The following is a 108,899-nucleotide window of genomic DNA, read 5'->3' as shown; positions in this document are numbered from 1 at the left end:
GCGAGACTTCGCGTCCACCATCGCCCAACGCATCATCGAGCGCCGCGCGCAGCGAGCGTCAAGGCCGCGGTGCGCCCGCGTTGCGGGTCGAAGAGCCTGGACGCTCGCGAGCACGGCGCCACCGTCTAAAGGGCGATGGCGGACGCCCCTGTCGGAGGGCCCTGCCAGCTGAGGCCGAGAACGAAAACAGTTGCTCGACCCGGACCAGGCACGGCCTGGACCGAAGCTGGAAGAACTGCGCTCCGCGCAGTTCTTCCAACGAGCCGGTGGCAAGACCACGGAGGTGGGTCTCCACCTGGCGACGCGAACGTTGCCCGTTGAAACGTCAACGCTGCGGTCTTGGCTGGCAGGCCCGTCGCCGGTCTTGCCCCTGGCTGTTCGATGAACTGCGCGGAGCGCAGTTCATCGACCCCGGGTCCAGCGCCTCGCTGGTCCGGGTGCAGGGGCGGACAGCCCCTGCTGGGGTCTGGGGCAAAGCCCCAGCTCCGCGCCTCCCGCCTAGCCCACGACCGGCAACACCAGCCGAAGCCGTGTCCCGCGCCCTGGCGTGGTCTCCATGTCGATTCGCCCGCCGTGCATCGACACGTTGCTCTCGCTGAGGGACAGCCCTGCTTCTGCGCTGGTCCCTGTGCTGCGCCCGCTTCCGAACACCTCGACGCAGATCATGCCTTCCTCTGCGGGGGCGAGCACGACGCGCACCTCGTTTGCCTTCGGATCGCCTTCTGGCAGTGCGCGGATCGTTCGCAGCAAGATGTCCACGAGTGCGAGGGCGACTCGCCCTGGCTCCCCGGCGACGAGCGGCACGTCGGCCACTTCGGAGGAGAGCCGCGCGCGCGCTTCGATCACGCCGCATGTCAGCATCAGCGCTGCTTCGACCACGCGCTTGATGTTTGTCCGCGGCGGCGTCTCGCGTGAAGCCTCGCCGAGGATCCGCATGTCTCGCATGATCCTTGCGATTCGCTTCGCTCCGCTTGCTGCCTCGTCGAGCGCCTTTGCCACGTCCTCGCTCTTCGTGGCGCCGAGCGCTTCCGATACGTACTTGAGGTTCCCGATCAAGTACGAGAGCGGATTGTTGATCTCGTGCGCCACGCCTGCGGAGAGCGCGGCTGCCGTGCCGAGCCTTGCATCGGCCTCGCGTTGCCGCTGCTCCGTGATGTCGCGCATGATCGACACGAGCAGCCGCTCCTCCTTGCGCACGGCGAGCAGCACTCGCTTCTCGGCGAGCACCCGCTGCGATCCGTCGGGCGCCTTCACCGTCACCTCGCGCTCGTCGGCGGTCTGCGGCCACCGATCCGGCCGCCCGCCCTTCGGCGTGGGCTTCAGCGCGTCGGCGGATTGCCCGAGCACCTCCTCGCGGGATCGCCCGAGGAGCGCGCAGAACGCGCGGTTTGCGATCGTGATTCGCCCTGTGTCGTCTTCGACGGACAGCGGATCGGGCACGGCGTCGATCACGGCGAGCCGTGCTTCTGCTTCGAGCGACTCTTGCTCTGCGTGGATCATCGCGGTGATGTCGCGCGAGACCGTGACGAGCTCCTCGATCACGTCGGTGCGGGGATCTCGTACGGGCCGGCTGATCGTCTCGAGCCACGCGTACTCGCCGTCCTTGCGTTGCAGCCGGATGATCGCGCCTGCGACTTGCGCGCCTGCGTCGAGCGCGCCGAGCGCTTCGAGCAGCTTCGAGACATCCGAGGGATGGAGGATGTCGAGGATGCTCGATCCGAGCAGCTCATCGGGCTCGTATCCGAGCACGGTGCGACATGCGGGCGAGATGTAGAGCCGCACGCCGCCGGGCGAGAAGCGCGCGAGGATCTCGGTCGAGCTCTCTGCGAGGTGGCGAAACCGCTGCTCGCTGCGCTCGGCGTGCCGGAGCGCGTCCCCGAGCATGGCGGCCCGCACGGCGTCCTTCTTCCGCTGCGCGACGCGCCGGAACAAGAGCCCCACGCGTGACGTGACGAGGCTCTCGTTGCCTGGCCAGAGCATGAAATCATCGACGCCCTCGTCGCAGAGCGTCTCGATGTGCTCGGGTGTCGCGGCCATCGCGAGGACGACGGGCCCGCCGTCCGGGGCACTCCGGAGCGTGCGACACGCGGCCAGGATCGAGGCAAAGTCCTGTTCGTCCTCGGACGAGAGGAGCACGGCGATCCCGATCCCCGCGCTCGACGCTGCCGCGAGCTCCAAGGCAGGCACGACGGCGACGTCACTGCACTGATCCCGAAGCAACCGCTCGAGCGGTTGTGGATCGGCCTTGGAAGAAGCGACGAGCAAAGCCTTCATACGCGAAAACCCCCGCCATCCTGCCACACTTTTGGGGAGGGTGTCGCCCTCGATGGGGCGACACCCTACGGCCCTCACTTCACTTCGTTTCGTTCGGGCCTACCCGGCGGTATGGCGGCTGGCTCGCTGGGTGAGGTTGCGAGGGTTTGGTGGCGCTTTGCTGGGTCTAGCCGGCGGTTTGGCGGCTGGCTCGCTCGGCGAGCGTGGCGACGACTTGACGGATCGCGTCGGTGCCGGACGTGGCGGGGATCACGTAATCGTCGGGTGTGTCCGGGAATCGCTCTCGGTCGTCGATGCGGAGCCCGGCGAGCTCGCCGCTCCAGCCTGCGATCTCCAGCGCCACGACGATTCGATCGTGGATCCAGGCCATGGCGATTTCGGAGAGCGTTCCCGCGCCGCCGCCGACGGCGACGATGGCGTCCGCATGGGCGACCAGCGCGTTCCGCAAATGCCCGAGCCCGGTCGGAATCGCGATATCGACGTACGCATTGGCGGCACGCGGGTCATGCCCCGGAAGCAGCCCCACGGTATCTCCGTCTCGATACCGCGCCGACGCGCGCGCGCCTCGACAAGCGGCTTCCATCACGCCGCCGAGGCCGCCGGTGAGGACACGAAAACCAACCTCGACGGCCGCACGACCGGCCTCGAAAGCAGCTTCGTACGCAGGAGATCCAGGGAGCGCGGTGCCGTCACCGATGATGGCGAGAAGGGGGCGGGGCATGGTCGGATCAGAGGGTATGCCGTTCCAGGTAAGACCGGAACATCAGGGAAAATGGCGCTTCGGGTTGAGCGAAACGACGCAGGAGTTCCCGCTCGTCATCTCGCATCGCCTGCCTACCCTCATGGTTCATCGTTGACAAGACTTCGGTATACGCAGTCATGAAGTAAAGGAGCTGTTTCCTTCGCTCCGACTCCAGTTCGAGGCGATCGAGCGCATACTTTTGGATGGTGTTACGTCCTCGCTCCGAGTTGTTCCGGGCTTGTACGAGGTCGGCCGCGAAGGCGAGGTGCTCCGCCGGGTCGACGCTCACGTCACAGGGATCGAGGCATTGGTCGACAGGGACGACCTTGTTGGGCTGCTTCACGCGGTTGCATTCAGAACAGGCGAGGTAGAGATTCCGCCATTCGTGCGCCAGATCGGGCCGCTCCGCGACCTCGATGTAATGATCGACCTCGCAGCCGTCCTTGACGCTCCGCTCGCAATAAAAGCACTTGTGATGGCTCATCGCCTGCAGGCGACGCTTGATCTCCTCGTGCCCGTACTGGCTCGACCAGGCTTTTGCATCCGGCTTCTTGGCGCGCCTGTCTTGATACGCTCGATCCCACTGCGCTTTCTTGACCTCGAGCACCGCCGGCTCGTCGAGGCGTCGGATCCGGATCATGACGCCTTCGCGCGCAGCGCAGCGAGCCGCTCTTCGATGTCGAGGTACGCGAAGTAGTCGGGGTTCCTCGCCTTCAGCTCTGCCTCGATCTCCTTTCGCCGCGCCTCGTCGCCTTGCTCGAAGGCTTGCTTTCGCTCGACGAGGAGCTGTGCGATCACGGGACCGAAGGGCTGCGTCCCGTCGAACGCGGGCGAGAGCAGGATCTCCTCGATGGGCTTGTTCTCGTAGCTGCGCGACTGGTCCTCGACGACGCATGTCTTCCGATCCCGCTCGTACCGGCACACGAACACCTTCGCGCCGGGGATCGAGGCCACGATGAACGGCGAGTGCGTGGTGGCGATGATCTGAAGGTTGGGGAAGATGCGGCGGACATCGCCCAGGAACCGCTGCTGCCACCGCGGGTGCAGGTGGTTCTCCGCCTCGTCGATGAGGAGCAGTCCTGGGGCCTTGCAGAGGTCTTCGGGAGGCGTCTCGCAGAGGACGTGAACCGCATACATCTTGCCGAGCAGCGAGATGAGGTGCTGGACGAGGTAGGCGTTGCCGCTGCTCAGGTTCGCGAGCGGGACGAGCTGGCCGCTCTGGCGGATCATCGGGGTGAAGTCGACGCGCCGGACGTGGCTGAACTCGCCGTCGAGGAGGCTCACGCGGAAGATGTCGCGCATCGTCTCGTAGAGGAACTCCCCGGCAGCCTTTTCCCGTGGATCATCGCTGCTGCGCAGGTAATCGAAGTGGCAGACGAACTCGGTGACCTCCGCGTTGCGCTGGATGCCGTCGAGCGCGCCAAAGAGAAACTGCCTGGGATCCTGGTTCACGAAGCCGCTGATTCCGTATCCACCGCGGGGCTGGGACGTGTGCCAGAAGTCCACGAGCCAGTTCGGATAGGGCGGCCGACCTTGCCGTACGTGCCCGGGGAGATAGGCCAGCATCTCGTCGGTCGTGTCGAAGAGAAAACGGCCGGGCGTCTCCTCGTGGTGCCGGATCGCCGCGACCTCGCGGACGGACCCCCCGAAGGAGACGGTCATCTGCATTTGAAATGGCATTCTCGGGCGAACGATCGAACGCCCGAGCGATCCGTACCCGGGGCCGAACAACCCCCGAATCGCATCCAGGAGGATCGTCTTCCCTGCTCCATTCTCCCCGGTGATGATCGCCACCGGCACCTCCCCGTCCTCGCCCGTCAGAAATTCGAGCGTGGCATCATCGAAGGGGCCGATGTTTTGGATGGACAGATCGATCAGTCGCATGGCGCTCCGCCTGGGAGGCTAGCACCCTGCGGGGGCGGCCTGGCAAGCATGCAACGCGCCAGCCTCCCCGTCCGGTCATCGTTCGACGTATGTTCACACACCGGAACCGTCGTGAACGGACCGCGAACGGAGGTCCAAACGAACAGAACCCCGCCTGCACGCGTTGCAAACCCCGATCGGACCGCCCCTCCCCCCGCCTGCACGCATTGCAAACACCGATCAGACCGCCCGGCCCGCCGCCTACACGCGTTGCAAGCCCCCCTCGGACCGCTCGGAGCCCCGCCTGCAAGCGTTGCAAGCCCCGCTCGGACCCCTCGGATCGCCCTCTGCAAGCGATACAAGCGCCCCTCGGACCCCTCGGATCGCCCTCTACACGCGTTGCACGCGCCACCCCGCGCGCCCAAACCCCTCTTGCCCGCCTACGCGGCCCCTCTCCCCGCAGCCCAGGCCAGCGCCCGCTCCCGCAGCCCCCGCACGAATTCGTCCTTCGCCTGCGAATACGACGAAAACATCGTCGCCCCGCGCTCCACGGCCTCCCGCTTGTGCCGCGCGTACGCCTCCACCTCCGCCGGGTGCGCCCGCAAATACTCCCGCACCGCGAGGTTCCCAGCCCAGAACGGCCCCCCGTGCTCCGTCACCGCCACATTGAAATGCGGCGCCGCCCCCCGCTTGCGCAGGTAGATCCTCCCGGGCACGAAGATCTCTCCAAAATCCTCGTACCCGATCGCCACGAGCCCCGCGACGTGCGGCTTTGCTTCCTGCAAATCGGCCACGCCGACCAGGATGTCGACGATCGGCTTCGACACGAGCCCCGGCACCGCCGAGCTGCCGAACGGCTCGATCGCCACCACCACCGGCCCGAGCGCCGCCCGCACACGCGCCGCCTCCGCCTCGAAGTCGAGGGGCCAGCGCGCATCATAGGCGACGATCGAAATCGGCTCGTCGACGTCCCCGCGCATGGCCCCTCCCCTCCCCGGCGTTACCCCTTCGCCGGCGGCGCCGCCGGCACGAGGCCGATCTTCTTGTACACCTTCGACAGCGTCTTCCACGCCCGCGACCGCGCCTTCTCCGAGCCCCGCGCGAGGATCTGCTCGAGGCCGGCCTTGTCCGCCATGACCTCGGCATACCGCTTCTGGAACGGCTCCAGCGTCGCCACCACCACGTCCGCGACCTCCGACTTCAGATCGCCGTACCCCTTCCCCGCGAAGGACGCCTCCACCGCCTCCACCGGCTGGTTCGAGAGCGCCGCGTGAATGGTCAGGAGGTTCGACACCCCCGGCTTCTTCTCCACGTCGTAACGGATCTCGGTCTCCGAGTCCGTCACCGCGCGCTTGAACTTCCGGCGAATCACGTCCGGCGTATCGAGCACCGCGATGTAGTTCTCCGGGTTCGGGTCGCTCTTCGACATCTTCTTCGTCGGCTCCTGCAGAGCCATGATCCGCGCGCCCACCTTCGGCACGAAGATGTCCGGGGTCACGAAGGTCTCCGAGTACCGCTGGTTGAAGCGCTGCGCCACGTCCCGCGCGAGCTCGAGGTGCTGCTTCTGGTCGGCCCCGACCGGCACCAGGTTCGCCTGGTAGATCAGGATGTCCGCGGCCATCAGCACCGGGTACGTGAAGAGACCCGAATTGATGTTGTCCTCGTGCCGCGCCGACTTGTCCTTGAATTGCGTCATGCGCGACAGCTCGCCCATGTACGTCATCGTCCCGAGCACCCACGCGAGCTCGGCGTGCTGCGGCACGTGGGATTGGAGCACGATCGTCGACGCCTCCGGATCGATCCCGCAGGCAATGTACTGCGCCGCGAACGACAGGCAGCGGTTGCGAAGCTCCGCCGGTACCTGCTTCACCGTCAGCGCGTGCAGATCGACGACCAGGAAGACGCAGTCGTACTGGTGTTGCAGCTCGACCCAGTTCTTCAGCGCGCCCACGTAGTTGCCGAGCGCGAGCTGCCCGCTCGGCTGGATCCCCGACAAGATGACTGGCTTCTTCTGCGGCTGCTGGGTCGACTCGCTCACGCGTGCCCTCTATCGCCGGACGCCGGCCGCGTCAACCCCTCGCATTCGTCCTTGCTCCCGCACTTTGGCCCCTCTACCTTGCAGACGGACGAGGATGAGCGCCCGGGATTTGCTTGATTCCAAGGCCAAGGACGAGGTCTCGCGCGCCATTCGGGAGCTCGAAACGAAGACGTCCGCCGAGGTCGTCGTCGCCGTCCGCGCCGTCTCCGGCCACTACCGGCATACCGATTGGCTCGTCGGCTCCGTGCTCTCCTTCGCGGCAGTTTGTGTCTTTCTCTTTCACCCCGCGCCCTTCGACGACGACCTCCTGCCTGTCGAGATCCTCCTCGCGTTCGCCCTCGGCGGATTCATCTCGGCGAACGTCCCGCCCCTTCGGCGCGCCCTGACGTCGCGGCGGCTCATGGCCGAGAACGTGCGGCGCGCCGCCTGCGCGGCGTTCGTGGAGCGCGGCATCTCCCGCACCCGCGGGCGCACAGGGCTTTTGATCTACGTCTCCACGTTCGAGCAACGCGTCGAGCTCGTCGGCGACATCGGCCTCGATTTCGAATCCCTCGGCGACGATGTTTCCGCTGCGCGGCGGCGCATCGAGGTGTCGGTCGAGACCACGGGCGGGCTTGGGGCCTTCCTCGCGGCGCTCGGGGACCTCGGCGCCGCGCTCGGGCGAGCGCTCCCGCGCGCCGAGGACGACGAAAACGAGCTCGCAGACGAGGTGGAGGCGTGAAACGCACGAAACGTTTCGCGGCGCTCGCCCTCGCAGCCGGGATCGGCCTCGCCGCGCCATTGCTCGCAGACGACGCGGCCGCGCGCCCCGGCGGCGGCCAAACCTTCCGCAGCCGAAGCAGCTCTTCGTCCTCGTCCTCGTCTTCGTCCTCCTCGTCGAGCCGCTCGTCGTCTTCGTCGCCGTCGCCATGGAGCGGCTCGTCCGGGAGCCGCTCGTCGTCCTCCTCTTCGTCGCCGTCGTCATCTTCGTCCGAATCGACCTCGTACAGCAGCAGCTCCGCGAATTTTTCGGGGCCGTTCGTGCTCGTCGTGCTCGCCATGGGGGCCATTTTTTTCGTCGCGAGCACCATCCTCCAAAAGCAACGCGAGGCCGAGCGCGGCTGGGTCTCGGTCCTGCCGGATCCTGCCGAAGAGCGCGCGCGGGCGTCCCGGCCGCGCAAGCGAAAGCAGGCGCGAGCGGAGAAGCCGCGACAACGGCAGAACCATCCCACCCTCGAATCCGCGCTCCACGCCCTCGGCAGCAAGGACCCGCATTTCTCGCGTGTCCTCTTCGAGGATTTCCTCTACGCGCTCTACACCGAGGTCCAGGCCGCGCGGGGCAAAGGCAAGCTCGACACGCTCGGCAGCTACCTCGCCGAGGGCGCGATCGCCGCTTATTCACCCTACCCCGCAGCCGAGGTCCGCGACGTCGTCCTCGGCGCCATGCGATTCGAAGCGATCGTCGCGCAGAGCGCGCCCGTCCGCCGCATCGAGCTCATGGTCCACTTCGAGGTGAACTACACGGAGGTGTCGGCCGACGGCGAAGAGCAAAGCTACTGGGCCTCCGAGACCTGGCGCCTCGTGCGGGACCCGGACGTGGCCTCCCGTCCGCCCGAAAAAACACGCCTCTTCGGCTGCCCGAGCTGCGGCGCGCCGCAGGACAAAGCCATCGGCTCGAAATGCGCCTATTGCGGCGTGATCGCCTCCGCAGGCACCCTCGACTGGACCGTCTTCTCCATCGACATCGAAGCCCGCGAGCCCCGCGGCCCCATGCTCACAGGCACGACCGAGGAAGTCGGGACCGACCTGCCGACCATCATCGCGCCCGACGCAAAATCAAAATGGTCCGCGCTCACGGCGAAGGACCCAGCGCTCCGCTGGTCGACCTGGAAAGCACGCGTCGAAGCCATCTTCCACGCCTTCCACGAAGGCTGGTCGAGCCAAAAGCTCGTGCTCGCCCGCCCGTACCTCTCGGACAACCTCTTCCAATCGCAACGCTACTGGATCGAAACCTACCGCAAGCAAAAGCTCCGCAACATCACAGAAGACGCGCGCATCGTCTCGATCGACCTCGCCCGCGTCCTCTCCGACACCTCCTACGACGCTGTGACCGTGCGTGTCTTCGCCTCCTGCCGCGATTACACCGTCGACGAGAACGCGAACATCGTCGCGGGCAGCGAGACGAAGGAGCGCGTCTACAGCGAATACTGGACGCTCATTCGAGGCGCCGAGCGACGCGGCGCCCCGCGCGTCGATCCCGTCTGCCCCAACTGCGGCGCCCCAAACGCAGAGATCAACATGAGCGGCGCATGCGGCCATTGCAACGCGCACCTCACCGCCGGCGAGTTCGACTGGGTGCTCTCGCGCATCGAGCAGGACGAAGTCTACAAGGGGTAAGTGCTTTTGAAGGCGTTGCGCTGGGGCTTTGCCCCAGGCCCCAGGAGGGGGCTGTCCGCCCCCTCCACCCCGGACCAGCGAGGCGCTGGACCCAGGTCGATGAACTGCGCAATGCGCAGTTCATCGAACAGCCGGGGTCAAGACCGGCGACGACCCTGCCAACCAAGGCGGCAGCGCTACGGGTTCAACCAGCCGCGTGCACGCCGCCCGCTTGAAACCCACCTCGATGGTCTTGCCACCGGCCCGTTGGAAGAACTGCGCATTGCGCAGTTCTTCCATTTCGGTCCAGGCCGTGCCTGGTCCGGGTCGAGGGGCGGACAGCCCCCGCGGGGTCCGGGGCAGCGCCCCGGCGCGGCGCCTCAGTTGATCCCGCAAACCACCTTGCCGTTGGCCTCGTCCTTGTTGTTGCCGTCGTTGCACTCCTGCACCGTGTTTTGCGGGTCCACGATGGCGTAGATCAGCACGAGCAGGTTGGGCGGGAAGTTCGACATCTTCGACGTCAGCATCACGCTTTGACCGGGGTCCAGCGGGCCTGCGATCGTCTCCTCGTGGACCGGCGTGCCGCCCTGGTTGGGATCACCCGCGTAGAATCGCACGAGGATGTTGCTCGCCGGGGCGGAGCCATCGTTGTAGACCGTCGCCGAGACCGTCGGTGACGGGCAGGAGCCGTCGGAGGCCACGCCCACGTCGATGCGTAGATCCGGCTGCACCTCGCCTGGCGCGACCATCGATTCGAGGGTGTTGTTGTCCTCGATGCATTCGCGCTCCTGGTTTGCGGCGTCCACGACCACGCGCACCTTCTCCGGCAGCGTCCCCGGCGAATTGTTCATCGCGTCGTAGCTCACGGTCACGAGGATTGATTGCCCCGGCTCCAGGCTCGTCCCGAGCACCGCTGTCAGCGGCGTCTGCGCCGCGTCTGCGTAGAGCGCCTCGTTTGGCGTCCCGTTCATCCATTCGCCGTAGAAGGCGACGACCACGCCTGGGCCTACGCGCACGTCGCCGTCGTTGCGGATCTCGACCGTGATGTCGAGCTTCGTGGAGAGTTGCCCGCAGGCGGCGTCCGGCGACGACATTTGAATGCCTGAGACCTGGAGATCCGGCGCGACGCCGAACGAGCGCGGGTTCGAGCGGTACGTGTTGTACTCGCGCCCATTGTAGGTCTTCCAGTTCTCCGGCTCGAGCGGCGGGATCGCCCCGCTCTCCAGCACGTTCGTCACGTGGTAGGCGTGCTGGTTCCAGATGCGCCGCGCGGGCACCCACGTATCGCTCGTGTCGCCCCAGACCGCGATGCCGTTCGGGTAGTTGTAGCCCACCGAGCACGAGCTCGAATCGTTGTTCGAGCAGAACACGATCTCTGCGTTGCCGTCGTTGTCGACGTCGGCGATGACCGGGTTTTCCGTGCGCGTTCGGCTCGGCGAGTGCTCCTTGAAGAGCACCTCCGACGTCGTGCCGTCGTAGATGCGGAACCAGCACTCGTCGTTGTAGATGACCTCGGCTGCGCCGTCGCCGTTGAAATCGAAGACGCTGGAGGCCGTGACGCGGCTCGAATCGTCCTCCGTGATGCGCATCCAGCCGTTGTGCAGACACACGCACGAGCCTTTGGCCGTGTTGCAGACCGCGCCCGCGCTGCATTCGGCGTCGGTCGTGCAGGCCGCGCCGGGCGCGCGGGCGGGGTTCGTGTTCGCGGCGGCGTCGCTGATCGCCGTGGGCCACGCCGGGCAACTCGCCGCCGTCGCTTGCAGGTCGATCATCATGTACCGCGTGCCGAATGCCGTGCCGATCTCGGGGAACCCGTCGCCGTCGAAATCGTCGACGTTCGGCGCGCCGCCGTTGTCGCCCGCGTTCAGGTTCGTGAAGCGCCGCTGCGTGCCGGTCTCGCCGTTGTAAATCGCGAGGTAGCCGCGCGAGACCAGGATGACCTCGGGCTTGCCGTCGGGCGCGTTGCCCGGCCCCGGCGCCGCTGCCTCGTCCGCGCCGAGGATATCGGCCACGGCGCAGAAGCCCTCGCGTTGCGTGTTTGGCACCTTCGCGGCCCCGTTGACGGCCTGCGCGTCCCAGACGACCTCGAGCTGGCCGAGGCAAAAGGCGCTCATGTCGCCCGCCGCGCAATCGGCGCGTTTCTCGACGCCGGCCGGCGGCGTGGGGAACCGGTAGACCGTGCTGCCTGCCACGATCTCCTGCTTGTTGTCCCCGACGAGGTTTGCCACGCAGGAGATGGCCCCCTGCCCGTTGTTGCCGTTGACCGTGAGCGTGCCGGCGAACCTGTCGACGAACACGAGCTTGTTCGTCACCGGATCCTTGCCGAGCGTGAAGACGAACCGGCCGACGATGATCTCGGCGAAGCCCTTGCCGTCCACGTTCGCGAGCGTGATGGCGGGGACGTTGTAGCCCGCCGAGGGCAATTGATTGACCGCCGACTGCACGATGATGTCGCCCTTGTTGTCGAGGATGGCGACGCCGCCGGTCGACACGCCCGACACGACCTCCGTGGGCATCACGATCTCCGGCACGCCGTCATTGTCGAGATCACCGGCCGCGAGCGAGCCTGTCGAGTTCGCGATGCCTTGCGTGTTCACCCACGCCTTGTTCAGCGGATCGCCCTCGTGCCAGACGTTCGTCCCGGCGTTGGCGAAATAGTCCTTGCCCTTGTTCGGGCCGCCGCCGTGGATCGCGCGGACCACGCCGTCCTCGTCGGCCAGCGTCGAGTGGTACGTGGTGAACACGATCTCCGGGAAGTCGAGCTCGTTGATGAGGCCGTCGCCGTTGTCGTCGTCGAGGTTCACGACGAGCGGCGTCATGCTCACCTGCGCCGAACCCGCGAAGGGCGCGTTGACGGCCACGTTGTTCGGCGTGACGCCGGTCCCGCCCCACTGGATCTCCTTCTTCGGCAAGACCTGCGAGAAGGGCACGGGCGGCAGCGTGCAGGTCGCGGGCTTGCCCGTGCCGACGCATTGACCGACCTCGCAGGCCGTGTCCGGCGGGCAATCCCAGTCGTCCTCGCAGGGGCACGAAGCGTCGCCCATGCCGGGGTCCGTGCACACGCTCATGTAATAGGAGGTGCTGCCGCAGGTGAACTGCGCGGTCGTCCCGGCGCCGTTCGTGTTGCATGCATAAAGCTCGTTCCCCGTGCACGTCGTCGTGCCGGGGACGCAGGCGTCGTCGACGCAGATCGTGCCATTGCAATACTGGCTCGCCGGGCACTGCACGTCCTGCGTGCAGGAGATGTCCTTGCAGATCGCGCCGCCGCCGGGCGTGACCTCGCAGATCTCGGTGGGCTTGCAGTTCAGCATGCCGCACTCGTTGTTCACGCAGCCGGGCATTCCATCCGGCAGCACCTCGCAGTGCTGATCGGGCGCGCACTGGATGCCGACGCACAGGTCCCCGCCGCCGCCTTGGCCGCCCTGGCCGCCGGAGCCGCCGGAGCCCGCGAGGATGATTCCGCCGTCGCCGCCGTCGCCGCCTGAGCCGCCGGTGCCGCCGGTGCCGCCGCTGCCGGAGGGGGGCCCCGAAGTGGTTGGCTGCTGCGCCTCGCCGCCACAACCGGCGGAGAGGAGCGCGAGCAGCGGGAGCGCTGTCAGGAGAAAGGAACTCGATCGTCGCATGATCGAGCAGGATATCGGAACGACGCCTCCGCGGAAATCGAGAAAAGGCCGCGTACCACATGACGCGGCGCCCGCGGTTCAAGGCACGGGCACGATGCTCATCCAGTTCAGCATCGTGTATTCATCCTGTTGCCCTGCCTCCATCGTGACGTTGCCGTCGTTCACGTCGACGACCACCGACGCGACCCGGTAGGGCGTGGCGGGCGTTGTGGCCACGGCGTCGAAGAGCGTCTGCCCCTCCACGACGACACGATTCTTCTCGTACGTGCCATCGTGCCAGCCGATGGAGACCGTGACCTCGTACTTGCCCTTCGCGATATCCCAGTTGAACGTGTCGGTGCGCCCGTAATCGTTGTAGATCACGCTCTTCTGGAGCTCCGAGACCGGCGCATTCGTGAGGTACTTGTAGAGCATGATCCCCGGATCGCCGATGTACGGCCCCGACCAGCCGTACCCTCGTTTCGCTTCGTAGGCCTCCCAGCCGACCTTGATCCATTCGTGACCGTCCACCACGAGCGGATTCGCGGCAGGCTGTCCGTTCGGGTCCTGGAAGTTGATGTAATAGGCGGCGCGCGGGTGGGCGCCCTCCGGGGTGGAGTCGAGCGCGGGGCAGCCGTTCACCTTGCCTTCGAGGTAAAGGCCGAGCTGGTCGCGCAGGTGCGCGAGGGCGGAGGCGTCGCGCGTGTAGGAGGTCGGCGAGGAGACGGCGCTCGCGGCCGAGAGGTCGCAGCCCGTGGCTTCCTCCGGCGTCTTTGGCATGGTGCCGCCCGCCGCGCGGAGCAGGTATTCGAAGTCCTCGGCGCCTTCGCGCAAAAGTTCCCAGCGAATGCTGCTCACGAGCGCGCCGTCCTCGGGGGGATAAAGTAGAAAGCCGTCGCCGTTCTGCTTCGTGCCCTGCGGCCGCGGGTTCTGGTAGGGATCACTCCCCCAGCCCGTGACCGAGTAATAAGCGAACCCGCGGATCCGGTACTTCCACGCGGCCCAGTGGGCGATGCGCGTCTCGATGCCGGGGTGGTCGATCGTGATGGGGTTGAAATGCGGCGGGAGGTCGCCGTAGAGGAAATACCACCACACGGTCTCCCCGAGCGCCTGGCGCGTCTTGGCGTAGGCGGGATCGAAGTGCGAGAGGTCGGCCCACCAGAGGTCGTAATGGCCGCTGCCGATCGAGGCGTGCTCGGCGATCTCGGGCTTCGGCTCCTCGCTGATCGCGAGGCGCAGGTTCGGCGCGGCCTTCTTGGCGAGCTCCGCGAGGAACGCGGCGACGGCGTAATCCTCGGGGCCCTGGGGCTCGTTCTGCACGTAATAATAGCCCTTGTCCTGCCAGCCCTTCGCCACGAGGTAGGCGTCGATCGCGGCGAGCAGCTTCGACCACTCGGCGTTGTACTCGGGCGTGCCGAAAGCGTCCTGGCCGCGGTCCTTGCCGCAGAACGTCTGCGGCCGCGGCCGCACGTTGTCGACGAACTGCATGATCTGAAACGAGGGAAACCCGACCCCGTTCCACCCGGCGCCGTCGATGTACGCGGGGCCGAGCTGGGAGAAGTCGTAGGGATTGTTCTCCTCCAGGAACGAGCCCGTCGCGCAATCGTACTCGATGCCGCCGTTGTAATTGAGCCCGGCCGGCCACGCGACGCTGCCCGGGACGAGGCGGTGCTCGTAGAAGAAGTCTTTCAGCGCGCGGACCTTCTCCAGGCTCTCGCTGCCGCCGAGGGCCTCGAAGCTCGTGTTCCAGTTGCCGTCGAAGCCGAGCTTCGCCGGGAGCTCGAAATCGTAGACGTGGAGCGTGACGGGGATGTCCTGCGTGGCGCCCGCAGTCGTGACCGTGAGGGTCGCGGTATAATCCCCGGCGGCGGCCCCGGGCGGGACGCGTACGGTGATCCAGAACGGCTGGTTTTCGCCCGCGGCGAGGTCGTGCGAGGCGCCGAAGGCCGTCGGGTGGAGCGGATCCGGGACGTAGGGGCTCACGATCGACGCAGGATCCGAGGGCTCCGTGATGCGGACGTACCCGACGCGGTGCATCCGGACGTCGTCGAGGGTGCCCGGGCCGGTGAAGGGCGTGAGCGTGATCGAGGTTTTGCCGGCGGCGTCGGGGCGGACGACGATCTGAAAAGGTTCGACTTCGTTCTTTGCCGCGGAGATGCGGATGCCGTCGCCGGTGCTGGAAGGCGGCGTTGCCTCGCGGAGGATCTTGTCCATGGGCGTCGCGGTCCAGAGCGTCGCGCCCGCGGGCGAGGGCAAGACGAAGGCGCGATCGCCGGACGGCGTGCAATCGGTGCAAGGCGGGAGCGGCGGCTTCCCATTGCCGCCGGGCGGCACGTCGGGGGAGCCACAAGCGAGGAGCGGGAGCACGAGCAAGGCGAAGCGAAAGCGGGACATCGGTTCCTCCATCCCCGATGGTACGGCGGATCCGCGTGAAAACGCGAGCCACGGGCGCTCGCCCGCCCGAGCACGTTCCGCCCCCCGCAGGTCTCTGCTATCACCTGCCCGCTCGCCCTGCCCCTCGCCCCCGCATCGCCGTGCGTTTCACTTCGAAAAACCTTTTTCCCCTGGCGCTCGCCCTCCTCGGCGGCGCGGCGCTCCCCGGCTGCAGCGACTCCGCCTCCGCGCCCGTGGATCCCGCGGCCCCCACGCGTCCCGCCGAGCCGCTCCCTCCCCTGCCCTCGCTACCCGACGGCCTGACCGTGCGGCTGACGCCGCGGCCCGAGCGCAGCGCGCTCGACGTCGAGGTCCACCTCGTCGGCCCCGAAGCGGCGCGCGCGAAGGAGCTCGGCATCGCCCGCACCTGGGCCGGCATCGACGGCATGGCCGCGCTGCGCGGGATCCGCGTGCGCGACGGCGAAGGCGTGATCCCAACGCAACCCGGCCCGGACGAAGGACCCGATCGAATCCTCGTGCTCGGCCGCGCGCCGACCTCGCACCTGGCGATCACCTACGGCGTCGTCTCCGCGCCCAAGGACGCCGCGCGGTTCGCCTTGCACCTCGATCGCGAGCGCCTCTCCGGCGTCGGCCACACGTTCCTGCTTTTGCCCCGTACGAACGAACCGCTCGACGTGCACGTCCAGATCCGCCCCGGCGCCCTCGCGCCCGGCGCCTCGGGTGCGAGCTCGTTCGGCGCCGGCGACGACGTCGAGGAGAACGCGACGCCCGCCGAACTCGCGAATGCCGTCTACGTCGCGGGCCGGCTCCGCACGCTCGATGCGTCCGAGAAAGAGCGCCTCGTCCTCCTCGGCCGGCCGGCCTTCGAACCCGAAGCCACGCTCGCGACGATCGCCCACGCCCACGCCGCGCTCGCACGCCTCTTCGGCGGCGCTCCGCGATCGGGCGCCGCGACGAGTGCTTCTTTTTCGTACCTGCTCGTCGCGGAGCCCGGGCTCGGAAAAGGCCACGACGGCGCGCTGCTCGGGCGCTCGTTCGGGCTCTGGATCGGCGAAGATCGGCCCTTCGACGCGGCCGTCACCATCGCCGCGGTCCACGAGCTCTCGCACCGGTGGATCGGCGGCGCCGTCCGCCTCGTCGCCGAGGGCCACGAGCAAGTTTGGTTCTCCGAGGGATTTGCCGTGCATTACGCCCGGAAGATCGCCCTGGCGGAAAAACGCATCGGGGCGCGTGATTTCGCGGCGGATCTCGAGCGCACGCTCGTGAACGCGGAGGCGGAGCTGCCGGCGCACGCGCGCTCGCGGAAGGACTACCAGCGCGGCGCGCTCTACGCTGCGGCCCTCGACGCGGCCGTGCGGAAGGCCTCGGGCGGGGAGCGGTCCCTCGACGATCTCGTGCGCGCCTTGCTCGATCGCGCCGCCGCCGAAAAGAAGACCGACCTGCCGGTCTCGGCGCTCGGGGAGCTCGTCGCGCGCGAGCTCGGCGCCGCGCGCGGCGAGGAGCTCGATTGGGTCATGGTGCGCGGCCACGGCGAAATCACCCTGGACGAAGGCGCCTTTGGCTCGTGTTTCCACCGCGCGCGGACGAAATCGAAGGTGTACGAGCTCGGCTTCGACGAGGCGAGCCTGCGCCGTACGCCCGCCATGATCCGCGGCCTCGTCGCGGGCTCGGCTGCCGCGCGCGCGGGCCTCGAAGACGGCGCGCTCGTGCTCTCGTCGAAGGTGCCGGCCGGGCGCGACGAGGACGCGGACGAACCCGTCGAGATCGTCGTCGCCGACCGCGGCCGAGGTCGCAAGATTCGTTATCTGCCCGTGGCCGAGCGCCAGGTCGTCCGATGGGCAGAAAAAACGCGCTGCCGCGATTGAAGCGCCCATCGACGTAGAGCACGGACCGGGCGTACCATCGCCCTGCCATGACAAACCAGGCCCCCGACGCGCCGCCGCCCCTGGAGGCGAACGCCTATGCTCCCCCCACGGCGCCGCTGCGCGAGCCGCCTGTTCTTTCGACGCCGGACACCACGACGCCTGCCCAGCGTATCGCCGGCGGCCTGCTCATCGTGAACACCGTGCTCCTGCTCATCGAGTTGGCCGTGCGGAAGAACCATCCGGAGCCGGGCGTCTTCTCGTCGCCGTTCGCGCTGATCGGGTCCGCGCTCATCGACAGCCTGATCGGGACGAGCTTGCTCTACCGGAGCCGCAAGCTCCTCCCCTGGGCGATCGTGCGTGTGGTGATCGGGCTCGTCGCGATGACGGCGCAGGCCGCGTTCAAGGATCCGTTCCTCGCGGGGATGCAGGTCCTCGTGTGCTCCGCGCTCTTGCTCCTGCTCCTCGGGGACGCGAGCAAACCTCGTATGGCCGTGGGCGGCGTGGTCTTCGGCGTCTACGCGCTCCTCCGCGTGCTCGGCCTGTCCGCGGAGATCACGGGCACGAACCCGATCGCCGTGTTCATCTGGCAGGCCCGCGGCGACATCGAGAGCACGCCGGCGGGCGTGGTCACGGGCGATGCGTCGCACTACCGCCTCCGCGCGCCCTCGGATCGCTGGCGCCTGCGCAAGCCCGAGGCGGCGAAGAAGGACAACGCGCTCGCCGATCGCTGGATCTCGCGGCCCGATCTCGACGCGCACGTGCTCGTCATCGCCGAGAAGGTGCCGGGCATGATGGTGCTGCCGGACGCGCTGGCCGACGCGGTGATCAAGAACGGCAAGACCACCGCGACGGCCTTCGAGTTCGTGGACCGCACGCCGCTCCGCACGCACCCGGAGAACGGGCGGCTCGTGCACACGCGGTCGACGACGAGCGGGATCGAGATCGAGTCGCTCACGGCCGTGGTGGCGACCTACGAGCGCGGCTACCAGATCCTCGCGTTCGCGCCGCGGCAGTCGTTCGCCCAGGCCGAGCCCGAGCTGCGTGCGATCGTGGAGTCGTTCGAGCTGCCGACGGACGAGACGCCGGGCCTGCCGGCGGACGCCGAGCCCCTGCCGCCGGGCAAGGTCACGGGCGTCTCGACGAACTACACGCTGACGCCGCCGAGCGATGCGTGGGCCCTGCGCAAGGCCGAGGCGGCGCAAAAGGACAATCCGCTCGCGGATCGCTGGATCGTTCGGCCGGACAAGGACGCGCACGTCTTCGTGGTGGCCGAGCACGCGCCGGGCGCGGTCGTGGACCTGGAGAAATACGTGGACGCGGTGGCGAGCTCGATTCTCGAGCGCATGCACGGGACGATCACGTCCCGCGAGCCACTCCGCACGGACCCGAAGAACGCGCGCCTGCTCCTCGTCCACGCCGAGACGGAAGGCATGAAGCTCGAGTATGCCTACGGGCTCTTCGCGCGAGGGGATCGGGCGTTCCAGGTGATCGCATTCGCCCGGACCGAGGTGTTTGCGAGCGTGAAGGACGAGCTCCTGGAGGCGATCGAGACGTTCGAGATGCCGCCGGAGAACACGGCGGCGAGCACCAAGCGATGAGGTAGCATCGCGGGTGCGATGACGAAGCCTGCCCCGGACGCGCCCTCACCCGACGACGCAAATGTCTACGCGCCGCCGGGTTCGCCGCCGCCGAAGCAGCCAGCCGCGGAGCAGAAAGCCGCGCGGGCGACGCCGGGGCAGCGGCTCGCGGGGGCGCTCCTGATCGTCAGCGCTGCCCTCTGGCTCGTCGAATCGCTCCTCGGGGGGCGTGGGCTCTTCGAGGGCCCGTTCACGACGCCCCTGATGCGAGCGCTTCCGGCCGCTCTCGACGTCGTCCTCGGCGGCGCCTTGGTCCTCGGACTTCGCCGGGTGGCGTGGCTCGCCGGCGCGCGTGTCGTGCTCGTGCTCGCCGCGTGGACGTTCCTGCTCGTCGCGCGGGATCGCATCACGGCGGCCCCCGCGATCGTGCTCGGGATGGCCTACCTGCTCCTGCTCGTGCGCGACGCGGGCAAGCCACGGATGGTGGTGGGCGGCGTGCTCTGGGGGCTCTGCCTGCTTCTCGACGTCGTCGGGCTTCACGCGGCCGTGACCGGGAGAAACCCGATCGCCGCGTTCGTGCAGATCCGCGAGGGGGAGATCGAGCCCGCGCCGGTGACGGTCGTGACGGGCGAGCAGTCGCATTACCGGCTGCGCCTGCCGTCCGGGGAGTGGTACCTCCACACGCGCGCGTCGACGCAGCGGGAGGGGCCCCTCGCCGACCGCTTCCTCTCGCGACCCGACGTCGACGCGCATCTGCTCGTCCTCGTCCAGAAGTTCCCCGGCAAGCTCCCCACGACGAACGGGCTCGTGCAGGAGGTCGGGCGGATGGCGAGGCGCGATGCGGAGACGAGCGAGCTCGTGCGTCTCAGGGCCATGCGGGCCCATCGGGAGGAGGGCCGGCTCCTCTGGATCCGCACGACGAAGGCGGGGGTCGAGACCGGGAGGCTCGTCGCCGTGGTGGCGACCTACGAGTGGTCCTTCATGCTCATCGCCACCGCGCCGAGCCGGATCTTCCCCGAGATCGAGGCCGAGCTCGAAGGCATCCTGGAGTCGTTCGAGTTGCCGACCGACGAGACACACGGCCTGCCGCCCGACGTGGAGCCGCACCCCGTCAACGTGGTCGAAGGCGTGGCGGTGAAGTACAGGCTGAAGGCGCCGGGCGCGCGCTGGTTCCTGCGCAAGGACGAGGCCGTGAAGAAGGACAACTCGCTGGCCGATCGCTGGATCATGCGTCCGGACAAGGACGCGCACGTGATCGTCATCATCGAGGACCTGCAGGGCAAGGATGTGGGGGTCGATGCCTTCGCCGACGCCGCCGTCGAGCTCATCGAGAAGGAGCTCAAAGGCACGGTCGAATCACGCCTGCCCGTCCTCACGCACCCAACGAACGGGCGCCTCCTCCGCGCGAACAGGATGGGAGGCGAGCATGAGATCGTGTCCTACTACGGGCTCTTCACGCAGGCGGGGCGCGCGTTCACGGTGATCGCCTCCGCGACGAGCGAGCGCTTTCCGAGCGCCGGGCCCGACCTCGTGCAGGTGATCGAGTCGTTCGAGCTGCCGCCCGAAGGCACGGCCGAAACGCGCTGACCTCTCACTTCGGCGCCGTCGTCACCACGACACGATGCCCACGCGCGAGCGTCTTCCGCAACGCCGTCCGCATCGTCTGCACGCTCATCTTGTCGAGCTCCTCGATCAGCGCCTCGGCGGCGCCCGGCGCGAGCGCCTCGCGGATCCGCGCGCTGTTCGCGAACTTCGGCGCGTTCTCCACGACCGGCCCGCGCTGGCTCGCGATCTCCTTCTTGAGCCCGGCCTTCAGGTGCGCGACCGCATACGCGATCTCCACGCCCGTCGGCCCTGCCTGGACGAACGCGTCGATCTCCGCGTCGAGCCGCGGCTCCACCGTCGCGAGATCGTGCGGCACCGCAGGCACGACCTCGACCACGGCCACGCTCGCGCGGCTGCCCGCGTCGAGCATCGCGCGCACCTCCGAGGCGTACCCCTTCTCGACGAGCGCGCGATCGAGCCGCCCTCCCTTGGAGCTCGAAAGGATCCACATCGCCACGCGCATCGCCGCGTGCTCCTTCACGTCCCCTTCGCCCGGCGCGATCCAGCCGTAGAGCGCCCGCGTCGCCGGGACATTTTGCTCCACGGTGAGCCGCTCCTCGCGCGGGTGTGGCCCGATCGGAAGCGCGTCCGCGGATGCGGGCAGCGTGGCGAAGACGCGCTTCGCGAGCTCCTCGATCCGCGCGCGGCTGACGTCGCCGATCACGGTGACCGACGCGCGCGTCGGCGTGCGTTCGGTGGCCATCGACTCGGCGAGCAAGAGATCCCGCGCCACGGCCGCGTCCTCGCGGGCGCCGAGCACGTACCCTTCGAGCGGGTGGCCCGCCGGGAAGAGCGCGTCACCGAGCGCGAGCCACGCCGGGCCGTACGCCTGCGATTCGAGCAAGCGCCGCCGCGGCAGCGCCGAGAAGCGCCGCAAGCTCGCGAGCTGCGCGCCCGACGTCTCGCCGAGCAGGAGCCGGAGGCGCCCCGCCGCGAGCTCGAGGCCAAGGTCGAGATCCCGCTTGCCCACCGTGATCGTGTGCCGCGTCTCGCCCGCGCCCGCCTCGCCCGCCGGCTCGCTCGTCCCCGCGATCTTCCCCTCGTCCGGCGCGATGCGGATCGTGATCGCGACGCGCGGCGCCGAGGCGTCCTCGCGCACGCGCAGGGCCACACCATTCGGCAGGACGAACCGCTGGAAGGGATCCGGCGGCGGCTCGAGCCGCGCGGCCGGGATGAAGCCGAGCTGCTTTTCGAGGGCCGCGCCGCCGAGCCCCTTCGCGGCCGCCGAGGGCGCGCGGCGCTCCTCGGCGGCGAAGACCGCGAGCGGATCGTCCGGTCGGTTCGGCTGCCAGCCGACGCCGCCGCCGATCGAGACGTACGGCAACTTCGCGCCCATCGGGCCGAGGCTCGCCATGCTCAGCGTGGGCGGGCCCTGCCCCGGGAGGGCAAAATCGGGCAGGCGGTTCTTTCCAATCGGCGACGGGCGCGGCGGCAGCGGGCCATCGTCGCCCTCATCCACGTCCGGGATCGACGGCGCGCGCATCGCGCTCGCGTGCTCCGTGACGGGATCGGCGCCGGGATCGTCGACGCGCTCGTGCTCGAGGTAGGCCGGGAACGCCGCGAGCGTCTGCTGCACGCGCTCGGCGGGCAGGTGGATGATGTAATCGCCGCCGAACGGCGGGGTCCGATCCCGCAAGAGCTCGGGGTTGTACTCGCGGAGCAAGCGCGTGGGGATGCCGGCCGCGCGCGCGATCGTGCGCAGGCGCGTGCCCTCGGGCACGGCGATCTCGCCCATCTCCAGCGACGGATCCGCATGGAACCCGTCGAGCCCGAAGCGCGCGCGGTTGTTCGCGACGATCGCGAAGGCCACGATCTGCGGCACGTAATTCGCCGTCTCCTCGGGCAAGAGCTTTTGCTGCGCAAGCTCGGCGAAGCCGATGGGCGTCTGCGGGGCGCCTTGCGGGCGCGACGCGGCGACACGCGCCATGCCCCGGAGCACGGTCTCGATCCCCGCGTTGTAAGCCGCGAGCGCAAGATCCCAGCGGCCGAAGCGCTCGTAGAGGTCACGCAGGTGCGCGACGGCAGCGGTCGACGAGCGCCGGAGGCTGCGGCGTTCGTCGACCCACTGAGATTGATCGAGGCCGTAGAGCGCGCCCGTCTCGGGCATGAACTGAAAGAGCCCAGCCGCGCCCGCAGGCGAGACGGCGCGTGGATCGAAGCCACTCTCGACGGCCGCGAGCCACACGAGATCCTCGGGCAAACCCGACTCGCGCAGGCTGTGCTCGATCATCGGGCGGTACCGTCCGCTCCGCTGGTACCGATCGCCGAAGATGGCGCGGCCGCCGTCGTTCTTCGCGAAGAACCGCACGAAGCGCATGGTGCGGCGGGTGACGGGGATCTTCAGATCCGGCATGGCCAGCGTGGCGAGCGCCGCACCCTCGGGATCGTCGAGATCGCTGTCCTGCGCCTTCTCGAAGTCCTTGGCGATGGCCGCATCGAGCAGGCGGCTCTCCTCTTCGCCCGGCATACGGCGAGCAACCGGAGCCGCGGAATCCTCGATCACGGGCTTGTCGAGGAGCGTGGGATCACGGAAGGCGCGGTAGCCGGCGGAGAGCGAGGCGCGCATCGAGGGCGAGGCGAGCGCGCCGAGGATCCCGGCCACGCCGAGGAGGGCCCCGGAAAGCAAAAGCGCTCGCCTGACGCGCGGCTTCATCGGGGGCATTGTTCGACAAGTTCAGGCGGGGGGAAAGATCGTTTCGTGGCGCCGGCCAGGTCGTGGGACACGAGGGAGGCTGCGTCGGGGGCGAAAGAGGCGAAAGTGGAACGTGATACAAGGCGGAAATGCCTGGCAGTCCCAAGCTCCCTCGCGTCCCCATCCCCGGTCCGCGCGCGCTTCCGGTCCTCGGCGAGAGTGGCAATTCGTTCCGGTTCTTCAGCAAGCCCGTGACGTCGCTGCTCGCGCTCCATCAGCGCCACGGCGACATCGCAGCGATCACGGGAGGCAGCCCCGCGATGGTCTGCGCGTTCGGCGCCGAGCACAACCGCGCCGTCCTCGGCGACGACAGCACGTTCCTCTCCCACGGCGAGCCGCCGTTCCCCCTTCCCGAGGACAGCGCACTCGGGCGCATGTTGCGGGAGAACATGATGAGCAAGAACGGTCAGGATCACCGCCGCCTGCGGCGGATGCTGATGCCCGCGTTCCAGCGAGCGCGGATCCTGGCCTATCGAGACGATATCGTCGACGTCACCGAAGCGTCGCTCCGCCGCGTCGTGCCAGGCGGCGTCGTGGACGCCTCGCGCGTGATGCTCGATCTCATGCTCGGCGTCATCATGCGCTGTCTCTTCGGCGTCGACGTGTCCGCCGGCGGAGATCCCCTCGGCCCGCTCTCGATCGCGCTGCTCGAAGGGTTCCTCTCCCCCGCCAACCTGATCCTGCCCTACGACGTGCCCGGCACGCCGTACAGGAAGCTCCTGCGAGACGCGAACCGCCTGGAAGAGAGGCTCCTCGCGCTCATCGAGGAGCGGCGCGCGACGCACGACGGGCGGGACATGTTCTCGGCGCTGATCCACGCACACGACGAGGATGGTTCAAGGCTCAGCGACGTGGAGCTCGTCGCGCAGAGCATCCTCGTCTACATCGCAGCCTACGAGACGACGGCGCAGTCGCTCTCCTGGACGCTGCTGCTGCTCGCGTTGCACCCCGAGATCCTCTACGACCTCGAAGACGAGGTCGACGCCATGCTGCACGGCGAAGCGCCAACAGCCGAGCAAGCCGCATCGATGCCGCTGCTCGACGCAGTCATCAAGGAATCCGCGCGGATCCTCCCCGCGACGCCGATCTGCTCGTTCCGTCTCGTCGGGGAGCAGGCCACGCTCGGGAAATACACGCTCCCGAAGGGCTCCCGGATCCTCCTGAGCCCGCTCGTGACGCACCGAATGGGCGACGTCTTCCCCGAGCCCACGCGCTTCTTGCCGGAGCGCTGGAGCCGCATCACGCCGACGCCCTTCGAGTACCTGCCCTTCGGCGCGGGGCCGCGGATGTGCATCGGGCACGCCTTCGCCAACCTGGCCATGCGTCTCATCCTGCCGATGGCGCTGCAACGATTCCGGTTCGCGCTCAGGCCGAACACCGAGATCTCCTTGCAGCTCAAAGGGATCTCCGGCGCGCCGAAGAACGGGCTGCCGATGGACGTCACGACGCGCCGCGCGCCACGGCCGGGGAACACGCGACGGCCGAAGCCGAAGGGGGAGATCCGCGCGCTCGTGGATCTCTCGTGAGCGCGCCGCGCGGCTGACAGGGGCGCGCTTACGGGCGTCGTTCGTTTCACCCCTTGTCGAGCTCGGCCTCGAGTTCCTTCACACGCTTCGCCCTCTCCGCAGCTTCCCGGCGCGCAGCCTCGAGCTCGGCGCGCTTCTCTTCCCTCGACTGCTTGCGGGCAGCCTCGGCCTGCTCCTTGTCGAGGGCTGCCTGATGTCGCTGCTTCACGTCGGCGAGCTCGATCTCCAGGGCCTCGATGCGCTCGCCGAGCTCCTTGGCCGTCGCCTCCTCACCGCCGCGGCGGCGCGGGGGAAAGAACCAATCCGCAAAATCGCTCGGGAGGGCCTCGGCGGTGAGCTTGTGCGGCATTTCGAGGAGCTTGCCGAGGGATGCCTTGCGGAGGGCATTGAACGCGTCGGTGAAGGTCATGCGCTCGCCGACGGTGCGGAAATTCTTGAGGTTTTCGAGAGCCGTGTTGCGCGCAGTCTGCGCGTCGGTGGCCACGGCGAGGCGCGCATGGAGCTCCGGGAGCAAGGCGACGACGTCGGGGAACCCTTGATAGGCCGCGCCGGAGAGGATCTCCGGCCACTTGAGCATACTGGTGAGCTGGCCGCCGAGGACAGGGCGCTTCAGCTCGTGAGGGCGCTTGGAGAAGATGGCCGTATACCGCGCATCCGAGGTGTCCTTGTTGACAGCGAGGAGGAGCGCAGGGTGGAAGCGATCCACGAATGCGTCGAGCCGCATGTCCGCATACCAGACGCGAGCCTCGGCGTGGATGAGCGCCCGGAGGAGCTGGATTTCCTGGGCCTGGAGAGGGACCCAGGTGCCCTCGAAGAGAGCCGTGAAGTCGCCCGCGAGGGAGGACGTGAGGGGGTGGACGAGGAGGCGGGCTTCGTTGCGGAAGAGTTCTTCGGCCTGGACGAAGAGGGCGGTCTCGGAGTCGATGGTGGGGGCAGCCATGGGATGAAAGCGTACGGTAGGCGGGCGAGCGGGTACAAGTTTGGTGCGTCGGGGGCGGAGGCGGGGGCGGGGGCGGGAGCGGGGGCGGGAGCGGGAGCGGGAGCGGGAGCGGGAGCGGGAGCGGGAGCGGGAGCGGCTGCGAAACCGGGGCTCCGTTACCGCCCCTTCCGCCGATAAATCCAGATGACCGGCGTCCCGTGCAGCCCCGCCACGTGGGCCGGCTGCACCGTCGGCCCGCCCCGCGTGTGCCTCACGCCGTAGCGTCGGCGGAGCGTGCGGGCAGGGATGACGTGCGTCGTCGAGGATGCTCCCGCCCTCGAGCGAGGGGCGTCTGAGCTCACGAATCGACAATTCCGATAGATTTGTATCAGGGGGCCAAGCGACCGCATCAGGAGCGCGGATGGCGCCGAGGAGGCAAGCGCTCTCCTACTCGGCTTCGCTCATCGTGAGACCCAGCATCTCCTCGATGAAGACTCTCTCGTTCTTGAGCAACCAGGCGCCGCGCTCCTCGATGAACCGGGACACGTCCCCCTTGCGCAGGTGCTTCAGAGCCGCGCTCGGAATGCAGAATGCATCGGCCATCTCTTCGTTGATCGCACCCTTCTTGATGGCATTGCGCAGCAGCCGAAGCTCCGTGGCGCTTGCGATCACGCGGTTGCCGGGGGATGTTCCGTCTTCACGTGGCACAAGCGGATGAACCGTCCGCGTGTCGGCAGCACCCAGGACCTCCTGCAAGTGAGACTGCTTCTTCTTTTCACGCGGAAGCGTCGTCGAGAACAGGAGGAACGCGCGCGTGCGGCCTGTCGTCAGCCGGATCTGGTTGAGGCGCTTGACGGGGCCGAGATCCTGCCAATAGAACGACTCCCGCGCTTTGAGCACAGCGGAAAGCGCCCGGATGATCTCTCGGATTCGGCTCCCCGTGGTGCCGGCGAAGATTTCGGTGTATGTGGTCACCCAGAACCAGTGCCAAAGCGTCTTCCAGTTCTCGTTGTCGCGTAGAACGCCCGGATTCCATGCAGCGATCGTCGCCAGCGTGACGAGCTGATACGTATACGGCAATGCGCCAGGGCCACGAACACCGATATTTTCGAGTAGCTCCGCAGCCTCCACCATCGCATCGCCGAGTCGATTCAGCGGCCCACGGTCCCTTTTCAGTTCGCTGAATACCTTCTCCACGTGGGATGAGTAAATGTCCAGGTCGAGCTGCGCCTTGAGGACGTTCACGAGCACCTGCGAATCCACCGATCCCCAGCCATACGGCGCCAGCTTCTCGCGAACATCGTCGAAGGCTGCGTCCATATCGATCGTGAGGTAGGCTAAGGCCCGCAGCATGTGCGCCTCGCTCATGCCCTTGCCCTGGCTGTTGATACGCACGAATGCGTCCGTCACGACGCCGAGGTCCTCCGTAACGAGCGGCACGACGGGGATGATATAGTCGCGAAAGAGGTTCGCGAGCCGCTCGGCCTCCTTCGCCTCGGTCATCTTTCCCTTCTTGCGTAGGCGCGTCGTGAACTCGAAGAGTTTCTCGCCATCGAAGATGATATGGAGCGGCAGCCACTGTAGCGGCACGTTTCCGCGGCTGGGCTGGACGCGGAACGCCGGTCGCTCTTTTGAACCTAGCTCGAAATATATGGGCCAGCGAATGCCGCCGCTCTCATCACTTGATCGTTCGCCAATATGAAGCGCGCCGAACAAGGTTGATACCCGCTGGTGCCCATCAATCAAGTAGCTCACCTTCTCGCCGCTTTTTCGAGCGCCTCCAAGCTCGATGCCACCGATCTCCTGATACACCTTGAGATCCCGATTCGTGGTGCGCCAGACGAGCAGGCTGCCGATTGGCATGCCCGCTGCGATACTGTCGAGGAGCTTCAGGCGCCGGTCGTCATCCCACACGAACTCGCGCTGGAACTCGGGGACGACGATATCGCCGGATTTTACCTCGGCCAGTATCGTTTCCAGCCGGGGGAGCACCGGCGTATCGAACATCTTGCGTTCCATGGTCATACCCGATCGAAGAGAGATTGAACGAGCGCTTGCCTTGGCACCTGGTCGGCAGGGCCGCGGTCGTACTCGGTCGAGATGTCGGAACTCCAGCCTTTCTCACACACCGCGAAGAGCGCTTCCGCCAGCTTCTTCTTTCCGAAGCCGCGCTTCATGTCACGGATCTCGTCGTCTGTGAGCGTGCGAAATGGCTCCTTGAGCATCCGTGCGACGAGCGGTGGGTCGTTTTTCTCGAACTCTTTGGCTTCCTCTGTGCTCAGTCCTTCCTTCCACTTCGGATGCCGATCGCCCATGAGCCCGTTCTTCAGATCCACGGACCACGCCCACGCCTTCCTATCGTCCTGGGCACGCCAGGCCGTCACACGATGGGCGAACGGCTTCTGCGGGTCCGTGCTCTCGTCCAGGAGGGCTTGATCGGGTACGTAGGACTCGATCTCGCGTCGGCCCAAGCAGATCCATGTCAGGCCCGGTCCCAACTTGGCAACGACCTCCTGACAAACCTCCATGATCTGTACGGCGCTCCTCGACGGCGCGAGGCCGTCTTCATCGCCCGTATCCCGATCGAAAAGCACCCAGGTGCGCAGCATTCGGCGCCATTGCGCGGAAGTCGGCTCACCCCCGAGCAGACCCTCGAGCCAGCGCTTCATTTCCCCGGATCCACCTCCGTGGGAATGGATCCTACCTGGAACGTCGATGAGCTTGCGGAGCATGTCGCGGTTCGTCGCATCCGCCAGAAAGAGAACAAAGGTCCGATCCGTCCGCTCGTTCTCGAGCATCAGATGGACTGGCTCGCGCAATAAGTCCACCGCGTCGGCCAGCGTAACTCGCCGCGCCCGCCAATCGCTCGTCACCCCCCGCTCCGCGCGAACGGATAAACGTCCCGGAAGGCCGAAGCGCGGCGGCGTTTGCCTGTCGGTCGCGGCTTCGTTGCGCGGGCCTCTGGCGTTCAAGAGGCTGCGGGCCAGCACGCTCCGGAACGCGCGGTTTTCGTGCGCGGGCCGGCTCTCGAGCCAGGCATGCAGCGCTCCTCGCTCGTTCGCCTGTTCGTAGATGGGATCGGTGCGGACGACGATATGCGGGGTCTCATCACGCGCCGCCACGAGGAGCAGCTCCGCGAGGTGTAGGGCTTCTTCGTCCGACGGCCGGTCGAAGAGCGACCCGTCGAGCGTGATCTGCATCAGGTATCCTCGCGCTTTAGGTCGAGCCGCGCGAGCTCGCTGGCGACGCGCAAGTCTTCGTTCAGCGCCGCGGCGGGCCACCCCGCGCGCGGATGCCCGGAGGACGAGAGCTCCACGGGTGTCACGATGCTTCGGCCGGCTTCGTCTTGATCCACCCACGCCAACGCGACCTTCTCCGCAGGCAATCGGCCCTCGGCGACTGCGAGTTGCACCCCGAGGAGAAAAACACGGCTATGGGTTTCCAAAACCATCGTCGGCGGCGATGCGATCGAGGCTATCTCGCAAAGGTGACGCGCCAGGATGGATTGCGCGTCCGGATGCAGGTGGCTCTCCGGCTCCTCGATCGCGAGCAACCACGGCGCTTCGTCCGCGGTCGCCGTGGCCGCCAATGCAGCGGCCACGAGCACGGGGAGGACCTGGACCATACCCTCTCCCGTGTCCACAAGGTTGATCCGGAAAGACGCGCCGTTCTTGGGGTTCAAGTGAATGTTGTACTTCGTATCGAGCACGGGCTCGACGTAGAGCTCCCGGGGCGGATTTAAGGTAGCGTAGAATCGAGCGATATGTTGTGCCACCTGTCGATTCTCGACGATGAAGCTCGCGGCGTTCGATCCGTCGGAGTCGAGCGTCGACGGTACTGTCCCTGTCCGGTCGACCTCGCGGTCGGGTCGCTTTCTCACGCCATCAAGCCATTGCACCCGGCCGCGGAGCGACTCCATTCGTGCCGACAGCTCTTTCAACACGGGCAGCTCCGTATTCCTAGGCAAAAGACCAGCGAAGCGCACTTCGTCGACGCCCTGTCCGGACAAGGGTCTCATTGGCTTGTTCGGCGGAGCCCTGCCCTCCCAGAGCACGCGGTCCTTCTCACCAAGAAGTCGAAGCTCCATCACGTACGGCGCGCGCTCGGACATGCCATTGAGCTTGTAATGTGCTTTGCGCAGTTCGCCGTCACCCCACTGAAGCCCGATGTCGAACGAATAATCGCCTGCGTCGCCCTGCCAGGCAAGTTCCTGGAACTTACCGCCCCGAAGCATGGCCGACGGAACCCGCAGCGCATTCTGAGCCTCCCGGATGCCCTCCTCCAGCCCCGCCGTGCCAAGGAGCGAAAAGGCGCGGGTGAGCGCGCTCTTGCCCGCGTTGTTGCGGCCGTACAGAAGCGTGAGGGGGCGCAGTGGGAGTGTCGCGTCCACCGCAAACGAGCGGTAGCGAGAGACGAGCAAGGCTGTGGGGAGCGACATGGGGGGAACGTACCGCGAACAACACCCGATGTCACCATCCCAGGCAAACGATCGCGCTCACCTCATGCCCTTCACCCGCTTCCGCAGCCCCTCGACCGCCCCGGCCCATACCTTCTCTACCGCCTGTTCGAGTCGAGCTTCCTGGCGCCCACAGGCGTCCCGCGAGGGCCGCGCGCGGAGGTCGGCTTGGAAGGGGCGCAACGCCAACTCCACGTGCGCGGAAGCGGGAGCGGCAGCGCAAGCGCAAGCGGAAGCGGAAGCGGGAGCGGAAGCGGCAGCGCAAGCGCAAGCGCGAGGGGGACGGGCATGCAGGGGAGCCCGCTCGGGGACGGCGAGCGTACCGTCGTGCGCCCGTGCCGCGGATGTGCGCTCAAACGAGCAGGATCAGCGCTGCGACGGCAAGTGGACGTCGATCACCGTCCCGGTGCGCAGAGCGCCCGCGGCGTCGCGATAGACGAACGGGGCGCGCTCGACCTCGCAATTGCCGCGCGCGTCGCAGCGAGGTACGGACACGTAATCGAGGCTGATCGACTCGAGCTCGACAGCGCCCGCGCCTCGGAGCTCGGCCGGCGCGGTGCGTCGATCCGCGTCGCGATCGGCCCAGACGAGCAGGCGCGAGAAGATCGGGTCGTTCGCGTCGATACGCCCGTCATGGTTCTCGTCGTGCTCGCGCAGCGCGATGAAGCCATTGGGCGCGGTGCGGCCGCTGGAGAGCGGGGACATCGAGCCGAAGAGCTCGGAGCCATTCTCGATGGCGCCGCTCGCGTCCCGATCGAAGGCGAGCCACGGCGTGCGCGACGTGGGCCAATCCGTGACCTGGCTCGCGGCGCCATTCAGGTCGAACGTGCAGGTCGCGTCGACGGCGAATTCAACGGCTTCCCCGTCGAAGGAGAGCACGAGCGGCGTGCTGGGGCACTCGAACGAGGGCGACGGCTCCACCCAGATCGTCTCACACCCTTCGACGATCTGGCACTTATTACAGAATATGTCTGCCTCGCCAGGCGTGCAGCCGGCGCCCGTGTACGCCGCGCAGACCTGGGATTCGCCCCCGCCGCCGCCTTCCCCGCCGCCGCCTTCCCCGCCGCCGCCTTCCCCGCCGCCGCCTTCCCCGCCGCCGCCTTCCCCGACGCCGGAGGTGACCTCCGTCACGCATCCCATGGCTCCGAGCGAAAGGACGGGGACGAGGACCAGCACGAGACGAGCGACGCAAAGCAGATGAGCCATGAGCGGAACCTCCGCAGCTCACTTCAGCAATCCATATGCCAGGGTCCACGGAGACCCAAATGCCGTTTGACTCAGGAAAAATCTCGTATGCCGCCCCCAAAGCGCGCCACATTGCGCCAGAACGCAGCGCCGCACGTCATCGGGGTGTCGTAAAGCTGAGCATGGGTCTCCTCGCAGGCCGTCGTGCCGGGGCGCCGCCCCGGGCCCCGCGGGGGCTGTTCGCCCAAAGGCCCGAACCAGCGCAAGCGCTGGACCTTTTGTGGAAGAACTGCGCGGTGCGCAGTTCTTCCACCGGGCCGGTGGCAAGACCCTGGAGGTGAATTTCAAGCAGGCGACGCGCACGCTGCCTGTTGAACCTGCAGCGCTACCGTGTCGATCGGCACGCCCGTCCCTGGTCTTGACCCTGGCTGTTCGATGAACTGCGCATCGCGCAGTTCATCGACCCCGCGTCCAGCGCTTGCGCTGGTCCGGGTCCAGGGGCGGATAGCCCCGGTGGGGTCTGGGGCAAAGCCCCAGCGAAGCGCCTGCGCGATGACACCCATGCTCAGGTCGTAAAGGCCCCGTGGTCTGGCATGAGGTGCCCCTCCTGGACCGAGGTGCTGGTTGTACTCGTCCACGAGCGAGGAAACGTGGCAGAGTTCGTCGCGTCGTGGCGAGGGTGAGCCTTTCAGCGCACGCAGCTCCCGAGCCACCGTCGTGCATTGCCGCCGAGGAGTTTTTGCAGCAATGCCGCTGGCAATGCCTGTCCTCGATAAGGCGCCGGTGACAGGCCACCCAGGGGGTTTTGCCGCCAGAAGGTGAAGCTCTCGTCGCGCAGGAGGCCGAGGTTTGCGCTCACCTGCATGTCCCATTCGTCTCGCCAGGTGGGCCCCGCGCGCACCGTCACGAGGTCGCTACCGAAAAGAAAACGCTCCGGCGTCTTTTCGATGATCCCGCGGAGCCGGTCGTGCTCCTTTTCGAGATAGGTAAAACCCTGCGCGGCGGCGTCGCTGGAGCCGTGGCTCGTATCGAAGAGCAGCGACGGGAATGCGTCGCGAATGGACTCGAATCGGTCGAGATCCGTTCGGCTCCCGCAGAGGTGCGGGCATACGGCGCGTAACTTCGGGAAGGCGCGCAGGATCCCCTCGAGCTCGCCGCGGAAGCGCACCGTATTGACGTGCACGAGGACGGGGACGCCGCGCTCTTCCATACGCGCGAAGAGCGATCGGTGCGCGGGATCGTCGAGAGGTCGCTCGTGGAACGCGTGATGCCCGTCGTAAAGCTTGACGCCGCACGCGCCGCGGGCGAGCAGGGCATCGAGGGTTTCGGGCCGATCGCTTGCGAGATCGAGCGTCACGAACGGGATGAACCTCGTTGGATGCGCCGCGGCTGCCGCGAGCACCACCTCGTTGCCGTGTTGATATCCCGCGAGCCCCTTGCCGCCGCGCCCGGCGGTCGCATCCGGCGTCGCGAGAATCACGGCGCGTTTGACACCTTTTCGATCGAGCAGACCGAGAAGTGTGGGAACGACCTCCATATCGGTCAGGTGGACGTGCGCGTCGAGGACTGTGCCGTCGTCCGGGGCCGGCGTGGTCGACGCCGCGGGTGGAGGTGGGTTTTCACTGCGGCACGCGGGGAGCGCGGTCACGAGGAGCAGGGCGAGCGCGCAGGGGCCGCGGCGGGTATGCATGGCATGCGATGGTAGCTGCGTCTTCGACCTGACCACAAGGGCAAGACGGTGCAGCAACTCACGCAAGGCCACGCAGCCGAGAGCAGGATATGGTCGCGTCGTGTGTTCTCGGGCGGAGAAACTTCCGTTACGATGCTTCCGGGTCCTCCGAGGATGGGGGACCTGAAGGAAGAAGCAGATGCAATTGCAGAATAAATTTGCGCTATCGTGCTTGAGCGTCTTCATCGCTGCGAGTGCTGCGGCTTGCTCGGTCTCGTCGACGCCGGAGGACATCGAGGACGTGGGGAGCGAGCCGCTCGCGGCGGGAGGGGTTGGCGTCTGCAACCAGGCCGATCCGTACGAGAAGAACAACAAGCGATCGAGGGCCACGGAACTGGCCTACAATGGGATCTACTTCGAGCCGGCGGACCCGGAGTACTCGTGGTCGGAGGACATCGGCAGCGCCTATACGATCGTGTCTGCATCGATTTGCAAGAAAGACCAGGACTGGTACTTCGTATCGACGTCGGATTTGCCCTACACGCCGGGCTGGCTCTCGATCCGCGCGCAGGCCGCCGGCGCATCGCATTGCGCGATGATGGAGGTGTCCGAGGAGGGAGGCGAGACCTATACGGTGGGCTACGATCCGCCCGCGGGGCCCCATAACACGATCCAGATCGACGTCTACAGCGCCGGCACCTTGCAGCTCCTGGCCTCGGCGCAGAGCAACATCGGTCGTATCTTCCTCGACACGTACAACGGGCCGCTGGATCAAGACCTATATCTGCGCGTCCATGGGCCGAAGGAGGCCCATTACGGTTACAACCTCTCGGTCGTGGTGCAGACCGACGCGTTCGAAGACGAGTGTGAACTCTGAGCCTGCATTTCTCGTGAGGGGTGACGCCTGACCGTTTGCTGGAGGGTTGGCCCCCGACGTGTAGAATAGGCCACGCTCGGGGAGGCATTCAAAGCCGAGCGGCACGATTGCAGGCCCCACCTCCCCCTTTCCCCCACAAGCAACTCGACGGGTCGTAAGATCCCTGCACGCTTGTTCTAGCGGCGCGCCACGTCTTCCGGCGCCTCCGCCCATTCGTTCGTCACGTACACCTGGACGCTGTACGCGAGATCATCCCCATGAGCGCGCCGAGCTCGGCGAGCGCCTCTTCGTCGAAACGGCACAGATCCCGATAGACCGTCTGGCGCCCCCGCTTCCACCCAAAAGCGGGCGAGGTGGACGTGGATCGTCTCCCCCCTGTACACGTCGAGCGGCATTCTTCTTGCGAAGACGCGGTCGCTCGGAGAATGCGGAGGGGGGTATGTGGAGAGGTATTGGGTTCTCCGTCTTGTTGCTGAGCTCCGGGGCTTCCGCCGCCGACTCGGCTGTCTGCCGCCGCGCTGCGGAATATCGGGCGAGTGATTGGAAAGCCATGATGATGTGCGGCATGGCGCCCTTCCACAGGAGTTGCACGGCGACGGTCGCGGGGCAGACGTTCTACGACAGTGAAGACTCTTGCGGGAGCCCGTTGACGGGCGTCCTCGAGGGGCTGTGCGCGGCGACGATCCCCTTACCGACGGAAATTCCCATCCATTGCGAGAACGGAGGCGCCTCGACGCACATCCTCGACACGGAGACCGGCGTGATCCGGGAGTAGAATCGGAAAATACGCGCAACCAGAAGGTCGTACACCATGAAACAACCGTTGGGGCTCCTATGGTTTGCCATTCTGCTGTCAGGCACCTCGAGCCACGCCGAAACACTTCCCTACGAGGTCGAATCGCAATGAGCGCTGAAGCGTCCGGCGCGCTGACGTAAGCGGGCCGAGAGGAAGAGAGCAGCCATGAAAGCCATCGCCCATTTGTTGCCCTGTGCTCTTTTGCTTTCCTGTGTCGGAGCGCCGGAGGAGTCCGGGGATGGGCACACCTCCGCCCCGGAAACGACCCTGGTGGACCGGCAGGTCTGTGATGCCATCGAGCGCGAATACGAGGAGAAAATCACGAGCCCGCGCACGACGGCATGTGAAGAGGAAGCGGACCGTTGCCAGGTGCTTCAGGGGCATTGTGGCGTGGGCCTGGGCGGTTGCTCCTTCGCTGCGAACATGAGGGTCCACCAGGAGGAGCTCGATGCCATTGCCTCCCGCTGGACCCGGGCGCAATGCCATCGCGGGCGCTCCGTCTGCCGATGCGCCGCACCACCGCCGGTGCGCTGCGTGGCGGGAACCTGCCGCATGGCCCGTTGACGCCGCTCGATCGGCCCCTGGGGTCGGATCGCGCGGAAACACGGGGGGACGTCGTCGACCCCCGGTATCCCGCCCCGCAAACCCGCCCCGCTCCCCGCCGCCGCCCTGCCTCCCGCCGCAACACACGCCCGGGGGCCGCTCGCGCCCCCCTTCCGCCGCTGCAAAACGGGATCGTCGGCGGCCCGCGCCCCTGCCCCACCACCGCAAAACGGGATCGTCGGCGGCCCGCGCCCACGCTCCGCCTGCAGAACTCGATTGTCGGCGGCCCGCGCCCCTGCCCCACCACCGCAAAACGGGATCGTCGGCGGCCCGCGCCCCTGCCCCACCACCGCAAAACGGGATCGTCGGCGACCCGCGCCCACGCTCCGCCTGCAGAACTCGATTGTCGGCGGCCATCCGCGAAGCTCAGCCTCGCACCGGCCCACCTCTTCGTGACCGGCTCGCCTGGCGCGCGCGCGCGGCGAAGGAGCGCGTCAGAACCCCGAAGCTTTCCGGGGCTGCTGCTCGGTCGCCCCCTCGACACCGAGGTTGCGCATCTCCTTGCCGCAGCAGATGTCCGCGTGGGTCTTCGGATCGCGCTCCGAGCAGGAACAGGCTTTCGTGTACACGATCTCCGCTCCGCAATCCTCGCAGCGAAGTCGCTCGCCGACTTGATGGGGCACAGGGAACCTCCTCTGTGGCAGTGCATCACGTTCGCACGGTGAACGCGCGCGCCCGGAGGTCACAGCAACGGCCATGCCCCATGGGTCTCGTCCGCGACGCTCCGCGCTTTTTGCCGCAAATCGCCCTGGTCGACCGCTCCCCTCGCCCCCCGTTCGACGCGCTTGCCTGGGTTGCGACGCGGCGCGCTGCGAGTACAGATTTGCTCCGTCAGCACGTCACGTCGGAGGGGGGCATGGCGTACCGGATGGAGGACCTGATCCGTGGGTCCATGCGTGGGGGTTTGATTTTTGGGTATGTCCCCGCGTCGGCGGGGCACTTGTCTCCGGCGATGTACAAGTCGGATCTGCTCGCCGAGATGGAGCGGATGAAGGCTGCGGGGCTCGTGGCCGAGACGTGTGTTTCGAGCGAGCTCGACGACCTCGATGAGGCGCGGATGGCGCCTGGCATCACGCTCTGCGGCCTCGTGCCGGATCGTGTTGGGCCGCAGGATCTCGAGCGGATCTTGCGCTGCGTGAAGAGCGACGATCGTCCTTTTTTTTCGAAGCGCTTCCGCGCCGATCCTGGCAAGCACCGGAAGAAGCCGCCTTCGCTCGCTGTGCAGCAGCGGTCGAGCTTGTTCGAGCTCTTTGCCGAGGTGCACCAGGATTTCGTCCTCTTCATCTCGCATGAGCCGCGGGTCGCTGACCTCTTGCGGCTCTCGGTTCACGCGGTCTCGCCGCTCTTCGATTACCGGCACCACTACCGGATCCTCGATCTGTCCTGAGCTTTCAGCGGATCATGCACGTCTCGTCTGCGGCGATGCAGGTGCCGAGCTGGGCGCCGCTCGCGCCGCAGCAGTTCCCCGTCAAGCAATCGTCGTAGCTCAGGCAGCTTGCGCCCTTGGGGCACTTGAAGCCGAGTGGGCCGCAGGTCGGGCCGCCGCAATCGACGCCGGTCTCGTCGCCGTTGGCGAGGCCGTCGGCACAATCGGGCGCCGCGCCGCCGCTTCCGCTCCCGCTCCCGCTTCCGCTTCCGCTTCCGTCACCGCCGCCGCTCCCGACGTCGTCTCCGTCCGTCGTGCATGCGGCTGCGGTGACGAGGAGCGCTGCGAGGCCCCACCCGAACGCGTTGCCCATTCCCGGTACTCTCCCGTGTCGATCGCCGCGGACGGAAACGTGCGCACCGAGGTTACCACGGGCTCTGTGCGCGGGCCGTTTTCATGAGAGAATCGAGCGATGGACGAAACGTTCCGCCTGCACGTCCGCGCGATCGCGGCCGAAGGCAAGGGCGAGTCGATCGCGGGGAGCGTCTTCCTCCCGTTCGTGACGCTCGACTCGGGCGCGCGCGTGGGGACCGACGCCGACGGGACGTTCGTGCTCGCGAGCGCCGAGGGCGACACGATCACTCCGTACAGCGCGGAAGATGCGCATGTTTTCCACGAAGTGCTGGAGTGGAAACGCGATAGGTTCGATGACAAACTCGACGAAGCTGGACGCGCGCTGGGGTTGCCGGAGTTCGAGGCCTCCCTCGCCTTCCCCGCGTTCGGCGTCGTCCGCGCCGTGCTCGCGAAAAACATGAACTACACGACCCTCCTGGCGCTCGCGTGGCTCCGGCCCTCGGAGCTACGCGAGGTGCAGGCCGACATCCGACGCGTGGCCGGGGACAAGCGATTGCCCACGAGCACGCGGGAATTCGCGCAGCGGCTCGTCGTACCGTCCTGACGCGCTTTTCGTTCCGCGTCGCGCCCGACCGCGCTACACAGGTTCAGCGTTCGTGAAGGAAAGGAACCCCATGCCCGAGCCGTCTACGCCCCCGCCTCCGGGCCTGATCAGCGAGCAGGACGTGGAGCAGGAGATCCAACGCCTGTTCCTCGCCCAGGCCGGATCGGGCCTCGTCATCCGCGTCTACGGCGAGGAGGGCGGGACGGCCGAGAACATCGAGGCCTTCCGCGAGATGCTCACGTCGCTGCGCATGTACGACTACGGCTCCGCCGCCGGCGACGTGCTCGTCGACGCGCCGAACCGCCAGATCCTGACGCGCGCGCTCTCGGTCCTCGCCCGCGAGCAACACCAGAAGCGGATCCTCGACCACGTCCTCACGACGTTCGGCCGGCACCTCATCGATCCCCTCGCCCTCATCCTCGACACGACGCCCGAAGGCACGCTCATCTCGCGCCTGAGCGTGCTGCGCGACGTGTTCCTCGCGCAGATCGTGGAGCTGAAGCTGACGCAAGAGTCGCAGAGCATGCTCTCCGAGGACCTGAAGCGGCTTCTGACGGACGACTACCTGTCGATGGTCGCCGAGCACGAGGAGCGGGTGCAAAGGCCGCGCGTGCGGCGCCTGGCGCAGCAGATTTTGCGCCTCGTCGGCTCGACGTTCCACAAGGCGCTGCGCGGCTGGCCCGAGCACGCCGAGCGGATCGCCTCGATGGTCGCGCGCCGCCTGCAAGGCAAGGTGCAGCTCCGCGAGGTGCCGACGCTGATCCGTGATCAAATCTGCCACGCGATCGAAGAGTTCTTGTGGGTCGAGACGGCCAACGAGATCGAAGGCGCGCTGTTTTCGCTGTTCGCCGAGAACAAGGGCGTGATGCACGAGCCGCCGCGCGAGCTGGATCGTTCGCTCTACAGCGAGTTCGCCAGCGCCTGCTGGGAGATCATCGCGGAGTACTGCTGATCCCTCGTCTCTCCCGCAGGGAGAAGGGCCGGGGGTGAGGAGACCGTTCCAGGCGTCGGCACGGCGTTCGCATGGCGTCGGGTTGCGAGCGTGCTGTCGGTGCGCGCCCGTCCGCTCGACGTCGAGGTACCCGTGATCCGCACTTGCCCGTCTTGCCAGACCAAAAACCGCATTCCTCCTGATCACCTGAGCGACACCGGTCGTTGCGGCGCCTGCAAAGCACCACTGCCGCCGCTCGCAGAGGCGCTGGAGGTCGACGCCCGGGAGTTCGGGGACATCGTCCGGACCGCGAAGGTGCCGGTGCTCGTGGATTTCTGGGCGCCCTGGTGCGGCCCCTGCCGCATGGCAACGCCCGAGGTCGCCCGCGCCGCATCCCAGCGCGCCGGAAAAGCCATCGTGCTCAAGGTGAACACCGACGAGCACCCAGAGCTGGCCAGCCGCTTCGGCGTCCGCGGGATCCCGCATTTCGTGGTGCTCCGCGGAGGCGAGGTGATCGTTTCACAAGCGGGGCTGGTCCGCGCCGCACAGCTCGTGGCCTGGATCGACCGTGCAGGCGGCGCCGATCCGCGGCGCGCCCACGTGGCCTAGCGCAGATTTCCGCCTAAACTCCGCCGCATGAGTGGATCTCAGTCGTCGCTCGGGGGCGGTGCTCCGGCAAGCGGTGTCACGCCCCCGAACCCCCTCCTCGACGGGAAAGCCCTGGCGCAAAAGGTGCGCGACGAGGTGCGCGAAGACGTCGCGCGGTTCGTCGCAAAGCACGGTCGTCCGCCCGGCCTCGACGTGATCCTCGTCGGCGAGGACGCGGCAAGCGTGGTCTACACGCGCAACAAGGAAAAAGCCTCAAACGAGGTCGGCATGCGAGGCCGGCTCCACCGGCTGCCCGCCGAGACGAGCGAAGCCGAGCTGCTCGACCGAATCGCCACGCTGAACGCAGACGAGACGGTCGACGGGATCCTCGTACAACTCCCGCTGCCAAAGCACATCCGCGAGGATCTGGTCATCGAAGCCGTCTCGCCGGCCAAGGACGTGGACGGCTTCCACCCGATCAACGCAGGTCGGCTGGCCACAGGCAAAGCCTCGCTCGTGCCCTGCACGCCCACCGGATGCATGCGGCTGATCGCAGAGACAGGTCGCTCGCTCGAAGGAGTACGCGCCGTCGTCGTCGGTCGAAGCAACATCGTGGGCAAACCCATGTCGATGCTGCTGCTCGGAGCCAACGCAACCGTGACGATGGCGCACTCACGCACGAAGGATCTCCCGGCCGTCTGTCGCGAAGCCGACGTGCTGGTCGTCGCCGTAGGCCGCGCGCGCATGGTGAAAGGCGACTGGATCAAAGAAGGCGCCGTCGTGATCGACGTGGGCATGAACCGCGACGAATCCGGCAAACTCTGCGGCGACGTCGACACCAACAGCGCCCGCACCCGCGCCTCCTTCATCACCCCCGTCCCCGGCGGCGTCGGCCCCATGACCATCGCATGCCTGTTGCAGAACACAGCACGCGCAGCATGGGCCCGCATGGCGGCTGGCTGAGGGCGCGGCGCTGGGGCTTTGCCCCAGGCCCCAGGAGGGGGCTGTCCGCCCCCTCCACCCCGGACCAGCCAGGGGCTGGACCCAAGCTCGATGAACTGCGCGATGCGCAGTTCATCGAACAGGCCCGGTCAAGACCAGCAGCGGCGTTGCCGATCAAGACAGCCGCGCTGCGGGTGCTGCTGGCACCCCGGCTTCTTCGTCGGCCTGTTTGAAAAACTGCGCGGAGCGCAGTTTTTCAACCCTCGGTCCAGGCCGTGCCTGGTCCGGGTCCAGGGGTGGACAACCCCTGGTCGGGGTCCGGGGTGAAACCCCGGGCGGGCGGCGTCACGCTGCCTGCTAGAGCCTCTGCGCGTACGTCATGACGAGGTACATGATCGTGTCGGTTGCGTCGGGGTTTCGGTAGACGTGTGGCACGTCGGCTTCGAAGACGATGGCGTCGCCTGTCGCGAGCATCCGTTTTTCGGTGCCGATCGTCATTTCGCAGCGGCCTGCGTTGACCACGAGGTTTTCGACGGTCCCTGGTGGGTGTGGGTCGGCGTGTTCTTCGGCGTGGGGGGCGAGACGCAGCTCGTAGAACTCGACGCTGCGTGGCCGGTCCATCGGGAAGAGGGCGCGGGATTGGAAGGACCCGTCGATGCTGCGTAGTACGCGGGCGCGTGCGGCGGGCAGAACCATCGCGCCGGGGCCGGATTCGGGGTTGATGAGCGCGGAGAAGGGCACGTCGAGGGCGCGTGCGATCTTCCAGAGCACGCTGATCGTGGGTGTGCTTTGGCCGAGCTCGATTTGCCCCAGCATGGCGCGGCTCACGCCGGAGGCGCGTGCGAGCTTTTCCAGGGAGAGACCACGCTCGGTGCGTAGGCGCTTCAGGTTGCCGCTGACCACGGGTGCGATGTCGGCGGCGGCTTCTCCGGGCGGAGCGGCGGTTGCGCTCTCCTCGGGCGTCTCCTCGGCCGGTTTTGCGGGCGCCTCCTCGGGGGTGACGTCCTCTGCTGGCCGTGCTTTGCCCTTCGTCGCTTTCATTTGGGGCGCGTACTTTCGGGGATGGCTCCGATCCCGTCAAGAACGCGGCTACAGCGTGAACCCTGCGACGGTTGCCGCGCCTGCTTGGATCGGAAGCTGGATCATGAAGCCTTGCTGGTTCGCGTCTGTCAGCGTGAACGTGCGTTGCTCGGCTGTCTGGGGCGCATCGACGTCGAAGACGAGGATCACGCCGGCCGGGCCGGTGAGGTTCGTCGAGTTCGAATAGATCCCCACGCCCGTGTCGTAGACGACCTCTGCGCCGGGAAGCTGCGTTGTGAGCGTGACGCCGGAGAGCGGCTGGTTGTTGCGTGAAACCTTGATGATGAGGTGCGCGCGTGTCGTCGTGTTGATGACGATCGGCGCGGGCAAGGTTCCCGCGATCGATGCGAGCATGTTGCGATCGACGACGGGCAGGGTCACGGGGCCCGAGGAGGGCACGCGCACGGACGAGTGCGTGGAGAAGATGCCCGTGGCGCCGAGGGTCTCGTCGCGCACGAAGATCCAGGGCGTGCCGCTGATCACGGAGGGCAGGCTGAAGCTTGTGACCATGTCCCCGTAGGGCGCTTCGAGGAGCGTGCCCGTGTTCGAGGTGGCGAAGATTGTCGCGGCGCCGGCGTAGGGGCCGATTTGCGTGAAGCTCGGATCGTTCAGCACGCCTACGTTGCCGGTGACGTCGTTCGAGAGTGTTCCGCCCTCGCCGCCCTGCCCTCCTCCGCCGCCGCTCGGGTTGATCCCGCCGCTTGGGTTGACGCAGCCGGGGCCTGTGCAGGGAGGCCGCGGACCGAGGTCGGTCTCCGCGGACCCACACGCTGCCGCGATGCACACGAGGCTCGTGAACACGACGAGGGAAAGCGAAGAGGAATTCGTCATGGCGCAAGGATATGCGCTTCCCGGGTCCGGCAAAATGCTTCCCGGGGCGGGCGCTCGAATCCGGCGCGGATGACGAGAGCGCCGAACCGTTCGGCGCTCTGCGAGATCGCGAAGCGAGCTCGCCTCGGGGGGTGAATCGACCGGGCTTTGCCCGGGCGAGAGGGGGACGCGAGGCGTCCCCCTCGGGACAGAAGGGTGAATCGACCGGGCTTTGCCCGGGCGAGAGGGGGACGCGAGGCGTCCCCCTCGGGACAAAAGAGCTAGAACATCGAGCGGTTGTCAAACCGATCGATGTTCTAGCTCGCGGTCGCGGTGGTTGCGGTCGGGGGAGCTGGGGGCGTGGCCGCGGAGGCGCGGGTGCGCTGCTTGTGGAGCGCGAAGGCGAGCCCGCAGATGGCGAGGCCGATGAGCTGCGAGGTCGAGAGGCCGAGGAGGGCGCCGCGATCGTCGGCGCGGAAGAATTCGAGCACGAACCGGCCGACGGCGTAGAGCGCGAGGAACGAGACGAAGACTTGGCCGTCGTAGCGCTTCCTGCTGTGGACGTAGAGCAGGCAGAAGGCTGCGATCGCGAAGGAGACGGCCGACTCGTAGATCTGCGTCGGGTGCACGGGGTGCGAGACGTGGTTCAGGCCGGGCAGCTCGTGGAGCTTCCACTGCGCCTCGCTCGCCGGGCTGTTCGCGGGGAACGCGAGCCCGAGCGGCCCGTCTGTGCGCACGCCGAAGCAGCAGCCCGCGAGCAGACAGCCCATGCGCCCGAAGCCGAGGCCGAGCGGCACGGCGAACCCGGCCATGTCCGCGGCTTTCCAGAAGGGAAAGCGATCCCGCTTGAGCAGGTAGACTGCCATCAGCGACGAGCCGATGAACCCGCCGTAATACGCGAGCCCGCCTTGCCAGAACTTCGCCCACGCGAAGCAGTCGCGCGCCGGCGGGTGACAGACCCCGCGCGCCGCGTCCCAGACCCCGCGCGCCACGCGTTCTTCCTCGCCGAAGGGGTACCAGCCGAAGAGGTTGAGCCCCGAGCCGCGCGGGACGAGCTGCGCGCACTGCGCCTCGTTGTAGGGCCAGTCGACCTTCGTGGGGTCGGTGCAGAGGTGCACGTAGTCCCAGAAGTAGCCGTCTGCGATCACGTGGAGCAGGCGCCCGCCGACGACGCCCATGAGCAGACATGCGAGCCCGAGATCGACGATGACGTCGGGATCCTGCCCGATGCGCCGCGCCCACATGGATCCGAGGGCCGTGGCGAAGAGGAAGCCCGTGAGGAGCAGGCCGAAATAGGCCGGGAACCCGATGTCGAGGTAGAAGACGCGGAAGAGCTCGGGTCGCATGGCTCCTTTTCAGGAAGAGGCTTCTTCGGCCTTCTTCGGCGGCGCGCTCTTCTTGCGCGACGTGAACATGTCGACGCCCATCAGGATCACGCCGGCCACGATCGCGATGTCCGCGATGTTGTACGTCGGCCAGTGGTACTCGCGCATCGGCCCCGAGATCGACTCGACCAGCTTGTCGAGGCCGGTGCCGTTGCCGATGTACATGTCGATGAAGTCGATGACGTGCCCGTAGCGGATGCGGTCGACGAGGTTGCCGAGCGCGCCGCCGAGCACGAGGGGCAGGCCCCACCGGAGCGCCGTCTGGTTCGGGGCGAGCTTGCGGTAGAGCGAGACGATGAAGGCGATCGCCACGACCGACACGAGCACGAAGAACGGCCTGCGCACGTTCTCGCTTTGATCCTGGAGCAGGCCCCAGGCGCCGCCGCGGTTGTGCGCGAGCGCGAGCGAGAGGTAGCCCTTGATGAGGTCGACGCGGGCGAACGGCTTGTCGAGGTTCTGGACCGCCCACCACTTGCTGCCGAGATCGAGCGCCAGCGTGACGATCGCGACCACGCCGAGGAAGACGTACGAGGCGCGGTAGGGCGGCGCGGCCTTCGGGGCCTCGCCCGCCCCGGTCTCCGGGGCCTCCGCGCTCGGCTCGTTCGACCCCTCGGCAGCCGTGTGGGCGGCCTCTTGCTCCTCGGATTTCTCTTCCGTCATGGTCTTCGCGCTGGTGCGCCGAAAAGGCGCGCCGGATCTTTCGGTAGCGTGTTCGGCGGTACCCCGAGGCGTGTCGGCTGTCCAGTGTCGAATTGCCTCACGCCTCTCCTGGCGGAGGCAGAGGCGAAGGCGGCGCGGGGCTCGCGGTCAAGGGCTCGGCGGGCGGCATGGGCTCGCCCAATCCGCCGCGCGTCTTGCGCGACAGGAACGTATCGAGGGCCATGAGCAGGACGCCGGCGACGATGGCGATGTCGGCGACGTTGAAGGTCGGCCAGTGGATCTCGCGGCCGTTCCGGATGACGTAGAAGTCGATGAAGTCGATGACCGAGCCGTAGCGGATGCGGTCGACGAGGTTGCCGACCGCGCCGCCGAGCGCGAGGGGCAGGCCCCAGCGCATCGCCCACTGATCGCGGTGGATGCGGCGGTAGACCGAGACGATGAAGACGATGGCGGCCGAGGAGACGAAGAGGAAAAACGGGCGCCGGAGGTTCTCGGGCAAGCTGCGGAGGAAGCTCCACGCCCCGCCCGGGTTCAGCGTGTAGATGAAGTCGAAGTGATCCTTGATCACCTCGATGCTCTTCGGGCGGCCCTTGTCTGCTCCGGACAACGCGGCCTTCGCCCAGCCCTTCGAGGCCAGATCGGCCGCGGCGGACACGACCGTGATCACGGCGAGAAAGAGCATGGAGGGGCGGTAGGCGTCGTCCGGGGGCGCCTCCGCGCGCTTCTCCTCGGCGTCTTGTCCGGTCATGGGGTCGACCATGTGTACGCGATGGGCCACGGACCTGCAAAGCGGCCCAGCGTGCCTCGTTGTTCCCCGGGGCGTGGTGGCGCACCGCGGTACATCCGTTTAGTATGCGCGCCATGCCGCTGCCGCCGTGGAAGCAGCCCGTGGGCGTTGATGCCGTGATCGAAGGCTGGCTCGCCTCCGGGTACGTGCGCCCTTGCCTGACCGCCGATCGGGCCCTGCCCGCGTCCGAGGGCGACTACCGCGAGATCCCCGCCGATCTGCCCGATGCGTTGCGCCGCGCCCTCGCGTCCCGCGGGATCACGCGGCTCTACGCGCACCAGGCCGAGGCGCTCGTGGCTGCGCGGGAGCGCAAGCACGTGGTGGTCGCGACGCCGACGGCGAGCGGCAAGAGCATGTGCTTCCACCTGCCCGTGCTCTCGGCGCTCATGGCCGATCCCGACGCGAGCGCGATCTACCTCTACCCGACGAAGGCGCTCTCGCGGGACCAGGAAGCCGGGGTGCAGAAGCTCATCCGCGACGCGGGGCTCACCATCCCGGCCATCGTCTACGACGGGGACACGCCCGGTGATGCGCGGCGCGCGGCCCGCGAGCGTAGCCCCATCGTGATGACGAATCCCGACATGCTGCACGCGGGGATCCTGCCGCATCACGCGCACTGGGCGCGGACGTTCCAGCGGCTCAAGTACGTGGTGCTCGACGAGCTGCACACGTACCGCGGGGTGTTCGGATCCCACGTGGCGCACGTGCTCGCGCGCGTGCGGCGCGTGGCGCAGTTCCACGGGTCGGATCCGATTTTCTTGTGCGCGACGGCGACGATCGGGAACCCGGGGGAGCACGCGTCGCGGCTGCTCGGGGTGCCGGAGGATCGGATCCGCGTGGTCGGCGAGTCGGGCGCGCCGCGGGGGGCGCGGCGGCTCTTCGTCTACAACCCGCCCGTCGTGAACGCGGAGCTCGGCGTGCGCGCGAGCACGCTGAAAGCGTCGGTGCGCCTCGCGGTGGATCTCATCCGGGCGCGCGTGCCGACGATCGTGTTCGGCCAGTCGCGGAACTCCGTGGAGATCATGCTGAAGTACCTGCGTGATCGCGTGGGCGACGAGGTCGGGCCCGACGCGATCATGGCGTACCGCGGCGGTTATCTGCCGGAGACACGGCGGCGCGTGGAGCACGGCCTTCGGGAAGGAGAGATCCTCTGCGTCGTGGCCACGAACGCGCTCGAGCTCGGGATCGACATCGGCGAGCTCGATGCGGTCGTCTGCGCGGGCTACCCGGGCAGCATCGCGGCGACGTGGCAGCGCTTCGGCCGCGCAGGGAGGCGCGGCGGGACGAGCATCGCGGTGATGGTCGCGAACTCGAACGCGCTCGATCAGTACCTGGCGACGAACCCCGAGTACCTCCTGCGCGGCGAGATCGAGCAGGCGAGGATCGATCCGGACAACACCGAGATCCTGATCCAGCACCTCAAGTGCGCGGCGTTCGAGATGCCGTTTCTGCGCGGCGAGGACTACCGCGGCATGGATCCCGAGAACACCGAGGCGGCGCTGCGGTTCCTCGCCGGGCACGGCGTGGTGCACGAGTCCGAGGATCGGTTCCACTGGTCGACGGACGCGTACCCGGCGAACCACGTGAGCCTAAGGACCGTGGGCTGGGACAACTTCGTCATCATCGATCGCGCCCAGGGCAAGGTCCTCGCCGAGCTCGATTTCCGCTCGACGCACACGATGCTGCACGAGCAGGCGATCTACCAGCACGACGGCGAGCAGTACCAGGTGGAGAAGCTCGACTACGAGAACCACAAGGCGTTCGTCACGAAGGTCGAGCCCGACTACTTCACGACAGCGATGACGAAGCGAAAGGTGGCCGTCATCGAGGAGAGCGCGCGCGCGCCGCTCGGCCGGGCGATGTCCGGCTGGGGCGAGGTGAGCGTCGTGGAGAAGATCGTCGGGTACAAGAAGATCAAGTTCCACACGCACGAGAACACGGGCTACGGCGACGTGCGGCTGCCGGACATGCAGATGCACACGACGAGCTTCTGGCTGACGGTGCCGGAGGAGGTGTGCATGGAGCTCGGGCTCGGGCGCGCCGCCGCGATCGAGGGGATGCGCGGGATCGCGGTCGCGCTGGAGACGGTCTCGACGCTCGCGCTCATGTGCGATCCGCGGGACCTCGGGCAGACGCTCGGCGACGGCGGCGACGACGGGGGGTTTGGGGGCGTAGACCGCGTAGGCGGGCGGAGCCCCCAAGCGTCGACCAACCAGCCGCCGCAAGCGTCGGGCGGGCCGCACGCCGGGTTCGATCCGACGATCTTCCTCTTCGACAACGTGCCGGGCGGCGTGGGCTTGGCGGAGCGGATCTACGAGTCGGCGCACGAACTCGTGGCACGGACGCGGCAGCTCGTTTCACGGTGCACGTGCCAGGCCGGGTGCCCGATGTGCGTGGGCGCGACGAGCGGAGACGGGATCCGGAAGAAGGCGGCGCTCGGGCTGCTCGCCTCGATCTTTCACTGAAACGAGGGCGTCAGTCGTCGCGCCCGGCCGCGTCGTCGTCGTCGTCGCCGACGTCGGCGACGCGGGATCGGTCCTTCGTGAGCGGCGGGTAGAGGTTCTCCACGAAGGCCTCGGACACGACCCCTGCGATCCGCGTGTCCATCTCGGACAGGTGGGCGCGTAGCTCCGCGATCGCGAGCTCCAGCGCGGCTTTCAGCGTTCGCTGGCGCGGCAGCGACTCCCGATCCATCGCGGCCGTCGCTTCGCCGAGGCGCTCCCCGTCGGAGGCGTGTGGCTTGAACGTCGCCGCGCGGATCGCGCCGCGGTACCGCACGCGCTCGCGCTCCAGGAAGTCGCGGTACGCCTTCACGGCGCCGGAGAGCTCCTGGATGCAGTTGTCGAGCCGCGTGAGCTCTTTGCGCAGCGCCTTCTTCGACTCGCCGTCGAACCCGCTGTGCTCCACGTGCGCGGCCAGCGTCGCGTAGATCTCGCGCGCCCAGCGCAGGTGGCGGAGCCCCGAGGCGCCTCGCGTGAGTTTGTCCACGGCTCGTCGTTCCCTTCCTTCAGCAGGGCTTCTTCTTGTTCTTGCCCTTCAGCTTCTCGCGCATCTTCGGGCAGACGTCCTTGATCGTGCCGCTCTTCTCCTTGTAGGCGGCCTTGATCTTCTCGAACTCGTCCGCGTTCTTCTTCTTGAGATCCACCTTCTCGGCCGGATCGTCCTTCACGTTGAAGAAGCGGTAGCCCGCGTCGTCGCCCTCGGCGATGAGCTTGTAGTCGCCGCGGACGAAGGCCCGGCGGCGGTCGTTGTCGCTCGTGCGCGGCAGGTCCATGATCACGTCGCGCTTCTCGGGATCCTTGCCGTAGAGCTCCGGCACGAGGCTCGTGCCCTGCATGGCCGGATCCTTGGGCTGGCCGAACATCTCGAGGATCGTGGGCGCGAGATCGACGCCGCTGCGCGGCTCGTCGATCTGGCGAGGCACGACGCCCGGGGCGCGGATGATGAGCGGCACGTGCGTGAGCACGTCCCAGAGCTCGAAGCCGTGGCGGTACATGCCGTGCTCGCCGAACGCGTCGCCGTGGTCGCTCGAGATGATGATCGCCGTGCGCTTGCCCCACTCCTGGGAATCGACGAACTCGAAGAGCTTGCCGAGGTGCTGATCGGTGAACGTGACCTCGGCGTCGTACTTGTCGCGCGTCGACTTGCCGTACGGGCCGATGCCGTCGTGCGGCATGTACTGATCGTGCGGGTCGAGGAAGTGGAACCAGGCGAAGAAGCGGCCGCCCGTGTTCGCCTTCTCCGAGAGGATCTTCTTCGCGAGATCGAAGTGCTGCGGGCTCGTGACGTTCTTGTCCGTGGTGTTGTCCACCGAGAGGCCCGGGATGATCTCGTAGACGTCGAACCCCTGCCGGAAGCCGGCCTTCTGATCGAAGTAGAAGTGCGCGTGCGCGGTCAACGTGCGGACGCCGGCCTTCTGCAGGAGCTCGGGGAACATGAGCACGCTGTCGGGGTAGTTGCCGAAGAAGTAGCCGCTGCGCTCGAGCTCGCTCGGGTACCGGCCGGCGAGGAAGCCGCCGAGGCTCATCGCCGTGTACGAGGAGATGGCGTAGAAGCGCGAGTACGAGACCGCGCTCTTCGCGAACTTCGTGAGCACCGGCGCGATGTCGCGGGGGTAGCCGAGCCAGGGCATGTCAGCCCGCAAGCTGTCGACCGTGACCACGAGGACGTTGAGGTCCTTCGGGAGGCCCGTCGCATCGGCGGGCGCGGCCTTCGGGGCTTCGGCGGTCGGGGCAGCCGGCGCCGCGCTCGCGGCGGGCGCGATCGAGACGACCGGAGCCGCGGCGCTCGTGGCCTCCGCGGCAGGCGTCGCAGCAGGCTTCGGGGGCTGGGATTCGCCGTTCTGGGTGCAGGCAGCGGAGGCCCCGAGGAGGGCCAGGAACGCGGTACAGCGCAGAGCAGAGGGCATGGCGCCGGCTATCTACCCCCGTTCGTGCCGGACGGCCGCGAAAACCGCACATTTTGCTGTAAGGGCGCGTATCCTCGCGCGTTCGAGGCAACGCATGAGCCGTTTTTCTCGCTTTCGACTGGGCACTGTTGGTGGATTCCTCCTTCTGGCCTCCGCGGTCCCCCTCGCGGGATGCGCGCGCGGGCCCGACGTACAGAGCGGTCTCGCGCTGCGGCGCGTGGTCATCTACCGCAACGGCGTCGGGTACTACGAGCGCGCCGGGCACGTGGAAGATCCCGAGGTCGCGTTCAAGGTCCGCACCGAGCGCATCGGCGACTTCCTCGCCACGCTCGCCGTGATGGAGCAGGGCGGGAGCAGCGTGCGCAGCGCGTCGTTCCCGGTCGAGCTCGACAAGGACAAGGAAGCCGACGACGGCGAAGAGGAGGACGAGGACGCCGAGGCCGAGCCCGCCCCCGAGCCGCGTTACGGCATGCCGATGCCGCCGCAGCCGCCGAAGAAGAAGAAGAAGAAGAAGGGCGACGGGCGCGAGACGGTGCGGCTTTCGCTCGACGGCGAGGAGCACGATCTCGTGGTCGGGTACGTCGCGGAGACGCCGGTCTGGCGGCCCTCGTATCGCCTGGTGATCGGCAAGGGCGAGAGCACCGGCTCGGGGAAGGCGGATTTGCAGGCCTGGGGCATCGTGCAGAACCAGTCGGGCGAGGACTGGAAGGGCGTGCGGCTCTCGCTCGTCGCAGGCGCGCCGCTCGCGTTCCAGGCGACCCTCGACAAACCCGTGGTGCCGCCGCGCCCCGTGGTGACGGATCAAGGCGAGGTGATCGCGTCGGTGCCCGTGGGCGAGACGAGCCTGCCCACGTTTGCGCCGCCGGCGTCTCCGCCGCCCCCGCCCATGCCGATGGACGCGTCGGGCACCGAGGAAGGTGAGAGCCTCGACGGTCTGCTCGCCGAGGCCGAGGCCGCGAAGGATGAGGCGGAAGACGGCGATTTTGCCGCGGGTCGGGGTCGATTGGGGGGGCCGACCTCGTCGACGACGCGAGCGGCGCCTGCGAAGAAGGGGCGCGTGGCGGCGAACTACGGCGGCGGATATCCCGGCGCCGGCAGTGCGGCCTCGCAAATGCCGTATCCGACGGAGATGCCGCGCCCGGTGACGCCGTCGAACCCGCGCAACGTGAACGCGCTCGCGGCCGTCGCGATGGAGGGCGGCACGACGCGCTACGATCTCCCCTTCCCCGTCGACATCCCGAACAAGAGCGCGACGATGGTCCTCTTGCTGGCGCAGAGCGTGCCCGGCGAGGCGATCTTCCTCTTCTCCCCCGACGGCGGCGTGCGTGACTCGTTCGCGCATCCGTTCCGCGTCGCGCGCTTCACGAACAACACGAAGGGCATCCTCGAAAAGGGGCCGATCGCGGTGTTCGACGGTGGCGCGTTCCTCGGGCAAGGCATGGTCGATCCGCTGCCGCCCGGGGCCATCGCCACGGTGCCGTTCGCCCTCGAACGGGGCCTCGCCGTGACCACGGATCGCACGGAGGACGAGCTCAGCGCGCGCCTCGCGAAGATCGAGGCGGGGCAGCTCTTCATCGAGCGCGACTGGGTCTACCACACGAAGTACACGATCAAGAACGGCACGGACCTCGACGCGAAGACGCTCGTGAAGCACGCGCGGATGCCCGGGACGCGGCTCGAAAACCCGCCCAAGGGCACGGAGGACAACGTCGGCACGGGCAGCGCGCTCGTCCCGCAGGCGACGCCGAAGCGCGGGACGAACGTGCTCGACGTGGAGGAGCGTCGCAGCTTCACGCGCCAGGTCGACGTGCTGTCGCAGCTCGCCGACGACGCGGTGAAGGCCTACATGAACGACGCGCGCGCCGACAAGGCCGTGGTGGCGGACCTGAAGAAGACGTGGGAGGCGCGCGGCAAGCTGCGCACCGCGCTCGACGAGCGGAACAAGCTCCAGTCGGAGCAGAACACGCTGGAGCGCGAGAGCGAGCAGCTCCGGCGCAACCTCAAGGCGATCGAGAAGATCAAGGACGACCCGCGGGATACCGTGTCGCGCCAGAACACCGAGAAGATGCGGCAGGACTTCACGGATCGGCTCGGCAAGGCCTCGACGCGCCTCGGCGAGCTCACGAAGCGCCTGACGATCCTCGAGATCGAGGTGAACGAGCAGTCGGTGCGGCTGCGGGATCTGCTCGCCTCGATCAAGCTGGAGAAGGCGCTGCCGACCCCGTGACGCGTGCGTGAGCGGGGGGCGCCGCGCGGCCGACGCCGCGAGGGCCCCCCTCCCCTCTTTCAGGCCTTCGAGGCCTTCGATGAACCCGGGGAACGCGACGTCCCCGCGTGCGTCCACGTCCGCTCCGCGCCGAGCGCGAGCCAGGTCATCTGGATCGTTTGCTCTCCAACGACAGCGCCGACCTTGTCCCCCCACGCGGCGGGCTCGGGCAAGGAGAGGCTCTTTTGCCCCTTCAACCCGTCGAGCGACGCGGGCGGCACCTCGAACGTCGCGATGCCTTCGCTCGCCAGCGCGGCCACGGCCGTGCTGGGGACAAAGGGCGCGACGACGGCGCGGAGCGCGGGCAGATCGATCGTCTTTTCCACGACGGCGCGGACCTCGTCGAGCGAGCGCAGCACGACCACGACGCCGCCCGCGAGGGGCGGACCTCCGGGCGTCGGCGGCACCTCTGTGGGCTTGCCGTTCGCGCTCGGTCGAGCCGCGCCTTCGATGAGGTCGAGCACGAGCGGCCCCTTCCACGACGCCGGCGGCGGCAAGGCGGGCGACTTGCCCGCGGCCGCGCCCTCGCCCTTCTTGTCGCGCAGCACGAGCACATCGTCGGTGGGGAGCGCGCGCGGCACGGTCACGCGCACGGGGCGCTTGAACGAGCGCGGATCGCCGACGGTCCCCGTGGCCACCGCGTACGCGAGCGTCTCGGCCGAGGCCACGACGAATGACGGCACGCCCGGCACGCGCGGGGCGGGTTCCGCCGTGCGCAGCGAGAGCGTCCCCGCCGGCGGCGGATACAACTCGCCCGTCACGACGCGCCGATCGGGCTCGATGATGCGCGCGCCCGTCGCCACGAGATCCACGAGCGCGCCCGACTGCGCGAGGACCTCGAGCACCTGGCGCGACGGCGGCGCCACGAGCAGATCGAGCCGGGAAGGAACACGCTTCGACTTGAGCAGGAGCGCGGCCGCGAGCATGTCCCGGAGCGTCACCCCCGAGTCGCCGCCGAGCACGACCTGACCCACGGGCTTGCCCGCGAGATCCCGGACGGGCCGCACGACACCCGCCTCGTCCATGAGGAGCGGATCCACCGTGCTGAGATCGAGCGAGACGACCTCTTCGCACGGTGCGCCCGGGTCGGGGACGAGGGCGCGATGGGCCTTGGAGCGGCGCTGATCCCGAAGGAACACTTCCGTCTTCTCGTCGCTCACGAACAGGGCCGCGGCGGCGCCGACCTGCGGCGCGATGCCGCAGAGCACCGCGCGCTCCGCGACCGAGAGCAGGCGCGCGCTCGGGCCCGCGAACTCCAGCACGACGGGCGCGTGGTGCTCGGCCTCGATGCGCCGCACGATCTCGTCGATGCCCCGGCGCAGGAGCTCGAGCGCCACGTCGCGCGCGCACACGAACGGGCGCACGCGGCCCGAGAGGTGGATCTGCACGCTGCGTGGCGGGCGCACCCAGGTCGAGCCCGTCGCGAGGGCCTGGCCGAGCTGGCTCGGCGAGACCACGAGGGTCAACATCCCGACCCCGCCGACGGGGGCGAGGCGCGCGTCGTCCGTGAGCGCGAGCCTCGCCGGCGCGGCGAAGCGCTCGAGGTGCACGGGCGCGGGGAAGCCGATGCCGCCGCGGGCGATGGGCACGTTGTACGCAGGCAGCTCCGGCGAGACGGCCTGCGGCGCGCCGGCGGCTACGTCGGCGAGCGCGCGCGCGTCGGTCACGCACGTACCGTCGTAGGCCACGGCCATCTCGACCGGGGTCTTCTTCATCCCGGCCGAGAGCGCCTCGCCGAGGGCCCGGTTGGGCGATCGCGAGAGGATGATCTGATCGACCTTGACCTGGACCAGATCTCCTCGGAGCTGCGGATCGGCGGCGCGTCCCGCGAGGATCTTCTGGGGCATCGTGCGGGGGGGATCCCCGGCTCGTGCGCGCATTTCTTTGGGCCGTCCTTCTCGTTCGGATACGTGGGGACAAACCAGGTGCCACCGCGATGGGTCGGTGGGCACGTAGCCGCGACGCACGTTAGCCGCTTGGCGGGACGAGGGTCAAGCGCCGGTGAGGGCGGGCCCGTAGGTGCGGGAATGGACCGGTTGGCATCGGGATGCAAGAGGCAAAAGAGGCTCCCCCGAGACTGCCGGGACGATCGGAGGACGTAAAGAGCGGCCGGACGGACGGGCGTCCTGGGGTGCCAGGCCTCAAATCCGAGGCTCTTCGAACGAACCTCCCCTTTCTTTTTCCCGTCCGCCTCGGGTTTCGCTAAGGTTTCAGCCCATGTTCCAGAGCGTCCTCAAGGAGGTCGTCGAAGGCACCGAGGGTGGCATCGCCAGCCTCCTCATGGATTTCGAGGGCATCCCGGTCGACAGCTACTCGAAGCCCGATGCCCCCTTCGACATCAACACGATCGGCGCGGAGTTCAGCGTCGTCATCAAGTCGATCCAGCGCGCGGCCCAGATGCTCGAGGCCGGCGATACCGCCGAGATCGCCATCGAAGCGGCGAAGGTGACGACGGTCATCCGTGTGCTGAACGAGCGGCACTTCGTCGCGGTCTCCGTGCGGCCAGACGGTAACGTCGGCAAGGCCCGGTACATGCTGCGCGTCAAGGCGCCGGTGCTGCTCAAGGACATGTGAGCACCTCGCCGAAGCGCGTCCTCGTGATCTCGGGGCCGAACCTCGACAGGCTCGGCAAGCGCGAACCTTCCATCTACGGCACGACCACCCTCGACGACATCCACAAGGCCGTCGAGGAGGTCGCGCGGAGCGAGGGCGTCGAGGTCTCGTTCCTGCAATCGAACCACGAGGGCGAGCTCGTGACGGCCATCGGGCGCGCCGCGGACGGAGGCTTTCACGGCATCGTCATGAACGGCGCCGGACTCACCCACACCTCGGTCGTCCTGCACGACGCCATCCGCGCGAGTGGCCTGCCCGTGGTCGAGGTGCACATCACGAACACCGCGGCGCGCGAACCTTTCCGTCACCACTCGATCACGGCCGGCGCGTGTCTCGGCACCGTCGCCGGCTTCGGTCCCGCGTCGTACGTGCTCGGCTTGCTGGGCCTCGTCTACCACCTGCAGCAGCGTGAAAGTTGACGGCCAGCGTCACGCCCGTGTCGCCCCCGAATCCCCTTCCTTTTTGCCGTCCTTCCGCTAGAAAGCACCCCGACGCTGGCGGGTCGCTTCCAAGGTAGAGCGGCCGCCACCACGCGGGAACGGATCGGCATGAACATCGACCTCAAGCAGCTCCGGACGCTGCTTCGCGTCCTCGAGAAGCGCAACGTCACCGAGTTCGAGTTCGAGGACGAGCACGTGCGTATCAGGCTCGCGCGTGGCGCGGGGGGCGCGCGCGTCGTCGCTTACGAAGAGCGCGCCGAGGTCGCCCCCGCCGCTCCGCCGCCCCGCGCGGTCGCGAGCGAGGCCGAAGGGGGCACGTACGTCACCTCGCCTTTCGTCGGCACCTTCTACCGCTCCCCCTCCCCCGAGGCGCCGCCCTTCGTCGAGGTCGGGAGCCACATTCGAGAAGGCCAGGCGCTCTGCATCATCGAGGCGATGAAGCTGATGAACGAGATCGAGTCCGACTGCGGCGGCATCATCGACGAAATCCTCGTCGAGAACGGCAAGCCGGTCGAGTTCGGTCAGAAGCTCTTCAGGGTCAAGCGCGGGTGAGCGCCGCTGCGGCAGAGAGGTAGGAGCCTTGTTCGGCAAGATCCTCATCGCCAACCGCGGCGAGATCGCGATGCGCGTCGTCCGGGCGTGCCGCACGCTCGGCATCCGCACGGTCGCCATTCATTCGGACGTCGATGCGGCCGCGCCCCACGTGCGGTTCGCCGACGAGGCCGTGTGCGTGGGCCCCGCGGATCCGCGACGTAGTTACCTCAACATCCCGCAGATCATCGCAGCGGCCGAGATCACTGGCGCCGACGCGGTGCACCCGGGCTACGGATTCCTCTCGGAGAACGCCGAGTTCGCCGAGCTTTGCCGTCGTTGTGGCCTGACGTTCATCGGCCCCACGCCCGAGGCGATGCGCCTCTGGGGCGACAAGGTCCGCGCGCGGGAAGCCGCGAAGAGGTTCGGGTTGCCGCTCCTCCCCGGCACGACCGTCCTGCGGGACGGCGAGGACGCCGCGGAGCAGGCCGCGCGCATCGGTTACCCCGTCATCCTCAAGGCCGCGGGCGGCGGCGGTGGTCGTGGCATGCGTGTCGTGCGCGACGACAGCGAGATCCGCCGCTCCTTCGAGACGGCGACGAGCGAGGCGCAGGCGGGCTTCAAGAACCCGGACGTCTACCTGGAGAAGTTCGTCGAGGAGCCGCGGCACATCGAGCTGCAGGTGCTCGGCGACGGCCATGGTCACATCTTCACGTTCGGCGAGCGCGAGTGCTCCTTGCAGCGTCGGCACCAGAAGATCATCGAGGAGGCGCCGAGCCCGGTCATGACGCCGGAGAAACGCGCCGAGCTCTCCGAGGTGTGCACCCAGGCGCTCGTGGAGACTGGCTACACCTCGCTCGGGACGCTCGAATTCTTGATGGATGAGCGCGGGAATCTCTACTTCATGGAGATGAACACCCGCGTGCAGGTCGAGCATCCGGTCACCGAGCTGGTGACGGGCATCGACCTCGTGGAGAACCAGATCCGCGCCGCCGCGGGGCAAGCCCTCTCCCTGCCGAGCGGCCGTGCCCTCGGTCTCCGCGGGCATGCGCTGGAGTGCCGGATCAACGCGGAAGATCCGCGCACGTTCGTCCCCTGGCCGGGCCTCATCACCGAGTACTTGCCGCCGGGCGGCGGCGGCGTGCGCGTCGACTCGGGCGTCTACGGCGGCTTCCGCGTGCCGAACAACTACGATCCCATGCTCGCCAAGGTGATCACGCACGGCGCCACCCGCGCGGAAGCGATCGCCCGCATGCGCTGCGCGCTCGACGAGTTCGTGATCGGCGGTATCCGCACGAACATCCCGCTCCACCAGGCTCTCCTGCGGGATCCGGACGTGGTCGCCGGCAAGATGTCTACGCGCACGATCGAACGACTACGATTCTAGGGAAAGCACGAACGAGCCGGACAGGCGTGAGCGAATCTCGACGAGTCCCCTTCTATCGTCGGGGTGGCTTCCCCATATTTCATCGCTAAAGACAGCAGTCACGACAGGGACGCGGGTGATGCAAGACGGTCTGCAAGTCGACTTCTCCTCCTGGGTGAACGCCACCTCCGAGCCTTCCGAGCTCGTCCTCGGCGAGCCAGGGTTCGTGTACGCCGATCTCTTCGACGCCGGTCGTCTGGCCGAGCTCACGGGGAGGTTTTACGCGTACTTCGAGGCCGCGGATCCCACGGGGTACGAGCGGTTCTCGAAGTACCGCGCGTGCCAGGGGAGCGGCATGAGCGCCGAGGAGATCTCGGAGTCCTTGCTCGTCGGCGCGCCGCACCTGTCTCGCTTCGTCGCGCGCCTCTTCGGCGTGGAGCATGAAGTCGAGACCCTCGCCGCGGGCGCCGAGGAGCGCTCGCCGCTCTGGGCGTTCAAAAAGGATTTCGCGAAGAAGCGCCTCTTCAAGCCGAGCGCAGGCAAGGCCTGGAAAGGCACGGCCGTCGAGGCCGCGCACACGGCGCGGCGCGCGCTCACGGCGGTCGGCGCGGAGTCGAGCCGGCTCGAGTGTGGCTCCGAGGTGGAGGAGCTCGCGGTCGCGTCGGCGACGCTCGTGCTCGTCGCGATCGACGAGGTCGCGCGCAAGGCCGCGAAGGCGGGCGGCGCCTCGTGGACGCCCGAGCTGCACGAGCAGGCGGCGAAGGTGCGGGCCGCGATCGCGACGGATCCGATGCTGGCGCAGGTTGCCGCGGGCGCCGTGGCCGTCGCGGGGGATGCGCCCACGGACGCGGAGGACGGCGCGGTCGTCGCGTTCGCGCTCGACGCTGTGGAGGCGTGGCTCGCGGCGCGGCGCGCCGATCATCACGATCCGGCGCGCCGGTGGGGCTCGCTCAAGGCCCCGGCGACGCTCGATCACAACCAGCTCGTCCAGCTCCGCCGCGCCGACGACAAAATGCCCGAGCTCTTCGTCGGCCCCGAGCATGAGCGGCGCCACCGCGACGGCTTCGTGCTCACCGATCGGCGCGGCAGCGCGCGCGAGGTCGAGAGCGAGGTCGACTACTGCCTCTACTGCCACGACCGCGACAAGGACTCGTGCTCGAAGGGGCTGCGCGACAACAAGACCGGCGCGATCAAGCCGAACCCGCTCGGCGTGACGCTGAACGGCTGCCCGCTGCACGAGAAGATCAGCGAGATGCACGTGATGCGCCGGAGCGGCGATTCCATCGCGTCGCTCGCGCTCGTCTGCATCGACAACCCGATGCTCCCCGGCACCGGTCACCGCATCTGCAACGACTGCATGAAGGCGTGCGTCTTCCAGAAGCAGGAGCCGGTCAACATCCCGCAGATCGAGACGAGCGTGCTCACGGACGTGCTCGGTTTGCCCTGGGGCTTCGAGATCTACGGCCTGCTCTCGCGCTGGAACCCGCTCAACGTGAAGCGGCCGCACCCGCGCCCGTACATTGGCAAGAACGTGCTCGTCGTGGGCCTCGGGCCCGCGGGCTACACGCTCTCGCACCACCTCGCGCTCGAAGGGTTTGCCGTCGCCGCCGTCGATGGTCTCAAGATCGAGCCGCTCCCCGTCGAGCTGACGGGCGATGCGACGCGCGCGCCGCGGCCGGTGCGTGACTACAAGAAGCTTTATACCGAGCTCGACGAGCGCATCCTGCTCGGGTTCGGCGGCGTGAGCGAGTACGGCATCACGGTTCGTTGGGACAAGAACTTCCTGACGGTCCTCTACATCACGCTCGCGCGTCACCAGAACTTCCGCGCCTACGGCGGCGTGCGCTTCGGCGGGACGCTCGATCTCGACGACGCGTGGAAGCTCGGCTTCGACCACGTCGCGATCGCCGCGGGCGCCGGCCGCCCGACGATCATCCCGCTCAAGAACAACGTCGCGCGCGGCATCCGCAAGGCGAGCGACTTCCTCATGGCCCTGCAGCTCACGGGCGCCTACAAGCGCTCGTCGCTCGCGAACCTGCAGGTGCGGCTGCCCGCGATCGTGATCGGCGGTGGCCTCACGGCGATCGACACTGCGACCGAGCTCATCGCCTACTACATGATCCAGGCGGAGAAGACGGACACGCGCGTGGCGAAGATCATCGCCGAGCGCGGCGAGGCCGCCGCGATGGCGTCCTTCGACGAGGAGGAGCGCGAGTTCATCCTGGAGCAACGCGCGCACGCCGCGCAGATCCGCGAGGAGCGCGAGAAGGCGCAACGCGAGGGCCGCACGCCGAACCTGCAGAAGCTGCTCGACGCGTGGGGCGGCGTCTCGCTCGTCTACCGCAAGCGCGTGATCGACTCGCCGGCGTATCGCCTGAACCACGAAGAGGTCGCGAAGTCGCTCGAAGAGGGCGTTCGCTACATCGAGAACATGGCGCCGGTCGAGGCGGTGCTCGACGAACGCGGGCACGTGCGCGCCATGACCTTCGAGCGCCAGAAGGTCGACGAGGCCGGCAAGTGGACCGCGAGCGGCGAGATCGTGGAGCTCCCGGCGCGCAGCGTGTGCGTCGCGGCGGGCACGAGCCCGAACGTGATGTACGAGAAGGAAAAACCCGGCACGTTCGCCTTCGACAAGAGGAAGCAGTACTTCCAGCCGCACAAGGCGTTCGTCGACGAGGCGGGCAAGCTCCAGGTCGAGGCCGTCGCGGATGCGCGTGAAGGGTTCTTCACGAGCTACAGCGACGGCGCGCATGCGGTGAGCTTCTACGGCGACAACCACCCGTACTACGCCGGCAGCGTGGTCAAGGCGATGGCGAGCGCGAAGGACGCGTACCCGCACGTGGTCTCGCTCTTCGCGAAGGACATCGAGCGCCTCGGCGAGGAGCCGCAGGCCGCGCGGGACGAGCGGCGGCGCGCGCTCTACACGAGGCTCGACGACGACTTCAAGGCCGTCGTGGTGAAGGTCGAGCGCCTGACGCCGACGATCATCGACGTGGTCGTGCGCGCGCCCGCCGCGGCGCGGAAGTTCGAGCCCGGCCAGTTCTACCGGCTGCAGAACTACGAGGTGTTCTCCAAGGTCGTCGACGACACGCGCCTCGCGATGGAGGGCATCGCGCTCACGGGCGCGTGGGTCGACAAGGAGAAGGGCCTGCTCTCGCTCATCGCGCTGGAGATGGGCACGTCGACGCGCCTGCTCGCCGCGCTCCGCGTGGGCGAGGAGGTCGTGGTCATGGGCCCGACCGGCACGCCGACCGAGATCCCCACGGGCGAGACTGTGCTGCTCGCGGGCGGCGGCCTCGGCAATGCGGTGCTCTTCTCGATCGCGAAGGCGCTCAAGGCGAGCGGCGCGAACGTCGTGTACTTCGCGGGCTACAAGATGGGCCAGGATCTCTTCAAGCAGGAGGAGATCGAGGCCGCGACGGATCAGGTCGTGTGGTGCACGGACGCCGGCGCGGAGATCGCCCCGCGCAGGGCCGAGGATCGTCACTTCCGCGGCAACATCGTGCAGGCGATGAAGGCCTACGCGGAGGGCGCGCTCGGCGGCGAGATGTTCAAGCTCTCGCAGGTGAACCGCATCATCGCGATCGGATCCGATCGCATGATGAACGCGGTGCGCGAGGCGCGGCACGGCGTGCTCGCGCCGCACCTGAACCCGAAGCACGTGGGCATCGTGAGCATCAACTCGCCGATGCAGTGCATGATGAAAGAGGTCTGCGCGCAGTGCCTACAGCGCTGGGTGGATCCGGAGACGGGCAAGGAGCAGTTCGTCTTCACCTGCTACAACCAGGACCAACCCATCGATCGCGTGGACTTCAAGAACCTGACGGCGCGCCTCCGCGCGAACAGCGCGCAGGAGAAGCTCACGAATATGTGGCTGGATCGGATCCTCGCGAAAAAGCCAGATCATAGGCGTATCTAGGGGCGCGCGCGCCGTGCACCCGCTCGCCGAGAAGGCGCTCGCCCGGGACATGCGTGGCACGGCCCGGGCCTGCCGTCTGGCGGACGATCGCAGCGGGGACTACCCAGCGATCCCGAAGTGTTCATCCGATCGCTCGCGACGCGCGGCGCGCTCGGCGGTTTGTCACGCTCGGCGGCGGACGTGATCCGCGTGCTCGACGCGTGGGGCGCGGACGTGATCCTCGTGGAGACGGTCGGGGTCGGTCAGGACGAGCTCGAGATCACGCGCACGGCGGACACGACGCTCGTGGTGATGGCGCCGGGGCTCGGCGACGACGTGCAGGCGATCAAGGCGGGCCTGCTCGAATGCGCAGACGTGTTCGCGGTGAACCAGGCGGATCGCGAGGGCGCGGACGCGGCGGTGCGGGACCTCGAGCTCATGACCGCGCTCGGCGGGCACGCTCGACATCCAGAAGCAGGTTAAGCCCGCCCGCTCCCCTTCCCTTTCGCGGCAGCTTTTTTCGGCGCGATCCGCGTCGCGCTGCCCTTCTTCGCGGCGACCTTCGCGGCCTTCTTCGTCGCCGCGGCCTTCTTCGTGGCGCCCTTCGTCGTCGCAGCCTTCTTCTTCGGCGCTGCCTCGATGACCACGGCCGGCCGCTTCCTCGGCGGCTTGCGCCCCACGTTCTCCGCAGCGAATGCGCTCGGGCACGCGTCGTTCACCCCGCACGCGGCGCACGCGGGCTTTCTCGCGAAGCAGACCCGCCGCCCGTGGAAGATCAAAACGAGCGACACCATGTTCCAGTCTTCGGACGGGAACAGCGCGCAGAGCGCCTTCTCGATCGTCTCGGGCTTCTGCTCCGTGGTCCAGCCAAGCCGCTGGGACAAGCGCTGCACGTGCGTGTCCACCACGACGCCCTCGGGCCGGCCAAACGCGACGCCGAGCACCACGTTCGCCGTCTTTCGCCCGACGCCGGGCAGCTCCACGAGCGCGGCGAGCGTCCGTGGCACTTCGCCGCCGTGCTTCTCCACGAGCTTTTTCGCGAGCCCGACGATGTTTTTCCCTTTCTGGTTGAACATCCCGAGCCGCTCGCGCAGAAGCGCCGCGACCTCGGGGATCGGGGCTTTCGCGAGCGAGGGCGCGTCGGGCCAGCGGGCGAACAGCTTCGGCGTGATCTGATTGACGAGCACGTCCGTCGTCTGGGCGCTCAGCACCGTGGCGACGAGGAGCTGGAACGGGTTCACATGGTCGAGCTCGCAGTGCGCGTCCGGGTGGATCACGCGGAGGCGCCTGAAGGTCTCCTGGGCGAGCGCGCGCGGCTGGTTCGTCGCGGTCATGCTGAGTTCCGGGTAGAAATGGCCATCGCCCCGCGATCTCGCTCAGTATGAGCGTCATCGACGGGGCGATGGTTTTACCTTCTGGAACCCCTCGTGCAAACAGGGTTTGCAACTCCGGGCTCCGTCAGGCGATCCGGAGCCACAAGCGTGGGGCCCGGGTTTGTCTCGGGATCAGCTCACGAACGCACGCTTTCGCGTCTCGTACTCGTCGAGGAGCTTCTCCACGCTGGAGAGCGCGTTCTCGACCGCTTCCTGCACCATCTGGAGCACGGTCGTGGCCGAGCCCTTGAGCGCCTCGTAGTAACGCTGGCGCTCGGTCGAGTGGATGATCGACGGCGGCAGGCCCGAGCGGATGAGCAGGAGGTTCATGAACAGCCGCGCGACCTTGCCGCTATCCGACTGGAAGGGATAGACGCGCAGGAGGTCGTAGTGGGCGCGGGCCGCGATGCGCAGGCCATTGCGGGTCTTGCGCGTCTCGGGATCGTTCAGCCAATCCACGATTTGCCGCACTTTGTAGGCGATCTTGTCCGGCGGCGCATACTCGTGGAAATACAGCCGGTGCTGCGGGATGTCCTTGCGATACTTGACGGTCTTGATGTCTCCCTCTTCCGGATGGAGGATGAGGTAGATCTTCTTGATCACGTCGATCGTAATGGGCAGCTTCTTCTTGCCGTAATCGCGGACGAACTCGATCGCCTCCTTGTGGCGGCGAATGTCGTCGTAGGTCGGCTGAAGGTTCGTGTCCGAGACCGGCGGGGCATACCCGGAGAGCGCCGTCCGTAGCTCCTCGAACGTGTACACGACGCCCTCGAGCGCGCTGTCGTGGAAGATCCACGACATGTCGAAGCGGTCCGTGTAGTTCTTCTGGAACTCCTCGCTTTGCGAGGTCAGGCGCTTGTCGATGACCTCCGAGCGCTCCTCGATGGTCGCGCGGCGCTGCGGGGGAAGGAGCGGCAGCGGGAGCGCCACGACCCGGGGCGCAGGCTCGCGCACCGCGATGAGGCGACCCTCGCGCGGCTTGTCGGCCTTGAGGAGCTTGCCCTCCTTGCCCTTCTTCTTTTCCTTGGCGCCCTTTTCCTTGGCGCCCTTCTCCTTGGCGCCCTTCTCCTTGGCGCCCTTCTCCTTGGCGACCGGCTCACGCTCTTCGGCCGGCCTCTCCTTGGCGGCCTTGCCCTTCTCCTTGAGCGGGAGGGCCTTGGCCTTCTCCTTCGGCGCCGGGGCCTGCTCGGCCTCCTTCTCCTTGCGGGCCGCCTTGTCCTTCTTCGCCGCTTTCCCCTTTCGGAGAGCTTCCTTGGCGGCGAGCCGCTCGGCCTTGGCGGCGAGCCGCTCGGCCTCCTCCGCCTCACGCGCGGCGCGGGCCTTGGCGGCGGCCTCGGACTTCTTGGCCTCCTTGGCCTCCCTCGCCTCGCGCGCCTCCCGGAGCTCGGCCTTCTTGCGGGCCTTCTCGACGGCGCGGGCCTTCGGGGCGGGCCGCGCCGGGCGCTTCGGGCGGGCCGGCTTGGCGACGCGCTTCGCCGGGCGAGCCTTCGCGGCCGGGCGCGCCGCGCGTTTGACCTTCGGGAGCGCCGCCTTCTTCTTGCGCGGGATCGCGCGGGCTTGGCGACGCTCGGCGGCGCGGGCGGGTTTGCGCGCGACCTTCTTCGACTTCTTCTTCGCGATCGCGCGCTTGACCCTCTTCTTCGCAGGGCTTTGCGCCTTCCGGACCGGCGCGCGTTTGGCGCGGACGACCGTTTTTTTCTTCGGCTTTGCCGTCGCCTTGGCCTTCTTGGCAGCCACGCGCTTTTTCACCACCGTTGCGCGTTTCGTCGCGCGCGCGGCGGCGGCCTTGCGGACGGCCTTCTTCGCGGCTGGCTTCGCTCGCTTCGTGGCCTGCGCGCGCGGCTTCTTTTTGAGCTTCGCCGCCGCCGTTTTTCGGGGCGGGGCCGCGCGCCGACTCGCCTTGGCTCGGGGAGCTGCCTTCTTCTTGGTGTTTTTGGCCAATTTACGGGTCTTTTTAGCCGCCATGGAGCGTGATTCCAGCGGTCGCTCGGAGAACCCCCCGCGGCGACACGGCACGATGAGTCTGTCGGGCCCCTCGGGCCCCTGCGACGGGGCGTGAGGGTAGCAACCAAGGATTTTGCCCGTCAACCGCTGTTCTTGCACGAACGCCGCGGCCGCGTCGCCTCAATTCGTACCCCCCGGCCCGACAACACGCGAAAAAGCCGCTCGGATCCTCCACGCGACGCTTGGGGCGCCGGGTCGCCTGGCGGCGCCCGTCACCCCAAACCCCGAGATCGGCCCGTTCGCGCGGGGTCGAACGACGCGCTCAGGCGTCGATGTTGATGCCAAGCTTACGACGAATGGCGAAATAGTCCTCGCTGACCGCGAACAGGACGAGCTCCTTGAGGCGCTCTTTTTGCGGCACGGCGCTCGCGGCGTCGTCGGCGGCCTTGATGATTTCCTGCGAAATCTCGAGGTCGTTCGCCACGATGAAGCCCGCGCGGTCGGCCGTGAGGTCGACGCCGGCGACCCACTTCTTCAGGTCGATCGCGCCGGCCTGGAGGAGCTTCGTGACGGCGCTCGCGAGCTCGTCGCGGCGGGCGCCCGTGATCACCGCCTCGATGACCGCGAGGTTCTCCTTCACCGGACCCTCGATGTCCTTGGAGATCGGGAAGTTCGGGGAAATGAGCTTGATCGCGGCGAAGAGCCACGCCCGGAGCCCCGTGCCCGTGGGGACGAGGTACCGGAGGTACATGCCGGGCCGGTAGTACGTGAGGTGGCGGCTCGCGATGAACGCGCCCATCTGCGGGGGGACCTCCGTGGCGAGCGCGGCAGCGCCGAGCACGATCGCGGGGTTGTGGGCGTGGAGGAACGAGAGCCCTCCAGGATCCATGGGATTCTGGAAGCAGAGGGGCAAGTCGAGGCCCAGCACGCCGGCCGAGAAGACGATCGTCTGCGAGAGCGGGTACGGGTGCCGCATGAGGTCGATGGCGTAGGCCATCTGGTAGCCGAGCGCCTCGAGCGGCTGGCCGTTCTTCATGATCACCGCCGGCTGGATGACGGCGAAGACGTTCGTGAGGAGCGGGTCGGCGTCGGGGTGCGTGAGGTTCGTGAACCAGTCCTCCTCGCCGAGCGGGACCTGCGCCGCGGCCGCCGTATCCGAGCGCATGCGCTTGAAGAAGCGCTCCTCGTCGGGCTCGGCGAAGCTCATCAGCGTGAGCGCCTGGCAGAGGCAGTACGCGGAGTCGGCGCGCTTCGACTCGGTGTAGAGCTTGCGCAGGAGCTTGTAGGGCTCGGGGCGGTAGGGGTTCCTGCGGAGCAGGATCGCCTGCGAGGTCACGGCCTTGTCGAGGTACTGCGCGGGGTCGCTCGCGTAGAGCTTGGCGAGCAGCTCCTCGCGCTCGTGGTTCTCGGGATCGAGCGACTGCGCGGCCTCGTAGGCGTCGATCGCGTCCGCGATGGCGCCGAGCTTGTCCTTGTAGAGCGCGCCGAGCTTCTCCATCGTGGAGAGCACCTTCGCCGTCTCGTTGCGCTCGGTCGCTCGCTCGAGATCGACGCGCACGAGGCGCTCGACGCCCTCCCAGTCGCTCTTTTGCTCGCGGACCTCGATCGCCTCGGCGAGCGCCTTGTCGAGCGAGGGATCGAGCTCGAGGACCTGGTCGTAGTACTCGATCGCCTTGTCCGCGTCGCCGAGCTGACGCCAGCTCACGATCGCGGCGGTGTGCATGTACTTCGCCTTTTGCCGCTTGTCGTCGATCTTGCCGGCGAGCTTGAGCACGACCTCGATGAGCTTCGACCAGTCCTTCTCCTCGCTGTAGAGCTGCATCAGCTTGGTCAGGATCTTCCGATCGTCCGGGCGCTCGTCGAGCGCGGCGACGTAGCTCTTCGCGGCGCGGGTGCGATCGCCGAGCTGCGCGGCCATGATGTCGCCGACGTCGAGGAGCAGCGCGACGCGCTCGTCGCCGCTGACGACGTCGATGCGGCGCATCTTGAGGCGGATGACCTCCTCCCAGTCCTTCTTCGCCTCGTAGAGGCGCACGAGCGCCGCGATCGGCTCGGGGGCCTCGGGCATGAGGTCGGCCGCGTCGAGCAGCGGCAGGACTGCCTCCTCGACCTCGCCGAGCGAGAGCCGCGCCTGGCCGAGGTAGAGCATCGCCTCGGCGCGATCGATCGGATCGAGCTTCTCGGCGAAGCGGTTCGTGAGATCGACGTAGAGCGCGGCGCTCTCCTTGTACTGCTTGGCGTCGTAGCGGACCTTCGCCGCGCGGCGGATCGCCTGCGGGACGTCGGGCGCGAGCGCGAGGAGCGTGGGCAGGACGGAGACGGCCTTCTCGGTCGATCCGATCTTGCTGAGCGCGTCGATGTAGTGGCTGAGCACGTCGAGCGCGAGGTCCTTCGGCATCGCGTCGGAGCGGTTCGCCAGCGACTCGAAGTGCTTGGACGCCTCGACGAAGCGAGACGCGGCGAAGGCGATCTCGCCCGAGACGTAGAGCGCCTTCATGCTGGTCGGATCGAGGTCGATCGCCTTCGTCGCGGCGGCCTGCGCGCGATCGGCGTCCTTGAGCTTCTCGTGCAGGAGGAAGGCCATCTCGCCGTAGAGGCGCGCCTTCGCGAGGTTGCCCTCGGCAGCGTCGATCTCGCGGCCGAGGAGCTCGACGGCGCTGGTCGCGTCGCCGCGCGCGAGGTAGGAGGCGCGGAGCGCGGTGGAAGCCGCGACGTTGCCAGGCTGGGCGTCGAGGGCCTTCTTGTAACGCTCGATCGCGCCGTCGCGATCGCCCTTGTCGTCGAGCAGCTTGGCGGCGCGGATCCAGAGATCGGCGCGCGTCTCGGGGGTCGTGGCCTTGACGGCGAGCGACTCGATCGCGGAGAGCGCGGCGAGCGCGTCGCCGCTCGCGGCGCGGACGTTCGCGAGTGATTCAAGCGCGCCGCCGTGCTGCGGGTCGATCTCGATGACCTTCTCGTACGTCTTGGAGGCGCGCTCGGGCGAGCCGACTTGCTCGACGAGGACGCGGCCCATCGCGAGGAGCAGGTCGATGCGGCGCTTGTCCTCGGTGACGATGCGCAGGAGGCGCTCGTAGAGCGAGACGACGTCCTCCCAGCGCTCGAGCGCGCGGTAGTGCCGCATGAGCGCGGTGAGCGTGCCCTCGTGCGCCGGATCGATCTGGAGGATCGCCTCGTACGCCTCGGCGGCCTTGCCGTGATCGAGGAACTGCTCGTCGTGGATGCCGGCGAGCCGCTCGTAGAGGTTGATCTTCTGGCGCGGCGTCGCGCTGATCGCGATCTGCTTCTCCAGGTTGCCGACGAGCTCCTTGTAGCGGCCCGTGCGGTTGTAGATGCGATCCAGGCCGCGCAGCGCGGTGAGGCCGTGCGGGTCGACGTCGAGCGCGGCCTCGTAGCGGCGCGTGGCCTCGTTGAGGTCGTTCAGTTGATCCTCGTAGAGCTCGGCGACCTTGCAGATCGCCTCGACGCGGGCCTCGCCGCGGAGCGCGTCGGCGCGGCGCTCGAGGATCTTCGCGTAGCCGGCCCAGTCCTCCTGGCGGTGGTAGATGCGGCCGAGCGCCTCAGCGGCTTTGTCGTTGCTCGGATCTTCCTGGAAGATGTGCTCGAAGAGGTCACGGGCGCGCGAGGCGTCGTTGAGACGCGTCTCCAGGACGTCGGCGGCCTCGGCGCGGATCTCGCGGGATCGCTCCGGCGTCGCGGCGCGATCGGCGCGGGTCTGGAGGATCTGGCAAAGCTCCTGCCACTGCTGCGCGCGGCGGTAGAGCTGCGCCATGCCGTCGAGCGCGCCGTCGTGCCCGGGCTCGGCCGAGAGCACGGCCTGGAAGCAAGGCAAGCCCATGTCGGGCCGCGCGATCTTCTCGGAGTACCAGCGCCCGAGCAGGTTGAAGAGCGCGATCTTGGACTCGGTCGACATCTCCGCGCTGGTCGTCGCAGTGCTGAGGATCTGGAGCGCCTCGGCCCAGACCTTCATGTCGCTGCCGGCCGAGCGCTCGAGATCCTTCGCGTAGTCCTGGTTCTCGGGGAGGATGGAGAGCGCTTGCGCGAAGGCGAAGACGCCCTGCTCGATGTCCTCGAGCTCGCGCACGTAGAGGCGGCCGATCTCGTTCAGCGCGCGCGCTCGCGCCGGCGGATCCTGCGCCTTCTCGCTGCGCTCGAGGAGCATCTCGACGACCTCCTCGTGCTTGCCGAGCTGCCGGCGCACGTCTTCGAGCGCGCCGAACGCGACGTCGTCGTCCGCGTCGAGCTCGACGATCTGCTCGAGCACGCCCTCGGCCTTCTCCAGATCCTTCGCGACGTTCTCGAAGGTGCGGGCGGCGCGGAAGAGGAGCTGCTTCTTCGTCTCCGCGGCCTTGATCTTCTCGCCCGCGCTCTCGCCTTCGTCGACCTCGGAGGCCGCGATGACGAAGGCCTCGGCGACCTTGTGCGGATCGGCGCCGTCACGCGAGGCGCTCTCCAGCGCGAGAGCGGAGTCGTGGTCCGTGGGATCGGCGAGGAGCAGATCGGCGAGGTCGTTGATCTCCTCGTCCGTGTAGGTCTTGCCCTTGGGCGCCTCTTCGGCGGTCTTGGCCTTGGGATCGACGAGGTCGAGCGCGCCGCTCACGCCCTTGGGGCGCGTGCCCGGGTTCTTGTCGAGCAGGCGCGCGATGATCTCGTCGAGCTCCTTGTTGACCCAGCCCTTCGGCGCGACCGTGGACGCAGCCGGCGCCTCGCGGACGAGGTGCGCGGCCGCGACGTCGGCGCCGGTCTCGCCGCCGAACGGAGGCTTGGCCGCGAGCAGCTCGAAAAGGAGGGCGCCGAACGCGTAGATGTCGCTCTGCGTGTCGATCGCGCCGCCGCGGATCTGCTCGGGCGAGAGGGCGCGCGCGAGCGCAGGGACGCCGAACGGCCCGCCCACGATGGCGTCGAGGCGATCGCAGCCGGCGTCGACGAGGTACGCGCGGACCTTGCCGCCTTCGCCGCGGCCGACGAGCACGTTCTCCAGCTTGATGTTGCCGTGCACGACGCGCGCCTCGTGCAGCGCGGCGAGGGCCGAGAGGACGGAGCGGACGATCTCGCGCGCCTCGTTGATGTGAAGCGCGCCCGTGCGCGTCACGCGCGCGGCGAGCGGCTGGGCATCGACGGGCGCGTACGCGACGTACGCGTGTCCCGAGGCGACGCCGGCTTCGAGCGACACGGGCAGGCCTTCGTGCTGCACCTTCGCGGCGAGCCGGACGGCCGTGAGGAAACGCTGGAGAGCACGCGGACCGGACGCGGCGTCCTTGCGAAAGACCTTGAGGATCCGCTCCTGGGGCTTCTCCTCGCCTTCGACCTTTCGTGTCGCGGCGTAGACGACGGCGCGCGGGCCTTCGCCGATCTTGCGCGTCACCGTGAACGCGCCGAACGCCTCGCCGGCCTTGATCTCGGCGTCGGCTCCGGTGCCCTTCTTCACGAGCTCGCGCAGCTTCGCGTCAGCCTCGGGTCTCGCAGCGAAGATCGCGTCGAGCAGCGCGCCTTCGGCGTCGTTCTCGAAGCAACGATCCGTGAGCGCGCGAGCGAAGGATGCCTTCGAGACGGCGCCTCCCACCTGGGCCGGATCGAGCCCGAGCAGCTCGCTCGACAGCGCGGTCATTTCATCGAGCGAGAAGAGGCGCTCGAGCTCACCTCGGACGATATCGATCGACATGAAATCTCCTCGGGATCCTTCGCGGGGGCGGCCTCGTCTGGTCAGCGTTCGGTCCAGAAGAACCGACCAGGGCGCCCGCGGCCGGGCGTATGCTAGCCAAAGGTCAGGGCGTTCGCGAAGAACAACCGACCCAAAAGCGCGCGACCTTTACGAAGTGCGCGAGCCCGGAAAGTTGACCAGGTGCCCCCGGCCATGGCAGGGAGGGAGACGTGCGTCGACTCACCTTGGCGATCGAGCGGGTTCTGCCGGTCGGGATCCTCGTCGTGGCGGTCATCGGGGTCCCGGTGATGATCCTTTCGCCGGAGGGCCTGCCGCGGCTGCGGGGGCTCGAACGGGAGCTCGAGCAGGTGGAAGAGGAGAGCGCGGAGATGCACCGCGAGATCGACGCGCTGCGGGGCCGGGTCGAGCGTCTGCGGGACGATCCGACGGCGGTCGAGCGCATCGCGCGGGACAACCTCGGGCTCGTGCGACAGACCGAGGTCGTCTTCCAGTTTCCCGCGTCGCGCTGAGGGTCCAAGGGGCCCCTCGCCAGCATAAAGAGTGATATCGTTCGCGCCGTGTCGGTCGAGTTGGGGCGACGCCTGATCGCGGCGAACCTGGTGACGCGGGAGAAGGTGCAGGCGGCGCTGCTCCTGTCGGTCGTGCGGGGAATCCCATTCACGCGCGCGCTCGTGGATCGCGGGGCGATCACGGAGGCCGAGCTCGACGAGGAGATCGCGCGCTACGCAGGGCCGGGGCTGCGTCACGTGCAAGGCGCGCCGGAGCTCGTGGCGAAGCTGCCGCGCGCGATGTGCCGGAAGCTCTGCGCGCTGCCGACGCGGCTCGATCCGTTCACGGGGACCGTGGACGTGGCCGCGGCCGATCCGCTGGACACGCACATCGAGTCGGAGATGTCGTTCCACCTCGGCGCGCCGGTGCGCGTGCTGCGCGCGCCGATCGGCGCGGTGGAAGAGGCGATCCGGCGGATCGAGCTCACGGCGGCGCAGCCCGAGGCCCCGAAGAAGCCACGAGGCCGCCGCATCACGCCGGCCTCGCCCTATGGCGCGCCGCAGTCGTCGATCCCGCCGCCGCCCACGATCAGCACGCCGATCCCGCTGGTGAAACGCGTGCCCGAAGGAAGCGACACCGACGGGTCGCAAACACCCGCAGCGCCGGCGACACGACGCGGAGCGCCGGGGACGCTGCGCGGCGCGGTGCCGGTGGAGAGGGTCGTTCGTTCGGCGCTGCCGGCGACGAAGGCCGCGGCGGCATCACCGGCGAGCTCGGACGATCCGCCGCGCGTGTCGTTTCCCTCGACGCCGCCGCCGGGCCCCGCCTCGGTGCCGTCGCCGCTCGCCGTGGCGCCGCCCGAGCTCACGGCGTGGCGCGGCGCGACACGTCCGACCCTGGATCCATCGGTCTTCTCGCGTGTGCCTTCGAGCAACGGGGGTACGGCGCCGCGCGTCGTGGGCGACGCGGCGAACGCGGAGAAGGCCGAGCGAGCCGCGGCGATGTGGACGACGCACGACGCGCCCGTCTCGCACGCGCTCGCGCCAGCGCTCGGGGGCCCGATCCCGGAGCCGTCTGCAGGGCCGAACTCGTTCGCGCCTGCGCCGTCGGCGCGTCGTGGGGGAGTGTCGGTGCCGCCGCCTGCGATGTCGCTCCCGGTGCCTGCGAAGGCCCAGGTAACGGCACCTGCGCCGGTGACCGTCTCGGATCACGACGAGGAGCCGCAACGCCAAACCTTCGTGGGTCCGCCTCCCCTGCCCTTCCCGGATCCGAGCGCGATCCTCGGGGCGCTCGCGCGCGCGGCAACGCGGGACGAGATCGTCTCGCTCGCGCTCGGCGGCGCGGCGCTCTTCGCGCGTCGCGTGGCGCTCTTCGCGGTCAAGCGCGACGGGTTCCACGGTTGGACCTGCAACGACGAGTTCGGGGACGAAGAGGCGCTGCGGGCGCTCTCGATCCCGCTCGACGTGCCGAGCGTGTTCGCGACGGCGACGGCGACGTCGATCTACCTCGGGCCCGTGCCCGAGACGGGGGCGCACGAGGGGCTGCTCGCGGTGATGGAGCGCGCGAGCCCGGACGTGGCCGTTGTGGCGGTGCGCGTCGCGGGGCGGCCGGCGGCGGTGCTCATGGTCGATGATCTCGGCGACACGCTGACCGGCACGCGCAGGATGGACGAGCTCGCTCGCGCCGTGGGCGAGGCGCTCGCGCGGCTCCTGTCGGCGCGCGGGTAGACGAACGTCGAGGACGACGAACGACGAAGAGCGACGACCGAGCGGAAGGTCACGCGAAGGCGATCTCGACGTCGATGACGATCAACGCGACGGCTGCGATCCTGCTCTCGCTCTACATCGCGGTCGCGGACGAGGCCGGGGTCCCGAGGGACAAACTGCGCGGCACGATCCAGAACAACATCTTGAAGGAGTACATGGCGCGCGGACGTACATCTACCCGCCGCGTCCTTCGATCCGGCTCATCAGCGACATCTTCGCGTTCTGCTCGAAGGACGTGCCGTACTGGAACACGATCTCGATCAGCGGCTACCGCCAGACCGCGGGGATGACGCTGCTCGCGCAGCAGCCGATGGTGAACGTGGTGCGCGTGGCGATGCAGGCGCTCGCCGCGGTGCTCGGCGGTTGCCAAAGCGTGACGGATTTCGTGGATCCGCTCGGTGGAAGTTACGTGGTCGAGGCGCTGACGACGCGGCTCGAACAGGCGGCGCGCGAGTACATCCGCAGGGTCGACGATCTCGGCGGCATGGTGTCGGCGATCGAGCAGGGCTACGTGCAGCGCGAGATCCAGGCAGCGGCGTATCGCTATCAGCTCGAGATCGAGGAGAAGAAGCGCGTCATCGTGGGCCTGAACGAGTTCACCTCGGAGAGCCCGCCCGTGACGGTGGTGAAGATCGATCCGCGCATCGAGCGCGAGCAGGCCGAGCGGACGCGCGCGTGGCGCGCCGAGCACACCGAGATCCTCACCATCTGACGGGCTGTCGTTGCGCTGGGGCTTTGCCCCAGACCCCACCGGGGCTGTCCGCCCCTGGACCCGGACCAGCGAGGCGCTGGACCCAGGACGATGAACTGCGCGGTGCGCAGTTCATCGCACAGGCCGAGTCAAGACCCGCAGCGACCCTGCCCGAGGGCGTCGTCCGGGCTGTTGGAAGAACTGCGCATCGCGCAGTTCTTCCACCCAAGGTCCAGCGCTGGCGCTGGTCCGGGTCCAGGGGCGGACAGCCCCTGGTCGGGCCCGGGGTGAAACCCCGGCGCCACGCTTCGCTGGACGATCACGTATCTCCGGGATCGTAGAGCCCGCGCTTCTTGAGCAGCGCGCGGAGATGGTTGCGCGCGACGTCGGCCTGGCGCGAGGCCTTCGAGAGGTTGCCGCCGCAGCGACGGACGAGGGCGTCGAGATAGGCGCGCTCGAAACGATCGATCGCGCGGGCCTTGGCTTCGGCGAACGTTCCTTGGAGGTCGAGCGGCTCGCGCTCGGCCTCGCTCCCGCGGAAACCAAACCCCTCGCCGGCGAGATCGTTCTCCGTGATCGTCCCGTCCTGGCAGAGCGCTGCCGCGCGCGCGATCACGTTGCGCAACTCGCGCACGTTGCCCGGCCACTTGCGCAGCGTGAGGCTCCGCAGCGCCTCCTCCGTGATGGAGAGCGGGCGCTCGGACGTGGAGAGCTCTTCGAGGAAGTGACGCGCGAGCAGCGGGATGTCTGCGGGACGCGCGCGGAGCGGCGGCAAGAAGACGCGCGCCTCGGCGAGGCGGAAGTAGAGATCCTCGCGGAAGCGGTGCGCCTCGATCTCGGCGCGAAGATCTCGGTGCGTCGCGGCGATCAGACGAAAGTCGACCGGGATGATCTCGTGGCCGCCCACGCGTGAGAACGTGCGGCTCTCGAGGACACGGAGCAGCTTCGGCTGCAGGTCCATCGGCAGCTCGCCGATCTCGTCGATGAAGAGCGTGCCGCCGTGGGCTCGCTCGAACGTGCCGATATGCCGCGCGTCGGCGCCCGTGAACGCGCCGCGCTCGTGACCGAAGAGCACGCTCTCGGCGAGCGTCGGCGGGATCGTCGCTGCGTCGAGCACCACGAACGGGCCCTCGCGCCGCGGCGAGTGCTTGTGGATCGCGCGGGCCAGCTCTTCCTTGCCCGTGCCCGTCTCGCCTTGCGCGAGCACGGTGAGCTGGCTCGGCGCCACGCGCTCGAGCGTCGCGAAGAGCTCGCGCATCTCGGCTGACACGCCGATGAGCCCGCCGAACCGGCCGCCTTCGCTGCCGCGCTCGGGCTCGGCGCGATCGTCGACCTCGAGGCGGACGAGCGAGTCGCCGATCTTGAGCAGCGCGCCTGGGCCGAGCTCGGCCTCGTTGAGGCGGTGCGGGCCGAGCCACGTGCCGTTCGTCGTGCCGAGATCCCGCACGAGCACGCGGCCCTCGGGCCTGCGCTCGAGCTCGAGATGCGTCGCGGAGATGCGCGGATCGGGGATGACGAGGTCGTTGGTCTGGTGCCGGCCCACGGTGGCGCGGGCCCGCGTGACGAGAAGCGTCTTGCCGGCACCCGGTCCCTGGGTGACGACGAGGCGCGCGACGCCGCCGCCCTGTTTGGCTTGGCGGGGCGCGATTTCGGTCGCGGGAAGCTTAGGGGAAGCGGTGTCGCTCACGGTCCGCTCGGAGGGGTATCATGAACGGGGCGCCGCGTACTCTAGAAACCCGCTTCGTTCACCTGCGTGAGGGGCTTGGTCCCGCCTCGCGTCGTGACTGCTGGACGTGTCGGAGGAACCGAAGCCGAAGAGGCGGCTGTGCTGGTTGCTTGCACCACGGGGCGTACTTCGCTCGTGGTGGACGTGGTTGCCGGCGTTTGCGTGGGGCTCGGCGGGGCCTTCGTTCCAGGAGCGGGCTCTTGCGGGGTCCGTGCGGCGCCGCTGGTCGTGGGCTTCGGGGGGGCGATCTGCGTGGTCGGGGCAGGATCCCGCGTCCAGAACGTAGCGGCCATCGCGCCGAGGACGGCCGCGCCTGCGATGAGGAAGGCGCCTGCGAGGGCGCGGGATCGCTGCGGCTGCGGCGCGGGGTTCTCGGCCGGGATCGTCGTGGGCATCGGCGCGGGCGAAGGCTTTGGCGCCGTCGCGCTCGCGGGTTTCTTTGCCTCGGGGGGCGGCGGCTCGGCCGGCGTCGGATCCGCGGCGGCCGAGCAGAGCGCCGTCGGGAGCGCTTCGGCCATCTCGCCGGCGTCCTTGAAGCGCTCGGCGCGATCGGTGCGCAGGCAACGATCGACGATCTTCGCGAGCGCGGCGGGCACGTCGCTCGCGACCTCGGCGAGCGCGGGCGCGTCCTTGCGGCGAATGGCGGTGAGTACAGCGTTCGCGTTCGGCGCTTCGAACGGTCGCCTTCGCGCGAGCATCTCGTAGAGGATCACGCCGAGCGCCCACACGTCACTGCGCGCGTCCACGTCCGGATCGCCGAGCGCTTGCTCGTAGCTCATGTACTGCGGCGTGCCGAGCACCTGCCCCGTCGCCGTGAGCGTCGCGCAGAGCTCGGGATCTGCGGCCGCGGCGCGCACCTTGCTGATGCCGAGATCGATGATCTTCGGCACCGTGCCGCCGCCGTCACGATGCAGGACGATGTTCGCGGGCTTGAGATCACGATGGACGATCCCTGCCCGATGCAGGGCCGCGACGCCGCGCGTGATCGCGAGCGAGATCGCGCCGGCTTCTTTCCAGCCGAGGGGCGGATCGCGGGCGATGCGATCGGCGAGCGTCTCGCCGTCGAGCAGATCGAGGACGAGGTAGAGGAAGCCGTCTTCGGTCTCGCCCACGTCACGCACGCCGACGAGGTGCTCGTGCTGGGCGATCGCGAGCAGGCGCGCCTCTTTCATGAAGCGATCCCGCACCTCGGTGCGCCATCCGGCCGCGTCGAGCGAGATCGCCTTGATCGCGACCTCGCCGCCGGAGACGCGATCCTCCGCGACCCACACGGTCGCCATCGCTCCCTCCGCGAGGGGGCGGACCAGCGCGTAACGCTCGGCGAGGACGCGGCCGATCTCCACTCCCCGAAGGAGTATCACACGCGCCTCGTTTCCGGGGAGATACGCGCTCTGCCGGATCGCGCTTCGGCTCAGTCCGAGGTCATCGGGGTGATCACGATGCGATCGTCCTCGGTGCTGTCGAGGGCGGCCTCCACGACGACACGGACGCCGCCGCAGGCGAGCTCGAGGACCTTCGGCGCGCGCGTGCGCTTCCGGCACGCGGGATCGTCCGAGATCCGCGCCGAAAACTCGCGCCGTACGAGCTCCGTCGCGCGGGACACGCCGGCCGCTCGACCGCTCGGATCTCCGAGATCGATCGCCCGACCGGTGAACGTTTCTTCGAGGCGCACGAAGAGATCCGGCCCGCCGATCGTGACACGCCGCGGCCTGCCCCGCGCATCCTCGACGATCACGACTTCGACGGTGGCTTGACGCTCCTCCGTGCCCTCCCCCTTCGTCACCTCGTACGGCAACTCGAAGAGCTTTTCACAGCGCATCTCTCCTCCGCGGGCTTCGTCGTTCCACGTGCACCTGGGCCACGGGAGCGAGAGGCTCCATGGAACGAGGAGCTCCGCTTTCGCTTCTACGATCGGGCGCGCGAAGGCGTCCGGGTCGAGCCACACGCGGAGCGACGTCATCATCTGCTCGCGCGCGGCGCTCCGCATGCCGGCGAGCCTCGCGAGGCGAGCGTTCGTGCCCATGACGGCACGATCGAAGCCGCCTTCCGCGCTTGGCCCCTTCTCGGCGAGTCGTTCGAGCCGTTGCCGCGCCTCGGCGGCGTGCGGGCCGCGTGGGAGCGCCGCGAGGTAGACGTGCAGGCCTGCGGCAGTGCCCCGGTGCTCCTCGAAGTAGAGCGGCTCGGCCATCGTGTAGAACGCGCGCACCTCCGTCGCGAACGTGCCGTCGGGGTACTGCGCGAGGTAACGCGCCGCCGCGACGATGCGCCCTTCGAGCGTCGGCGAGATGCGCGCCTTGCGGAACGCGCCGTACTCGGCCGTGGACGTCGTGACGGGGCGGAGCGCGGCGCAGCCCGAGGCGAGCGCGACGAGCGCCGCCGCGAGGACGATCCATCGAACGAAGGCGCGCCCCGCAGGCATCACGGCTTCGCCTCCGGCGGACAGAAGTTGCACTCGGTCGAGATCGTCGATCCCTGATCCGCGACGAAGCTCGCATACGTGTCACACGAGGCCGCTTCGAGTGCGCGCAGACAAACGTCGCCGTCGTGCACGAGGGGATAACAGCCCTCGGGGAACGATTGCGCAGGCTGCATCGGATCACAGGCGCGCGCGCACGCCGCCGTGGAAAAACCACACTCCTCGCAACGCGCGCAGTCGACCGCGGCCTTCTCGCGGAAGAACGCGGCGGCGTCGAGATCGGCGGGCGCTTCGCCGCAGCTCCCGATGTCACCCACGGTCGGCGCGGCGACGACGAGGACGAGCATCGCGGCGAGGCGGAGGATCTCGGCGCGGCCGATCCCGCGAGCCTGCGTCATGGCAAGAACTCCACGTCGAGGATCAGGCCGAGCGACGCCGAGAGCACGGGATACGCCGGATATTTCTTCTCCCACGTGCTCGCCCCGTAGAACAGGCTGCCCGCCACGTCGAGGACGAGCCCGAGCCCGCCCGTCACGAAGAACGCGCCGCCCCCCGCGACCGTGAGGCCCACGTTCAGATCCGGCGAGAGCAGGATCTCCGGGCCCGCTCGTCCATACGCGAGCAGCCGGCCTGGCCCGCGGTACATCAGGACGTACCCGGGGGTGAGCACGGTTTGCCCGACTCCGCGGAGCGCAAACGAGAGCCCCAGCATCCCTCCATGCTGCAAGCCGTCGGGCGGACCGAACGCAAGCGCGCCCATGAGCGTCGTGTACGGCGCCGTCGCGCTCGGCGACTCCGCCGATGCGCCGAGCTGCGTGGCCAGCCGATACGGGTTGTTGAAGCGAAGCCCGCCGCCGAACGAGAGCCCGGCGAGCGTACGCAGGTACCCCTTGGGGGGCGCCGACAGGGCCTCGTAGAGCGCGCGCCTCGCTTCGGCCCCGTCTTCTTCCCGCGCGGCGGGCGCGTCTTCGGCGGCGATCGCGGTCCCGGCCCAGGCGAGGACACACCCGGTCGCGAACGTCGTCACGAGGGCCGTCGAACGTCGGGGGCGCGGGCGTTTTTCGCGCATGTAGGGGCCCTTGGGTCTTACCGCGTAACGTGCGTTCTTCGCACGTCAAATCACGCGCGCGACTCTTGCATTCGGTCGGAGCGTGAGCAGCAACAAACCCCTCAAGCCGGCCCGATCCGGGGCGAAACACGCGCGGGCGGCCGCCCCGTCCACCCAGGCTCCGCCCCCCGCATCGAGCGTACGCAGCAGCGAACACCGCCACGGCGACACCCCCTCGCGGCGCGCGGGGATGTCGTTCGACGAGAGGGCTCCGCGTCCCGTGCTCGAAGACCTCGACGAGTTCGCCGCGCCGCCTCTGCCGGGCAAGGTGCATCCGGCCAACGCGATGGACGAGCCCGTGCACACGCTCGACGACAGCGATCGCGTTTTTCGACATCACCCGAACGATCAGGTGAGCGAGGGCTTCTCGTTCGATCCCGACAATGCCGACGCGGCAGCCGATCTCGCCGGCGATCTCGGGGCCGAGTTCCTCGAAGGCGCGACGCGCGGCCGCGACATGAGCGACGTGATCTTGTCGGACGAGGGCCAGGACCTCGAGACGCCGTTCCTCGTCGAGGAGATCGGCGCCGAGGCCGAGGACGTGTACTTCTCGGAGGACGATCGTACGAGGATGGAAGATCCGCGCGAACGGGACAAACCTGCCTCGCGCAAGCGCGCAGGCCCCACGGAGTGAACCGAGGGCGTTACGCGCGGGCCTTTTTCTTGCGCGTCGCGCCCTTCTTCTCCGGCTTTGCCGCCGCGAGGATCTTGCGCGCCAGCGTCGAGACGCCCACGCCCTCGGCGCCTCGCTCCATCCATGCGAGCCGCTCGTACGGCGCCGTCGTCGGCGTTTCGAGGGGCCAGGGTCGGTCCGCGCGCGCGCGCAGCACGAGCACGTCGAGCTCGCGGTGCGTGAGCACGTGCTCGACACGTCCCACCTCCGTGAGCTTCGCCTCCACCGCGACGCCTGCGCCGCGGAGGGAAGGCTTCGCGTCTTCGGCCGTCTGCGCCTCGACCATCGGCGGCTCCCACAACCCGCCGAACAGCCCTCCCTCCTTGCGCCGCGCGAACAAGAAGCGCCCCTCGTGCTCCACCACGGCCGCGACCATCGCCACGCGCGGTGACGCTCGTTTCTCCCCCACGATCGGCAGCTCGCGCTCCCTGCCCTGCGCACGCGCCGCGCACGCGTCGCGCACCGGGCAGATCAGGCATGCCGGGTTTTGCGGCGTGCAGATCGTCGCCCCGAGCTCCATCAGCGCCTGGTTCCACGCGCCGGGCTCCTCCCGCGGGACGAGCCGCTCCGCCACGCTCCAGATCCGCTTCAGGCCCGCCGTGCTCTTCACGTCGTCCTCGATCGCTTCGAGGCGCGCGAGCACCCGCGCGACGTTGCCGTCCACGAGCGCCGCGGGCCTATCGAACGCGATGCTCGACACGGCGCCCGCGGTGTACGGGCCGATCCCGCGCAGCTTCCGCAGCTCCGCGGCTTCCGCGGGGAACACGCCGCCGTGCATCGAAGCGACCTCCTGCGCGCAGCGATGCAGCTCCCGCGCGCGCCGGTAGTAGCCGAGGCCGCTCCAGAGCGAGAGCACCTCGTCGATCTCGGCGGACGCGAGCGCCCGCACGTCCGGAAACCGCTGCAAGAACCGCTCGTAGTACGGGATCACCGTCTCCACGCGCGTCTGCTGCAGCATCACCTCGGACAGCCAGATCGCATAGGGATCCCGCGTCCTGCGCCACGGCAGATCCCGCGCGCTCTTGCGGAACCAGCCCTTGAGCTCGACGGCGAGCGTTGCCTCGCGCGCCGCCGCGCGGCCCTTCGTTGTTTGCTTCAAGCGTTTCGACAGGCGCGCTCGACCTCGTCCGGCGCCTTCGGGATGTCGGCCGTCAGGTTCTCGTAGCCCGTGGCCGTGACCAGGATGTCGTCCTCGATGCGGATGCCGATTCCGCGGTACTCCGCAGGCGCCTTCTCGTCGTCCGGCGCCACGTAAATCCCCGGCTCGATCGTCAGCACCATCCCGGGCTCGAGCGGGCGCGCCTCGCCGTCGCGGTAGTAGGGCCCCACGTCGTGCACGTCCATGCCGAGCCAGTGGCTCGTGCGGTGCGGATAGAGCCGCTTGTACGTCTCTTTCTCGATGATCTCGTTCACGTCGCCCGAGAGCAGCCCCTCGCGGACGAACCCCTCGACGAGCGTACGCACCGTGATGTCGTGCAGCGCGTCCACCGTCACGCCCGGCTTCACGGCCTCGATCGCGGCCATCTGCGCGGCGAGCACGATCTCGTAAAGCCGCCGCTGCACGGGCGAAAACGTCCCGTTCACGGGGAACGTCCGCGTCACGTCGGACGCGTAGTACTCGTACTCGCAGCCTGCATCGATGAGCAGCAGCTCTCCGTCGACGAGCTGCTTCCGGTTCGCGTGGTAGTGCAGGATCGTCGCGTTCGGCCCAGCGCCCACGATGGGCGTGTACGCCGTGCGTTCCGCGCCGTTCCTCCGGAACACCTCGCGGATCTGCGCTTCGACCTCGTACTCGTAGCGACCCGGCGCCGCGAGCCGCATCGACCCGAGGTGCGCCTCGCGCGTGATCGCCGCGGCGCGTCGCATGAAGCCGAGCTCTGCCTCCGACTTCAGCGCGCGCATCTCGTGCAGCACGTTGCCCGGCTCCACGATCTCCGTCGGCCACGTCTTCTTCGTCCGCGTCCCCTTCATCCGGAGGAGCTCCCGCGCGCGGAGCATGCGATCGTCGAGGGATCGGTTCTGGCCGAGCTTGTAGAAGAGCCGGTGGTAGCCCTCGAGGTAGTCGAGGAGCTTGTCGTCGAGCTGGTCGATGGTGAACGCGGCGTCCGCGCCGAACTCGGCCTTCGCGCCCTCCACGCCCGCGCGGGCCCCGTCGTACTTCTCGCGCTCCGGATCCCGCTTGCGCACGAACAGAACCACCTTGTGTTCCGGGTGCTTCGGGGCCAGAAGGAGCACGGCCTCGGGCTCGCCGAAGCCCGTGAGGTAGTGGAAGTCGGAGTCCTGGCGGTACTCGTGGTGGACGCTGTTGTTGCGGATGAGCTCCGGCGCCGCCGGAAGAACGAGCACGCCTTGCAGTCGCTCGAGCAGTTGTTTGCGGCGTTCGGCGAAGATGTTCATCGGGCCGAGACTCTAGCGCAGAACCTTGGCCGGCCAAACCCGCGACGTGCCCGCGCGCGCCTCCTCCCCCTCGCCCTCGCCGCGCTCGCGTGCCTCCCCCTCCTCGCTGGCTGTCGTGAGCGCCCGCGCCCCTGGGAGCAGGCCGGCGGCGCCGCCTCCGCGCCCGACGCCCCGCCTCCGACCCCGCCCTTGCCCAAGCTCCCGCCCTCGATGCTCGGCGAGGCCCCGGCCGATCCCGACGGCGGCGCCGCCGAAGCAGGCCCGGCTGCGCGGAACGAGGATCCCATCGCCTCGCCTGTGCGTGTGGGAGGACCCTGGATTCGCTGTTACGGCAATTTTCGGCTCGAAGGGGATCCAAGGAAGGATCTCACGCGCCTGACGATGCTCTGTGGCCCGGAAAACGGGATGCGACGGCTCACGAAGGAGCCGGTCGAGGGGGAGGTCGCCGAGGGGGGCGCGCCCGTGCCGTTTCCGCTCGAAGCGAAAAAAGGCGAGTGTTATCGGATCTTTGCCGTCGCCGAGTCGAGCGTGGCCGACCTCGACGTCGTGGTGCGATCGAGCCGAGGCACGTCGATCGCCGCGGATCACGGCGAGGATCGGTGGCCCATCGTCCAGCCGGATCGTCCGTTTTGTCCTCTGGAAGACGATACCCTGACGGTGGAGCTTGCCGCCCGGCGCGGAAAAGGAAAGGTCGTCGCGGAGGTTTGGGCGCTCCGCGTGTCGATGTTCGATTGACGAAGGCTCCCTTCCTGACTAGTGAGCCGGCGGATGGGCGACATCGACGATCTTCCGAGCCGTGAAGAGCCGCCCGAGGGGGAGAAGCCGGAGACGGAGCGGCGGCGCACGTTCGACCGTGCCATTCCGGAGCTGCTCAAGCGCGCTGTCGAGCGCGCCGTCGAGACCGGCGTCGGCAAGCTGAGTGAAGGCCCCGACACCCTTCGGCATTTCGTGGGGGACATGAAGCTGCCGAAGGAGGTCTTGAACTACCTCTACCATCAGATCGACGACACGAAGACCGGTCTGTACCGCGTCGTCGCGAAGGAAATCCGCGACGTCCTCGAGCACACGCAGTTCGCCGACGAGCTGACGAAGGTGCTCACGAAGCTCTCGTTCGAGATCAAGACGGAGATCCGCTTCGTCCCGAACGACGCGCGTCCCGCCGAAAAACCTCCGGCCGAGGAGGGGGATGAAGGCGAGGCAGAGGAGGACGAGGCAGGAGCAGCGGAGGGGCAGAAGGGCTTGCCGAAGCCGAGCGTCTCCGCGCAGGTGACGGTCAAGGATCGAGGAAAAGAGACGCGGCGCGAGCGCAGAAGACGCGAGGGTACGTGATCACGAAGAAGCCGAAGACCGGTGGCGAGATCGATTCTTATTGCACGAAATGCAAGCTCGACCTGACTCACCGCATCATCGCCATGGTCGGCGACGAGGTGAAGAAGGTCGAGTGCAAGACGTGCGGCTCCCATCACCTCTACCGCCGCCCGAAGAGCGAGAAGCTCGCGCCGCTGGCGCCAAAGACGAAGGCCGCCGGCGCAACGAAGCGCGAAGGCGGCGAGGAGCGCAAGACCTCGGGCGGTCGCGCGAGCGCCGCCGCGCAACGCGAGCGTGACCAGACGGTCCAGTGGGAGCACGCGATCGCCGGCCAGCCGATGGGCGCCTTCAAGCCCTACCGCGTCACGCTCACGCTCGGCCCAGGCGAGCTCGTCCGTCACCCGAAGTTCGGTGACGGCGTCGTCGCCCGCGTGATCGATCGCGGCAAGGTCGAGATCCTGTTCAAGGACGGCCCCAAAACGATGGCCCACGGTCAGGTCGTCTGAAGCGCGACACACACGCCTCCGCTTGGGTCCTCGGCTCGTCCTGGGCTACCCTCCCGGCCCCGTGACCGCCCCCGAGACAGAAAAAAAGAAGAAGCCTCGGCGCTGGCGACGGCGTGTGGGGATAGGCCTCGGCGTGACGCTCGTCGCGGGGGGCGCGACGTGGTGGGCGATCCACAACGTGCCAGGCTTCGGCCCCGCGCTCGCAGACGGCGTGCGCGCGGTGCTCGGCCCCTCCGTGGTCGCATGGATCGAGGACACGGCCTACGGCATCGCCGACCGCGTCAACGTCTGGCGTCACGGCGACGAGGCCCCCACGACGTTCTGGGAGACGCCAGCCTCGTCCTCAGCCGCCCTGCCAGCCGCACCCGCACCCGAGGTCGTGCCCGCGAAGGCCGACGTCGCCGACGCCTCCGCGCCCGAGACCCCGAGCTTCCCCCCGCCACGCTTCGAGCCGCCCTTCACGAACGTCGCAGCGACGGGCGACGGGACATGGCTCGTGATGCAGGAGGGCAGCCGCGCAGGCGAGCCGCCCGTGATGGTCAAAGGTGTGGTCCACCCCGATCCAAAACGTGGCTTCGCCGCGGTGGCCGTCGTCGCCATGGACCTGACGCGCGTCGCCATCCGCCTCGTCGCAGGCACGACCGAGCCCGTCTCGCAGAACGTGCCGCTCTCCGAGCGCCCCGGCCTCGTCCCGGCCACGGAGCACCTGGACCTCATCGCAGCCTTCAACGGCGGCTTCAAGGCGCTGCACGGGCAGTACGGGATGATGATCGGGGGCAAGACGTTCCTGCCCCCCCGCGACATCGCCTGCACCGTGGGGCTCTACCGCGACGGCGCAATCCGCATCGGCACCTGGCCCACGCTCGCGCCGACTGAGGCACAGATGGCGGCCTACCGGCAAGCACCCGCATGTCTCGTCGAAGGCGGCGAGCTCAACACGAAGCTCACCGAGTACAACAAGAACTGGGGCGCGACGGTCAGCGGTGAGACGGTGATCCGCAGGTCCGCGATCGGCATCGACGCCGCAGGGCGCACGCTCTTCTACGCGCTCGGCGAGGCCGTGACGGCGCAATCCCTGGCGCGCGCGATGAAAGCCGCAGGCGCGCGCGACGCCGCGCAACTCGACGTGAACTACGCCTATCCGCGCTTCCTGCTCTTCGAACACCCGCCCGTCGCAGAACGCCGCGTCGCCTCATCGCTCGTGCCGCACGTCGACTACCGCACGCACGACTACGTGAAGGACCCGTCCCCGCGCGACTTCTTCTACGTCACGCGCCGCAGCCAGTAAGGTTTGTCCGTTGCGCCGGGGCGCTGCCCCGGGCCCCGCGGGGGGCTGTCCGCCCCCTCGACCCCGGACCAGGCACGGCCTGGACCGCGGTTGGAAGAACTGCGCGGAGCGCAGTTCTTCCACCGGGCCGGTGGCAAGACCATCGAGGTTGGTTTCAAGCTGGCGACGGGTACGTCGCCAGTCGAACCGTCAGCGCTGCTGTCTTGGTGGGCAGGGGCCTCGCCAGTCTTGACCCTGCCTGTTCGATGAACTGCGCATCGCGCAGTTCATCGACCCCGGGTCCAGCCCCTGGCTGGTCCGGGTGCAGGGGCGGATAGCCCCTGCTGGGGCCTGGGGCAAAGCCCCAGCTCCGCGCCTGAAGCCTACGCCTTCGGCCGCGCGAGGTTTTCCTTCAGATCGATCCACCACACCGGCGCGCCTGCCGCGGGTTCGCCGCCGGGCGGCCCGACGCTCACCTCGACGCGGATCGGACCTACCGCGCGCATGTAGATGCGCTGCCCGACGGCTGTCGCGCCGAGCTTGCAGATCGCGATCTCCACGCGCGGATCGTCGGCGGCGACCTCGCCGTCGTCCTCGGCGCGCATGTACAGCACCTCGACGTTTGGCTTCGTGCATGCGCCGACCTCACGCCACACGTCGTACTCGACCGACGGATCGAGCACGTCGGCGAGCTGGCCGTGGCGGTTGCGGCCTACGCGGTACTTGAAGGCGTCGCGCTTCTCGGCGCGCACGCTCGCGCCGATGCGTTCGAAGCGCATCGCGAGGGCGCCGAGCGCGCATGCCGTCTTCACGGTCGGCGCGCCGAGGTTCAGGCGATCGGGCTCGATGAACCGGTGGATCTTCACGTTCTTCGGCAGCGTCGCCGTGAGTTTGTCGAGCAGCGCCGGGTGCATGCTCATGCGACCGCCGAGCATCACGCGCAGGCCGTCGTAGGGATCCGGATCACGCCCGATCTTCTCGAGCGCCTTCTCCAGGCCCACGCGCACCTCCTCCACCGCCTCCGAGAACCAGCCGTCGATCTCCGCCGCGATGGCCTGCCGATCCACCTCGAGCGGGAGATCGAAGAACGGACCGTCGAGCGTGGCGAGCTTGATCGACTTCGGCAGACGCGCGTCGCCGCCTTCGAGCAGCGGCCGGATCGCGTCCTTCAGCACCTCGGCGTTCGCGCGTCCTTCCGGGCTCGCGACGAGCAGGTGCTCGAGCGCGCCCACGGGCGTCTCCTCACTCGGCCGATCGAAGGGCACGCGCGCCGCGCCCACGCTCGCCTCGGCGGCGACGTAGATCCGGTAGGCGAGCCTGTGCAGGAGCCGCTCGCCGCCGAACCACGGGATGCTCGTCGGCTCCAGGTACTCGATCATCCGCTCGTGGCCGCCCTCCATCTGCTCGTCGGGTTTGGCGTTGCGGAACAGACCGAAGACCACGCCCGTCTCGCTCGCGCCCGCGTCGATCGCCACGAAGGGCACCGGATCGGGCTTCGGCTGCACGGCGAACGCGCGGAACGCGAAGGCTGCGAACGGGATCGCCGCGGGGCCCGCGTCCACCACGTTCAGCATGTCCATGTCGTGGAACTCCATCATCCCGGCGGGCAGGCTGCGGAAGAGGCCGCGACGCACGGCGACGAGCGCGCTCTTGCGCCGATCCTCGTTCCAGCCCGACGGCATCGCCACGAGGTAACGCGTGTGGATCCCGCGCGTCCTGTGGTTGACGTGCAGGCCGATGTAGTAGGCGTAGAGCTCGATCGGATCGAAGGGATCGTGTGCGCCGATCCCGTCCTCGTCGATGATGGGCGGCGCCGGCTTCTTGAGCGTCTCTTGCGTCTCCGGATCCCCGCGCCCGCGCAGCGAGATCTTCTCCTTGCGGTCCACGCGCTCGCGCAGCATCGGCAGGTGCGTCAGCGTCGAGGCGCCGAGCGAGATCGACTCCTCGCCGCCTCGCTTGCGCGCGGTGCGTGCTGCGTGCCCGATCGTCACCTCGCCCCAGCGTGTCATTGGCAGGATCACGCGATCGCGCCACGCCTTCAGCGTCCGCCCGAGCTGCTCGAACGAGATCTCGCTCGGGTTCTCGTAGTCGGCCGACACCACGGGCGCGCTCGTCGCGCCGATGCGCACGAGCTCCGGCGCGCTCCGATCGCCGCGCAGTGCGACGACCGTCGTGCTCGATCCGAGATCGATCGACACCCACTCCTTGAGCACGTCGTGCTTCGGATCGCGCCGCTTCACCTCGGGCGGCACCGCGTCCTTGTCCGTGCGCCCGATCCGCTTGTGGATGCCGACGACCTTGCCCTGGCGCAGGATCGCGATCGCCGTCTGCCCCACGTACCGCGCGCCGTTCCAGAGCCCGGCCGAGGGATCCGTGAGCAGGTGCCCTTTCACGCAGGGCAGGTTCGCCACCACCGTCGGGAACAGATCGGCGAGCTGATCACTCGACGCCGCGCCGTCGTACCGCTCCACCTTGATCGCGGGGCTGTAGTAGTCCTGCGCGCCTGCGCCGTAGATGCGCGGCGTCGTCTGGATCAGCTTGAGGTACGGGACGGGCGAGGTGTGTTCGTCGAGCCTGTACTCCTGGTACTGCTTCGTCCATCCGATCTGGTTTTCCATCTCGGGGCCGATGCGGGGCACGCTCGCGTTCATCTCGGTGCCGAAGTAGAGGAACTTCGTCGGCGCGCCGCCCACATACGCCGCGATCCGCACCTCGATGAACGACTGCGAGGCTGGAAGTGGAGGCAGCGGGATCGTGTAATCGAGCACCAGCGTGGTGGACCAAGGCTGATCGAACAGGCGCGACTCCCACCTTGTCACCAGCGTCGGAAAGCCTCTCCCCTCGAGCGAAGTGAGCCTCTCGGCCTCGCGAAGGTGGGCGTCGTCGATCGACAGCTCGTAGAGCGACATACGGGGGCGACCTTAACACGAACACGCTGGCGGTCGGCAAAGGCCCTTTCGGGCATCCGCGACCCCTGCGGCGACGCCCGCGGCCTGCCGGCGCCCTCGCCTTTTCTCCCACCCGCCTCCTGGGCTCGCGCCCGGCACCCGTGGTAAGCTCGAGACGTGTTGGATTCCTTCCGCTTCTCGCGAGCGATGATCCGATGACGCTCACCCCCGGCCAAGTCATCGACGACAAGTACCGCATCGTCCGTCTCCTCGGCACGGGAGGGATGGGCGCGGTCTTCGAGGGCGAGAACACGCGGATCAAGCGCCGCGTCGCCATCAAGGTCCTGCACGCGAGCGTCTCCGGCTCGGGCGAGACCGTCGCGCGGTTCGAGCGCGAAGCGCAGGCTGCGGGGCGCATCGGCTCGGAGCACATCTGCGAGGTGCTCGACCTCGGCGTTCTCCCCGACCAGTCGCGCTACATGGTCATGGAGTACCTCGACGGCGAGACCTTGAGCGCGCGGATCAAGCGCTCCGGCCGTCTCGCGCCGGCGCAGAGCATCCCGCTCATGGCGCAGGTCCTCGATGCGCTCGACGCCGCGCACGCCGCGGGGATCATTCATCGGGATCTCAAGCCCGACAACATCTTCATCTTGCCGAACAAGGCGGGCCGCGCCGACTTCATCAAGATCCTCGACTTCGGCGTCTCGAAGTTCTCGCAGCTCGGCGGCGAAGAGATGAACGTGACGCGGGCCGGCTCCGTCGTCGGCACGCCGTACTACATGTCGCCCGAGCAAGCGCGCGGCATGGCCGTCGTCGACGCGCGCAGCGACATCTATGCGCTCGGCGTCGTGCTCTACCAGGCGACGACGGGACAGGTCCCCTTCCGCGCCGAGACCTTCAACGAGCTGCTCTTCAAGATCGCGCTCGAGCTCCCGCCTCCGCCGCAGCAGTTCGTCCCGGACCTCGATCCCGAGTTCTCCCTGATCATCCAGCGCGCCATGGCCCGCGAGCAGGTGCACCGCTTCCAGTCGTGCGCCGAGTTCAAGGAGACGCTCCTCGCCTGGCAAGCCGCGCGTGGTGGACAAAGCATCCCCCCCGGCGCGCGTCTGGCGACGCAACCGCCTGGCGCGCTCGTCGCCCCGGGCCCGCTGACGGCGACGCCGCTGCCCGGCGTGATCCCGGGCGTCGGGATGACGACGCAGCCGCCCGGCGTGCCCGGCATGGGCACGACCGGACAAACCGGCGCCTCGCTCGACGGCTCGCAAGGCACGGCGAACGCGTGGGGCCACACCTCTGGCGCGGCCACGCCGAAGCCTTCCCGCGCGGGCGCGGTCGTGGGCGGGCTCGTCGGGCTCGTCTTGCTCTCGGGCCTCGGCGTCGCCGGGTACCTGATGCTCGGCAAGAAAGACTCGACGCAAGCCGGAGGCTCGATCCCATCGGCGAGCGTCGCCCCGCCCGTCCCGACGACCGCGGCCACGCCGGCCCCGCCGCCGCCGACGAGCGCCGCGGACGTCGACCCCACGCCGCCGGACGCAAAGACAGCGGAGCCCGCCGCGAGCGCGGCGCCGACCACGACCACCTCGACCGCGCCGCTCGGGACCCCATCCACGAAGCTCGGCGGCCCTCTCCCCAAGCCCTCCGCGACGTCGACGAACAAGCCGAACAAGGGCGGAACGACGGGCGGCGACTTCGGGTACTGAACGACTCGGAAAACCAGCGCCCCTCACCCCTCTCCGCTGGGAGAGGGGCCGGGGGGTGAGGTCGCTCAGAACCGACCGACGAGCCCAGCGCCGTTCGGCGCGACGTACGGCACGACGCTCGCGCCTGCGGGTTTGTCCTGCTTGCCCCCGATCAGGAACAACGCGACGCCGGCGCCGGCCAGCGCCGCGCCTGCCGCGAAGCCCACGATCGCGCCCGTCCCGCGCGAGGCTGCCGCCTCGTCCAGCGCCGTGATGTTCGCCTGTTGGTCCGTGGGACACGGCTTCGGACAGGCTTTGAACGCCGCGTCCGCATCGCCCGACTTGCTCACGAACATCACCGTGAAGATCGTCCCGGCGATGATCCCCGCGCCGCCGAGGCCCATGCCCGCGATGCCCACGTACTTCAGCGGGCTCGTGCCTTGCGGCTTCTCCGGGCCCGTCGGCCCGCTGCCCCCGCCGGTTTGTCCACTGCCGTCCGGCAACGCTGCGCCCGCTGTCGGCGCCTCCACTTCGAGCGACACTTCTTTCTTCTCGCCGTCGCCGAGCGAGACATCTTGCGTGACGGGGCTTCGTCCGGCCGCGGTCGCGGTCACCACGTGTTTGCCCGGATCGATCGGCCGGTGCACACCGATGAGCGCGGACGTGACGCCCTGCTCGTCGAGCTTGACCGTCACCTTCGACGGATCGGCCGCGCCTGGACCGGTGAGCACGATGCGCAGCGAGCCGATGCGGGGCTCGATCGCAGTGAGTTCGGTCCTCGCGTCCTCCTGGGCTCGCTTGAACGCGGCGGGCGCGCTCGCGGGCAACTCCTCGCGGATGATCTTGAGGAACGACTCGCGCGCGGCGACCAGCTTGCCGAGACCCACCTGCCCGCGCCCGATGAGGAGCAGGTGCGGCGGCGCGTGGATGATCGCCTCGGCGCGACCGAGGAGATCGATCGCTTCGGCGTAGTCCTTCTTTTGCAGGGCCTCGGCGCCTTGTTGCGCCAGGGAGCGCGCGGCCGCCTTCTCCTCGGCCGTCTGCGAGGAAGCTGTCCTCGGCGAAAGGAGCGCGAGCGCGACGGTGGCGGCGGCGGCGAGCGGAGCGAGACGATGGAGGCGCACGGGACGTAATCTCCTCGAACTCCGACCCTACCACACGAGCAGGCGCATCGAGCAAATCCCGCGCCGCGCGGCGCTTCGACCGCGAGACCGCCCACGACGGCATTGCTTTCGCATGGGCAGATCTCATGAAAACCCGCTCCCCCCGCCTGGTCATCGTGAGCGCGCGGGCGCCGTTCGTGCGTACGCCGAACGGGATCGTCCGCGCGCCAGGCGGCTTGATCTCCGCGCTCCTGCCGCTCATGCGCAGGTCACGCGGCACCTGGATCGCGGCGGGCGCCGACCGGGACGCTTGCGAAGCGAGCGAGCTACCCTTCCGCGTTCGTGCCCTCTCCCTCCCTTCGGAGACCCGCGCGGCCTGGTATGCAGGCGCCTCGAACGGCGCGCTCTGGCCGCTCTCGCACGGCTTCGTCGAGGTGTGTCGTTTCCGCGCCGAGCAGGCACGCGCTTACTTCGAGGTGTGCCGCGCGGCCGCGGAGGTCGCTGCCGAGCACGCGCCTCCGGGCGCTGTCGTGTGGATCCACGACTACCAGCTCGCGCTCGTCCCTGCCCTGCTCCGGGCGCGCAGGCCTGACCTCACGATCGGCTTCTTCTGGCACATCCCCTGGCCCGTCGCCGAGAACCTGCGTGTGCTGCCCTGGGCCTCCGAGCTCGTCGAGGGGCTGCTCGGCGCGGATCTCGTGGGCCTGCACGTGCCGCGGTACGTGCGTGCCTTCCGCGACACGCTCGACGAGCTCGGCGTCGCGCACGTGAACGAAGAGGAAGGCATCGTCGTCCCGCGAGGCGCGCGTCACGCGCGGATCGAAGCGTGGCCGATCGGCATCGACGTCGAGGGTTGGGCCTCGCTCGGGCGCGACGAGACCGTGGCCGCGGAGGCCGCGCACATCACCTCGGAGCTCGGCGGCGGCCGCGTGCTGCTCTCGGTCGATCGCATGGACTACGCGAAGGGCATCGTCGAGCGGCTCGAAGCCTTCGAGCGGCTGCTCGAGCAGAGCTCCGAGGTCCGTGAGCGCGTCACGCTCGTGCAGATCGGCGTGCCGAGCCGCGAGACGGTGGCGGCGTATCGTGACCTCCGGCAGCGGATCGAGGCCACGGTCGGCCGCATCCAGGGCCGCTTCGGCGGACCTCGGAGAAAGCCCGTGCACCTCTTCGCGCGGACCTTGGACGCGCACGAACTCGCCGCGTATTACCTCGCGGCCGACGCCGCGATCGTCACGCCGAAGCGCGACGGCATGAACCTCGTCGCCTTCGAGTACATCGCCACGCGGCCGAGGCCGAACGGCCGGCTCTTGCTGAGCATGACCGCGGGCGCGGCCGACGTGCTCCCCGAGGCGCACCTCGTCAACCCCTACGACGAAGAGGGACTCGGCTCGGCGATCGGGCACGTGGCCCTCGCGCCGGAGACGGCGAGCGACAGCACGCGGATGGCCGCGTTGAAGGCCAGGGTCTCCCGGCTCTCCGTCGAAACGTGGGCCTCGGGCTTCCTCGCGCGGCTCGAACAGGTAACGCAGGAGCACGCACCTGCGCAGGCACAGGAGACTCGCCTCGCTGCGTCCGTGCGTGTCACACGCGCGCGCTGACGAGGTCCCTCGTGCGCATCGTGCGCAGACGGAGCCGCCGTGATCGGGACGCACGAGGCGGATGGCACCGGACGTGCTGAACCCTCGGACCTCATGTCCAGCACAACACACGCATCATCGAATTCCGGCTCGGAGGGCAAGGACCCCGGGCGAACCGGCGCGACACGATCCCCCGTGGAGGGCCAGGTGATCCCCTCGGTGGGGCACGTGTTCCGTTGCCCCCAGTGCAGCCGCGTCTTCCTCGTCGTGGCCGCGGACGGCGCGACGGCCGCGCCGCGATGCGCGTGCGGCGCCGAGCTCGTCACCAGTACGTTGCCGGCGGGCGCGCACGAGATCCAGATGCGCGCGCATGCCAAGCGACGAAGCTCGTCGCGCCGCGCGCGCACGCGTGGCGATGCGATCGATCAAGGCTACGGCTCCTCGCACGGCTACGGCCCTGGGCATGGTGGGCCCACGAGCCCGGGGGACGCACCTGCGTGCGGGACAGAGAACACGCCCCCTTGTGATGCGGCGCCTTTGGAAAGCAGGGTGGATCCGGAAAAACCCTGAGATTCGTATTGCCGCGATGGCGTGCACGCTCTGCCCGGCACGCAGGCTGCATAGGGGGAATGCGGGCGGACGTCCTCGCGGCGCTACCCCGCCTGCGCGGCACGACGTGTGCGCCGCGCGTGCCGCGCGAGAGGAAGGTAGGAGAGCATGTCGATTCTGCTCTGGATTCTGTTTGGCCTTGTCGTAGGCGTCATCGCGAAGCTCCTGACGCCGGGTCGCGAGCCCGGGGGGTTCATCATCACGGTGTTGCTCGGCATCGGCGGATCGCTCCTGGGCGGCTTCCTCGGACGCGCGCTCGGGATCTACACGTCGTACCAGTCGACCGGTGGCTTCATCATGTCGATCATCGGCGCGATCCTGCTTCTCGCGATCTACAACATCGCCACGAGCCGTCGTACCGCCTAGATCCGCGTCGCCAGCGTGCGTGGATCGGAGGCGCGCCCCGCCGCGGGAGGAGTCCTGCGCGGGGCGCGTTTCATTCGTTTGTGCACGAAGCGTTCCCGTCGAGATCGATCTGCGACGTCCGATGCATCGTCCTCGATCCCGGGGCCGCGTCGCGCGCCCGATCCACGCCCTCGGGCGGCGTGCTGCCGCGCGCGGCCGCCGCGACGAGCAGGCCCATCACGAACGCGACCACGAGCGGCACGATACGCGGCGAGAACGCGCGGTGCCGGAGCAGCGGCGGGGCTGCGACGATCGTCGCGGCCTCGTCGACCTGCAAAGGCACCTCGGGCCGCGTCGCGTCGCACCGCGCGCTCGTCGCGGCGACGATCTCGCCCGGCTCGCGTGTCAGGATCCGTGCGCGCCGCACCCCTTCGGGCCGCGTGTCCTCCGCGGGGGGCTCCTCGATCGGCGCCGACCTCGCGGGCGACGTCACCAACGGAGGCGCCATCGGCTCCCGCCATGTATCCGGCGCGCTCACTTGTTCGCCCTCGTACACCTCGCGCGCGAGCTCGGCGAGCTCCGCCAGCGCTGCCGGACCGCCTTCGACCGAGAGCGCGGACCCCGCTGCGCGGAGCGCCTGCTCCATCGCCGCCGCGCTCTCGAACCGGTCGCGCGGATCCTGCGCGAGCGCGCGCTGCACCACCGCTTCGAGCGCGGGTGGGCAGTCCCATCGCAGCGCCGCGAGCGGCGGGATCTCGGCGTCGAGCGCTTGCCGGATCATCTCCACGTCCGCGCCGCGCCGGAAGAGCGGGCGCCCCGTCAGCATCTCGAAGAGCACCACGCCGAGCGCATACACGTCGCCGCGCGCGTCGAGCGGCTGCCCGCGCAGATGTTCCGGCGCGATGTACCCCATTTTCCCCTTCACCAGACCGGGCGCCGTGTCGCGCGGCACGTGCGCGCTCGTCGTCTTCGCCACGCCGAAATCGATCAGCTTGATCTCGCCGTCGACGGACACGAGGATGTTCTGCGGGCTCACGTCGCGATGGACGAGTCCGATCGGCACGCCGTCGTCGTCCTTCAGCGCGTGGGCGTGCGCGAGCGCGCGCGCGGCCGCGGCGCCTACCTCGATCACCACGCCGAACGAGAACGATCGACCGGTCGCCTGCAGCGCGCGCCCGAGCGTCGCGAGATCGGGGCCACGCACGTGCTCGAGCACCAGGTGATCCCGTCCTCGGTGCGACACGAAATCGTAGAACCGCACGATGTTCGGATGGCGGAGGCGCGCCGAGATCCACGCCTCCCACGCGAACATCTTCACCACCGCCGGCGCTGCGCGGAACTCGTCGCGCAGCCGCTTCACGACCACCGTGTGCTCGGTGGCGTAGAGCCCTCGCCGCCGCGCGAGGAAGACCTCTGCCATCCCGCCGCTGCCGAGCTGCGCGACGAGCTCGTAGCCCCCGGCGCCCATCGGCAGCCGCTCCGGCAAGCTCCCGCGTGAACTTGCCCTCGACGCGGGGAAGGGCCACCTCGCCGAGAGCGGCGCCGCCGTGCGCGATCGCCTGTCCATCGTGCGTGCTCGGCTCGGACCGCGATCGCGCCTCCGCCTTGGTCGCACCTTGAACTCCCCCCCCTCCGCCACGAGAGCATCATGGCGCAAGCTCCCTCGCTCGCCAGCGTCATTCGTAGGCTCGCTTGCTCGATCCAAACGTGAGAACGAGGCGGGACGGCGCGCGATGTTCGGGGTGCTGCGCGCGCCGTCCGCGGGGCGCATCTCGCGCGAAGAGCACGCGCGTTTCACGCGAACGAAGTCCGTCCGCGCCTCCGCGCCTCACGTCGCTGCGGCTTCTCGGTTCTTCTCCGGTTTGCGCCGCGCGAGCGCGCGGACCTCTGCGATCGTCACCACGCGGAGCGCGAGGAGCAGCCCCGCGTGCGTGATCGCGCCTGCGATCACCGCGGCCCAGAGCCCCAGCGTCTTCAGCGCGACGAGCGCGACGAAACTCATGACCACCGTCGCGAGCGTGGCGCCGCCGAGCCGCCCGATCGGCGCTTCGCGCACGTACCGCAGCACGAGGATCCCCGTCGCGAAGAGCGTGCCCACGGACGTCACGAGCGCCGCGAATGCCGCTCCGAGCGCGCCGTGTCGCGGCACGAGCCACATGTCGAGCACGACGTTCGCCACGAGCGCCGGACCGAGCACCGCGCCGAGATGTCGTTCGCGCTTCGACGCGAGCAGCGGCAGCGCCGCGACCTGGAACGCGAACGTCGCCGGCACGTGCCATGCGAGCACCCGGAGCACGTCCGACGTCCCTGCGAAGTCGCGCCCCTCGTACACGAGCGCGACCACGTCCGGCGCCACGAGGCTCACGCCCGTGGCGAGCGGGAGCCCGAGCGCCGTCGCCACCACGAGCGCCGTTCGAAAGAGCTTCACGAAGCCTGCCTGATCGTGCGCGTAGAGCCGCATCCCGGCCGCGAACGCGGCGCCGAGCACGAGATCGGAGATCAGCTCGAGCTGCTCGATGAGCACCCACGCCGCGCTGAACACGCCGACCGCCGCCTCGCCGTCGAGCCAGCGCAGGATCACGCGATCGGCCTGCCGGATCACGCCGAGCAGCGCGCCGATGAGCCCGAGCGGGATGCTCTTCTTCGCGATGGCCACGAGCTCGCCGAGGCCCACTTCGAGCCTCGGCTGATAGAGCCGCTTGCGCAGGAAGTGGTACGTCAGCACGAGCTCGATCGCGTTGCCGAGCGCGAGCGCGCCTGCCGCCGCGAGCACGCCGAAGCCCGACGCGACGAGCGCCACCGAGAGCCCGATCACGAAGAGCCGCGCGCCGAGCTCGACGTACAGGATGTACTGGAAGCGCTCGTGCGCTTCGAAGCTCAGCCACATCGTCGTGTAGAGGATCGTGGCGAGCTGCGACGCGGCCGCGATCACCACGAGCGTCGCGCCCTCCCCCGCGCGTGTCGCCAGCGTGAACAACGTCGCGCAGAGCAGCGTCGTCGTGCCCATCGCGCCGCGCACGACGAGCGCCGCGCCGAGGTGCCTCGGCCCGAGCTCCGGCGTCACCGCGATCTCGCGCGCGAGATATCCGCGCACCCCCAGGCCGGCGACCACGGCGGCCATCGATGTGATCGCCAGCGACGCCTGCAGCTCCCCCCACGCGGCCACGCCCAGCCTTCGCGCCAGGTAGCCCACGTAGACGATGCTCAGGACGGCCATGATGGCCTGCTTTGCGATCATCAAGGCGGCGTTCCACGCCACCCTTTGTCCCTGGTGCATCCTGCGCGCCCCCGCTCCGCGACAGCGGACTGACGCTTCGATGCTCGAGGTCCTCGCGCGTCGTGCGAGCGCTCGGGCTTGTCCGAGCGGGCTCCGCGGGCTGCCGCGCGGCTCCGCTCGCGACGCTTGGGGAACGCCCTCTCAGGAGCACAAAAGCAGCGTGGCGGCCGGAGCCGCCACGTTTGCTGCTTGCGGGGTGTTTTCCCAGAACACCACGACTTCTGCTTCGGAGCGGGACACGAGGCTCGAACTCGCGACCCTCAGCTTGGGAAGCTGATGCTCTACCAACTGAGCTAGTCCCGCGAACTGCGAACGCATGTCTAGCCAATCCCGCGGCGCTTGGCAAGACCCTGCGCGCTCGCAACGTTTCCGCCCCGGCCGATGACCGGATGCCCGGTCACCTCCTCGATCCCACGCGCCCGAGCCCCCCGCGCCGTTCCGACCTGTATTACCTTCGCTCCGTGCCTCCCGCTCGTCTCCGTTTTCTCGCGGCAGCGCTGTTCGTCCCCTCCCTCGCCCTCGCGACCGCGAGCTGCGGCGGTCCCCAGGTTCCTCCTGGCGGCACGCCTGCGCTGAGCGCCGACGTCGAGTGCCCGGATCCGATCGGAACGATCCCGCGGGAGAGCTGCGCCGAGATCGCCGACGACTTCGGCTCCTTCGACGTCTCGAGCTCCCTCAAGCTCGCCGGCGCGAGCCGCGGCGCCGAGGTTCGTATCGAGGCGATCCGCGCCGCCGCCGATCTGGCGGCCAAGCTCAAGGAGCGCCGCGTCGCCCTCTGCGAGTCGTACAACACGTGCAAGACGAAACCCGCCGAGCACGCGGCCGAGGATCAACGCCTCGCGGGCCTCATGAAGGAGCTCATCGATCTCTGGGACGCGCGCAAGTTCCTGAACGCGGATGACGTCGTCCGCTTCCGCGTGGGCGTCACGAAGATCGCGGGCAAGCTCGACGGGACGACCGCGGTCCCGAGCGCAGAGGGCGGCGCGCCGACCGTGGTTAAACCTGCGAAGAAGACCGTGCGCGGCGAGGCGCTCGCGCGGATCGAGGGCGCGGGGCTCAAGTTCGCCGCGTCCGATGGCAACGTCACGATCACCTCCACGGCCGCGGGCACGCACGACGCGCTGCGCGCCGCCGCCGAGGAGTTGCGCGGCGGCGGCGGTCGGATGCGCGTGCGTATCTTCGGCTCGTACACGCCTTCGGCGGCGCCGCTCATCGCGGCCGGCGACGAGCTCGCGATCCGCTTCAAGTACCGCGCGACGCAGGCGGGCGAGCTCCACGTCGCGCTCCGCTCCCTTGAAGACCCCGACGCCGTCGAGAGCACGATCGTCTTCCGCGTCGCCGCCGGCACGGGCACCGAGAGCACGACGCTCACTGCCGCGCCCGGATCGAGCGGGTTTTACGTGGGCATCGGCGCGCGCGGCGCGGGCAACGTCGAGTTCGACGACGTCGAGCTCGTGCGCCAGAGCGCCGTCATCGCCGCGGCCCGCGCCGAGTCGGCGAGCGAGCCGCACCTCGTGTCGAGCTGCAGCACGAACAAGAAGAAGCCGCTCGCCGGCAAGGCCTCGTTCCTCTGCGAGTCAGGCGACGGGGACAAACTCGTCCTCGGCCAGCCCAAGGGCCACCTCTACCTCGCGCTCAAGACGCCCGCGGGCGAACGCGCCAGGATCCGCACCCTCTCGCTCGAAGGTGGCCGCAGCCTCGACCTGAATGGGAAGGAAGACACCGAGCTCGTCATCGGGCTCGATGGACCGGGCTCGACCACGATCCAGTCCATCGAGCTCCTGCCGGTCGGCGGGGATTAGGTCTCGTTCGCCGCGGGCCGCTCGCGCTCCGTCATCGGCGGGAGCGTCTTGGCGCGCGTGCGGCTCGGGGAGGCCACGGGCGCCGCTTCCTTTTTGAGGAACACGAGCACGCTCGTCGGATCTGCCTCGGGCACGATCCAGGGCAAACTGCGCAGCTCCAGGTCCTCCGCCGGCAGCCACCGCAGGCTCCGCGTGATCAAGACGACCTGCTGACCGCGCCGCATGAGCTCCTTGGCGAGCCTCGCCCCGCCGCGCGGCGCCGGCGGCAGATCCAGACAAACGAGGCAGAGATCGAAGGGCCCGCCCTTCGCCCACGAGCGCGCCGCCTCCACGGAGTACGCCTCGACCAGCTCCACATCCTCGATCAGCGGCTCGAGCCCCTGGACCAGCGCGTCACACGTCGAGAGCCGCGGATCTCTCGCCACCAGGATCCTGCGGCTCCGCGGCCCGACGTCGGTTCGTGCATCGATCATCGTCGCTCGGAACCCCTCAAGTGCCCCCATATTCCCACCCCTCCCGAGAAGCGACCGACTTCAGGGCCGAGCGTACCCTCCTTCGACACCCGAGGGCTACGCCCGATGCGCCCCGCGCCGCCCCCGAACCCCCTTGAGCCATTTTTCGTCAGGCCTTATAAGCGCCCCGGGCGAATCACCGGCCGAGCCGAGGTCCCGCACGTCCGGGGCGGCTCACCGACGCAGGAGATCCATGAGCCAGTTCAGCGTGCAGAGCCGATGCGAGTGCCAGGCGATCCTTCTTGCGACGCTCGACGAGAAACATCACGTCGTCGCCGGCACGGCGTCGCGCGGGCGAGCGCGGGAAGTCGCGCCGGCCCACAGCATCGGGGCCTCGGGTGAGCGCTTCGACATCGGGTGGGCCTGCCCCTTTTGCGGCCGCAACACCCTCCGCTCGTTCCACGTAGGCGCCTTGCGCCCCGTCCGCGCTGCGTCTTAACGCGCTGAAAGCTCCGCTTCGAGCAGCCGCGCCGTCACCGCCGCGCGCGGCGCCTCCCCGGCCCGCTGCCGCAGCCAGCGTGCGTGCGTGAGCGCCTTTGCCGCCTCGCCGTGGTGACCTTCCTTCGACAGAAGCGCGCCGAGCAGCGTGAACGTTCGCGCGCGCCACTCGTCCTGCGAGCACGCCTGCCGCAGGAGCACGATCGCGCTGCGCATATCGCCGCGCCGACGTGACTTCCGCGCCCGGTCGATCAACCCCTCGACCACATCGAGCGCCCCGTCGGGCCGATGCTCCGTCCGGCCTTCGCGAACGCCCGCGCGTGCGCGCGCGCTGCGACCACCTCTCCGGCTCATGGCGGGCCTCCAGCAGGGCCCGTTCCAGCCGCCGGCGTGGCCGTTCAGGGGGATTTCATCGTCCCGAACACGTAGTCCCAGAGCGGCGACGACACGCCCCAGCGCGCGTGGGCGCCGGTGTGGTGGTGGATCATGTGGTGGCGCTTGATCCACTTGCCCCAGCGCGAGCTCATCCGGAAGTGGTGGATCGCGTAGTGCGTCCCGTCGTACGCGAGGTAGCCGAGCCCGAAGCCCACGAAGAGCGGATCCACGAGCGCAGGTCCCACGATCGCGCGGAAGAGCACGTAAAACACCAGGCCGAACGGGATGCTCGCCCCGAGCGGGAACACGAGCCGATCCGCGTCCTGCGGAAAGTCGTGGTGCACGCCGTGCAGGACGAAATGCACGCGCCGTTGCCAGAGCCGTGGCCCCACGTAGTGGAAGACCCAGCGGTGCAGCACGTACTCGGCGAGCGTCCACACGAACAGGCCGAGGAAGCCGAGCGACAAACCGATGACGAGCCCGACGCCGTTCTCGTAGGCACGGAACGCGAGGTAACCGTAGACCGGGAGCCAGAACAGGAACGGCGTCGCCGGGTGGATGCGGGAAAACCGCTCGATGAGCGGGGTTTCGAACATCCGGCAGGTGGCCGGTTTCGACGATCCGATGCGATCCGGGGCCGTGGCTACCATCGACCCGACACCTAACGCATTCCGGAAAGAACCGCCAGAGTACGCAAGGGACGCAAACCTTGGCGAACCGAGACCTGGACCACGTTTCCAACGCCTCCGAGCCAGCGCGCGAGGAGGTTCGAGGCGCGCGGACGATGCGGCGGCGAATCAAGAAACGATTTCGGGAGCTTGTACTGCGGAGTCGAGGTACGACGCGAGGGATGCGGACCCCGAAACATTCTTCGCGTCCCGCCTGAGGGGCGCGGGGCAAAGCTTCAGAAAGAGGCCTCGTAGAGCGCGCGGAGGTCGTCCCGGGTGCAGGGCCGCGGGTTCGACGTGTGGCAGGCGTCCTGGAAGGCGAGATCGGCGAGGCGGTCGAGGTTCTCGCGGGGCACGCCCGCCTGCGAGAGGCTCCCCGGCAAGCCGAGCCGATCGCGCAGCCGGCGCACGGACTCGACGCAACCGGCCGGGCTCGCCTCGCCGCCGAGCAGGACCGAGACCTCCGCGAGCCGCGCCCCCGCGACCTGGAGGTTCGGGGGCGTGGCTCTGCTTGCCAGAGCAGAGTCCCCCTGCGCCAGACCCGCGTTGAACGCGCAGACCGCCGGGAGGCAGAGCGCGTTCGCGAGCCCGTGGTGCGTCCCGTGCTCGCTCGACAGCGGATGCGCGAGCGAGTGGCACGCGCCGAGCCCCTTCTGGAACGCGACCGCGCCCATCATCGCGGCCTTCATCATCCCGCCGCGCGCTTCGAGGTCGCCGCCGTGCTTCACCGCCCGCTCCAGGTACCGCCCGACGTGCCGGATCCCTTCGAGCGCGATGCCGTCCGCCATCGGGTGATCCCCCTTCGCCACGTACGCCTCCAGGCAGTGCGTGAGCGCGTCGATGCCCGTCGCGGCCGTCAGGAACGCTGGCATCGAGCGCGTGAGCTCGGGATCGAGGATCGCCACGTTCGCGAGCAGGTGCGGCGAGAAGATCACGGTCTTCCGGTGATTCGCGTCGAGCGTCACCACGCCCGAGCGCCCGACCTCGCTGCCCGTGCCCGCTGTCGTGGGCAGCGCGAGCATCGGCGGCACGTTCGCCGTGATGTGCTGGTCGCCGCCGATCGCGTCGTCGTACTCGGCGAGCGGCCGGTGGTGGTGGATGCCGAGGCGCACGAGCTTGCCCACGTCGAGCGGCGATCCGCCGCCGATCGCGATCACGAGATCCGCGCCCGACGACCGGAATGCGCGCACGCCCTCGTGCACGTTCGCCTCGATCGGGTTGCCGAGCACGCCGTCGAAGACCGTCCACTTGATCCCCGCCTCGCGCAGCGACGCCTCGATCGGCGCGAGCAGCCCCGCGCCGACGACCCCCCTGTCCGTCACGACGAGCGCGTGCTTGCTGCCGAGCCGCTTGGCCTCGGCGCCCGCCTGCTTCGCGGCACCGGCCCCGAACACGATCCGCGTCGGAAAACTCCAGATCGACAGTTGTCCCATGCGTTTGCCGCCTTCGTCCTGTCAGATGGCCTCGAAATACCGCGCGAGCTCCCAGTCCGTGACCGCGCGCTCGTACTGACGCACCTCCCACTGCCGGGTGCGCACGTAGTGATCGACGAACCCGTCGCCGAGGATCTTCCGCATGCGCTGGCTCTCCGCGAGCAGCGCCGTGGCCTCGGCCAGCGTACGCGGCAGCCGATCGCGCCCCTCGCCGCCCTCGCCCGCGTTGCCCGTGATCGGCGCGTCGGGCTCGATCGCGTTCTCGATGCCGTGGATCCCGGCGCCGAGCGTCGCCGCCATCGCGATGTACGGGTTGATGTCGGCCGCCCCTTGCCGCACCTCGACCCGCGCGGCCTTCGTCCCGGCGCCCACGATCCGCAGCGCCGTCGTGCGGTTCTCGATGCCCCACGTCGCCGTGAGCGGCGCCCACACGCCGGGCACGTAGCGCTTGTATGCGTTGATCGTCGGCGACACGAGCGCCGTCATCTCCCGCATGCACGCGAGCTGCCCGCCGATGTAGTGCCGCATCGACCTCGAGATCCCGCCCTCGGACGGCGGCCCCTGGAACACGTTCTCCCCGTCCTTCCAGAGGCTCTGGTGCAGGTGGCCGGACGAGCCCGGCAGGCTCGCGCTCCACTTCGCCATGAACGTCACGCTGAGCCCGTGCTCGTAGGCGATCTGCTTCATCGCGACCTTGAACAGCGCCGCCTTGTCCGCCGCGCGCAGGGCGTCGTCGTACCGGATCGCCGCCTCGTACACGCCCGGCCCCGTCTCCGTGTGCAGCCCTTCGAGCTCGATGTCGAAGGCGCGCATCCCGTCGTAGATCGCGGCCATCAGATCCTTGTGCTGGCCCTCGCGCACCCACGAGTAGCCGAACATCCCCGGCGAGAGCGATTCGAGCTTCTGGAACCGCTTTTCGTGGAGCGACGCGGGCGTCTCCTTGAACAGAAAGAACTCGTACTCGGCCGAGAGCTTCGCCTGGTAGCCGAGCGACGCCGCGTGCGTGATCACGCGCTTGAGCGCCGAGCGTGGACACGCCGGGTGCGCGCCGCCCTCCGCGTCGCGGAAGTCCGCGAGCATCGCCACGGTGCCGGGCTCCCACGGCACGAGCCGCCTCGTGGAAGGATCGAGCACGGCGTGCGCGTCGGGGTAGCCCGTGTGCCAGCCGGTCACCCGCGCGTTGTCGTAGAGGACGTCGCCGATGTCCCAACCGAAGATGACGTCACAGAACCCGAACCCGCACGACAGCGCCGAGCGCAGCTTCTCCATCGACACGTACTTCCCGCGAAGCACGCCATCGACGTCGAACCCGCCGATCTTCGCACGTCGAACCCCCCGTCCTTCGAGCTCCCCCAAGAGCTCGTCGTACGACGCTCCACCCATGCCCCCACCCCCGCCGCAGTTCGTACCACAGCTTCGCGGCAGGCGCGGGGCGCTACGGGCTCATTCGACGCGCTCCGGAGGTTCGACGGCGACGCTCTCGAGGTCGCTCTTCACGTTTGTCCCGCCAAGATCCACGAGGATCGCCCCGGGCCCGCGGCGCTTGGCTGCGTCGAGGGCAGCCGTGGCGCGGCCGAGTACGTCCGCGGCGCTGTCGGCCGAAGGTGGCCTCCACACGGCCACGCCGACGCTCAGCGTGATCCCGTACCCCGCGTCCTTCGCGGCGGCGGCCATGTGCGCCGCGGCCCGCGTGAGCACGCTCTTCACGGCGGCGTGGTCCACGCAGGGCAAGAGCAACACGAAGTCGTCTTCGCCCCACCGCGCGACCACGTCGTACTGCCGTCGCGACGCGCGCATCGCCTCGCCGAGCAGCCGGAGGAGCGCGTCGCCCTTCTCCCTGCCGTGCGCCTCGTTCACCACGCCCATGCCATCGACGTCCACACGCGCGACGGCGTACGAGTCCCACACGCGTTGCGCGCGTCGATGCTCGCGCTCGCACTCCTCCTCGAAGCGACGCCGGTTCGAGAGCCCCGTCAGCGTGTCGACCCGCGACACCTCGTCGAGCTTGCGCGCCATCGCCGCCGACGCGCTCTGATCACGCACGACGTCGATCCGCCCCACCACCACGCCGCCCTTCACGACGGGCGCGCTCGTCCACACGAACGTGCGCGCCGGCGGCCCCGTGATCTCCAGCGGATCGATCTCCACGCGCGTTGGCGAGAGCGCGCTGCCTTCGAGCACCGAGAGCGGCCCTGCGAGATCGGGCGCGTCCTGCCGGATCCGCCCGAGCAAGTGCGCGCGTCCTTGCCCCACGCACGATCCCGGATCGAGCCCGAGCAGCGCGGCGGCGCGGCGCCCGGCGGCGCGGCACACGAGCCCTTCGTCGAACACGAGCACCGCCTCGTCGAGGACGTCGAGCAGCGTTTCGAGCGCGAGGTCCAGGGGGTTCGTCGATCGCAACGACATCGCGTTCGAAAGGTACCACCCGGAGCTCGGTCCGGCGCAACTTCGAGGCTCTGGGATCAGGGCGCGACGGAGAGCGTGCGTCGCGACAGGAACCGGAGCAGGTCCTCCTCGCGCCCCTTGGGCCAGCGCCGGTGGAGCGCGGTCCCGACGATCTTCGTGCACTTCTTGTCGATCGCGCACGACGGCTCCTCGGCGTTCGCCGCGCCGAGGCGGAGCCCGGTCGTCTCGGCCGCGATCGCGTCGCGCGCGCGCAGCCAGCGCTCGACCGAGGCGCAAGGCGCGATCTGATCACACGCCCGGTACATCACGAACGCGGGCGGCGGCGGACCCGGGCACGACCACGCGGCGCGCGGCGCGTCACTGCCGTACGTGGCGAACGCCGCGACCCGATCGGCGCGCATCATCGCGTACGTCGCGGCCATGTGCCCCCCGTGCCCGGCGCCGACGGCGTAGAGCCTGCGCCGATCGACGTGTCCACGCGCCGCGAGCACCGACACGAAGTGATCCGTGGTCGCGACGTCGACGTTGTCCTCGCCGGTGTAGTCGACGTCGAACATCGCGCCCTCGCGGTTGCCGTGCAGGGCGCGGCCTTGCGGGGAGAGCACGATAAAGCCCGCGTGCGCCGGGTCGCCCGTCAGATCGAAGCGGGCGGCGAGCTTGCGCAGGGAGGTCTCCTTGTCGACGCTGCGCGGGTTGTCGCCGGCATCATGAAAAAAGACGAGGAGCGGCAAGGGCGCACGCGTCTCGATGCCCTTGGGCGTGATGACGCACGCGTAGCGCGGCGCGCCAGCGGCGTCCTTCCACTCCAGCACCTCGGCGCCGGGACAGGGCGGCCTCCCGAGCGTGCGCTTGATGTCGCGATCGGGCAGCCCGTCGACCGCGACGCAGCTCCCTTCGGTGGGCGGGCGCGTCACGGGCTTGGCCGCGGCCGACGCCGTCATGGAGGGCACCGGCGCGGCCCCGCCGTCCTTGCGCCCTCCATCTTTGGCGCTCGCGTCGCTCGCCGTGGCGTCGGCGGCTCCCGCGTCGCGATCGAAGACGCCGTGCAGATCTCCGCCGTCTACATCGGAGGAAGGAAGCGAGCACCCCGCGCCGACGAGTGATACGAGAGCGAGCGGCGCGGCGAGAGCGAGCGCGCAGGCGAAAATCCGGAGCCGCACGGGCGACACTCTAGCCAAGAAGCGCGCTTCGCGAAGCGTCAACGCACCGCGAAACGGAGCAACGCGCGTTCCGAACAAGGGGAACGTGCCGGGATCCAGAGCCGGCCGCGTTGCGACGCGGAGGAATCGTCGTCGCATCGGACGCGGAAGCGGTTGCGAGATGTGGGAATGCTTCGGGATCGGCATCCGCGAGCGTTGCGAGATTTGGCAACGCTCCTTCCTTCGGAGGTGGGCACGTTGAGAAAAAGGGGAACGCGCTCCGCTGCGGATCCGCGAGCGTTGCGAAGAGGAGGGACGCGCCCCGCTTCGGATCCGGGAGCGTTCCGAGAAAGGGGAACGCGCGTTGCGACGAAGGGGGGCGCGTTCCCACGTCGGGGAGGCAGGTTCAGACGGAGGGCAGGCTTTCAAGCCATGCGATCGCCTCGCTCCAGGAGAACAGGCGGCGGGATTCACGGAGCACCTTCCACTCCTCGCCGCTGTCGTGGGTGATGGCGCATGCGGAAACCTCCTCCTCCACCATGAGAGCGATGAGCCAGTCGGTGGTCATCGGCATGTCGCCCGGGAGGACTTCGAAGCCCAGACTCCGCATGCCCCCGAGCGTCCGCTGCTTGGCCTCCTCCCACCCGCCGCTCGTCGGGTAGCGCGCATACAGCGTATCCGCCCAGCCCGCGGCGAGCGCCTGGTCGAGCTCGAGCCGAGAGACCTCGATGCCGAGCTGGGCGAGGAGGTCGTCGAAGAGCTGAGACGAGAAGGCCTCGCCCTTCTCCACCCGCATCTGGCGCCGCCGCTCCAGGTAGACCTGCGGGTGAATGACGATGGTGACGCCCTTCTTGCGCGCGAGCGGCAGCAGCAAGCGCAGCTTCTTCGCGCTGCGCGCGCAGTTCGTGTCGATCCAGAGGCGAAGCACGGGCTACTCCTCGGCGTCGTCGCCAGGAAATCCGAGGGCTTGGTCGAGCTCCTCCGTTTTCCAGGCCTCCCAGTGTCCGGCAGGCTTGGAGCGTACGAACCAGAGGTAGCCGCCGGCCTGAAGCCCGAGGTCGTCGAGCATCACCTTCGGCAGCTTCGTGTAGCCCTCGGGGGTCACCCACTGATCCTCGGCCCCGCTCCTTCGTGCACGCTCGCGAAGCTCGTCGTGCGCTTCGGAGGGCTGCCGCACGACCGTGGTCCCTCCCTCCGGCGCGCGGCGGAAGCGGATGACCTCCGGGCCATCGAACATCGGGACGTGGCTCTCCAGGATGATCTGGTCGACGAGCCCGCTCCGCACCTGCTCGCGCAAGACGTCGCGCAGGAGCTCCTGATAGCTCGGATCCAGGCTGATCTCCGGCTCCTCGATGGCCACGATGGCCGCGCGCGACGTGAGCACCGCGGCGCAGATCGCGACCACCTGCTGTTCGCCCGAGCTGAGCTCCGAGACGCGGAGGATCTGCTTGCGGCGAAGCTCGAAGCGCAGGTCGGCGTCTCCGTCGGGCAGGCGCACGACGTTGACCTCGCGGCCGGACAGCGTCTTGAAGCGCGAGAGGAGAAGCGTGAACGCGCGCCATCGCTCGGTGTCCGCGGGGTCGAGGGAGTTCGCGAGCTCGAGCAGGCGGGCGGCCAGCTCGGAGGACAGCGGGGACGCGGGCGCATCGACCTGCCGCCTTTCGTCGCTCGGGTACCGATACGCGCGGCGGCGCGCATCGAACCGAAAGAGGGGCCGGCTCCCCGGACCCATCGGGGCATCGAGCCGACCGAGGGTCGACGCGAGCTGCTGTTCTTGAAGGGGGCTCAGCCCCTTCTCCTTCGCTGCTTCGGCCGTGGCCTTCTTCGCGGACATGGGCATCTCGGTTTCTCTCCCTGCCCACGCTCCATCGACACGAAGGGCCACGTGGTTGCCTACTTGCGTGAAGATCGCCGAAAATTTTTGCCCATCGGCCAGATGAACGTCGATCTGGAGCGGATCGCGGATGCCCGGCGGCCAGTCCCGATGCGAGACGATGAGCCCCGATGCGTCCTCGAGCTGCTCCCATCCGCGCAGGATGCTGTCCGTGTCACTCTCGCGACGCGCCACCATCCAGAAACCAAGCGCCCGAAAGAACAACTCCAGCGCCGCCAGCGCGTTCGACTTGCCGCTCCCGTTCCCCCCATGGAAGACCGCGACCTCGTCCGCCACGCCTCCCGCGGACGCGAGCGGGATCGCGGTCGGACCCTGGAACGTGCGGAAGTTCTGCACGACGAGCCGGGAGATGCGGAGCGAGGGCGTGGTGCGGGGAGTCACGTGGGAACCTCAGCAATGGCCGGAGGCTGGGTCAAGAGACAACGCCCCACCGCCGCCGCCCCCCCCACCCTCCGCGCCCTCGATCGCGAAATCGCCCACCCCCCACCTTGAAAGCACAGGCTGACTGGCTAGGTTCCCTCGACCCTCATGGACCTCTTCGACGGCATCCTCGGCGCCCTTCTCCTGGCTCTCGTGGCTTTCCAGACCTGGCTCACGATCCGGGTGTTCAAGAGCCGTCTCTTCGAGCGCAAGCAGAAGATCCTCCAGGCCCAGCTCATCTGGCTCCTGCCCATCCTCGGCGCCGGGCTCGTCTTCACGATCCTCATCGAAGAAGAGCGCTCCAACAAGCCGCCCCCCACCCAGCTCTCCTGAGCCGCCTGGCAACTCCAAAGACCACCCTCCCGCCACCCGCACGATCCGCCCTCGGATCGCCCCCACCGTAACGACCACCCCCGGCTCATGTTGAGTGCCGCTGGCCTTCGGCGTTAAGGTGGCGCCGATGTCCATCACGCCCGGTACACTCCGAGCCGAGTTGGAGGCGCGTCGAGCCTCCGGACGCACCTTCGATCTGAGAGAGTCGCTCTCCGTCCTCGTGCCGCTCTGCACAGAAATCCAGGAGCTACATCGCGAGGGCAAAGCGCTCTTCGTTCACCCCTCCGCCATCCTCTACACAGGCTCCGCCGTCAGCCTGCTCGAGGACAAGGCCGAGGGACTCCCCGTGCTCCCGTCCGATCGCGCCTGCATCGCGCCCGAGTCTCGCAAGGGCACGCCCGGCGACGCGCGCGCGAGCGTCTTCAGCATCGGATCCATCCTCTACGAGATGCTCACCGGCGGCAGCGTTGGTCCGGGCATGAAGCGGCCCACGGACGTCGTGCCCGACCTGCCCGCCTCGCTCGAGATGATCCTCGGCAAGGCCCTCGTCGCCGACGCAAAGCACCGCCCCGCCGATCTCGGCGCACTCGCGCAGGCCCTGCACAACGTCGCGCCCGGCGCCTCCATCGCGCCGCCGCCCACGGACGCAGGCCTCGACGACGGCGTCGAGGTCGACGTCGCGATGTCCCTCATCCCGCCCGCCACGACGACCGGCGGCGTCGCCATCCCCGCCGCGCCGAGAGCCCCCAACATCCCCGGCGCGCCCGCCGTCCAAGCACGTCCCGCCGCGCCGGTGAACGATGGTCCCTTCCCCATCGCCGTCGTGAAGGCGCCCGAGGTGCGCAACGCGAACGATCCCACCCAGCGTCTCGCCGATCTCAAGGCCGCGCTCGAGTCCGATCCACGCCCGCGTTACGTGGTCATCAAGGACGGGATGGATCACGGGCCGTTCAGCGCCGTCGAGGTGCTGCAGCAGATCGCCACGGGCAACTTCCTCGGCGAGAACCCGCTGCGCGACTCGATCCTGAACGAGGAGCGGTTCATCAAGGACTGGGAGCAGTTTGCCCCGTACGCCGAGCAGGCGAAGCTGAACCGCGACATCAAGCAGGAGAAGAAGAACCTCGAAGCCGTCGTCGTCGCCGAGCGCAAGGGCACGCAGTACAAGGCGCTCATCGGCCTCGCCGTGATCGGCGTGCTCGGCGCAGGTTTCGCCGGATGGCTGCTCAGCGTGCGCGGCAGCAAGAACGAGACGAAAGAGGTCCAAGGCGACAGCGTCGTCGCCGTGGAGGTCGACGCCGGGCTCGGCAAGGGCAAAGGCGGCCCCGTAGGCGGCGGCGCCGTGGGCGGAGGCGGCGGCGGCAAGTACCCCGTGCTCGGCGGCGGCATGAGCTGCGAGGGCGCGCGCTCGAAGTACATCGAGGACTACAGCAAGGACGCGCCGCCCGATCTCAGCGCAGGCTCGTTCGGCAACGTGCTGAACCGCGGCAACTACCTCAACTCATGCAGCGTGCCCCCCTCGACCGAGGTGAGCATCTGCGCGGCGGTCCAGAACGGCCGCGCCGTCGGCGTGACCGTGACGTCGAAGCCCTCGAACCCGGGCATCAACTCGTGTGTCGCCGGCCAGGTGCGCGCGCTCTCCTTCCCGGCGCACCCGCGTCTCGACGTGACGCACACGACGTTCGCCGCAAACTAGCCCCGCGCGGCCGTCCCATGACCGAGCCGCTCATCCGCATCGAAGACATCACGAAGCGCTTCGGCGCGCGGACCGTGCTCCGCGGCGTGAATCTCTCCATCCCACGTGGCTGTCTGTACGGGCTCATCGGCCCCGGCGCCTCGGGCAAGAGCGTGTTGCTCAAGCTCATCACAGGGCTCTACCGGCCCGACGCAGGGCGCATCCTCGTCGAGGGAGAGGACGTGCACCAGATGAGCGATCTCGAGCTGCAGAAGTTCCGCCTGCGGTTCGGGATGTTGTTCCAGAACAACGCGCTCTTCGACTACATGACGGTGGGCGAGAACATCGCGTTCCCGCTGCGCCGGCTCTTCAACCTCCGCGACGAGGAGGTCGTCGAGCGCGTCACCGAGAGGCTGCGCGTGGTGTCCCTCCCCGGCTTCGAAGATCGTTTGCCCGCAGGTCTCTCGGGCGGCCAAAAGAAACGCGTGGGCGTGGCGCGAGCGACGATCACGAAAGCAGAGATCGTGCTCTACGACGAGCCCGCAGCAGGCCTCGATCCCGTGACGTCCCAGCGAATCTTCGAGCTGCTCCGCGACGAGCAACGCGCCGCAGGAGCCACCGTCGTGATGGTGTCGAGTGATCTCGATCGGCTCCTCACCGTGACCGATCGCGTCGGCATGCTCTACCGCGGTCGACTCGTCTTCGACGGCACGACCGAGGAAGCCAAGACGAGCGAAGACCCCTACGTCCGGCAGTTCGTCCACGGGTTGACCGAGGGTCCCCTGTGAGCAGGTTTTGCTGAGCGTGGGTTTCTGCCTGGGGGCGCGGAGCTGGGGCGTTGCCCCAGGCCCCACCAGGGGTTGTCCACCCCTGGACCCGGACCAGCGAGGCGCTGGACCCGGGGTCGATGAACTGCGCGATGCGCAGTTCATCGAACAG

84 protein-coding genes, 1 tRNA gene and 2 pseudogenes are annotated in these 108,899 nt (G+C 68.8%); 38 read left to right on the top strand and 49 right to left on the bottom strand.

Annotated features, from left to right (window positions below):
- Positions 1-498 precede the first annotated feature (498 nt).
- From QHF89_RS30480 to trpS, 6 genes are all read right to left on the bottom strand, one after another.
- Positions 499-2,274, bottom strand: a complete 1,776-nt coding sequence (locus tag QHF89_RS30480) for a PAS domain S-box protein (RefSeq protein WP_136972674.1) — start codon at positions 2,272-2,274, stop codon at positions 499-501.
- Positions 2,275-2,440: 166 nt separating this feature from the next.
- Positions 2,441-2,995, bottom strand: a complete 555-nt coding sequence (locus QHF89_RS30475) for an SLOG cluster 4 domain-containing protein (protein WP_136972675.1) — start codon at positions 2,993-2,995, stop codon at positions 2,441-2,443.
- 7 nt (positions 2,996-3,002) lie between these two features.
- Positions 3,003-3,656, bottom strand: a complete 654-nt coding sequence (locus QHF89_RS30470; RefSeq protein ID WP_284721122.1) for an HNH endonuclease — start codon at positions 3,654-3,656, stop codon at positions 3,003-3,005.
- On the bottom strand, positions 3,653-4,900 hold the full coding sequence (locus QHF89_RS30465; protein WP_136972677.1) for an AAA family ATPase: 1,248 nt from the start codon (positions 4,898-4,900) through the stop codon (positions 3,653-3,655). Before QHF89_RS30465 ends, QHF89_RS30470 begins: the two co-directional genes overlap by 4 nt.
- 419 nt (positions 4,901-5,319) lie before the next feature.
- Positions 5,320-5,859 carry a GrpB family protein gene (locus QHF89_RS30460; RefSeq protein WP_136972678.1) on the bottom strand — a complete coding sequence of 180 codons (540 nt, stop codon included), beginning with the start codon at positions 5,857-5,859 and terminating at the stop codon, positions 5,320-5,322.
- Between the two features lie 20 nt (positions 5,860-5,879).
- Positions 5,880-6,917, bottom strand: a complete 1,038-nt coding sequence (gene trpS / locus QHF89_RS30455) for a tryptophan--tRNA ligase (RefSeq protein ID WP_136972679.1) — start codon at positions 6,915-6,917, stop codon at positions 5,880-5,882.
- 109 nt (positions 6,918-7,026) lie between these two features.
- On the opposite strand from trpS, the gene QHF89_RS30450 reads away from it, so the two are divergent.
- Complete coding sequence (locus tag QHF89_RS30450; RefSeq protein WP_136972680.1) at positions 7,027-7,638, top strand: hypothetical protein; 612 nt, start codon at positions 7,027-7,029, stop codon at positions 7,636-7,638.
- Positions 7,635-9,293 carry a TIM44-like domain-containing protein gene (locus QHF89_RS30445; RefSeq protein ID WP_136972681.1) on the top strand — a complete coding sequence of 553 codons (1,659 nt, stop codon included), beginning with the start codon at positions 7,635-7,637 and terminating at the stop codon, positions 9,291-9,293. The genes QHF89_RS30450 and QHF89_RS30445 overlap by 4 nt, the downstream gene beginning before the upstream one ends.
- Before the next feature lie 359 nt (positions 9,294-9,652).
- On the opposite strand, the gene QHF89_RS30440 is transcribed toward QHF89_RS30445, so the two are convergent.
- Complete coding sequence (locus tag QHF89_RS30440) at positions 9,653-12,895, bottom strand: CARDB domain-containing protein (protein ID WP_284721121.1); 3,243 nt, start codon at positions 12,893-12,895, stop codon at positions 9,653-9,655.
- 78 nt (positions 12,896-12,973) lie between these two features.
- Positions 12,974-15,268: a glycoside hydrolase domain-containing protein gene (locus QHF89_RS30435; RefSeq protein ID WP_136972684.1), complete on the bottom strand. Its 2,295-nt coding sequence runs from the start codon at positions 15,266-15,268 to the stop codon at positions 12,974-12,976.
- 140 nt (positions 15,269-15,408) lie between these two features.
- Here QHF89_RS30435 and QHF89_RS30430 point away from each other — a divergent pair, with 140 nt between their 5' ends.
- From QHF89_RS30430 to QHF89_RS30420, 3 genes are read left to right on the top strand one after another with little or no spacing between them, the layout of a single operon-like run.
- The gene (locus tag QHF89_RS30430; RefSeq protein ID WP_136972685.1) at positions 15,409-17,133 is read left to right on the top strand and encodes a M61 metallopeptidase family protein; all 1,725 of its coding nucleotides are present in this window, start codon (positions 15,409-15,411) and stop codon (positions 17,131-17,133) included.
- A 47-nt stretch (positions 17,134-17,180) separates the two neighbouring features.
- Positions 17,181-18,731: a hypothetical protein gene (locus QHF89_RS30425; RefSeq protein ID WP_136972686.1), complete on the top strand. Its 1,551-nt coding sequence runs from the start codon at positions 17,181-17,183 to the stop codon at positions 18,729-18,731.
- 18 nt (positions 18,732-18,749) lie between these two features.
- Positions 18,750-20,297, top strand: coding sequence for a hypothetical protein (locus QHF89_RS30420; RefSeq protein ID WP_136972687.1), 1,548 nt, complete (start codon positions 18,750-18,752; stop codon positions 20,295-20,297).
- Between the two features lie 4 nt (positions 20,298-20,301).
- Here QHF89_RS30420 and QHF89_RS30415 read toward each other — a convergent pair whose 3' ends face one another.
- Complete coding sequence (locus tag QHF89_RS30415; protein WP_284721120.1) at positions 20,302-22,968, bottom strand: transglycosylase SLT domain-containing protein; 2,667 nt, start codon at positions 22,966-22,968, stop codon at positions 20,302-20,304.
- Between the two features lie 128 nt (positions 22,969-23,096).
- On the opposite strand from QHF89_RS30415, the gene QHF89_RS30410 reads away from it, so the two are divergent.
- On the top strand, positions 23,097-24,533 hold the full coding sequence (locus QHF89_RS30410) for a cytochrome P450 (RefSeq protein WP_136972689.1): 1,437 nt from the start codon (positions 23,097-23,099) through the stop codon (positions 24,531-24,533).
- Between the two features lie 46 nt (positions 24,534-24,579).
- Here the strand turns inward: QHF89_RS30410 and QHF89_RS30405 are convergent, their stop codons facing one another.
- The 6 genes from QHF89_RS30405 to QHF89_RS30380 form a co-directional block, all read right to left on the bottom strand.
- Positions 24,580-25,473, bottom strand: a complete 894-nt coding sequence (locus tag QHF89_RS30405) for a hypothetical protein (RefSeq protein WP_136972690.1) — start codon at positions 25,471-25,473, stop codon at positions 24,580-24,582.
- A gap of 426 nt (positions 25,474-25,899) precedes the next feature.
- Positions 25,900-27,471, bottom strand: a complete 1,572-nt coding sequence (locus tag QHF89_RS30400) for a DUF262 domain-containing protein (RefSeq protein WP_284721119.1) — start codon at positions 27,469-27,471, stop codon at positions 25,900-25,902.
- 2 nt (positions 27,472-27,473) lie between these two features.
- Positions 27,474-28,652 (bottom strand): hypothetical protein, encoded by a 1,179-nt coding sequence (locus QHF89_RS30395; RefSeq protein WP_136972692.1) that lies wholly within the window; start codon positions 28,650-28,652, stop codon positions 27,474-27,476.
- A complete protein-coding gene (locus QHF89_RS30390) occupies positions 28,652-29,890 on the bottom strand; it encodes an AAA family ATPase (protein ID WP_136972693.1) in 1,239 nt (412 codons plus the stop codon). The genes QHF89_RS30395 and QHF89_RS30390 overlap by 1 nt, the downstream gene beginning before the upstream one ends.
- 384 nt (positions 29,891-30,274) lie before the next feature.
- The gene (locus QHF89_RS30385) at positions 30,275-31,114 is read right to left on the bottom strand and encodes a calcium-binding protein (RefSeq protein WP_284721118.1); all 840 of its coding nucleotides are present in this window, start codon (positions 31,112-31,114) and stop codon (positions 30,275-30,277) included.
- Between the two features lie 667 nt (positions 31,115-31,781).
- Positions 31,782-32,783 (bottom strand): amidohydrolase family protein, encoded by a 1,002-nt coding sequence (locus QHF89_RS30380; RefSeq protein WP_284721117.1) that lies wholly within the window; start codon positions 32,781-32,783, stop codon positions 31,782-31,784.
- A 178-nt stretch (positions 32,784-32,961) separates the two neighbouring features.
- On the opposite strand from QHF89_RS30380, the gene QHF89_RS30375 reads away from it, so the two are divergent.
- The gene (locus tag QHF89_RS30375) at positions 32,962-33,639 is read left to right on the top strand and encodes a hypothetical protein (protein WP_284721116.1); all 678 of its coding nucleotides are present in this window, start codon (positions 32,962-32,964) and stop codon (positions 33,637-33,639) included.
- A 565-nt stretch (positions 33,640-34,204) separates the two neighbouring features.
- The gene (locus tag QHF89_RS30370; RefSeq protein WP_136972697.1) at positions 34,205-34,414 is read left to right on the top strand and encodes a hypothetical protein; all 210 of its coding nucleotides are present in this window, start codon (positions 34,205-34,207) and stop codon (positions 34,412-34,414) included.
- A 1,058-nt stretch (positions 34,415-35,472) separates the two neighbouring features.
- On the opposite strand, the gene QHF89_RS30365 is transcribed toward QHF89_RS30370, so the two are convergent.
- A complete protein-coding gene (locus tag QHF89_RS30365; protein WP_136929750.1) occupies positions 35,473-35,661 on the bottom strand; it encodes a hypothetical protein in 189 nt (62 codons plus the stop codon).
- Between the two features lie 233 nt (positions 35,662-35,894).
- On the opposite strand from QHF89_RS30365, the gene QHF89_RS30360 reads away from it, so the two are divergent.
- Positions 35,895-36,425 (top strand): hypothetical protein, encoded by a 531-nt coding sequence (locus QHF89_RS30360; RefSeq protein ID WP_136972698.1) that lies wholly within the window; start codon positions 35,895-35,897, stop codon positions 36,423-36,425.
- A gap of 4 nt (positions 36,426-36,429) precedes the next feature.
- Here the strand turns inward: QHF89_RS30360 and QHF89_RS30355 are convergent, their stop codons facing one another.
- The gene (locus tag QHF89_RS30355; protein WP_136972699.1) at positions 36,430-36,777 is read right to left on the bottom strand and encodes a hypothetical protein; all 348 of its coding nucleotides are present in this window, start codon (positions 36,775-36,777) and stop codon (positions 36,430-36,432) included.
- A 99-nt stretch (positions 36,778-36,876) separates the two neighbouring features.
- Here QHF89_RS30355 and QHF89_RS30350 point away from each other — a divergent pair, with 99 nt between their 5' ends.
- The 4 genes from QHF89_RS30350 (at position 36,877) to folD (ending at position 39,844) form a co-directional block, all read left to right on the top strand.
- Positions 36,877-37,362 carry a hypothetical protein gene (locus QHF89_RS30350; protein WP_136972700.1) on the top strand — a complete coding sequence of 162 codons (486 nt, stop codon included), beginning with the start codon at positions 36,877-36,879 and terminating at the stop codon, positions 37,360-37,362.
- Between the two features lie 70 nt (positions 37,363-37,432).
- Positions 37,433-38,314, top strand: a complete 882-nt coding sequence (locus QHF89_RS30345; protein ID WP_136972701.1) for a hypothetical protein — start codon at positions 37,433-37,435, stop codon at positions 38,312-38,314.
- 99 nt (positions 38,315-38,413) lie between these two features.
- Positions 38,414-38,902: a thioredoxin domain-containing protein gene (locus QHF89_RS30340; protein WP_136929754.1), complete on the top strand. Its 489-nt coding sequence runs from the start codon at positions 38,414-38,416 to the stop codon at positions 38,900-38,902.
- Between the two features lie 27 nt (positions 38,903-38,929).
- Positions 38,930-39,844: a bifunctional methylenetetrahydrofolate dehydrogenase/methenyltetrahydrofolate cyclohydrolase FolD gene (gene folD, locus QHF89_RS30335; protein WP_136972702.1), complete on the top strand. Its 915-nt coding sequence runs from the start codon at positions 38,930-38,932 to the stop codon at positions 39,842-39,844.
- Between the two features lie 336 nt (positions 39,845-40,180).
- On the opposite strand, the gene QHF89_RS30330 is transcribed toward folD, so the two are convergent.
- The 5 genes from QHF89_RS30330 to lspA (QHF89_RS30310) form a co-directional block, all read right to left on the bottom strand.
- Positions 40,181-40,864 carry a helix-turn-helix domain-containing protein gene (locus QHF89_RS30330; RefSeq protein ID WP_136972703.1) on the bottom strand — a complete coding sequence of 228 codons (684 nt, stop codon included), beginning with the start codon at positions 40,862-40,864 and terminating at the stop codon, positions 40,181-40,183.
- A 48-nt stretch (positions 40,865-40,912) separates the two neighbouring features.
- Positions 40,913-41,734 (bottom strand): hypothetical protein, encoded by an 822-nt coding sequence (locus tag QHF89_RS30325; protein WP_136972704.1) that lies wholly within the window; start codon positions 41,732-41,734, stop codon positions 40,913-40,915.
- Positions 41,735-42,030: 296 nt separating this feature from the next.
- Entirely contained in the window at positions 42,031-43,059 is a 1,029-nt protein-coding gene (locus QHF89_RS30320) for a prolipoprotein diacylglyceryl transferase (protein WP_136970835.1), read from the bottom strand.
- Between the two features lie 9 nt (positions 43,060-43,068).
- Positions 43,069-43,758 carry a signal peptidase II gene (gene lspA, locus QHF89_RS30315; RefSeq protein ID WP_136929759.1) on the bottom strand — a complete coding sequence of 230 codons (690 nt, stop codon included), beginning with the start codon at positions 43,756-43,758 and terminating at the stop codon, positions 43,069-43,071.
- 97 nt (positions 43,759-43,855) lie between these two features.
- Positions 43,856-44,506 (bottom strand): signal peptidase II, encoded by a 651-nt coding sequence (gene lspA / locus QHF89_RS30310; RefSeq protein WP_136970836.1) that lies wholly within the window; start codon positions 44,504-44,506, stop codon positions 43,856-43,858.
- 113 nt (positions 44,507-44,619) lie between these two features.
- Here lspA (QHF89_RS30310) and QHF89_RS30305 point away from each other — a divergent pair, with 113 nt between their 5' ends.
- Positions 44,620-47,010, top strand: a complete 2,391-nt coding sequence (locus tag QHF89_RS30305; protein ID WP_136970909.1) for a DEAD/DEAH box helicase — start codon at positions 44,620-44,622, stop codon at positions 47,008-47,010.
- 10 nt (positions 47,011-47,020) lie between these two features.
- Here QHF89_RS30305 and QHF89_RS30300 read toward each other — a convergent pair whose 3' ends face one another.
- A complete protein-coding gene (locus QHF89_RS30300; RefSeq protein WP_136970837.1) occupies positions 47,021-47,533 on the bottom strand; it encodes a hypothetical protein in 513 nt (170 codons plus the stop codon).
- 19 nt (positions 47,534-47,552) lie between these two features.
- Positions 47,553-48,953, bottom strand: coding sequence for a sulfatase (locus tag QHF89_RS30295; RefSeq protein ID WP_136970838.1), 1,401 nt, complete (start codon positions 48,951-48,953; stop codon positions 47,553-47,555).
- A 94-nt stretch (positions 48,954-49,047) separates the two neighbouring features.
- Here QHF89_RS30295 and QHF89_RS30290 point away from each other — a divergent pair, with 94 nt between their 5' ends.
- Positions 49,048-51,180: a DUF4139 domain-containing protein gene (locus QHF89_RS30290; protein ID WP_136970839.1), complete on the top strand. Its 2,133-nt coding sequence runs from the start codon at positions 49,048-49,050 to the stop codon at positions 51,178-51,180.
- A 59-nt stretch (positions 51,181-51,239) separates the two neighbouring features.
- Here QHF89_RS30290 and QHF89_RS30285 read toward each other — a convergent pair whose 3' ends face one another.
- On the bottom strand, positions 51,240-53,066 hold the full coding sequence (locus tag QHF89_RS30285) for an aconitase family protein (RefSeq protein ID WP_136970840.1): 1,827 nt from the start codon (positions 53,064-53,066) through the stop codon (positions 51,240-51,242).
- Positions 53,067-53,436: 370 nt separating this feature from the next.
- Between QHF89_RS30285 and QHF89_RS30280 the strand changes: the two genes are divergently transcribed.
- The 6 genes and pseudogenes from QHF89_RS30280 to QHF89_RS30255 all read left to right on the top strand — a co-directional run.
- Positions 53,437-53,793, top strand: a complete 357-nt coding sequence (locus QHF89_RS30280; protein WP_136934686.1) for a roadblock/LC7 domain-containing protein — start codon at positions 53,437-53,439, stop codon at positions 53,791-53,793.
- On the top strand, positions 53,790-54,251 hold the full coding sequence (gene aroQ / locus QHF89_RS30275) for a type II 3-dehydroquinate dehydratase (RefSeq protein WP_136970841.1): 462 nt from the start codon (positions 53,790-53,792) through the stop codon (positions 54,249-54,251). The genes QHF89_RS30280 and aroQ overlap by 4 nt, the downstream gene beginning before the upstream one ends.
- 135 nt (positions 54,252-54,386) lie before the next feature.
- Entirely contained in the window at positions 54,387-54,824 is a 438-nt protein-coding gene (gene accB / locus QHF89_RS30270; protein ID WP_136970910.1) for an acetyl-CoA carboxylase biotin carboxyl carrier protein, read from the top strand.
- 28 nt (positions 54,825-54,852) lie between these two features.
- Positions 54,853-56,190 (top strand): acetyl-CoA carboxylase biotin carboxylase subunit, encoded by a 1,338-nt coding sequence (gene accC / locus QHF89_RS30265; protein ID WP_136970842.1) that lies wholly within the window; start codon positions 54,853-54,855, stop codon positions 56,188-56,190.
- Between the two features lie 118 nt (positions 56,191-56,308).
- Positions 56,309-60,088, top strand: a complete 3,780-nt coding sequence (locus tag QHF89_RS30260) for an FAD-dependent oxidoreductase (RefSeq protein ID WP_136970911.1) — start codon at positions 56,309-56,311, stop codon at positions 60,086-60,088.
- 108 nt (positions 60,089-60,196) lie between these two features.
- Positions 60,197-60,523, top strand: a pseudogene (locus QHF89_RS30255) (methylmalonyl Co-A mutase-associated GTPase MeaB); the annotation flags it as partial.
- Between the two features lie 23 nt (positions 60,524-60,546).
- Here QHF89_RS30255 and nth read toward each other — a convergent pair.
- The 3 genes from nth to QHF89_RS30240 all read right to left on the bottom strand — a co-directional run bounded on the left by nth (position 60,547) and on the right by QHF89_RS30240 (position 69,043).
- Entirely contained in the window at positions 60,547-61,401 is an 855-nt protein-coding gene (nth, locus tag QHF89_RS30250) for an endonuclease III (protein ID WP_284721112.1), read from the bottom strand.
- A gap of 171 nt (positions 61,402-61,572) precedes the next feature.
- On the bottom strand, positions 61,573-63,381 hold the full coding sequence (locus QHF89_RS30245; RefSeq protein ID WP_284721111.1) for a Fic family protein: 1,809 nt from the start codon (positions 63,379-63,381) through the stop codon (positions 61,573-61,575).
- Positions 63,382-63,706: 325 nt separating this feature from the next.
- Positions 63,707-69,043: a protein kinase domain-containing protein gene (locus tag QHF89_RS30240; protein ID WP_136970844.1), complete on the bottom strand. Its 5,337-nt coding sequence runs from the start codon at positions 69,041-69,043 to the stop codon at positions 63,707-63,709.
- A 209-nt stretch (positions 69,044-69,252) separates the two neighbouring features.
- Here QHF89_RS30240 and QHF89_RS30235 point away from each other — a divergent pair, with 209 nt between their 5' ends.
- The 3 genes and pseudogenes from QHF89_RS30235 to QHF89_RS30225 form a co-directional block, all read left to right on the top strand.
- Positions 69,253-69,552 carry an FtsB family cell division protein gene (locus QHF89_RS30235; RefSeq protein WP_232379981.1) on the top strand — a complete coding sequence of 100 codons (300 nt, stop codon included), beginning with the start codon at positions 69,253-69,255 and terminating at the stop codon, positions 69,550-69,552.
- 48 nt (positions 69,553-69,600) lie between these two features.
- Positions 69,601-71,259 (top strand): GspE/PulE/PilB domain-containing protein, encoded by a 1,659-nt coding sequence (locus tag QHF89_RS30230; RefSeq protein WP_136970845.1) that lies wholly within the window; start codon positions 69,601-69,603, stop codon positions 71,257-71,259.
- Between the two features lie 62 nt (positions 71,260-71,321).
- A pseudogene (locus QHF89_RS30225) lies at positions 71,322-71,938 on the top strand (methylmalonyl-CoA mutase family protein); the annotation flags it as partial.
- 370 nt (positions 71,939-72,308) lie between these two features.
- On the opposite strand, the gene QHF89_RS30220 reads toward QHF89_RS30225, so the two are convergent.
- From QHF89_RS30220 to QHF89_RS30200, 5 genes are read right to left on the bottom strand one after another with little or no spacing between them, the layout of a single operon-like run.
- Positions 72,309-73,676 carry a sigma 54-interacting transcriptional regulator gene (locus QHF89_RS30220; RefSeq protein ID WP_136970846.1) on the bottom strand — a complete coding sequence of 456 codons (1,368 nt, stop codon included), beginning with the start codon at positions 73,674-73,676 and terminating at the stop codon, positions 72,309-72,311.
- 41 nt (positions 73,677-73,717) lie between these two features.
- Positions 73,718-75,076 carry a serine/threonine-protein kinase gene (locus QHF89_RS30215; protein WP_136970847.1) on the bottom strand — a complete coding sequence of 453 codons (1,359 nt, stop codon included), beginning with the start codon at positions 75,074-75,076 and terminating at the stop codon, positions 73,718-73,720.
- A gap of 50 nt (positions 75,077-75,126) precedes the next feature.
- On the bottom strand, positions 75,127-76,167 hold the full coding sequence (locus QHF89_RS30210) for a hypothetical protein (protein ID WP_136970848.1): 1,041 nt from the start codon (positions 76,165-76,167) through the stop codon (positions 75,127-75,129).
- Positions 76,134-76,529, bottom strand: coding sequence for a hypothetical protein (locus QHF89_RS30205; protein WP_136970849.1), 396 nt, complete (start codon positions 76,527-76,529; stop codon positions 76,134-76,136). Before QHF89_RS30205 ends, QHF89_RS30210 begins: the two co-directional genes overlap by 34 nt.
- Positions 76,526-77,158, bottom strand: coding sequence for a hypothetical protein (locus tag QHF89_RS30200; protein WP_284721110.1), 633 nt, complete (start codon positions 77,156-77,158; stop codon positions 76,526-76,528). Before QHF89_RS30200 ends, QHF89_RS30205 begins: the two co-directional genes overlap by 4 nt.
- Before the next feature lie 301 nt (positions 77,159-77,459).
- Between QHF89_RS30200 and QHF89_RS30195 the strand changes: the two genes are divergently transcribed.
- Positions 77,460-77,873, top strand: coding sequence for a hypothetical protein (locus QHF89_RS30195; RefSeq protein WP_136934673.1), 414 nt, complete (start codon positions 77,460-77,462; stop codon positions 77,871-77,873).
- A gap of 10 nt (positions 77,874-77,883) precedes the next feature.
- On the opposite strand, the gene mutY is transcribed toward QHF89_RS30195, so the two are convergent.
- Positions 77,884-79,011, bottom strand: coding sequence for an A/G-specific adenine glycosylase (gene mutY, locus QHF89_RS30190; protein ID WP_284721109.1), 1,128 nt, complete (start codon positions 79,009-79,011; stop codon positions 77,884-77,886).
- Positions 79,008-80,309, bottom strand: a complete 1,302-nt coding sequence (locus QHF89_RS30185) for an aminopeptidase P N-terminal domain-containing protein (RefSeq protein WP_136970851.1) — start codon at positions 80,307-80,309, stop codon at positions 79,008-79,010. The genes mutY and QHF89_RS30185 overlap by 4 nt, the downstream gene beginning before the upstream one ends.
- A gap of 189 nt (positions 80,310-80,498) precedes the next feature.
- On the opposite strand from QHF89_RS30185, the gene QHF89_RS30180 reads away from it, so the two are divergent.
- From QHF89_RS30180 to QHF89_RS30165, 4 genes are all read left to right on the top strand, one after another.
- Entirely contained in the window at positions 80,499-81,044 is a 546-nt protein-coding gene (locus QHF89_RS30180) for a hypothetical protein (RefSeq protein WP_284721108.1), read from the top strand.
- A 33-nt stretch (positions 81,045-81,077) separates the two neighbouring features.
- Positions 81,078-81,638, top strand: coding sequence for a hypothetical protein (locus QHF89_RS30175; protein WP_136970853.1), 561 nt, complete (start codon positions 81,078-81,080; stop codon positions 81,636-81,638).
- Positions 81,635-82,123, top strand: coding sequence for a hypothetical protein (locus tag QHF89_RS30170; protein ID WP_136934669.1), 489 nt, complete (start codon positions 81,635-81,637; stop codon positions 82,121-82,123). Before QHF89_RS30175 ends, QHF89_RS30170 begins: the two co-directional genes overlap by 4 nt.
- A 61-nt stretch (positions 82,124-82,184) precedes the next feature.
- Positions 82,185-83,411 carry a phosphodiester glycosidase family protein gene (locus tag QHF89_RS30165; RefSeq protein ID WP_284721107.1) on the top strand — a complete coding sequence of 409 codons (1,227 nt, stop codon included), beginning with the start codon at positions 82,185-82,187 and terminating at the stop codon, positions 83,409-83,411.
- A 362-nt stretch (positions 83,412-83,773) separates the two neighbouring features.
- On the opposite strand, the gene QHF89_RS30160 is transcribed toward QHF89_RS30165, so the two are convergent.
- Positions 83,774-86,299 carry a hypothetical protein gene (locus QHF89_RS30160; protein ID WP_136970854.1) on the bottom strand — a complete coding sequence of 842 codons (2,526 nt, stop codon included), beginning with the start codon at positions 86,297-86,299 and terminating at the stop codon, positions 83,774-83,776.
- A 194-nt stretch (positions 86,300-86,493) separates the two neighbouring features.
- On the opposite strand from QHF89_RS30160, the gene QHF89_RS30155 reads away from it, so the two are divergent.
- Entirely contained in the window at positions 86,494-87,978 is a 1,485-nt protein-coding gene (locus QHF89_RS30155) for a serine/threonine protein kinase (RefSeq protein WP_136970855.1), read from the top strand.
- A gap of 65 nt (positions 87,979-88,043) precedes the next feature.
- On the opposite strand, the gene QHF89_RS30150 is transcribed toward QHF89_RS30155, so the two are convergent.
- Entirely contained in the window at positions 88,044-89,081 is a 1,038-nt protein-coding gene (locus QHF89_RS30150; protein WP_136970856.1) for a hypothetical protein, read from the bottom strand.
- 125 nt (positions 89,082-89,206) lie between these two features.
- On the opposite strand from QHF89_RS30150, the gene QHF89_RS30145 reads away from it, so the two are divergent.
- The 3 genes from QHF89_RS30145 to QHF89_RS30135 all read left to right on the top strand — a co-directional run bounded on the left by QHF89_RS30145 (position 89,207) and on the right by QHF89_RS30135 (position 91,612).
- Positions 89,207-90,658: an alpha,alpha-trehalose-phosphate synthase (UDP-forming) gene (locus tag QHF89_RS30145; RefSeq protein WP_136970857.1), complete on the top strand. Its 1,452-nt coding sequence runs from the start codon at positions 89,207-89,209 to the stop codon at positions 90,656-90,658.
- Between the two features lie 93 nt (positions 90,659-90,751).
- Entirely contained in the window at positions 90,752-91,207 is a 456-nt protein-coding gene (locus QHF89_RS30140; RefSeq protein WP_136970858.1) for a hypothetical protein, read from the top strand.
- Positions 91,208-91,354: 147 nt separating this feature from the next.
- Positions 91,355-91,612 carry a GlsB/YeaQ/YmgE family stress response membrane protein gene (locus QHF89_RS30135; RefSeq protein WP_136970859.1) on the top strand — a complete coding sequence of 86 codons (258 nt, stop codon included), beginning with the start codon at positions 91,355-91,357 and terminating at the stop codon, positions 91,610-91,612.
- Between the two features lie 70 nt (positions 91,613-91,682).
- Here the strand turns inward: QHF89_RS30135 and QHF89_RS30130 are convergent, their stop codons facing one another.
- The 3 genes from QHF89_RS30130 to QHF89_RS30120 all read right to left on the bottom strand — a co-directional run bounded on the left by QHF89_RS30130 (position 91,683) and on the right by QHF89_RS30120 (position 95,171).
- The gene (locus tag QHF89_RS30130; RefSeq protein ID WP_284721106.1) at positions 91,683-93,158 is read right to left on the bottom strand and encodes a serine/threonine-protein kinase; all 1,476 of its coding nucleotides are present in this window, start codon (positions 93,156-93,158) and stop codon (positions 91,683-91,685) included.
- A gap of 261 nt (positions 93,159-93,419) precedes the next feature.
- Positions 93,420-94,829 (bottom strand): oligosaccharide flippase family protein, encoded by a 1,410-nt coding sequence (locus QHF89_RS30125; RefSeq protein WP_284721105.1) that lies wholly within the window; start codon positions 94,827-94,829, stop codon positions 93,420-93,422.
- 269 nt (positions 94,830-95,098) lie between these two features.
- Positions 95,099-95,171 (bottom strand) — tRNA-Gly (locus QHF89_RS30120).
- Between the two features lie 158 nt (positions 95,172-95,329).
- Between QHF89_RS30120 and QHF89_RS30115 the strand changes: the two genes are divergently transcribed.
- The gene (locus tag QHF89_RS30115; protein WP_136970862.1) at positions 95,330-96,670 is read left to right on the top strand and encodes a hypothetical protein; all 1,341 of its coding nucleotides are present in this window, start codon (positions 95,330-95,332) and stop codon (positions 96,668-96,670) included.
- Here QHF89_RS30115 and QHF89_RS30110 read toward each other — a convergent pair.
- Positions 96,667-97,143 carry a hypothetical protein gene (locus QHF89_RS30110; RefSeq protein ID WP_136970863.1) on the bottom strand — a complete coding sequence of 159 codons (477 nt, stop codon included), beginning with the start codon at positions 97,141-97,143 and terminating at the stop codon, positions 96,667-96,669. The genes QHF89_RS30115 and QHF89_RS30110 overlap by 4 nt on opposite strands.
- Before the next feature lie 232 nt (positions 97,144-97,375).
- On the opposite strand from QHF89_RS30110, the gene QHF89_RS30105 reads away from it, so the two are divergent.
- Complete coding sequence (locus QHF89_RS30105; RefSeq protein WP_136934658.1) at positions 97,376-97,621, top strand: hypothetical protein; 246 nt, start codon at positions 97,376-97,378, stop codon at positions 97,619-97,621.
- Here the strand turns inward: QHF89_RS30105 and QHF89_RS30100 are convergent.
- The 8 genes from QHF89_RS30100 to QHF89_RS30065 form a co-directional block, all read right to left on the bottom strand.
- Complete coding sequence (locus tag QHF89_RS30100; protein WP_136970864.1) at positions 97,618-97,974, bottom strand: hypothetical protein; 357 nt, start codon at positions 97,972-97,974, stop codon at positions 97,618-97,620. The genes QHF89_RS30105 and QHF89_RS30100 overlap by 4 nt on opposite strands.
- Before the next feature lie 44 nt (positions 97,975-98,018).
- The gene (locus tag QHF89_RS30095) at positions 98,019-98,645 is read right to left on the bottom strand and encodes a sterol desaturase family protein (protein ID WP_136970865.1); all 627 of its coding nucleotides are present in this window, start codon (positions 98,643-98,645) and stop codon (positions 98,019-98,021) included.
- A 254-nt stretch (positions 98,646-98,899) separates the two neighbouring features.
- A complete protein-coding gene (locus QHF89_RS30090) occupies positions 98,900-100,096 on the bottom strand; it encodes an iron-containing alcohol dehydrogenase (protein ID WP_136970866.1) in 1,197 nt (398 codons plus the stop codon).
- 21 nt (positions 100,097-100,117) lie between these two features.
- Positions 100,118-101,479 carry a glutamine synthetase family protein gene (locus QHF89_RS30085; RefSeq protein WP_136970867.1) on the bottom strand — a complete coding sequence of 454 codons (1,362 nt, stop codon included), beginning with the start codon at positions 101,477-101,479 and terminating at the stop codon, positions 100,118-100,120.
- A gap of 60 nt (positions 101,480-101,539) precedes the next feature.
- Positions 101,540-102,502 carry a GGDEF domain-containing protein gene (locus tag QHF89_RS30080; protein WP_136970868.1) on the bottom strand — a complete coding sequence of 321 codons (963 nt, stop codon included), beginning with the start codon at positions 102,500-102,502 and terminating at the stop codon, positions 101,540-101,542.
- 56 nt (positions 102,503-102,558) lie between these two features.
- Positions 102,559-103,662: an alpha/beta hydrolase family protein gene (locus tag QHF89_RS30075; protein WP_136970869.1), complete on the bottom strand. Its 1,104-nt coding sequence runs from the start codon at positions 103,660-103,662 to the stop codon at positions 102,559-102,561.
- 385 nt (positions 103,663-104,047) lie between these two features.
- Entirely contained in the window at positions 104,048-104,569 is a 522-nt protein-coding gene (locus tag QHF89_RS30070; protein WP_136970870.1) for a hypothetical protein, read from the bottom strand.
- 3 nt (positions 104,570-104,572) lie between these two features.
- Entirely contained in the window at positions 104,573-105,916 is a 1,344-nt protein-coding gene (locus QHF89_RS30065; RefSeq protein WP_136970871.1) for an AAA family ATPase, read from the bottom strand.
- Between the two features lie 147 nt (positions 105,917-106,063).
- Between QHF89_RS30065 and QHF89_RS30060 the strand changes: the two genes are divergently transcribed.
- The 3 genes from QHF89_RS30060 to QHF89_RS30050 all read left to right on the top strand — a co-directional run bounded on the left by QHF89_RS30060 (position 106,064) and on the right by QHF89_RS30050 (position 108,748).
- Entirely contained in the window at positions 106,064-106,288 is a 225-nt protein-coding gene (locus QHF89_RS30060) for a hypothetical protein (RefSeq protein ID WP_136970872.1), read from the top strand.
- 127 nt (positions 106,289-106,415) lie between these two features.
- Positions 106,416-107,981: a serine/threonine-protein kinase gene (locus QHF89_RS30055; RefSeq protein WP_136970873.1), complete on the top strand. Its 1,566-nt coding sequence runs from the start codon at positions 106,416-106,418 to the stop codon at positions 107,979-107,981.
- A 17-nt stretch (positions 107,982-107,998) separates the two neighbouring features.
- On the top strand, positions 107,999-108,748 hold the full coding sequence (locus QHF89_RS30050; protein ID WP_136970874.1) for an ABC transporter ATP-binding protein: 750 nt from the start codon (positions 107,999-108,001) through the stop codon (positions 108,746-108,748).
- Positions 108,749-108,899 lie beyond the last annotated feature (151 nt).

It is taken from the genome of Polyangium sorediatum (genome assembly GCF_029946465.1).
GTDB classification, from domain to species: domain Bacteria; phylum Myxococcota_A; class Polyangia; order Polyangiales; family Polyangiaceae; genus Polyangium; species Polyangium fumosum.
Note: the sequence above shows the minus strand (reverse complement) of the source record. Positions and strands in the feature narration are given on the sequence as shown.

Bases quoted from the DNA above. Each gene is read 5' to 3' on its own strand.
- QHF89_RS30135 (WP_136970859.1), top strand. From the start codon at position 91,355: ATGTCGATTCTGCTCTGGATTCTGTTTGGCCTTGTCGTAGGCGTCATC.
- QHF89_RS30475 (WP_136972675.1), bottom strand. From the start codon at position 2,995: ATGCCCCGCCCCCTTCTCGCCATCATCGGTGACGGCACCGCGCTCCCT.
- QHF89_RS30395 (WP_136972692.1), bottom strand. From the start codon at position 28,652: ATGCAGATCACGCTCGACGGGTCGCTCTTCGACCGGCCGTCGGACGAA.
- QHF89_RS30240 (WP_136970844.1), bottom strand. From the start codon at position 69,043: ATGTCGATCGATATCGTCCGAGGTGAGCTCGAGCGCCTCTTCTCGCTC.
- QHF89_RS30460 (WP_136972678.1), bottom strand. From the start codon at position 5,859: ATGCGCGGGGACGTCGACGAGCCGATTTCGATCGTCGCCTATGATGCG.
- QHF89_RS30145 (WP_136970857.1), top strand. From the start codon at position 89,207: ATGAAAACCCGCTCCCCCCGCCTGGTCATCGTGAGCGCGCGGGCGCCG.
- QHF89_RS30440 (WP_284721121.1), bottom strand. From the start codon at position 12,895: ATGCGACGATCGAGTTCCTTTCTCCTGACAGCGCTCCCGCTGCTCGCG.
- QHF89_RS30290 (WP_136970839.1), top strand. From the start codon at position 49,048: ATGAGCCGTTTTTCTCGCTTTCGACTGGGCACTGTTGGTGGATTCCTC.
- QHF89_RS30415 (WP_284721120.1), bottom strand. From the start codon at position 22,968: ATGAAGCCGCGCGTCAGGCGAGCGCTTTTGCTTTCCGGGGCCCTCCTC.
- nth (WP_284721112.1), bottom strand. From the start codon at position 61,401: ATGACCGCGACGAACCAGCCGCGCGCGCTCGCCCAGGAGACCTTCAGG.
- QHF89_RS30470 (WP_284721122.1), bottom strand. From the start codon at position 3,656: ATGATCCGGATCCGACGCCTCGACGAGCCGGCGGTGCTCGAGGTCAAG.
- lspA (WP_136970836.1), bottom strand. From the start codon at position 44,506: ATGACCGGACAAGACGCCGAGGAGAAGCGCGCGGAGGCGCCCCCGGAC.
- QHF89_RS30350 (WP_136972700.1), top strand. From the start codon at position 36,877: ATGGACGAAACGTTCCGCCTGCACGTCCGCGCGATCGCGGCCGAAGGC.
- QHF89_RS30185 (WP_136970851.1), bottom strand. From the start codon at position 80,309: ATGAACATCTTCGCCGAACGCCGCAAACAACTGCTCGAGCGACTGCAA.
- QHF89_RS30390 (WP_136972693.1), bottom strand. From the start codon at position 29,890: ATGTCGCTCCCCACAGCCTTGCTCGTCTCTCGCTACCGCTCGTTTGCG.
- QHF89_RS30370 (WP_136972697.1), top strand. From the start codon at position 34,205: ATGGCGCCCTTCCACAGGAGTTGCACGGCGACGGTCGCGGGGCAGACG.
- QHF89_RS30320 (WP_136970835.1), bottom strand. From the start codon at position 43,059: ATGCGACCCGAGCTCTTCCGCGTCTTCTACCTCGACATCGGGTTCCCG.
- lspA (WP_136929759.1), bottom strand. From the start codon at position 43,758: ATGACGGAAGAGAAATCCGAGGAGCAAGAGGCCGCCCACACGGCTGCC.
- QHF89_RS30055 (WP_136970873.1), top strand. From the start codon at position 106,416: ATGTCCATCACGCCCGGTACACTCCGAGCCGAGTTGGAGGCGCGTCGA.
- QHF89_RS30060 (WP_136970872.1), top strand. From the start codon at position 106,064: ATGGACCTCTTCGACGGCATCCTCGGCGCCCTTCTCCTGGCTCTCGTG.
- QHF89_RS30380 (WP_284721117.1), bottom strand. From the start codon at position 32,783: ATGCATACCCGCCGCGGCCCCTGCGCGCTCGCCCTGCTCCTCGTGACC.
- QHF89_RS30080 (WP_136970868.1), bottom strand. From the start codon at position 102,502: ATGTCGTTGCGATCGACGAACCCCCTGGACCTCGCGCTCGAAACGCTG.
- QHF89_RS30110 (WP_136970863.1), bottom strand. From the start codon at position 97,143: ATGATCGATGCACGAACCGACGTCGGGCCGCGGAGCCGCAGGATCCTG.
- QHF89_RS30420 (WP_136972687.1), top strand. From the start codon at position 18,750: ATGACGAAGCCTGCCCCGGACGCGCCCTCACCCGACGACGCAAATGTC.
- QHF89_RS30090 (WP_136970866.1), bottom strand. From the start codon at position 100,096: ATGGGACAACTGTCGATCTGGAGTTTTCCGACGCGGATCGTGTTCGGG.
- QHF89_RS30050 (WP_136970874.1), top strand. From the start codon at position 107,999: ATGACCGAGCCGCTCATCCGCATCGAAGACATCACGAAGCGCTTCGGC.
- QHF89_RS30125 (WP_284721105.1), bottom strand. From the start codon at position 94,829: ATGATCGCAAAGCAGGCCATCATGGCCGTCCTGAGCATCGTCTACGTG.
- QHF89_RS30405 (WP_136972690.1), bottom strand. From the start codon at position 25,473: ATGGCTGCCCCCACCATCGACTCCGAGACCGCCCTCTTCGTCCAGGCC.
- QHF89_RS30360 (WP_136972698.1), top strand. From the start codon at position 35,895: ATGGCGTACCGGATGGAGGACCTGATCCGTGGGTCCATGCGTGGGGGT.
- QHF89_RS30425 (WP_136972686.1), top strand. From the start codon at position 17,181: ATGACAAACCAGGCCCCCGACGCGCCGCCGCCCCTGGAGGCGAACGCC.
- QHF89_RS30155 (WP_136970855.1), top strand. From the start codon at position 86,494: ATGACGCTCACCCCCGGCCAAGTCATCGACGACAAGTACCGCATCGTC.
- QHF89_RS30100 (WP_136970864.1), bottom strand. From the start codon at position 97,974: ATGAGCCGGAGAGGTGGTCGCAGCGCGCGCGCACGCGCGGGCGTTCGC.
- QHF89_RS30280 (WP_136934686.1), top strand. From the start codon at position 53,437: ATGTTCCAGAGCGTCCTCAAGGAGGTCGTCGAAGGCACCGAGGGTGGC.
- QHF89_RS30130 (WP_284721106.1), bottom strand. From the start codon at position 93,158: ATGGACAGGCGATCGCGCACGGCGGCGCCGCTCTCGGCGAGGTGGCCC.
- QHF89_RS30375 (WP_284721116.1), top strand. From the start codon at position 32,962: ATGCAATTGCAGAATAAATTTGCGCTATCGTGCTTGAGCGTCTTCATC.
- QHF89_RS30385 (WP_284721118.1), bottom strand. From the start codon at position 31,114: ATGGCTCATCTGCTTTGCGTCGCTCGTCTCGTGCTGGTCCTCGTCCCC.
- folD (WP_136972702.1), top strand. From the start codon at position 38,930: ATGAGTGGATCTCAGTCGTCGCTCGGGGGCGGTGCTCCGGCAAGCGGT.
- QHF89_RS30325 (WP_136972704.1), bottom strand. From the start codon at position 41,734: ATGACGAATTCCTCTTCGCTTTCCCTCGTCGTGTTCACGAGCCTCGTG.
- QHF89_RS30295 (WP_136970838.1), bottom strand. From the start codon at position 48,953: ATGCCCTCTGCTCTGCGCTGTACCGCGTTCCTGGCCCTCCTCGGGGCC.
- QHF89_RS30465 (WP_136972677.1), bottom strand. From the start codon at position 4,900: ATGCGACTGATCGATCTGTCCATCCAAAACATCGGCCCCTTCGATGAT.
- QHF89_RS30175 (WP_136970853.1), top strand. From the start codon at position 81,078: ATGGGCGACATCGACGATCTTCCGAGCCGTGAAGAGCCGCCCGAGGGG.
- QHF89_RS30400 (WP_284721119.1), bottom strand. From the start codon at position 27,471: ATGGAACGCAAGATGTTCGATACGCCGGTGCTCCCCCGGCTGGAAACG.
- QHF89_RS30345 (WP_136972701.1), top strand. From the start codon at position 37,433: ATGCCCGAGCCGTCTACGCCCCCGCCTCCGGGCCTGATCAGCGAGCAG.
- QHF89_RS30435 (WP_136972684.1), bottom strand. From the start codon at position 15,268: ATGTCCCGCTTTCGCTTCGCCTTGCTCGTGCTCCCGCTCCTCGCTTGT.
- QHF89_RS30205 (WP_136970849.1), bottom strand. From the start codon at position 76,529: ATGACGCAGGCTCGCGGGATCGGCCGCGCCGAGATCCTCCGCCTCGCC.
- QHF89_RS30410 (WP_136972689.1), top strand. From the start codon at position 23,097: ATGCCTGGCAGTCCCAAGCTCCCTCGCGTCCCCATCCCCGGTCCGCGC.
- QHF89_RS30480 (WP_136972674.1), bottom strand. From the start codon at position 2,274: ATGAAGGCTTTGCTCGTCGCTTCTTCCAAGGCCGATCCACAACCGCTC.
- QHF89_RS30355 (WP_136972699.1), bottom strand. From the start codon at position 36,777: ATGGGCAACGCGTTCGGGTGGGGCCTCGCAGCGCTCCTCGTCACCGCA.
- QHF89_RS30160 (WP_136970854.1), bottom strand. From the start codon at position 86,299: ATGTCGCTCTACGAGCTGTCGATCGACGACGCCCACCTTCGCGAGGCC.
- QHF89_RS30285 (WP_136970840.1), bottom strand. From the start codon at position 53,066: ATGCCCCAGAAGATCCTCGCGGGACGCGCCGCCGATCCGCAGCTCCGA.
- QHF89_RS30260 (WP_136970911.1), top strand. From the start codon at position 56,309: ATGCAAGACGGTCTGCAAGTCGACTTCTCCTCCTGGGTGAACGCCACC.
- QHF89_RS30330 (WP_136972703.1), bottom strand. From the start codon at position 40,864: ATGAAAGCGACGAAGGGCAAAGCACGGCCAGCAGAGGACGTCACCCCC.
- QHF89_RS30140 (WP_136970858.1), top strand. From the start codon at position 90,752: ATGTCCAGCACAACACACGCATCATCGAATTCCGGCTCGGAGGGCAAG.
- QHF89_RS30095 (WP_136970865.1), bottom strand. From the start codon at position 98,645: ATGGTAGCCACGGCCCCGGATCGCATCGGATCGTCGAAACCGGCCACC.
- QHF89_RS30305 (WP_136970909.1), top strand. From the start codon at position 44,620: ATGCCGCTGCCGCCGTGGAAGCAGCCCGTGGGCGTTGATGCCGTGATC.
- QHF89_RS30105 (WP_136934658.1), top strand. From the start codon at position 97,376: ATGAGCCAGTTCAGCGTGCAGAGCCGATGCGAGTGCCAGGCGATCCTT.
- QHF89_RS30085 (WP_136970867.1), bottom strand. From the start codon at position 101,479: ATGGGTGGAGCGTCGTACGACGAGCTCTTGGGGGAGCTCGAAGGACGG.